Source organism: Kitasatospora cineracea (assembly GCF_003751605.1).
GTDB lineage: Bacteria > Actinomycetota > Actinomycetes > Streptomycetales > Streptomycetaceae > Kitasatospora > Kitasatospora cineracea.
In genome coordinates this window covers 624,355-736,258 of sequence record NZ_RJVJ01000003.1, presented here as the reverse complement: position 1 = coordinate 736,258, position 111,904 = coordinate 624,355, and the positions used below count along the sequence as shown (strand labels likewise).

Here is a 111,904-nt window from a genome sequence, read left to right as displayed (position 1 = left end):
CTCACGCCGGACGGTCCAGCCGGACGATCTCGTCAGACCTGTCAGGAAGGCCAGCGGCCACGGGGAGCAGGCGGGCCCCAGCAGTTGGACCGGAAGGAAAGCGGAGCGTGCTGGCTGGCGCCCTTTCCGCATTGGTGGGGCCATCCTCGGGTCGGCGGGCTCGGGATCCTCGGCGATCACGCGGTCGAGCACCTCGACGGCGGGCGGCCGGAGATCGATGGCGAAGGCCGGGAGGGCTCTGTCGGGGCCGTGGCTTGTGCTGACCGGTTCACCGCCCGGGCGCTGTGCGGCGATGAGGGCAGCGGCGGCAGCGGCCTCAGCTCCCTCAGGACTCGGCGCCGAGGGGACGAGGCGCCGGCCGAACAGGCCGCGGCGAAGGCGAGGCGGGCCTCGCGACCGGCGGCGTCCCGGGCGGACCGATTCGCCCGGCACCTGGCGGCCCTGAACTGCTTCACCGCCGGGGAGGGGCGCGCGCGGATGCCCCGGCGGCACAGGGAGCCGGCAGGCAGCCGGGCGGGTACCGGGGCGCGGTGGGGGTTCCTTGCCGACGCGCCCGCTCCTGGGCGGCGGTGTCGCGCGGGGCGGGGGCCGGCCGGCGGGTTCCTGCGGGGGTTTCCCCCCGGTGAGGACGGGTGCGCGCCCCAGCGCGCGACGGGACCCGTCGAGGCGAAGATCAACTCATCGGACGCCGAGGTCATCGGACGCCGAGGTCATCGGCGTCGTCCCGGGGTGAGGAGTGGTCGAGGGATGGCTGGCAGCAGGCGGTTCGGGCGTCGTGGAGTACTGGTGGTGGCGGCGGCCGCCGCATCCGTGCTGATGCCGGCGGTGGCGGTCGCCGCGCCGACGGCCTCGGGCGGCGCGTCCGGAACGGCCGCGGACCCGGATGCCGCCCGGCGCTCCGCCGTGGTGCGCGCGCTGCAGGAGGCCGCCCGGCCGCTGCGGACGACGGAGGCCGGGGGCGGCACTGCCGACCTGCGGGCCCTGGGCGCCATGGTCGGGGATGCCGAGGTGGTCGGCCTCGGGGAGGCCACCCACGGCTCGCACGAGTTCTTCGCGATGAAGCAGCGGATGCTGCGCTACCTCGTCCAGGAGAAGGGCTTCACCGCTTTCGCCCTGGAGGCGAGTTGGAGCAGCAGTCTGCAGATCGACGCGTACGTGCAGGGCGGGCCGGGCGATGCGCGACAGGTGGTGAAGGACGCGCTGGGCGGCAGCCCGTGGGACCGGGAGGAGTTCGCGGAACTGATCGCGTGGATGCGTTCCCACAACCGGAGCCGGCCGGACAGTCCGGTGCACTTCGTGGGCGACGACCTGGGCCTGCCCAGGCTCGGGGACCCGCTCTTCGAACAGGTCGCCTCCTACGTGCGCGGGGCCGACCCCGACGTCCTCCCCCGGCTCGAAGAGCTCTACCGGGACCTGCGGCCCTTCGACGACGTCTTCGCCTACCTGCGCGAGCCGCTCGAGGCGCGCCGGGCCAACGCCGCCAAGGCGCAGCAGGCGCTCGACCTGGTCACCGCGAGCGGTACCGGGGCCTCCGGCCAGGAGGACCACGCCTGGGCGGTGCAGCACGCCCGGAACATCGCCCGGACCTTCGCCTTCGCCACGCTCGACCTGGGCGATCCGGCCTCCGTCTCCGCCGCCGAGCAGTTGCGCGATCGCGCCATGGCGGACAACGTCACGTGGTGGCAGCGGCGCACTGGCGGGAAAGTGCTCGTGTCGGCGCACAACGGGCACGCGGGCTACGCGTCCACCGACCCTTTCCTGTACCCGAAGCCACAGGGCTCCTGGTTGCGTGACGCCTACGGGAGCGGCTACGTGGCCGTCGGCTTCACCTTCGACAGCGGTTCCTTCCTCACCAACGACGCGGTGCTCACCGACAACTGGAGGACCGTCACCGTTCCGCCGGCCACTCCGGACATGAACGAGTACACCCTGGACCGGGTCCGCTACCGGGACTACTACGTCGACCTGCGCGCCGCTCCGCGGGCGGTGCGCGACTGGCTGGACGTGACCCGGCCGACCTACGACGCCGGGTCGGTCTACGTCAGCGACCCGATGCCGCGGCTTGCGGTCGGTGGGGCCTACGACGTCCTGATCCACCTGCACCAGGTCACCCGGGCCCGTACCTTCTGACCGTGCGCCCCGCCCGACGAGGCGGCCCTTCCGCCCGCTGGCGGGAAGGGCCGCCCAGGTCCACAGCACCTGTGTCCGGCCGGGGTGGAGAGGCACTGGAGGTCCGGGCGCCGCACTCGGGGCTGCAGTCGAACGCCACGGTGCAGGGGCCCGCGTGGCGGGCGACGGCGTGGCCGATGCCGCTGGTGCCGCCGATGACGACGGCCTGCCGGCCGGTGAAGTCGGTGGCGCCGTTCATGGGGTGCTCCTGGAGGCTGACAGGTGGATGGGCCGGGTTCGGATCAGGCGGGGGCGGTGAGGACGAGGTAGCCGTCGATGCGCCGCAGCCGGTCCGAGCGGGGGTCGGGCGGCAGCGGGTGGCCGAGGGCGCCGGTGCGGACCTCGCCGATCCACTGGTCGTGCTGGTACTCGTGGTTGATCAGGGCGATCAGCAAGTGGTGGGCGACGACGGCGAGTTGGGACGGGGCGCCGACCCGTCCGGCGGCGATGGCGCCGATCCGGGCGTGGACCCGTTCGGCGACGGTGTCGCGGAACGCGGTGAGCCGTTCGACGGTCGGCAGCGCGCCGCGGAACTTCTCGGGGTTGGCCGAGTCCATGATCCCGTCCAGTTCGGGGTCGGGGCTGGGTTCGGCCGCGGTGAGGTTGCGGATCATGAAGTGGGCGACGTGCGCCTGGTGGCCGAGGTGCCAGCCGATGGCGCTGGAGTCCTCGTGCGGACGCCAGGTCACCTCGTCCGGCGTCAGGTCCCGCCACAGCTCGTCCGTGTAGGCGCGGGCCCGGTCGTAGTCGCGGAGCAGTTCGTCGAGGTCGTGCATCACTCTGCCTGTCGTCTCGGATCGATGGACGGGGCGGCGGGCGTGCCGTGGCCGCCGTTCAGTGGCTGTCGTGGACCCGAACCCCGGGCGCCGCTTCCGGCGGCGGGGCCAGAGCGGCGGCCACGGCCCGGGTGAACAAGTCGCTGTCCAGGTACGGCTGCCTGGACTTCTCGTGGACGGCCGCAGCCGCGGCGCGGTGTGCCGGTGTCACCTTCAGGGCGACCTCAAGATACGTCATGGTTATGCCTTGCCGAGGGGAGCCTCTCCGGGGAAGCCCTCGCTTCCCCGGCGCAGCAGCAACGTTAGGGAGCGTTCTCCACCACCGGTAGAGGATCGTGATGAATCAAGGCATAGCGAGTGTGTATGTCTAGGGTTGGCTCGACGCTCTGCGGCCGGGCGCTTGCCGTCGGCGCTCCAACGGGTCGCGGTGCGCCACGGGGCGTCGGGGCGGGGCGGGACGGCGTCGGCGGTCAGCCGCCGGGCGTGAACCGGGGGCGTGCGGTCGGGGACGGGGCCGAGGTAGTGGTGGCCGGTCAGGTGGCACCAGGCGGGCAGGCCCGGCGGTGCGGCGGGGTCGGTGGTGGTGACGTGCACGACGGTGCCCGGTGCCGCGCCGTCGATCCGGCGGCGCGGGCACAGCAGGAGGGTGACGCAGAACAGGCCGGCGCCGTCGACGGTGAGGCCGGGCGGGGGGGATGCCGGGGTTCACGGATGCCGTTCCCGGTCGGGGCGCGCCGGGGCCGGGGTGGGGTCAGCGGCGGGCGGCGGCCAGGGCGTCGGCGAGGTGGAGCAGGTCCGCCGCGAGCGGGGAGTCGGCGCTCCACACCGCTTCGAAGGAGATCTGCACCTCCCGTCCGGAGTCGACCAGCGGCCGGTGGGGCACGTCGGGGGAGGTGAGCTTGGAGCGGGGCACCATGGCCGAGCCGAGGCCCAGCTTCGACCAGTCCTCCAGGACCCGGTAGCTGGCAGCCTCCCCGGCGTAGGTGCGCAGCGGGATCTCGCCGGCCCGGAAGAGCTGCTTGGTGAACGTGGTCAGGCCGCAGCCGTCGGGGACGAGGATGAAGCGCTCCCGGGCGGCGTCCGCGAGTTCCAGCGGCGCGCCCCCGTCGGAGCCGGGGCCGCCGGAATCGGGGCCGTCGGAATCGGGGCCGTCGGGGCCAGGGCCGCCGGGGCCGGGGCTGATGACGACGATCGGCTCGACGTCGATGACCCGGTGCTCGAAGCGCGGCATCGCGGCGACCGCGGGGATCAGGACGATGTCGAGTTCGCCCTCGCGCAGGGCGCCGCGCAGGTCGTGCATGTCGTCCTCGCGCAGCACGAGGTCGCGGGGGGCGGGCAGGTCGCGGACGGTGCCGAAGGCCCGGGCGACCAGGTGGGGGCCGATCAGCGGCGAGACGCCCATCCGGATCCTCTGCGCTCCGGGCGCGGTCAGCCGCCTCGCCTCCGCCGCGACGGCGTCCAGGGCGAGCACCGCGCGCTCGATCAGGGGGAGCATCCGGGCGCCGAAGGGCGTCCGGGTCACTCCGCGCGGGGAACGGTCGAACAGCTTGCCGCCCAGGCGCTCCTCCAGCTTGGCGATGCCGTTGGACAGCGCGGGCTGGGTGACGCCGTAGGCGCGCGCGGCGGCGCTGAACGACTTGGTCTCGGCGACGGCCTGCGCGTACCGCAGCCCTTCCGGGTTCAGCCGGTCGACCATAGCCACTGTTTATCGCTCCATTCGCCGTCGTCCCCTACCCCGCCGGTGCGCGGCTGCCTATGGTGGGGCCTCCGCTGCCCCAGCATAACCAGCAGCTATGTGAACCGGTGGAGCCGAGAGGAAGAGGAAGCATGTCGGAGCGTGTCAGCGCGATGACCGTGACGGAGCCGGGCGGCCCGCTGCGCCTGCGCCGGTCCGCGGCCGGGGCGCCGACCGGCACCCTGGTGCGGGTGACCGTCGCGGCGAGCGGGGTGTGCCACGCCGACCTCGCGACCGCCGCCGCCACCGGCCCGGGAGCCGCCTTCCCGGTCGTCCCCGGCCACGAGGTCGCGGGCGTCGTCGCCGAGGTGGGAGAGCGGGTCGCGGGCCGGCGGGTCGGCGACCGGGTGGCCGTGGGCTGGTTCGGCGGCAGCTGCGGGCACTGCGAGCGCTGCCGCGCGGGCGACGTCGTCCACTGCCCCGAGCGCGAGGTGCCCGGCCTGTCCTACCCCGGCGGCTGGGCCGAGAGCGTCACCGTGCCCGCCGACGCGCTCGCCCGCGTCCCCGACGGCTTGGACCTCCTCGACGCGGCCCCGTTCGGCTGCGCGGGCGTGGCCGCGTTCAACGCCGTCCGCCGCGCGGGCACCCCGGCCGGTGGGCGGGTCGCCGTGTTCGGGATCGGCGGACTCGGCCACCTCGCCGTCCAGTTCGCCGCCGCACTCGGCTACGAGACCGTCGCCGTCGCCCGCGGTACCGACCGCGAGGAGGCGGCCCGCCGCCTCGGCGCCCACCACTACATCGACAGCGACGCCCAGGCACCCGGCGCGGCCCTGCGGCGGCTCGGCGGCGCCGACCTCATCGTGTACACCGCCTCCTCCACCGCCCCCGCCGGCGAACTGCTCACCGGACTGAACACGCACGGCCGCCTCACCCTCGTCGGCGTCGACGCCGGTTCCCTCACCGTTCCGGCGGCCCGGCTCGTCATGAACGGCCACACCCTCACCGGACAGCTGACCGGCACCCCGCGCGAGACGGAGGAGGCGATGCGCTTCGCCGTCGCCCACGGCATCCGACCGGTGGCCGAACGCCTGCCGCTGCGGCGGGCCGCCGAAGCCCTCGACCGGCTGCGCTCTGGCGCCGCGCGCTTCCGCGTCGTCCTGGACACCGCGCACACCCCGGATGCCGCGGACGCCGACTGACCCCGTCGGCCCGACCGCCGCGCCGCGCCACCGAACGTCCGACCCCACCCGACCGGAAGGAACCCACCCATGCCCCAGCACGACGACCACGACGTGATCGTCGTCGGCGCCGGAGCCTCCGGCCTGACCGCGGCGACCGGCCTGCGCGCCGCCGGGCTCGACACCGTGGTCCTGGAGGCCCGCGGCCGCGTCGGCGGACGCCTGCTCTCCGCGCCCGTCCCCGGGCCGCCGGCGGGGCGGGCCCTCGACCTCGGCGCCACCTGGTTCTGGCCCGGGGAGGACCGCGTGCGCGCCCTGACGGACGCTCACGAAATCGCCGCCTTCGACCAGCACCTCGACGGGGACGCCGTCGTGCAGGAGGCCGTCGGCATCCGCCGCCTGACCGGCAACCTGATCGACGCCCCCGCCCGCCGCTTCACCACCGGCGCCCAGCACCTGGCCACCGCCCTCGCCGCCGCGCTGCCCGCCGGCACGCTGCGCCTGGGCACTCCCGTCACCGCCGTCCGCCCGGACGACCCGTACGGCCTCACCGTCCACACCCCCGGCGGGACGCTGCACGCCCGGCACCTCGTCCTGGCACTGCCGCCGGCCCTCGCGCTGGAACGCATCGACTTCGCCGACACCCTGCCCGCCGACCTCGCGCACCTCGCCCGCGCCACCCCGGTGTGGATGGGTGCCGCCGTCAAGGCCGTCGCCCACTACCCCCGCGCCTTCTGGCGCGAAGCGGGCCTGGCCGGAGCGGCGTTCAGCCGGACCGGACCCCTGCAGGAGATCCACGACATGTCCGGACCGGACGGCACCCCCGCCGCCCTGTTCGGGTTCGCCCACGCCCGCACCGTCCACCCCGGCTTCGAGCAGGCCGTCACCGACCAGCTCGCCCGCCTCTTCGGCCCGGCCGCCGCCCGCCCCGAGCGCCTGTACGTGCAGGACTGGAGCACCGAGGAGTGGACCTCCCCCTCCACCGTCGCCCACCTCGACGACCACTCGCTCTTCGGCCACCCCCGCTACCGGCAGCCCGCGCTGGACGGCCGCCTGCACTGGGCCTCCACCGAGACCGCCACCCGCCACGCCGGCCACATCGAAGGCGCCCTGGCCGCCGGCGAACGCGCGGCCCGCGCCGTCCTGGCCGCAACCGCCACCCCGGCCCCCGACAGGGAGAACCGCTAGGTCCGGTCCGGTCGGTCTTGTCGGATCGGCGCGCGGCGGTGGGCGCCGGGCTCGCCGGACCGCTCGTGCACAGCACCGGCTTCGGCGGCCTGAACGCCGCCGCCGCGGTCCTCGTCCTGCCCGTGATCGCTCTCCGCCTCCTGCCGCCCCGGACCCGCTGAACCAGGGGTCCGGACACGCTCCCTCGACGATCGGCGCCCCGAGACCTCCACTTCCTGGCACAACGTCAGATCTCTTGGGAGGGAGGCGTAGGGGCGTTGACCGGATCGGCCTTCGGGGAGAGGGGCCGTGTTGCCGGAAAGGCACCGAACCGTCACTCTCTGCGCATGGTCAACGGGTGCCGTGCCACGAAGCCGGACGGGAAACTCTGCAAGAACCCGGTGCGGCAGGAGGGGATCCGTTGCGGAAGCCCTTGACCACGCGGGCCGAGCTCGGCGTGGGCGATCAGACCGGGCCGGTCGCCGGCGTCGACCGGACTCCGGTGGGCAGGGTCGCTGCACCGGCCCGCACCACCGCGGCCGCCGGGCAGGCGTGGCCGGCGACGGGGTGGCGGGGCGGCGGGGGTGCGCGTTTCACTGGGACGAGAGGGGCGGCCGCAAGCGGGCGTGGACTTCCGCGCGCTCCTGTCGACCGCCGTGCCTGGAGGTCACCTTGAGCACCCACGCGACGAAGGGCTTCGACCCCACCCGCGTACCGCACCTGTCAGGGCCCTTCGCCCCCGTCACCGACGAGGTGGACGCGGTCGACCTGGAGGTCACCGGCACGCTGCCGGCCGGACTCGACGGGATGTACGTGCGCAACGGGCCCAACCCCCGCTTCACCCCGATCGGTTCCTACCTCTACCCCCTCGACGGGGACGGGATGCTGCACGCCGTGCGGATCTCCGACGGCCGGGCCCGCTACCTCAACCGCTTCGTGCGCACTCCCGCGCTCGTCGCCGAGGAGAGGGCCGGGCGCGCCCTGTGGGGCGGCCTGGAGTCGATGATCCTCCCGGACGCCGACGAGGTGGGGCCCGAGCTCGCCGGGACGTTCAAGGACCTGCCGGACATCAACGTGGTCCGCCACGCCGGCCGCATGCTGGCGCTGGCCGAATCCGCCTGCCCCTACCGGGTCGACGCCACCCTGGCGACCCTGGGCCGCGAGGACTTCGACGGCGCCCTGCCCGCCGGCATCACCGCCCATCCCAAGGTCGACCCGCTCACGGGGGAGATGGCCGTCTTCTGCTACGCCCTGGAACCCCCCTACCTGACCTGGTCGGTGATCGGCCCGGACGGGACGGTGAGCCGGGGACCGACCCCGCTGGCCGGAGTCGACGAGCCCCTGATGATCCACGACATGGCCGTCACCGCCCGCTACCTCGTCCTCGTCCTCGCCCCGGCCTTCTTCGACCTGGACGCCGCCATGGCCGGCGGCTCGTTCCTGGCCTGGCGGCCCGAGCGCGGCACCCGGGTGGTGCTCGTACCCCGCGACGGCACAGCACCGGTGTGGACCCACGACGACGCCTTCTGGATGTGGCACTCGGTCAACGCCTACGACGACGGGCCCCAGCCGCAGGCGCCCGTGATCCTCGACTACGTGGAGTGGAACCGGCTCACCGTCGGCCCGGAACCGGGCGGTGGGTCCGGACCGGCGACCGCGCGCCTGGTACGCGCCAGGATCGACCCGGCGGGCGCCCGAATCTCCCGGACGGTCCTGGACGACGCCCGGGTCGAGTTCCCCCGCATCGACGACCGCCTCACCGGTCGGCGCCACCGGCTCACCGCCCTGGCCACCGGAACCGGCCGCGGCGACCTGCTGGCCGGCGAGTACGACGCCCTGCGCTGGTACGACCTCGACACGGGCGCCACCATAGTCTGGGACGCAGGCGACCTCGCGGTCGGCGAACCCGTCTTCGCCCCCGAGTCCGGAGCGCGGGCGTCGGCGGAGGACCGCGGCTATTGGATGACCTTCGCCACCGACCGCACCGACGGCACGAGTTGGTTCCTCGTCCTGCCCGCTGAGGACCCGGCCTCGGGCCCCGTTGCCCGCGTGCGCATCCCGGTCCGCGTCCCCCTGGGCCTGCACGGTGCGTGGCTGCCCACCGAAGGGCCCTGACGACAGGAGCGCAACAGGTGAGCGCAGCCGCTGGGGCCGCCAGGACGTGAGCGCTGTCGCCGTCCGTCGGGCCCGCCGTGCAGTTCGGCCTCCGCCCGCTGCTGTGGCATGCCCGGCACCCTAGCGGCCGGTACGGGCGGGCACGGGGAAGTCGGGAGGGTTCCGTTGCCTTACACCGTGCCTGACGGCCGGTCAGGCCCCTGCCTCCACCGGGGAGAACAGCGGGTCCCGCCCTTGCGCAACCGGCCGCCCGGTGCCCCCTTGACCGGCCGCCTGGCGCTCCTGCGGTGCCGACCTCGAACAGGGCGACCGCATTGCCCGGGACGGCGAACGACGCCCGTGCGCAGCCCTGTCCGCGTCCGTATCAGCCGTGGAGAGGGGGGTCGGGACGGACGGAGAACGGGGCCCAGCAGGACCCGCGGGCCGGTGCTGGCGGGCCGGGTGGGACGGCGTGGAGCGGCCCGCGCCGTAGCGTGGCCCGGCCGGCCGCACGCGGATGACGGTGGGGGGCGTGGCGATCCCCGGGCCGCACGCGCGGGCAGATCGCGGCGGCGGTGGCCGGCGGACTGCTCCTGGCGGCCGTGCTCGGTCTGGTCCAAGTGCTCGCCGACCACGTGCACGTGGTCGTCCGCTGAACAAGAGCCGTGCCCGGAGCCGGCGCGGCTCGGCGCGGACCCGGGCCCGGAAACGGGGGCGTCGCCGGGGGGGAGCATCGCACCCGGTGGTGCGCGCCGCGGCCCATTGCCTGCGGCGCGCACCACCGGCTGCCGGAGGCGGGCGGTGCGGGTTCAGACCTGCTGGGCGCGAACGCGGCCGGCAGGCGGCTGGGCGGGGGCGTCCCCGCCCGGCTCCAGGAACGGCGAACACTCGGCGGGCAACGGGAGCGGGCGCTCGCCGACCGGGAAGGTGTGGTCGACGGCGGGCTCGGAGAAGGCCAGCCCCAGCGGGCGGCGGTCGGAACTCATGCGCACAGTCTGACCCACCCTGACCCGATCAGCCCCACCCGACCCGGCCCGACCCGGCCCGGCCGGGACTCCGGCCGACCGGCCGGACAGCGGACGGGGCCGAGCACGGACGCCGGCGCGGTGGCCGCGGGCGCGTCCGGGGTGGTGACGGGGTGGTGACGGGGTGGTGACGGCGGCGGCCAGGCGCTCGCCGAGGTCCGGGTGCAGACGGCTTCGACAAGCGCTCGGCTCTCCGGCCGCATCGGTGGCACCGGCGCAGCGCCCGCGTCCCGGCCGTCGACCGGCACCACCGTGCGGCCCAGCCGGTGGGCAGTTGCCACCAGGGCGGGTGGCCGGGGTAGGGGCGTGCCTGGTGGAGCATCGGAACCTGGCGGGCCGTACCTTCGCCGACTTGCGGCCGGCGGAGGCCGTCGTCGCTCAGGCCGCTGCTGCGCGCCGGACCGGACCGCGCCGGGGTGACGGTAATGGTCCTGTCGGACTCGGTCGGCAGGACGCCGTGGGACCTCCGTGCGGGGTACAGCCCCGACTGCGGCGCTGTGGTGATCTCCGAGGACTGCGGGCTGCACCTGCCCCCGTGGCTGTGCTGGGCCTCGCCACGGTTCACGCAACGGACTCACGAAAGGCCGTGGCGGAGCTGGAGCGCCTGCTCGGGCTGGATCTCACCGTGAACGCCTGAGTGGCCAGGAGCCCCGGGGCCGGCGCACGACTTTGACCGGTGGTCAGGGCACCGGGTCGATCCATGTGGTTGCGGCACGGGCAGCGGGGCTGGCGACGAGAGCGTCGGCCGCCTGCCCGTACTTTTCCCGGTAGGCGGCATCGATTTCCGACGCGGGCGCACTGGCACGGGCATGCAGGAAGACGTCGCGGGTCACCGCCCCGACACGGATCTGTCCGCGGCCCTGTTCGTGCGCCGCCCGGTACCACTGGGACCGCGGGCCCCGGTAGGCGCGGACATACAGCCGGCCGGCCACCAGGACCATGCCGAGCTCCACACCGGGGTTGCCCCCGTCTCCGGCCGAGAGGACGAGGGATCGGGATTCGGTGAGGTGCGCGAGCTCCTCGGGCGTCCACGTGGTCACGGCGTCATGTCTCCGGTTCGCTCGCCGGTCGGCTGCGGGGTGGTCCACGAGGCGAGGATGCGCAGGGCGTCGTGGGACGGGCTGCCCGCTTCTGCGGTGAGGATCATCAGGCGCTGTCCGGAGCCGTCCGAGCTGCTCCAGGTGTCGCAGTCGAGGGTGAGGTCGCCGACCAGGCGGTGACGGTAGTGCTTGGTTCCGTAGCTGGCGCTGTTGACGTGGTGTTCGGCCCACCAGGCGCGGAAGTCGGCGTCTTGCACCGACAGTTCACCGACGAGGCGGGCAAGGCCGGGGCCGTCGGGGTCGGTCGCGGCCTCCATGCGCAGGGCGGCGACGGCCTCCCGGGCGTCGTGGGCCCACTCCCGGTGCAGGTGCCGGACCTCCGGGTCGGTGAACAGCAGCCGCAGGTAGTTGCGCCGGTTCGCCGGGAGTGCGGCGAAGTCGGTGTAGAGGGCTGCGGCGGCGGAGTTCCATGCCAGGATGTCCAGGCGTTTGCCGAGGACGAGCGCGGGGGTTTCGGTGAGCTGGTCCAGCAGGCGTCTCATCGCCGGACGCAGGCGCTCGGCGGGGCGGCGTCGCGGCTGTGCGTCGGTGCGGCGGGCGAGTTCGTGGAGGTACCTGCGCTGATCGTCGTCCAGACGCAGGGCACGGGCCAAGGTGGACAACACCGGCGCGGATGCCCGCACGCGCCCCTGTTCCAGCCGTGTGTAGTAGTCCACGCTGATGGCGGCGAGCCGGGCGACCTCCTCGCGACGCAGTCCGGTGACCTTCCGGACCGAGTCGGACTCGGGCAGACCGCAGTCCTGTGGCGCCAGCTGTGCTCGCCGGGCCTTGAGGAAGGCGCCCAGCGCCCGGGCGTCGGAGTCTGAAGTCATGCCTCCAAGTGTCGGTGCGGCGCGGCGGTCGTGGGACACCGGTGGGGGGGCAAGTTCTTTCCCAGGCAGAAACCTGGCTCTCCCGCTCGGGCAGAAGCAGCCGGATGGTGGACCTGTGCCCGGCCGGAGTGCGGCTTCCCGCTCCGTTCCGGCCGGTGCCTTCTGCCACGTCGCCACCGTTCCAGGGAGACCCCCGTGTCCAGGACCACCGTCAGCTTCGACAGCGCCGGCATCCCGATCGCCGCCCATCTGTACACGCCCGACACCCCGGGACCGGGCCGGCGGCCGGCACTCGTCGTCGGTCACCCCGGCACCGGCGTGAAGGAGCAGACCTCCGGCACCTACGCCCAGCGGATGGCCGAGCAGGGTTTTGTCACTCTGGCCTTCGACGCCGCCTACCAAGGGGAATCAGGCGGGGTGCCGCGCGGCCTGGAGGACCCCGCCCAGCGCATCGAGGACTTCAAGGCAGCGGTCTCCTACCTCACCACCCGCGAGGAAGTCGACGCCGACCGCATCGGCTTGCTGGGCATCTGCGCCTCCGGCAGCTACTCCCTGGCCGCCACCGGCGGCGACCAACGCGTCAAGGCCGTCGCCACGGTGTCCACCGCCGAGCCCGCCCGCCAGTTCCGTCTCGGAGCCGACGGCACCCAGGACCCGGCCGTCTTCCGGTCCCTTCTGGACGCCGCCGCCGCGGCCCGCAGCGCCGCCGCACGAGGCGGCGATGCCGGCGCGATGGCCGTCTTCCCGGAAACCGCCGAGCAGGCACGTGCGCTCGGCGGGCAGCACGCAGTCGAAGGGTTCGAGTACTACTGCACGGCGCGCGGCCATCACGAGCGCTCCGCCAAGACACTCGCCTGGGAGAGCATCGACAAGATGGCGGCCAGCGACGCCTTCCTCGCCGTCCCGCTGATCGGCCCCCGCCCCATGCTCCAGATCATCGGCGAGCGTGCCGTCACCGCGTGGATAGCCGTCGAAGCCCACCAGCGCGCCACCGGCCCCAAGGAGATCCACTGGATCAAGGGCGCGAGCCACGTCGACCTCTACGACAAGCAGGAGTACATCGATCCCGCCGTCGACAAGCTCACCGACTTCTTCACCACCGCACTCGCCACCGGCTGAAGGGTCTCAGACCGCCTTTGAGATCTTGTGGATCGGTGGGTGAGAGCGGTCGCGGGCCTGGTCGGGTGGCGGGGCGGCCGCGGGTGAGTCGGCGGACCATGATGCCGGTCATCGCCCAGCGGATCATGGTCTCGGAGTGGGCGGGGCTGGTCTCGTAGTCGCGGGCGAGGCGGCGGTGGGCGGTGAGCCACGAGAACGTCCGCCCGATCGCCCAGCGCTTGGGCTGGACCTGGAAGCCGCGCTGGCCGGGGGCCTTGCGGACGATGTCGAGCTCGCGGCCCAGGATCCGGGCGGTCCACTCCACCAGGCGGCCGGCGAAGCCCTGATCGGCCCAGAACCTCTCGATCCGCGGGTGGTCTCCGGCCGGGCGGCGAGCAGCTCCCGGTGGGCGGCGTCCAGCCGCACGCGGCGCAGGTGCGCCAGGGGGGTGCCAGGGGGGTGGTGCCCAGGTGGCGGCGGAAGGCGTACTGCGGGGCACGCGGGGTGACGTACGCGGCCGCGGCGATGTCGGCGAGGGCGATGTCCCGGTCCGCGTGCGCGTCGACGTAGGCCAACGCCCGGCGGACCGTGTCCGGCGTGGCGTCGGTGCTGTCGGCCCGGTGGTGGGCGCTCCGCCCGGTGTGCGGCAGCGCGGCGAGGGCGGCGGCCAGGTGCCGGGCGGGCGGTGCCCGCCAGCAGCCCGCCGGGGTCGAGGGCGATGTCGTCGAGGGCGTGGTCGCGGACGTAGGCGATGGCGGCGGCGAGCTGCCGGTTCGTGGTCGGCGTCACCGGGCGGTCCCCGGTCAGGCGCAGCGGCCGCCCGTCGCCGGTGGCGGGGGCGGGGGCGACGGCGTCGAGCAGCGCGGTGTCGAAGAGCGCGATGGTGTAGCGGGCTGCGCGGACCTCGCCCCGTAGGGCCGGTCGGGCGGGGCGAGCTAGAAGGTCTTCCCCGGTCCGTAGACCTCCTCGCGGCCGTCGGTCAGGTCGGCGAGCGTGCCGTCGTGCATGCTGATCAGGCAGACCCGGCCCAGCTCGCGGGCGTCGTAGGCCATCGTGTAGCCGAGGTCGAGGCGGTCCCGTCGCCATCGGGCCGGCCGCGCGGCGACCGATGCGCACCCGGGCGTCGTGCACCGGGCCCCCGATGCTCATCGGCGTGTGCGCCGTCGGCAGGAACTCCTGCGTGTCGGCCACGTCCGCGCTGTCGAGCACCAGCGAACCGTCCACCGCGCACCGCCCTTCCCGCGCGACCGCCCGGCGCGGCCCCACCCCTCCTGCCCCGGTCCCACCCCGGCTGCCCGATCGTAGGACCGGGCAGTCGGCCGAGCGGAGATTTCGCACGGCTCCGATGGATTGACCCGGCTTTGCCGGGTATGCGGACCCGTGTTCCGCTCCTTGCCGCCGCTGACGTCCCCGCACCTCACCGCGGGGCGCGCCGCACCCCACCGAGAGGATTTGCGATGGACGCCATCGTGCTGTTGAAGGACGACCACAAGACAGTGGAGAAGCTGTTCAAGGAGTTCGAGAAGGCGGGGGAAAGGGCGCACAAGCACAAGCGGGACATCGCCGACCAGGTGATCCGGGAACTCACCGTGCACACCTGGATCGAGGAGAAGATCTTCTACCCGGCCGCGCGGGAAGCCGTGCCGGACACCACCGACCACGTGCTGGAGAGCGTCGAGGAGCACCACGTCGTGCTCTGGATGCTCGCCGAACTGGCCGGACTGGACCCGGCGGACGAGCGCTTCGACGCCAAGATGACGGTGCTGATGGAGAACGTCCGCCACCACGTCGAGGAGGAGGAGCAGGAGTGGTTCCCCGAGGTCCGCAAGGCCATGGGCCGCAACCGCCTGACCGAACTCGGCGAGCAGATGGAGGCCGCCAGGGCCACCGCGCCGAACGACCCGCTCCAGGTACCCAGCGCCGGCGCGTGACCGCCTGAGCCGCTCCCCCACCGACCGTCTCGCCCGCGGCCCGCGGCGCTCGGGCCCGTCGTCGCCGACCGTTGCCGGGCGCGGCTGTTTGACCGCCCGCGAGCCGCCGTGGGAATACTCCTCCATGGCACTCGGAGCGCGGGGGACGACGGCGGTGCGCGGGCGGATGGTCTGGTTCCGCGGCGATCCGTTCCTGAGCGGACGTCAGGACGCCTTCGTCCACGAGCCCGACGGCCTGCTGATCTGCGAGGACGGGAGGATCACCGCGATCGGCGACCACGCCGCCCTGCGCGGCCGGCTCCGCGCGGGCGTCGTGCCGACGCACTACCCGGACCACGTCATCAGCGCCGGGTTCGTCGACACCCACGTCCACTACGCGCAGACCGGGATCATCGCCGCGTTCGGCTCGCGGCTCGACGACTGGCTGGACCACTACGCCTTCGCCGAGGAGCAGCGCTTCGCCGACGCCCGGTACGCCGCCGGCACCGCTTCCGCGTTCTGCGACGAGTTGCTGCGCAACGGCACCACCACCGCGCTGGCCTTCTGCACGGTGCATCCGCAATCGGTGGACGCCCTGTTCCGGGAGGCGTCCCGGCGCGGGCTGCGGATCGCGGCGGGGAAGGTGCTGATGGACCGGGACGCCCCCGACGCGCTGCTGGACACCGTGCGCAGCGGCTACGAGGACTCCGCGGCGCTGATCGCCCGCTGGCACGGCAAGGGGCGCAACCTCTACGCGATCACTCCGCGCTTCGCCCCCACCAGCACCCCCGAGCAGTTGGAGGCGGCCGGGGCCCTGTGGCGGGAGCACCCGGGGACGCTGGTGCACACGCACGTCTCGGAGAGCACCGACGAGGTGGCCCGGGTCCGTTCGCTGTTCCCGGACCGGAGCGGCTACCTGGACGTCTACGACCACTACGGGCTGCTGGGCCCGCGCGCGGTGCTCGCCCACGGCGTCCACCTGGGCGGGCGGGAGCGGGCGCGCTGCTCCGAGACCGGGACGGCGCTCTCGCACTGCCCCACCTCCAACCTGTTCCTCGGCAGCGGCCTGTTCCGCGTGCGCGACGCCAAGGACCCGGCCCGGCCGGTGCGCGTCGGCCTGGGCACGGACGTCGGCGCGGGGACGAGCTTCTCGATGCTGGCGACCATGAACGAGGCCCACAAGGTCGCCAAGCTCACCGGCTACCCGCTGGACGCGGTGGAGGCGTTCCACCTCGCCACCCGCGGCGGCGCGCAGGCGATGGGCCTGGAGGGGACGGTCGGCTCGCTGGAACCCGGCCACGAGGCCGACTTCGTGGTCCTGGACCCGAAGGCCACCCCGCTGTTGGCGCGGCGCACCGCGCGGGCCGAGGACGTCGAGGAACTGCTGTTCGTCCTCGCCGTGTTGGGCGACGACCGGGCCGTCCGCGCCACCTACGTCGCCGGCGCCCTCGCCCACGACCGCGACGCCCCCTCATCCGCCGCCCCGGCCTGAAGCCGGAAGGGGCCGGGGCCGTCCCGGGCGGTGGTCAGAGCTTCTCCAGGCGCCGGCGTGCGGCGGCCAGCGAGCGGCCGCGGGCCGGTGCCGCCCAGGGGTCGGCGGCGGCGAGGAGCTCGTCGACGGTGGCGATGGTCCACCGCCGGGCCGTGAGGGCGGGGTCGTCCAGTTCCTCCCAGTTCAGCGGCGCGGCGACGGGGGCGCCGGGCAGGGCGCGGACCGCGTAGGGGGTCACGGTGGTCTGGCCGTGGCCGTTGCGCTGGAGGTCGAGGTAGAGCCGTCCTCCGCGGGCCTGTCTGCGGGCCGCGGTGGTGAGCCGGTCGGGGTGGCGGGCGGCGAGCAGGTCCGCCACGTCCCGGGCGAAGGAGCGGACTTCGTCGAAGGGGGCCCGGCGGTCGAGGGGGACCGTCACGTGCAGACCGCGGGAACCGGTGGTCATCAGGGTGGCCGGCAGGCCGAGTTCGTCGAGCAGCGGGCGCAGCAGCCGGGCGGCCTCCCGGGCGGGTTCGAAGTCCTCGGTCGGCGGGTCGAGGTCGAAGACCAGCCGGTCGGGGTGGTCGGGCCGGTCGGCCTTGGAGAGCCAACGGTGCGGGGTGACGCAGGCCTGGCCGACCAGGTAGAGCAGGGTCGCCAGGTCGTCGCAGAGCGGGTAGTGGACCGTCCCGCCCTCCTTGGGCAGTTCGCTGCGGCGGACCCAGTCGGGGAAGTACCCGGGGGTGTCCTTCTGGACGAGTCGAATGCCGTCGATGCCGTCGGGGTAGCGCTCCAGCATCAGTGGCCGGTCGCGCAGGTGCGGCAGGATGCGCCGGCCGACCTTGCGGTAGTGGTCGGCGAGGTCGGCCTTGGTGATGCCTTCGTCGGGGAAGAGCTCCTTGTCGGCCCGTTCGATCTCGACGGTCCGGCCGTTCACGTGCAGGTCGGTGGTGGTCATGGCGCCTCCTCACCGGTGCGCTGGTCGTATGCCCGGCCGGGAGGGCCCGACACCGTCGGGGCGCGGCCGCGCGGGTTCCGGGCCCGGACCGCCGGCCGGGCCCGGCCGGGCGTGCGCCCCGTCAGGAGAGGAGTGCGCGGACCGCGTCCTCGACCGGGCCGTGGGTGGCGATCGGCCCGCCGTCGCTGCCGAGTCCGTCGAGGGCCGGGGCGATGGTGACGCCCTCGTCGAACAGTTCGACCAGCCGCGGGTTGATGTAGGAGGCCCGGCAGACGGCCGGGGTGTTGCCCAAGTGGTCGGCGACCTCCCGGACCACCCGGGCGACCGCCCGTCGCCGGGCGGCTTCGGACTTCTCGGCGGCCGGCCGCGAGACGGCGAGGCCGACCGCCGCGAGGACGGTGGCGTTCCAGGTGCGGAAGTCCTTGGCGGTGAGGTCCGTTCCGCCGGTCTCGCGCAGGTACGCGTTGAGGTCGCTCCCGTGCACCTCGCGCCACGAACGGCCCTCCCGGTGGACCAGCAGCCGCTCGCCCGGGTGACGGCTGCGCAGCAGGGAGCGGACCACGGCGCGGGTCGGCGGGTCGGCGAGGGCCGCGACCCGCCGTCGGCCGGACTTGGCGGGGTAGTCGAAGCGGACCTCGCCGCGGGCCAGGGTGACGTGCGAGCGCAGGACGGTGGTCAGGCCGTAGGAGCCGTTGTCGCGGGCGTAGGCGTCGGAGCCGATCCGGAAGAGGCCCAGGTCCAGCAGGCGGACGGCGCACGCCAGCACCCGTTCGCGGCCCAGTCCGCGCGCCGCGAGGTCCCGCTCAACGGCGGCGCGCAGTTTCGGGAGGCACCCGGCCACCTCCACGACGCGCTCGTGCTTGGCCTCGTCCCGCCGGGCCCGGAACGCCGGGTGGTAGAGGTACTGGCGGCGGCCGGCCGCGTCCGTGCCGACGGCTTGGAGGTGGCCGTCGGGGTGCGGGCAGATCCAGACGTCGGTCCAGGCGGGCGGCACCGCCAGGGCCTTGAGCCGGGCGCGCTCCTTCTCGGTCACCGGCCGTCCGTCCGGGGCGAGGTACCGGAAGCCCCTGCCGTGTCGCACCCGCCGGTACCCGGGCCCGTGGGGGTCGCTGGTCCTGAGGCGCATGGACGGAGTCCCTTCGTGGTGGACACGGCCGTCCGAACCACGGCCGTCCGAGCGCGGCGCGGGGCGCGCCGCCCGGTTCCGGGCGGTCAGGGCAGGGGGGTGCCGCCGGTGGCGTTGACGATCTCGCCGGTGATGTAACTCGCCTCCGGCGAGGCGAGGAAGACGTAGGCGGGTGCCATTTCGGCGGGCTGGGCGGGGCGTCCCAGCGGTGACTGCTTCCCGAATCCGGCCACCTTGTCGGCGTCCATCGTCGCGGGGATCAGCGGCGTCCACACCGGGCCCGGGGCAACGGCGTTGACCCGGACGCCCTCGGGGGCGAGTTGCTGCGCAAGCCCCTGGGTGAACGTGACGATGGCGCCCTTGGTGGCCGCGTAGTCCAGCAGGTGCGGGCTGGGTTTGTAGCCCTGGACGGACGCGGTGTTGATGATCGACGACCCCGGCCGCAGGTGCGGCAGCGCCGCCCGGCACAGCCAGAACATCGCGTAGAGGTTGGTCTTCACCACCCGGTCGAACTGCTCGGTGGTGATGGCGGCGAGCCCGTCCGGCTGGGACATCTGGTAGGCGGCGTTGTTGACGAGCACGTCGAGGCCGCCGAGCCCGTCGACGCAGCGGGCCACCAGGTCGGTGCAGAACCGCTCGTCCCGCACGTCGCCGCCCACGGCCAGTGCGCGCCGACCGGCGTCCCGGACCAGCCGGACGGTCTCCTGCGCGTCAGCCTCCTCCGCCGGGAGGTGGCAGAACGCCACGTCGGCGCCCTCGCGGGCGAACGCGAGCGCGACGGCCCGGCCGATGCCGGAGTCCGCGCCGGTGATCAGTGCGACCCGGTCGGTCAGGCGGCCTGCGCCGCGGTAGGTGTCCTCGCCGTGGTCCGGTTCCGGATCCATCTCGGCGCTGCGCCCGGGGTGGGGCTGTTGCTGCTCGGCGAAGTCGGGCTTCGGGTACTGCTCGGTGGGGTCGTTCGGGGTGAACTGGTCGCGGGTCATCGACCGACCCCCGGTCCGGAGGTGTCCGCCTGGCGCCGCCCTCCGGGGCGGCTCAGGGCTTTCTCCTCCCGGGAGCACCCGGTGGGAGCGGTCGGTGGCGCGAGGTGGCCTGCGGTCGGCGCCTGCGCGGTGCGGTGCTGCGCGGAGGTCATGGGGGTGTCCTGCCTTTCAGGAAGCGTGGAGCGGCCCGGAGGGCCGGGCGGGTTCGAGGACGAAGCCGCTGCTCGGACGGGCGATCATCCGGGCGAGGCTGATGGTGAGGTCCTGGTCCGGGACGGTGTACTCCAGTCGCGCGAGTCGCCGGGCGAGGGTCTCCAGCAGCCCGACGACGACCGCTTCGCCGGGGCAGCGGTGCCCGGTGGCGGGGTCGCCGCCGCCTTGGGGCACCAGCAGGTCGAGGTCGCCGGGTCGGGAGAGGAACCGGTCGGGGCGAAACGCGTACGGGTCGTCCCACAGCGCGGGGTCGTGGTTCTGCCCGTACAGGTCGAGCAGCACCAGGGTGCCCTTGCCGACGGGCTCGTCCCCGAAGGTGAGGTCGGCCGCGGCCCGGCCGCCCACGAAGGGCGCGAACGGGTAGAAGCGGCGGACCTCCTGGGCGAACGCCGCGGCGTACGGTCCGTCGTCCCCGGCGAGCCGGTCGCGGTTCTCGGGCCAGCGGTGCAGTGCGTGTCCGACGAAGGCCGTGAACCAGCAGACGGCGACGGTCGGGCGAAGGACGTTCAGCAGCTCGACCGCCGCCACGCGCGGCGCCAGCAGTTCGCCGTCCGCGTCGCGGTGCCGGGCGATCACCGCGACGGCGCAGTCGGTCGGCACTTCCACCGCCCCCTCCCGCACCCCGTTCACCAGGCGGGCGAGCCGGGCTTCCCGGCGCCGGCGGGCCGAGCGGCCGCGCCAGTGCCGCGGGCCGGGCGTCGCGAAACCGTCGACCATGGCGACCAGGTCCCGGGCGAACGGCTCGGCGTCGCCGTCGGACAGCGGGACGCCGGCCCAGCGGCAGACGCCTTCGGTGAGCACCCGGGCGGCCTCGTCGAGCAGGACGACGCGGGGCTGCTCCGCCCAGGCGGGCACGGACGCGTCCCAGACCGTTTCGACGGCGCGGACGAGCGAGCGGACCCGGTCGGGATCGGCGAGAAGCGAGAGGAACATCGCCTTGCGCAGGCGGTGAACGGCTCCGTCCAGGGAGTGGACGGCCCCGTGCCCGAACAGGGTGCTCTTCACCGGCTCGGGCAGTGCGCCGTCGCGGACGACGTGCCGTTCGTCGTAGAAGAAGCGCACCGCTTCCGGGCCGTGCAGGGCGACCGCCGGACGGCCCATGAGCCGTGCGCGCGCCACCGGCCCCGGGTGGTGGCGGCGCAGGTCGGGCAGCCAGGCGTAGCCGCGTGCCAGCAGTGACAGGGAACTGTCCGTCCAGGGGGAACGCCGGTGTCGGTCCATGGACCTCGGGTGCCCGGGCCGGTGACCCGGAAACCGGAAGCCCCCGGACGGCGGCAGGGCCGAGCCGGAGCCAAGGCTCTCCCCACCCTCGACGCCGTGCTGGCCGCGCCTCGCCATCGGAAGGAAACCCTCGCCGCGCGGCCCGGCGATGACCCACCGACGTGCTCGGTCAGCCGCCCGGAGCCCCGCCCCGTCCGGCTGGCCCCCCGGGACGGGGGCGTGGTGGCGGGCTCGGGGCGGGTGGCGCGCAGGTGGGGTCGGACGGTGAGGACCTCGTCGGCGCCGGTCACCGCCAGCAGGTGGAGCAGTTGGGGGGCCTGCGCCGACCAGGACCATCCAGACTTCGGCGGCTTCCGCGTCCGCGTGGGCCTGGAGCAGGGCGTTGAGGCAGGCTGGGTCGCAGAAGGTGAGCGGGGCGAGGCCGACGAGGGGCGGGGCCGGCCCTGCGGCGACCGCCTCGGCCAGTGCCGCTTCGAGGAGGTCGCGGGCGTCGTGGTCGGCCTCGCCCGTCAGGTGCAGGACGGCCGCCGTCAGCGAGGTGTCCGCTCTGACGGCCTCGAACGAGGTCCTGGCGGACTGCTCCTGCGCGGGTCGGTGCGATGGTGCTGCGGCGGGCACGATCCGCCCCCCCTTCGACGGGACGACCGTCCCGTGCGGTTGTCACCGGCTCCGGAGGAGCGGCCCGGTGTCCCCGGGACCTCTTTCCCGCGTACGGCGCAGGGCCGTACGCAGGTGCTCCCCCGTCCGTCCCGGGCCTCATCCGGCACCTACCCGGTGGGGCGGCGCCCCGTCGTCCCGTCCCCGGGACGGTGCGGACGGCCGGGCGCCTGCGGCGTCACTGTGCGGGGGCGGGCCAGGGGCGGGTGGTGAGGGCGGTGGCGACGTGGTGGAGGTTGCGGGCCATGGTGCGGCCGGTGGTGTGGGCCCACTCGTGGCCCTTGTCGTCGTCGAGGTAGTCGGGGCCGGGTCCGGGTCCCAGGTGCCAGTACGTCCAGGCCTGGGCGGGGATCGTGTAGCCGATGTCCACCAGGGCGCCGCAGATCTCGCTGATGACGTGGTGGGCGCCGTCCTCGTTGCCGGTGACGACGACCCCCGCGACCTTTCCGGCGGCGGCGGGCCGGCCGTCCTCGTCGGTCTCGGAGACCATCGCGTCCATGCGCTCCAGCACTCGCTGGGCGATCGAGGAGGGGCGGCCGACCCAGGTGGGCGAGGCGACGACCAGGATGTCGGCGGCCAGCAGCTTGTCGTGGACGCCGGGCCACTGGTCGCCGTCGCCCATGTCGGTCTTCACCCCGGGCCTGAGGTCGAGGTCGACGGCGCGGACGGTGTCCGCCTCCACGCCGAGGGAGGCGAGTTCGGCGACCACCACGGCGGCCAGCGCCTCGGTGTTCGACGGAGCGGGTGAGGGCTTGAGGGTGCAGTTGACGATGAGTGCGCGCTTGGTCGGCGCGTACCCCGCACGCCGGAGCACGAGGCCGCGGGGAGGCTGGGTTCACCCGGGCGGCGTCAGGGCGCTCCGGCTCCCGGACGGCCGTGTCCGGTGGGGTCGTGCTCGTCGGTTCCGGCCCCGTCGGGAGCGGCCTCCCGGGCGGTTTCCCCGTCCGTGCGGGGCGGCGCGGCTCCGGCCGGCTCGCGGTCGCCCGGGTAGGGCGTGCCGTCCGCGTCGTGCCATCCGTGCCGGCCGTCGCCCTCTTCCGGCGCCTGGGCGTCCTGTCCGTGGACGGGCGGGTTGTCGTGCAGGCGGGGCGTCGAGGCGGTCTCTTCCGGCCCCCGCTCGGCCGGGGTGTCCTGGGTGTTCACGGGTTCCTCCGCAGGATCGATCGGTGCACGCCCTCCCCGTGCGGCGGCTGCCCGTGCCGTCGCGGCCGAAACGCCCGCGGTCGCCCGCCGCGGTCACGGGCGGCCGGTCAGCACCCCGGCGGCCCGCAGGCGGAGCTCCTCCAGCAACCGGGCCTGCTGGTCGGCCCGGTCGGCGAGTTCGTCGAGCCGGGTCCGGTCGACGCGGGGATCGTCGCCGAAGAGTTCGGCCAGGGCGCTCCAGAGCTGGCGCTTGCCGACGACGCCGAGCCGCAGGGCCTCAAGCTCGACCAGATCGGTCAGCGGGGAGCGGCGCAGCAGGGTGCCGTTCGGTTTGAGCAGGCCCGCGAGTTCGCCGAACCGTCCCAGCCAGGCGTGGAAGCGCCGTTCGGGGACGCCGAGCTCCCGCATCACCCGGCGCAGGGACGCCGTGTCGCAGGCGATGTCCGCGGCCAGCTGCCGGAGCACGCGCCCTTCGTCCGGGTCTGGGTGGGCGTCGGCGGTCCGGCGGGTCCGCCGGGCGGCCGCTTCGGCACCGGCCAGGTGGTCGTTCAGGTAGATGGCGAGCAGGCGGTGGCTGGTGGGCGGTGCGGTCATGGGCGTGTCCGTCTCTCGCGTCGTCGGGGCGCGGCCGCGCCCGGTCCTGATCCTCTACGGAGGTGCCGTGCGTTCCGTCGTGCCGCGCGGTTTCCCCGGGAGCGCGTCCGCAATCCCCCGTCCGCCCCGGTGGGGCCGCCAGCCGACCAGGTCGGCGGGGTGCCGGGCGGTGAGCAGCGCGGTGGCGTCGTCCCGCAGGCGGTCGCCCTGCTGGGCGGTGACGAGCCGCATGAGGCGGCGCAGGGCCTCGGGGACGGGGGCGGGCGTGCGCGGGAACCCTTCCGGGTCGATGGCGGCGTGACCGGCGCTGGTGGCGTAGACGAGGTAGACGGCCACCTGGGAATTCTCGATCCGCCCTGCGGTACCCGTGTACTGGCGCTGCACGCCCACTGTGGCGATGCCCTTCTTCAGGTCGCCTGTCTCATCCACGACCAGGACGGGGTTCTCGTCCCCGAGGTTGTCGACCACGAAGTCGCGGAGGTCGTCGCGGACCTGGTCAGCATCCCAGGACGCCCGGCTCAGCAGGTGCTGCATACCGGCCGGGCTCGTGTCACCGGCATGCTCGGCGATCGTCCAGCAGTTCTTCCTCGGCAGGTCCGCGAGCAGGCCCAGCACGAATGCCCGCGCCCGGCGACGAGGCCCCACTCGGGAGAACCGGCCTGCTACCCGGCCCATCAGACCCTCAAAAACATGCTGCCACTGGGCGAGGTCTACGCTGTCGCCCACGGCCGTCGGCTGGTCTTCGTCTGTCCGCACAACTGACGATGATCAATGGTGATCGTCTCCGTCTCCGGAAGCGTCCGCCAGGTAGAACCATGCGGGCGTGAGGCGGGCTGTCGAAGACTCGGCCAACGGTGCCGGCGGGGAGCGGATCGTGATGGATGACACGGGGAACGCCGAGGAACTGCGGTCTACGGGACCCGAGGACTTTCCCTGAGCGCCGACGACCTGGGTATCGAGATCGGCCGGTGCCTGGAGCGCATGGAGCAACTGGACCTTTCGGGCATGATCCGCTGACCCGACCGATCACGTGGCGGACCGCCCGAGATGCAGTCTCGCTACGTGATCACGGTCCACAGCCGGAGTACTAGCCGACCTCCGGGGCCCGCCCGGCCAACAGTTTATCGGTGAGGATCCGCCGCTCGGCGAACACCGCGTCGCGGCGGTCCGCCATCTGCCGCAAGGCGTCCTTGCGGTCCCGCTTGGCGAGCCGGTCGACGTACAGCCGGCCCTCCAGGTGGTCGGCCTCGTGCTGCAGGCAGCGGGCGAAGTAGCCGAACCCCTCGATGGTGAGCGGCTTTCCGTCCTTGTCGTAGCCGTGCACCACGGAGCGCGCCGGCCGGGCGACGTCCACGGTGGCACCCGGCACGGAGAGGCAGCCCTCGACGTCCTCGATCAGCCGGCGCCCGCGCGTGGTGTCCTCCTCGACCACCGGGTTGAGGATGTGGCCAACGTGCCGGACCCCGTCCTCGTCCATGCAGTCCCAGACGAACAGCCTCAGGTCGACACCGACTTGATTGGCCGCCAGGCCCGCACCGGCGGCGATGTACATGGTGGCGAACATGTCGTCGACCAGCATGGCCAGCTCCGGCGTCCCGAACTCGGCGTCGGCCGGACGGCTCGGCCGGTGCAGAATCTCCTCCCCGATCTCGGTGACCCGCAGCACCGAACCGCGCCCGACCTCCGGCGGCAGCGCCGGGTATCCCTCCACCGGCTGTCCTTGCACCAGCACCCTCGCGCTGGCGCCGGGCCGGTCGAAGCCCTCATGCACATCTCCCATTGGCCGCCCCTCCATGCTTGCGAACAGACTTTGCAAAGTAGCAGGCTTTGCAAAGTGACTGAAGAAGTGAGCGAGGACCTCGCAGCCCCCGCCCCCCGCGCGGCCTCTGCCGCACTACCCGACCACGAGGTGCGCACCGCGCTGCTGCGGCTGTTCGAGGCCGAGGGCACGGTGACGGCCACGCTGGCGGCGCAGCGGCTCGGCTACAGCTCCGGCCTCTGCTCGTTCCACCTGCGCCAGTTGGCCCGCCACGGCGTGATCGAGCCGGTCCCCGTCAACGGCGGCCGCGCCCGCCCCTGGCGGCTGCGGCAGGCCGGCGTCGACCAGCCGCAAGCAGCGACGCCGGGCAACGACTTCGACCGGCTGGCACGGCGGCTGGAGGACGAGAGCTACCGGCGCTGGCTGGCCCATCGCGACCGGGCCGAGCCGCTGTGGCAGCAGGACGAGGCCTTCAGCTCGGTGGTCTACCTGACACCCGACGAGCTGACCCAAGTCGCCGACTCGGTGCGCCGCCTGCTCGCCGGCTTCCAGCACCGCGAGGCCGACCCGGCCACCCGACCGGCCGACGCCCGGCCGGTCGCCGCCGTCACCCGGCTCTTCCCGCTCCTGCCGGACGCGTCCCGGTAGCAGCCGTCGCCGACGGCGATCAACGCCCGCGTGGCACTCACCAGGAACACGCACCGCTCCGCGATCGCGGAGCGGTCCCGGTTGAGTTCGCCCCTCTCGGCGGACGGCCCGGGCGGGCACCGAGCCGCCCCGGAGATCCGTCACCCGCTCGGAGCCGGCCCGTCGTCCGCGTCCGAATCGGTGGGGCACCTGCTGCCGGCTGTCAGCACCGAGCAGTGCGAGGAAGGCGGTGGCCGGGCGGGCCGCCGACCCCCGCGGCCGCCAGCTGTTCTGCACCGACGGGGAGTTCAAGGACCACCTCGTCCGCTCCCGGTGTCCGGCCGCCGGCCTGAAGACCGGGCCGACCGCGCCGATCCCCTTCACCACCGGGCCCGGCTCCCGGCCGGCCACTGTCCGGCTGTTGCTGCTGTGCGAGGCGGCCGCGGTGCCCGCCGCGGCCGCCGAGCTGCTCTGCTCGGCCCGCCCCTGAGCACTTGGACGCCGAGGTCCGAACCGGGGTCACAGGCCGCCGTGGAGGCGGGCCGAGACGGTGAACAGGAGGAGGTGTCCGGCCTGGGCGGCGGGGCGGGTGTCTACGGGTGGAAGGAGACCTCCGGGTTCTGCGGGGTCGGCCCGTCGAGGAGCGGCTGGGCGAGGCCCTTGAGGTGCAGGTCGAAGAAGGCCGTGGCGTAGGTGCGGGTGAGCTGGAGGGCGCGCGCGGCGGGGAGGGTGCGGTCGGCGTCGGGGAGGCCGAGGGCGTCGAGGAGGACGGGGAAGTCGGTGAACGAGGCGTGGTTGGTGCCGGTGACGGTCAGCCAGCGTTTCCAGCCGTCGAGGCGGGGCCAGCTCTCGGTCCAGCTGGTGTCCTCGGCGCCGTCCGGCAGGGGGTGTCCGATCATCAGGAACGGCTTTCCGCCGAGGCCGGTGGCGGGCACCGGGACGTCCATGGTGCCGTCCAGGTCCGCGCCGGCCCGGATCCGGTCGTCGGCGAGGAGGGCGGGGACGGCGGCCGCACCGCCCGCGGAGTGGCCGGCCGTGCCGATCCGGTCCGGGTCGATCATGCGGGTGTAGCGCCAGGCGGGGTGGGGGTGGGCGGTCAGCCGGTCGATGACGAAGGAGACGTCGCGGGCTCGGCTGCGGTCCAGGCCCGCCCAGTCCTCCGGGCTCCTGAGCTGCCCGCACTCGACGCACGGGAGCGTGCTCCCGTCGGGGAAGGTGGTCCCGGTGTTCTCGTAGGTGTGGTCGATCAGCGCGACGACGTAGCCGTGGCTGGTCAGGTCCTCGGCGAGGCCGGTCAGCGAGGTGCGGGGCATGGTGAAACCGGGTGAGAGGAGCACCAGCGGGTAGCGGCCGGGCGCGGGGCGGGCCCCGGTCTCGGCCCAGGTCCGGGTGGCGGTGAGCGCGTCGGTGGGGATGGTGTTGCCCGGCAGCTTGGCGTCCAGCAGCATCCGGGCCGCGCCGGGGGTCATGTAGGGGGCCGGGTTGCCGGTGCCCGCCTTGGCCGGGTAGTACACCGACACCATCAGCCGGCGCGGGCCCGCCGAGGGCACCCACGGGTCGGGCCGGTCCCGGTCGACGAGCTCCAGGACGTCCTGCCCGACCGCGTACGGGCCGGTGGGGTGCGGCAGTTCGGCCCGGACCGCGGCCGGGGCGGCGGTGGAGGCGGCGACGGCCGGGGCGGCCCCCGCGGGTGAGGCGGCGGCGGCGACCGGCGGCAGGGCGAGCAGCAGGGCGGCCGCCGCAGCGGCGGGGCGGATTCTGGTCATGGGCGTGACCGTACGTTCCTTCCAGGGGAGCTGACGTCGGCTCAGCGGTGTAGGGGGTGGACCGGAGGGCGGACCGGTCGCCGGCACGCAGCCCCTACGGGGAACCCGCAGAGAAGCGCGGACGCAGCCGGGGCAGGGGCCTGCCGTCGGCAGGCCGTCAGCGAAGCCGCGCGCGCACGGCGGCGAGGGACCAGCCGAGCACGGGCGACAGGGGCTGCGGAGCGGGCCAGCCGTTGATCACCGCGAGCAGTCGGGCGTGCCGGTCCCGGCGCGGGTCGTGCGCCCTCTCCAGCCGCCGCAGCAGCCGGTGGCGCAGCGCGGCGTCGGCATGGTGGGTGCGCAGGTGTGCGTAGTGGGCGGCGATTGCTGCGACGACGGGGTCGGCTTCGGGTGAGGCCGGGTCGATCCACGCTGCCACGGCCGGGGCGGCCAGGTCGCGGACGGTGGCGGTGAAGTCGCGGCGCGGGCCGGTGGCGCCGTCCTGCGCCATGTCGGCCGCCAGGTCCTGTGCCGTGCGTCGCATGCCGGCCCGGAAGTCGGGGTCCAGGGCCAGTTCGGCCCACTCCACCCAGGCCCGGGCCTGTTCCGCTGCGGGGTCGGCGGGCGGTTCGGGGGTCATCGAGCGCCTCACCCCCGCGAATGCGCGGTTCCCGTCGAGGCCGTCGAAGACGGCGTGGAGGAAGTCCTCGACGAGGCCGCGGCGTTCCTCCTCGGTCAGTCGGGCGAGCTGGTGCATGACATCGGCCTCCTCGGGGGTCAGCCCGCGCTCGGCCACCACCGTGAGCACGGCGTGCCGCAGGCGCAGGACGCGGATCTGCACCGCCAGCGCCTCGGCGTGGGCCGCGGCCACCTCGGGCAGCGGAAGGTCAAGCTCGGCGACCTTGCGGATCGTGGGCAGGTCCAGGCCCAGTTCCCGCAGGGTCCGCACGAGCTCCAGGCGCGCGGCGGCAGCAGTGTCGTAGCGGCGGTGGCCCGCCGGGCTCCGTTGCGTCGGCGCCACGATCCCGCGATCGGAGTAGAACCGGATGGTCTTGACCGTCAGGCCGGTCCGCTGGGCCAGTTCACCGATCGAGTAGAGCGTGTCGCCTTCCATGGCCCCACCCTCGCGCCTCCCCCCGGGGGAGATGCAACCCCCTCCGGGAAACGCCTGCCGTCGAAAACCACCATGGCACCCGCCCCTGACCGCCGACGGCCGCACACCTGCCGCCGCCACTCCCCTGACGCCGGGTCAAGGCCAGATGCCAGGCTCCGCATCCGGCTCGACCAGGGCGACGGACTCGGCGAGCGCCCGCAGCAGGCGGGCGGCGTGGACGAAGTGGCGACGGCGCAACAGCCCGGCCACGGGCCGGGGCCCTCGCCGAGGTCGGCACCGTGGACCCGGCGCGCGAGCAACTGCTCGCTGCTCTCTTCCGTCCCCTCGACGTGGCACTGCCGACGCTCTACGCGCAGGGGTTCGGCGCCACTGGTAGCCGGCGTCCGTCGGAGCCCTGTCGCGCCCGGCGTCCAGCAAGGAGCATGAAGGCGCTCTCCCGGGGCAGGCGCTGGGTGCGGCGGACGAGGGCCCGGCCGACTCCCCCTGAGGCCGGGCCCCCCGCCGCACCGGGCCGCCGACTCGTGGGCTGGACGGTCGACCGGGTGACGTCCGGGTTGTACACCCCGGCCGACGCCGAACCAGCGGGTGCCGTGCCAGGGTTGACGGCATGAGGCACTCCGCTTCCGAGCTCGGCCCTGCCTCCGCCGCGCTGATCCCGCCCATGCTGCGGGAGGAGATCACCACCGCGGTCCACACCGTCCTGGCCGGCCAGGGCCTGGACACCCCCGCCGCCGGCAGGGCGCTCCACGCCTCCGCCCGGGCCGCCGCCGTCACCGGGGCCGCCAGGCACATCAGCGTGCCCGCGCTGCTCCATCTCCTGGGCGAGGTCGGCGCCGACCTCAACACCGAGGACGCCGCAGGGCGGCCCTGACGCCCGGGCAGCGGCGCCCTGCGCGGGGGCGGCGGTCTACGGGGTGTCACCCCGCCAGGTCCACCGGCCGGTGTCGTCCGGCTCGTAGAGCGAACGGCCGCCCGGTAGGCGCAGCGTGGGGGGTCAGCGCGGTGCCGGGGGCGTGCACGTGCTGCCGGAGTCCCGGGCGGCCAGGGGCCGGAGGCGGACGCGCTGGTCGCGGCGGCGCCCGGACGCCGGTTCCGGACGAGCGGGCAGTGGTGCCGTTGCCGATGCTGTGACCAGCAGGCCCACTCGTCGTCAGGAGCGTTCATGCGGGCAGTCGGGCGTACGGGACACCAGGTGGCGCGGATCGTGGTCGCGGCAGGGCTGGTGGTGGTTGCGGCGGCGGGGTGCTCGTCGTCGGGCGGCAGCAAGGCGGCGTTCACGGCGGGCAAGGAGGGCGTGAGCTCCGCGGCCGGGGCGTCGGGGCCGTCCGTCACGCCCGTGGCCTCTCCGGTGGGTGTGGGCAACACGGCGAGCTTCCACAGCCAGTACGCGGGGGAGGAGGGCACCACGCTGGAGGTGACGCTCGACGGAGTGGAGTACCGCTCCTCGATCGTCAGGACGGGCAGCAGCCCAGCGATCCCGAACCGGGGCGTGTACGCCCTCGTCTCGCTGACGGTGGCCAACACCGGTGCGTCCCCCGGCCTGTTCAACAGCCCGAACCTCGTGTGGGTGTCGCCGGACGGTCAGGCCGTCCGCGACACCGCAGTCCTGGTGCCAGACGTCACGCCCGGCACGGAGAGCCTCGACTCGACCGTCCAGCCCGGCCAGCACGTCACGGGAACGGCCGTGTTCGATGTGCCGGCCAGGGGCGGGCAGCTTCAGTACGAGATCACGGGGCAGGCACCGCTGTTCGTCCTGCAACTCCCGCCCAGCTGAGCGTAGGCGCCCAGGTGCTGCACCCGAGGGACCTGGGCGCGTACGCCACGATCGCCTACGAGCCGGCCGGCCTGCTCGGCCACCGCGATGGTCCGCATCAGGGATCTGCGAGGCCGGTGACCAACGGACGCACAGGCGTGCTCACCAGGAACTCGAGCGCCTCACGCACGTCCTGGTCAGCTGCCCGTTCCAGCCCCGTGTCGAATGCCGACGCCGTGAACAGCAGCATCAGCGTGGTGCCGGCCTGCTGACTCGGCGTCGGCTCCGACTCGACAAGGCCGATGGTCAGGTAGTCCCGCCCGATCCCGTACAGCAGGCCCTTGAGCCACTGTCCGATCGCCGGGCCGACTCGGCCGGTGGCAATCTGCTCCTCGACTGCCGCGCACAGGTTCAGCGCCCACGAGGCCACCGCCCCGGCAGCCTGCCAGGCGGCCCGCAGCCGCTCCATCGGCGTCTCCTGCGCCAGCGAGTACAGGTGGTGCAGCACGCTGCCCTGCGGCATCCCCGGGACCAGATGCGCGGGCGGGCCCTGCAGCGCGGGCGGCATGGCCGGACCGCTGGTCTCCAGGACCCTGGCCCCGAGGTTGGGGCCGGTGATCCCGGTGCGGGCCCGTAGGAAGCGGCCCATCACCTCACGCGAGATGCCCTCCGTTCCCTGCAGGACTCCCAGGGCGCCGTAGTACGCCATCCCGGCGTTGTCCAGCGGTTCCCCGGGGCTGTCGTCGTCGTGGGCCGCCATGTCGTCCCAGAGGTCTGCCAGGGCGGGCAGCTGCTGAAGCGCCTTGTCGATGGCGCGCATGCGTTGGGGGACGCGCACCACGTGGTGCTGCTGGTCCGTCGCGATCCGGTCCGCACCGTCGGCCAGCCAGTCGTCCAGGTCCTGTCTCTGTGCGCGCGGGCCGAGCGTCGTACTCATTTCCGCTGCAGGCTTGAGCACGGTGCGGGCGAAGGCCGAGCGCACCGACGCCTCGGGCACTGGCAGGCCTTCGCCGAAGGCCCCCAGGACCAGGTGGTCCCGGCGGGAGCCCTGCCGCTGCCGTCGGCCGAGCCAGACCACCAGCTCACCGACGGCCAGGTCGGTGCTCGATGTACTCCCGCCGGGCCGGCCCGGACGGCCACGCGGGTTGGGCGTCAGCAACGGGTCCGGCCGGCCGCGCCAACGCTCCAACTGCCTGGCGCTGACCTCGACCCCGTGGCCGCGGGCGTATTCGATCAGGCCGACGTCGGCGGCGCTGGGCGCGGTACGGACCATGGCCCGACGGTACGCCGCGCCCTCCCGCGTTAGAACCCCCCGATCTTCACCGGAATCCGCCCGAGGCCTACGGAGCACTCTGTTGTCCAGGGGCCGGCTCCGCCGGTTCCGCAACCGACCGGGCCCGCACGGGCAAGCCGAGCAGTGGAAGGAGGTGATTTCCGTGGACAAGAACGGGAAGAAGCTGGTCCTCGCCGTGGCCGCGCCGCTGGCGCGCACCGCAGGGCAGCGATGGGCCCAGCACCGAGGTGCGCAGCGGTGGGAGGCCGCGCTGGTCGGCGTGCTGGCTGCGGTACTGGCCACTGCGCTGATCCAGCAAGTGCTGTAACCGGGCCGGTCCGGGCACGGGCCGTGGGACTGCCCCACGCCGGTGCCCGGCCCTGCCGGCAACACTGCCGACAGCGCGGTCCGGCAGGGATTCGTTCGTTCCCGGCTCGCTCGGCACTACGCCGAGTCACCTTCCCCGGGTCGGCGCGCGGCAGGGGTGCGCGCTCGGGGCCCGGGGCCGGCGGAAGGCGGCGTCTGTCGCGGGTGCCAGTAGCACCGGCGCCGCGCCCGCGGCGAAGGCCGGTGAGGCGTTGACGGCGGCGGCCAGGTGCTCGCCGATATCCGGGTAGAGATGCGCACCGGCCAGCTGGGCCGGGGCCAGCCAGATCACCACTTCGGGAAGCGGCTGCTTGAACTGTGTTCGATTCGCAGTGGTTGTCAGGCGGCAGTTTCGTGAAGGTGAAGCGTCGGGTTGTTGCGGCCCGGCGCGGCACCGATCCACCCTGCATTAGGTACCTTCTTGACCGTTTCATCCTGATTCGAGTAAGTGGGTGTCCTATGGCGGTACAGAAGGATGACGTCACCGCCTCGGGGAGTCCCGACCGGCTGCTCGCGCTGTCGGACGGGATCTACGCGATCGCGATGACGCTCCTCGTCCTGGACGTGAAAGTCCCGGACGGCCTGGACGAGAAGGCGTTCCGGGACGCGATGGGCGATCTGCGGCCGCAGGTCGCCGCCTACGGGCTGAGCTTCTACGTCCTGGCCGCATTCTGGCGCGACCACCGCAGGCTCTTCCTGCTCGCCCGCCAGCTGGACACCTCCCTGCTGCGACTGACGATGGCTTCGCTCGGGGCAATCGCGCTGCTGCCGTTCCCCACCGCGCTGCTGGCCGACTATCCCGACGAACCGGCCGCGGTCTCCCTGTACGCGATCGTCATCGTCGTCATCGAGGCCTTCCACATGGCCATCGCCGCGATGCTCTGGCGCCGGGAGCACCTTCAAGCCGAACCCATCAGCGACGCCCTCGGGCACGCCGTGCTCTGGGACCTGGGCACCACCGCCATCGTCTTCGGGCTGTCCGTACCCATCGCCTGGCTCTCGCCCACAGCGGCGCTGTGGACGTGGCTCCTGCTGATCCCCGCGAAGATCACCTCGGGACGGGGGCTGCGCTCCGCCATGCGATCCAGCTCTACCCCCTGACGGCCAACAATTCCTGCACGACCACGTTCCCGGAACCCGAAAGACGCCACCGTTCGAATGCAGCGCGGCCTTCGGCCGCCTCCCGAAGCGGGGTTCTGGCTCAATTTCCGTGAAATGACGCCAGCCACGACTGCGCCCGTCCTGGGAACAGGCCGCTAGCCTGCCGACTGCCCGATGCCGATGAGCTGGCTGCTGGGTCACCACGGAAGCTGAGCCAGAACCAGAACTCGTGAACATCGCCCACCCATGGTTCGGGGCGCCTCCCAAACTCGGGCTCGGGCCTGGTGCTGGCGCCGACCGGAATTCCGGTCGGCGCCCTGCGCGCGTTCCGGCACAATGCCAGGACGGACGAGACGTCGATCAGCCGACTGGAACTGCGCACCGAGGACCGGGGCCACCGGATCGAGGTCCGGCCGCTCGCCGACGACCGCGACCTGCCGACGCTCCGCTTCGACGCCGGGCAGTACGCGGCGGAGCTCGACCGCGCGGGCAGCGGCGTCGAGGACTGGCCCGCGCGCAGAATCGGCCGCCTGCTGAAGGACGAACTCGTCCGCCGCCCGGAGCTGCCGGCCGCCTGGGAGTGCGAGCTGGACGCCGTGGGGAGTTGGCCGCAGGAGCCCGACCGGATCGAGGTGCGGTTCTGGCACCCGGCCGCGCCCGAGCCCCGCAGCGACGAGCCGTTCCTGCAGTTCACCGTCGAACTGCCCGTCCCCGCCGGTGAACCGCGTGCGGCGGCTGCCGAGTTGGTCGATCGTCTCACTGCGGCCGACCCGCGTGCCCGGGCGAAGGTCTGCGGCGGCCGGGCGGACTACGCGGAGGCGCTCGGCTACCCGTGGCCGGAAGACATGTGAGGTGCTTCGCGGCCGGGCCGCAGGTCGGTACCGTCTGCGGACGTCGCTGGCCCAGGTGCTGTTGAGTCGGTGGACGGCTGGCGTCGGGCCAGGCGCCCGCCCGGCCAGAACCCGTGAGCAGACGGCAGTGTGCGGGGCGGCTGGACGGGACACTCAGTCGGCCGTGATGTGTGCGAGGGCTACTTGGAGGCGGCGCACTGCATTCTCGGCCTGGGCGTATTGGTCAAAGGAGGCCAGGACAGCACCGAAAGCACGGTCAGGGTCGGCAGCTGGCGCCCACCGGTCCGCGCGGGGGTGTCGGTGACGGGCTCGGAGAAGGCGGGATGGAGGAGGAACGGCGGGCGGTCATGATCACAGTCCGGCAGTCCGGCCGGGCCGGCCGACGTACCCTCCCAGCGCTGTCCCAGCCTTGGCGCCTCAGATCGCCCGGGCAGGCGGCAGGTCCGCCTCACTGGAGGCGTGACGTCCATGGCCGGGCTCGCACTGGCCCAGCTCGCGCAGCTGCTCCTCGCCCACCCCGTCGGCCACGGCCTCAGCAAGGGCCGCGTCCAGCTCACGGCGGGTACGGGCATGCTCGGCAATGGCCCGCTCGACACGCTCCAGAGAACTCGCCGTCCTGCGCTTGGGGCTGGTGATCACCTTGAGATTCATGCGACTCGCGTGCCCCCGATCACCCACAGGCATGCACGCCAACGACCAGCAGCACGAACGTCCACGGCCACCGCACCGGCACCCCAGCACCCCGGCACCCGCCCGGCAGCGGCTCGTACAGGACCATCCCTCCTCCCGTCCTCCCTCCGCGCCGAGGCGGTGAGCATGCGCCCGCCGCCGCGGCGCAACGGTGGTCCGGCCGGAAGCCACAGTGACCAGGAGTGCGGAACCTCAGCGATTCCACAGCGTCGGACGCAACACGGCGATCACCCGATCCTCCAGAGCTTTCGCTCCGTCGCCGGTAGCCGTGACTGCCCAGCAGAGCTCCAGCTCAGCCCGTGCAAGTGCTGCTTTGGCCCACTGCGCGGCTCTCACAGGCTGGCCGGCCTCGACTTCGGCCAAGCGCTCGCGCAGCCACTGCGGGTCGGCAAGAGCCCGGTCCAGTGCCGCTTCACCCAGCCCGGACGCCAACCCGCTGGTGTACTTCGCGATTCGCCCCCGCATCCCATTGGCCGGCCTCGAACCGTTGCCCGCCCGCTCCTTGGCGCATCCCACGTACACCACACAGCCCTCCAACCCCGACCGCGCCATGTACACCCCGGGCAGACGCGGCACCACCGACCGCGCCTCCTCCAGGCCCACCCAGGCCGACCACTGGGCCATCTCCCACACGTCCATGCACCGCTCCTCCCCGCACCGGCCCTCACCCTACGAGCCCACCATCAACGTCGCCCCAGGAGCAGCCGCCCCGCCCCAGCGCGCGTGGGCGAGCGGCGGACGCAGCCGACCGACCAGGCACGGCGAGCGGGCAGCAGGCGGCACCGGCGGCCCGTCCCGGACCGTGGTTCCACCGATACCGGTAACCCACCCGCTCCACCATGATCGGCCCTCCAGTCGGCTACCGGCCCCGGAACGTCAGGCTGAGACGGGCCCCGAGCTCATCGGCCTGGAAGAACACGCGAAGCCGCAACGCGAGCACCGGAAGGAGCCGGAACAGGTGGTGGTCGGGGACAGCGGGGGCGGGGGCGAAGTGCGGACGGCGGTGGTCGCGCCGGGCGCCTTCCTCGACAACGCCAAGAGCCGGCGGGCCAAGCTGAAGCCCGAGCAGCTCGCGGCCCTGGCCGAGCACGAGGTGGAGCGGGCGTGAGCAGCGCCGGGGCCGGGAGAGCGGAGAGGCAAGAGCTGTCGGGCGCCCGGGCCACCTGAGCGGGCTGAGACAGAGCGGCGGGGCGGGACGTCTACCGGTCGGTGGCCGCCCCGCCGCTCGTCCGGGTGGCGAGGCCGCGGGCCGGCCCCGAACCAGGTGACGGCGTGTCAGGGTGGACGGCATGACGCACTCCGCTTCCGGGCTCGACCCGGCCTCCGCCGCGCTGATCCCGCCCATGCTGCGGGAGGAGATCACCACCAGGGTCCACACCGCACTGACCGAACGCGGCCTGGACACCCCCACCGCCGGCGCAGCGCTCCACACCGCCCCCCGGACCGCCGCCGGCACCGGGGCCGCCGAATACATCAGCGTGCCCGCGCTACTCCACCTCCTGGGCGAGGTCGGCACCGACCTCGGCGCCGAGAACGGCCAGGGGCGGCCCGTGCGGCCCTGACGCCCGGACAGCAGCGGGGCGGCCGGCGGCCTACGGGGTGTCACCCCGCCAGGTCCACCGGCCGGTGTCGTCCGGCTCGTAGATCGAACGGCCGCCCGGGTAGGCACAGCGCGGGGAGATCAGCGCGGTACCCGGGTCGGGGTCGTCGGCCAGGACGTAGGCGCGCTCGCCGTCCATGGGGCCGCCGTGCAGCTCGGCTTCCATCTACCGCCCCATCCCGGGCACCGTACTGAACTTGATTGGGTGATGTCGGAGCTGTTCGCCTGACAGGGCCGAACTGGCTCCGGTAGCCCTGGGGCATGAGGTATGCGCAGGGCGGTGGGTTGACCGACGCCGGGCGGGCCGCGGACGACACGGTGGTGGAGCGGTGGAAGAAGGAGACCTGGCCGTTGGTAGGAGCACCGCGGCGGCCCTCGGCGCCTGGGTCGTCTTCGAGGACGAGGCCGGGCAGTCGATGACGCCGCCGCGAGCCAGAACCTGGGGCCGCATCGGGCGCACGCCGGTGGTCCGCGTGCGCGGGCGGGGATCCGGCCGGGTCTCGATGGCGGGCATGGCCTGCTACAAGCCGGGCGAACGGTCCCGGCTGATCTACGCGATCCGCGAGTACCGGGGCCGCAAGGGCGAGCGGAAGGGCTTCGGCTGGCACGACTTCCGCGATCTGGTCGTCCGCGCCAGGATCCAGCTCGGCGGACCGGTCGTGCTCGTGTGGGACAACGCCCTCATCCACCTCGTGCCGCCGCTCAGGGCATTCTTCGAGGCCAACGCGCACTGGCTGACCGACTTTCAGCTACCCACCTACGCGCCCGACCTCAACCCGCAGGAGGGCATCTGGTCGCTGGTCAAACGCGACATCGGAAACCTCGCGGCCACCGACCTCGGCCGGCTGGCCCGGGCCGTCAAGCGCAAGCTCAAGATGATCCAGTACCGCTCCCACCTCGTCGACGGCTGCCTCGCCGGGACCGGCTTGATCATGGATGGCTGACCGACATCACGAGTTCAAGTTCAGTAGCGGCCGGGACGGACGGCTGTGGCCCACCTCGGACGATCTTGGATTTTTGAAACCCGGCCCCGGGGTTGTGGAAGGATCGGCGGAGGATTTGGTCGTCCAGGCTGAGTCGCATCCTTTCCCCGATCTTACCGGGAGCTCACTGAAATCGCTCTGTATGCCCGTAGGGCGAGGCTGGTGGTGGACCGCTAGTACGGTTCACCACCAGCCGGATCCTGAGATCAGACGAACGATCCTTCGACCGTATCGTCGGGGTATTCCCGGTCGCTGCGCATTCCGTTCATGTTGCCGGTGATCCAGGTGATGGATTCGGGGCGGCTTCCGTTGTCGGTCCTGCAGAACTCTTCTACGGCGGCGCGGATGCGGTCGATCGGGAATGTGCTTGCGGGGTCGTGGTAGTGGGGGTAGTAGGATTCCGATACTACGCGGGGGTCGAAGGCGGGCGGTTCGGGGTTGTCGGAGACCCAGACATGGTCGTAAACACCGCCTTTGTTGGGGTTGTTGCCGGTTACGCACCATGCCAGCCCGCCGTAGCCCGTCGACCGGTTCACCCCGACGGTGAGGCCGTTATCGGGGCTCCACCCTTTACCGCCGGGGCCGTCGGTGATCGAGAGCTCGAAAATCTCTCTCGGGGGGTACGGGTCGTTGGTCGCCTGGTCGGACTCATCGGCCTCGAATATTTGGGACACGAGCAGAAGTTTCTCCTGGAGGCTTTGGGCATGCCTCCAGGAGCCGCGGTACATAACGCTGAGGATCATTGCTTGACCTGTCGATCTAATTGGCTGCGGCGCCCTTGAGCGAGAAGGGTCCCTGGAGAACGCCCTGCCTGTCTATATACCAGACGTTGATGACGGACCCCGAAGGGAGGATATCAGGGACGGCCAGACGGCAGCCGCGTGCGGCATCACACACCCCATCGGCATTGTTGATCACAATGTCCCTTACCGTCACTCCTTGCTTCCTCATCCACCAGGCGAGCCTGGTTTCGAGGTGGGTAGCCACCTCGATCCTCCCGGTCGATCCCACCTGGTATTTCCCGGTTTTTTCGAGGAACTTACTGATCTCCATCAGATTCTGATCCGAGCCGCTGGGCATTGTACCCCCGAGCCTGGTCACCTCGTCACCATCTATTCTGATGACCTGCCCCGTGGTCGCGCCTTCATGATTTGGTCGAACGGGAAGACTTTCAGCGATTTCCCTGATCTTTGTCAGGCAGATGTCGCTCGGGCTGTTGTGGGTGAGGAGGGGGGTGGTGCCGGCCAGCACGTAGTAGGTGTGGAGGTCGGCGACGGTGAGGTTGTAGGCGGGCTGGAGGGCTGTCCAGTGCCGGATGGAGGCGACCTGGGCGGTGGCGCCGGTGTCGGTGCGCAGGGTGTCGCCGGGGCGGATGTCGGCGGCGTCGGTCCACTGGGTGGTGTTCTGGACCCAGAAGGGGTGGTGGTCGGTGGCGGTGACCGCGCTCTGCTGGCCCTTGTCGGGGGCGGCGAGGGCGAGTTCGGTGAAGTCGAGGTCGTCGGGGGTGTAGATGGTCGCTTCGACCCGGTGTGGTCCGCTTTGGCCGGTCTGTGGATCGGCTGCTTGGACGGTGTCGCCGGCCTGGATCTGTTCGATGGGTTTGGTGGTGCCGTCGCCCATGAGGACGAGGGTTCCGGCGGGGAAGCTGTTACGGAGGCAGGCTTTGGCAACGAACTTCGCCGCCTTCTTGGCGCCGGTGAGCCAGCCCCAGGCGGCTTCGACGCCGTCGAGGGCCTTCTTGCCGAACTTCTTGATGAACTTGGCGCCGGCGCTGGCCCAGCCGGCGATGGGGATCATGCTGAAGCAGGACAGGCCGAAGTCGACGCCGCTGGCGTAGTCAGCGAGGTATTCGCCGCCGGTCCACAGGCAGTTGATGAGGTCGGCGGCCTCTCCGACGCCTGGTACCAGCCCGATGATGTCGAGCTTGGTGTGCATCATGTCGGCGAAGCGGTCGTAGCTGGTGTAGTCCGCCGGGTTGAGGCTGGTGCCGAAGTACTTCTGGAACGCCAGCATCCCGTTGAGCACGTCGTTCCAGTCGACGCCGCTCTCCTCGGCCTGCTGCTGGAGCTCCATGTAGGTCCAGTACGCCTTTTCCTCCTGCGCGATGCGGTCGGCTTCGGCGATGGCCTGGGTCTGTGCGGCGTCGCTGATCGCGGCGGCGTTCTCGGAGGACTGGTGCGCGTTCTCCGCGGACTGACGGGCGGCCGCGACGGCGGCGTAGGCGATGTCGGCGGATCCCCGGGCCGCTGTGGCGCTGCCTGCGGCCCGCAGAGCGGAGTCCTGGGCGGCGACGGCGCTGGCGTGGGCCTGGGCGGCGGCTTGCTTGGCCTGGGCCGCGGAGGTGCGGGCCTGGGTGGCGGAGGTGTCGGCCGCGGTGGCGGACTTCTGCGCGTCCGTGGCGTAGCCGGCGGCGGCGTTGGCGTATTTGTTGGCGTCGGCGGCGGCTTGGTTGGCTTGGTCGGCGGCGTTGTTGGCGTCGGCGGCGGCCTTGGCGGCGAGGGCGGCGTTCTGTTGGGCGAGGGCGGCGGTTTGTGAGGCGGTGTTGATGGTGTTGGTGATGGTGGCTTCGTGGGCCCGGGTGAGGTCGTCCTGCTGTTTGGCGCGGTAGCGGCCGGTGGTGAGGAAGTCGGTCTTGGCCGGTGAGGGGCTTTCGATGGCGATGGCTGCGGCGAGTTTGACTTCTTCGCCTCCGCCGTCGCCGCCGGTTTCGAGGAGTTGGGAGATCTTGACCTGGTCGTCGGCGGCCTTGGCGGTGTACTGCCCGCGGGTGAGGAAGGTGGTCAGCGCGTCGGCGGTGTTGGCTTCCAGGGCGGCTTGGGCGGCCGTCTTGAGGGCGGGTCCGCCGGTCTCCAGGATCTGGGAGGTCTTGACGCGGTACTCGTCCAGGGCGACCTGGTGGCGGCCGGTGGTCAGGAAGGTGTGGACCTGGGCCGGGTCGTTCGTGGTCAGGGCGTTGGTGGCGGCGGTGCGCACCGCGGCGAACTCGCTGTTGTCGGCGAGCTGCTCGGCCTGGAGGATCTCGTCCTGGTGCAGGGAGGCGGTCCAGCCGGAGCGGACGTAGTCGATGACGGCCTGGTCGGAGCCGGTGAGGGCGTACTCGGCGGCGGACTTGCTCCAGGATCCGCGGGTCTTGAGGGCTGCGAGGGCCATCTTGCGGCCGTTGGCGACGACCGTGGCGGTGTCGGCGCCGGCCTGGGCGGCCTGGGCGGCGAGTTGGGCCGCGGTCTGGTCGAGGGCCAGGGCCTGGGTCTTGGCCTTGTCGGCCTCGATGACGCTGAGGTCGAAGGCGGCCTTGAGGTCGCGGGCCTGGTTGGTGCCGGTGGCCTTGCGGGCCTCGCGCTCCTCCTGTTCGCTGGCCAGGGCCAACTGGTGCACCTGAACAGCCTTGTTGACCGCGGCTGTTGCGCTGTTGGCGGCTTCCGCCGCGCTGGCGGCGTGCGCGGTGGCGCGCTGGGCGGCGTTGGTGGCGTTGCCGGCGTGCAGGGTGGAGTTGCGGGCGGCTTCGGCCGCGTTGGCGGCGTGGGTGGCGGCGGAGCGGGCCGCTGCTGCGGCTTCGCGGGCCGCGGTCGCGGACTGGTCGGCGAGGTCGGCGGCCTTGTTCGCCGAACGCTGGGCCTCGGCGGCGTGGCGCTGGGAGGAGACGGCGGCCTGCTTGGCTTCCTCCGAGTAGGCGCCCGCGGCGTTGGCGTAGTCGTTGGCCTGGTTGGCGGCCAGGGTGGTGAGGGCGAGGTCGTTCAGCGCTCCGAAGGCGGCCCTGGCGGCGTCGCGGGCGCCGACGGCGGCGCCTGCGGCGCGGTCGGCGGCGTCGGCGGCGTACTGGGCGCGGCCGGCGGCCTGCTCGGCGGCCTTGGCGGCCTGCTCGTCGACCTTGCCCTGCGCGGCCCAGGTCAGCGCGCGGCCGGCGGCCTGGTCCGCGCCGGCCGCGGCGGAGGCGGCCTGCTGCGCGGCGGCGGCGGCCAGGCGCGAGGCGGTGTTGGCGGCCTGGGCTGCGGTGATGGCGGCCTTCGCCGCCACCGCGGCCTGCCGCCCGGCTTCGGCGGCACGCTTGGCCGCGGCGGCGGCCTTGGCGGAATCACCCTGGGCGGCCTCGGCCTCGGAGCGGGCCTTCTCCGCCGCTTCGCGGGCCAGCCGCGCGCCGGTGACGGCCTGGTCGGCCGCTTCGAGGGCGGCGTCCTTCTCCCGCTCGGCCTGGTCGCTGGTCTCCTTGGCCTGCTGGGCGAGCTGCGCGACGTCGGCGTACTCGCGGTCCCGGGCGGCGGCGATGTGCTGACCGACCGCCAGGAACTCGGTGATGTCGTCGAGCGAGCCCTCCAGCGCGAGCATGCCGGCCTGCTTGGTGGCCGGCCCACCCGTCTCGACGAGCTGCGAGACCCGCACCCGGGCATCGCTCTCACGGGTGACGTCCTGCGTGTGGGTCAGGAACTCGCCGACATCGTCGATCGAGCCGTCCAGCGCCTTGAGCCCGGCGGCCTTGGTCGCCGGGCCGCCCGTCTCGACGAGCTGCGAGACCCGCACCCGCTGGTCCTGCGCCAGCGGCGCCTTCCAGCCCTGGTCCAGGAACGCGGCGACGGCCGCCTTGTCGTGGCTGTCGAGCGCGGCCGCGGCCGCCTTGCGCAGGGCCGGACCGCCGGTCACGACGATCTGCAGGAGCGCCTGCTCGTTGTCCTTGGCCTCGGCCTTGGCCCACTCTCCGTCCTGGACCAGGAACGCGGCGACCTTGTCGCCGCCGCCCGTCAGGGCCTCCTCGGCTGCGGCCTGCACCGAGGTGCCGCCGTCCTTCCACGCCTGCAGCACCCGGCCCCGGTCGGTCAGGACCGGGCCCGTGGGGGCGGTGTCCGCCGCCACCGGCGTCGCGGACACCAGCGACACCATCAGCGCGAGCGGCAGCACCCCGCGGCACAGCCACCGCACCACGGACCCCCTCCCCCTGAATATCTCCCTACGCCTGCGTGAACTCACGAAAACTCTCCTACGAAAAATCGGTGATTATTGTTTTTGGCAGCAGGAAAGCACCCCAGGGAAGGCGGGGCGCATTTTCGCCCGCCACCTCGGGTGAATTTCAGTATTCGGAAACCCCCTCTGGAACCCCCCAGTTGACCGTCTCGACGCAGTTGGTAGGCATACATTAAGGTCAGCGGCTGACGAGGCACCAGCAGGCAAGATGACCGGTTTGCCCTCGAACGTGCGAAAAGAAATATTCATCCCCAGGCAAAACAGAGGTTTTCCATGAGGCATCGTGCTTCGGGTGCGATAGCGGCGTCAGCCGCTCTCGCCGCCACCGTGTTCACCGGACTGGCATCCGCCCCGCCCGCACTGGCCGACACCACCGGAGTTGACGTCCCGTCCGCGGTCGAGGACGGCGCCTACCCCGGCGCCGCCCAGATCCTGGCCGAGAAGGGCATCACCCTCACCCGCGGCGACGGTGGCATCACCCTCGCCGACTGCACCCAGCCCAGCAGCTACCAGATCAAGGTCCTCGCCCGCACCGCCAACGAGGACGACGGCGACACCATCTGCTTCGCCGCCCCCGGCGCCGGCGGCTACCTCGCCTTCACCATCCCCGACGCCTACCGCATCACCACCTACAACCGCTCGGTGCGCGCCAGCCTCTCCACCGACCAGAAGCCCACCGAGACCACCGACGTCCCCGCCAACGGCACCAAGGGCATCGGCGAAACCCTCGACCCCAACACCCGCGCCGTCCTGCTCGAACTGCGCGTCACCGGCTCCACCGCCACCCCGACGGCCGGTCAGGCCGCCGATGCCGCCACCGCCTTCACCACCCACCTCGCCATCGGCGACCAGGGCCGCACCTGCACCGGAGCGCTCGTCGCCCCGCAGTGGGTCCTCACCGCCAAGTCCTGCTTCGCCGACGACCCCGCCAACCCCGCCACCGTGACGGCCGGCGCACCCAAGAACGCCACCACCGCCACCCTGGGCCGCGCCGACATCCACACCACCGGCGGCCACCGGACCAAGGTCATCGGCCTCGTCCCGCACGCCGACCGCGACCTGGTCATGGCGCGGCTGGAGACCCCGGTCTACGACATCGCCCCCCTCGGCCTGTCCAGCACCGCGCCCGCCGACGGCGGCGCGCTGAACACCGCCGGCTACGGCCGCACCGCCACCGCCTGGACCCCCGGCACCCTCCACACCCCCGCCGCCACCACCGGTGCCGTCACCGCCACCGGATTCGACCTCACCCCCACCGCCCCCGCCCTGATCTGCAAGGGCGACGCCGGCGCACCCCTGTGGCGCACCGAGAACAACAAGCCCGCCCTCGCAGGCGTCATCACCCGCGCCTGGCAAGGCGGCTGCCTCGGCACCCCCGCCGCCGAAGCCCGCACCACCGCCCACGCCGAACGCACCGACAACCTCGCGGGCTGGGTCTCCTCGACCCTGGCTGCCTCGCCGAAGCACGCCGGGTCCGAATCGGGTGGCACGGGCAGGGTGCGGTACGCGGACTGGGACGGTGACGGCCGGGCGGACCTGCTGACCGTCGCGGACTCCGGCGCGGTGCACGTGTACTTGAACCGCGGCGGTGACGGTCACGGCGGCTGGGAGGACTACGGCCAGGTCGCCACCGGCATGACCACCGACAAGTCCCGGGTCCGCTTCGCCGACTGGGACGGCGACGGCAGGGCCGACTACATCGTCATCCAGGCGAGCGGCGCCGTCGGCGTCTTCCTCAACAAGGGCGGCGACGGCCACGGCGGCTGGCAGGACTGGGGCCAGGTCGCCACCGGTCTGGCCAACGCCGACCAGGTCCGCTTCGCCGACTGGGACGGCGACGGCAAGGCCGACTACATCGTGACCCAGGCGAGCGGCGCCGTCGGCGTCTTCCTCAACAAGGGCGGCGACGGCCACGGCGGCTGGCAGGACCAGGGCGCCATCGCCCAGGGCGTCACCTCCGACCGCTCCCGCATCCGCTTCGCCGACATCGACGGCGACGGCAAGGTCGATTACAACATCATCAACAGCGACGGCTCCGTCACCACGTACATCAACAAGGGCGGCGACGGCCACGGCGGCTGGACCCTCCGCAACAAGATCACCAGCGGCGCGACCACCAACCAGAACATCGTCCACTTCGCCGACCTCACCGGTGAGGGCAACGCCGACTACCTGCTCGTCGACGGCGCCACCCAGGCCTACGCCTACAACGGCGGCGACGACCTCGGCGGCGCCTGGATCTACCTCGGCCAGATCGCCGGCGCACTCTGATCCACGGCGCCGGCACCGCCGGCTGACAGGCCGTCAACCTTCCGGGCGGTGGAGAGGACGCTCCACCGCCCGGGCTGCGGGTGCGAGACCGATCCGGGCACGGTCACCGTGCCGGTCCAGCAGGGCGCCCGGCTCCTTTCGCTGCCGGGCGTCCTGCCCGGACGGGGCCGTGGTGAGAATCCGGACAGGAAGAGGAGATCCATGAATGCAATCCGCGCGCCACGGACGCTCGGTGCCGCGATGGCGCTGGCCCTGGCTCTGGGAGCCGCGCCGGTGGCCTTGGTGCTGGGCGGTGCGCCGCCGGCGCACGCTCTCGACAACGGCCTGGCCCTGACCCCGCCGATGGGGTGGAACGACTGGAACGCCTTCGGGTGCGAGGGCCTCGACGAGGCGCTGGTGCTGAAGACCGCCGACTTCCTGGTCACCTCGGGCCTTCGGGACGCGGGGTACCAGTACGTGAACCTCGACGACTGCTGGATGCAGTCCGCGACCGGTTGGGACGACCCGACCAACGGGCGGGACGCCGCGGGCCGTCTGCAGGCGGATCCGGTGAAGTTCCCGAACGGCATCGCCAGTGTGGCCCGGTACGTCCACGCCAAGGGCCTCAAGCTCGGCATCTACGAGAGCGCGGGCTGGCGCACCTGCGCCTTCCCCGCCGTACCGGGCACCGACCGGTACTTCCCGGGCAGCATGGGCCACGAGGCCGTCGATGCCCGGACCTTCGCGGACTGGGGCGTCGACCTGCTCAAGTACGACAACTGCGGCAACTTCTTCAAGCCGAACGACCCCTCGGTGCCGAACGGCAAGGACTGGGCGTCCAGGTTCCCGGTGATGGGCCAAGCCCTGAAGGACACCGGGCGCCCGATCGTGTACAGCCTCTGTTCGCCGGCCGAGCCCAACGTCGGCGTCGCCCCGCAGGTCGGGAACCTGTGGCGGACGTCGAAGGACATCTCGCCCACCTGGTCGGTGCCGGACGACAGCGCCTACGGCTCGCTGCTGCAGAACTACCACGAGAACACGAAGTTCGCCGCCTCCGCGCACCCCGGGGCGTGGAACGACCCCGACATGCTGGAGATCGGCACCACCACCGGCATGGGCTCCCTCACTCCCGACGAGGCGCGCTCCGAGTTCAGCCTCTGGTCCGTGATGGCCGCGCCGCTGGTCATCGGGACGGACCTGACCACCGCCTCCCCCGAGACCCTCGCCATCTACGGCAACCGCGACGTGATCGCGGTCGACCAGGACCCGCTGGGCAGGCAGGGCGTACCGGTGCCCTCCGCCCCGGGGACCTCGGTGCTGGCCAAGCCGTTGGCCGACGGCGACGTGGCAGTGACCCTGTTCAACGAGAGCGAGGTGGCGAGGACCATCGCCACCACCACCTCGAACCTCGGCCTGCCGGCCTCGCCGTCCTTCCGCCTGACCGACCTGTGGACGCACAGCACCAGCAGCACCGACGGCGTGGTCTCCGCCACCGTGGCCCCGCACGCCACCGTGATGTACCGGGTGTCGCCGGGGGCCCCGGGCAAGGTCTCCCTGCAACTGGCGGACGGCAGCGGTGCGATGGCTGCCCAGACCGGTGACCTGGCCACCGGAGGCTTCGACCCCCAGTGGTCGCACCCGGAGGGCGGCGGCCTCACCGGCCTGACCAGCATCTCCGCCGGCACCCTGGTGCACGTCTACGGCGTGGCGGGCGGCCGGGTGTTCGGCGAGGACCTGGACACCGTCACCGGCCGGTGGAGCGGCTGGACGGAGATCCCCGGCGGCGCCACCGGGGTCCGGGACATCAGCGCGAGCATCGTCAACAACGTCGTGCAGCTGCTCATCGCGGGCTGGGACGGCTCGATGTGGCTCCAGCGCGGCGACTACGACGCCGGGCACTTCGACACCTCCTGGACCAGGGCCGACGACGCCCCGCTGTCCAGGCTGACCAGCGTCGCGGCCGGCACCCTGGTGCACGTCTACGCCATCGCGCAGGGCCGGGTCTACGGCGAGGACCTGGACACCGTCACCGGCCGGTGGAGCGGCTGGGCGGAGATCCCCGGCGGCGCCACGGGCGCCGTCGACCTCACCGCGAGCATCGTCCACAATGTCGTCCACCTGGAGATCGTCGGCGGCGACCGGACCATGTTCGGACAGGTCGGCGACTACAACGCCGGTCATTTCAACCCGACGTGGACCCAGCTTCCGGGCAGCGGCCTCGGCGCACTGACCAGCGTCGCCTCCGGCACCCTGGTGCACGTCTACGGCACCGCGGGCGGGACGGTCTACAGCTCCATGCTGGACACCGCCACCGGCCGGTGGACCGACTGGGCCCAGGTTCCGGGGAACGCCACCGGCGCGGTCGATCTGACGGTGGCCGCCGTCGACCGGTGACGCGCGGACCGGTGACGCGCGGACCGGGCGCGGTCGGAGATCTCGGGCGCCATGACGAAGCCGACGAGAGCCGACCGCCCGCCCGGTCACCACCGGCACCGGCACCGGCACCGCCGCCGCCCTCCCCGACCACGGCGGCGGCGACCGGAACACCCCGGTGCCGATCCGGCCGCGGCCGGATCGGCACCCGAGCCCGCACCACGAACCACGAACCGCACCAGGGAAGGAACCCCATGACGCGCACCATCACGCTCGCTCTGGCCACGGTCGCCTCGATGGCGGCGATCGCGGCCACCGCCCCCGCGGCCTCCGCCGCCGCACCCGTCCCCGCCCCGGTACTGCGGGTGATGCCGCTCGGCGACTCGATCACCGCCGGGTACCGGAGCAGCACCGACGCCGGCTACCGCGGACCGCTCGCCGACCTGGTGGCCCTGCAGAGCCGTTACGCCGTCGACCTGGTGGGCTCGAACCACAACGGCGCGGTCGCCGACCCCGACAACGAGGGCCACAGCGGGTACGTGGTCAACGACGTCGCGGCCGGCATCGACGGCTGGCTGGCCTCCGCGCAGCCGGATGTCGTCCTGCTCCACATCGGCATCAACGACCTCGACCGGGGGACCGACAAGGCGCACGCCGCGGACCGCGCCTCGGCACTGATCGACCGGATCCTGGCCGACCGGTCCGGCGTGAGCGTCCTGGTGATGGGCCTGATCCCGACGACACCCGACCTGACCGCCCAGGTCGCCGACTACAACACCGCGCTGAGCCAGGCCGTCCGGGCGAAGCAGGACCAGGGCCGCAAGGTCCGCTACACCGCCGCACCCGCGCTGACCCCGGCCGAGATGGCCGACGGGCTGCACCCCGACGACCTCGGCTACCAGCGGATGGCGCAGACCTTCGACCAGGCCCTGGACCGCGCCTTCACCGACGGCCTGGCCGTCCCGGCCCCGGCACACCGCGCCGGTACGGAGTCGGGCGGGTCGGGTCGGGTGCGGTGGGCGGATTTCGACGGTGACGGCCGGGCGGACTACGTGATCGTGAACGACGACGGTTCGGTGCGGGTGTTCTCGAACAAGGGCGGTGACGGGCACGGGGGCTGGAGCGACCTCGGCCAGGTGGCGTCCGGGATGACCCGGGACCGGGCGCGGGTGCGGTTCGCGGACTACGACGGTGACGGCCGCGCCGACTACCTGGTGATCAACGCGGACGGTTCGGTACGGGTGTTCTCGAACAAGGGCGGTGACGGGCACGGGGGTTGGACCGACCTCGGCCAGGTGGCGTCCGGGATGACGGCGGATCCCGCGCAGGTGGCGTTCGCGGACTTCGACGGCGACGGCCGCACCGACTACACCACCATCGCCGACGACGGCGCGGTGCGCGTCTTCCTCAACCGCGGCGGCGACGGCCGCGGCGGCTGGAGCGACCTGGGCAAGGTGGCCGGCGGTCTCACCACCGACCGCAGCCGCCTGCGCCTGGCGGACTTCGACGGCGACGGCCGCGCCGACTACAACGTGGTCAACCCCGACGGCTCCCTCACCACCTTCCTGAACAAGGGCGGCGACGGCCACGGCGGCTGGACCGACCACGGCCGCACCGCGGCCGGCCTCACCACCGACCAGAACTCCGTGGCGCTGGCGGACGTCAACGCCGACGCCCACGCCGACTACCTGGTCACCACCGGCCCCACCACCGCCTTCCTCAACAACGGCGGCGACGGCCGGAACACCCCCGGCTGGATCGACTACGGCCAGATCGCCACCGGCGTCTGACCTGGCTGCACCGCTCGGACGGAAAAGAGCGCCGACGAGTCGCTGCAGCGCGCCCGGCCCCGGCTGATCTCCCGTCAGGCCCCAGTGCCGGGAAGCTCAGGGGCCGGGCGGGCGTGGCGAGGGCGTCGGGGGTGTTGGCTGCACGGTGCGGCCGGGCGGGTGCGGCAGCGGCCTGTGCCGTCCGCGGGATGGCGGCCCGTGCCGTCCGCGGGATGGCGGCCGGGGCCGGAAGTCAGTCGGACCAGCGCTTCTTCGGACCGAGCACCCGGAAGTTCGTGGACACGCGGTTGGCGCGGGTCCAGTCCTGCAGGAGGCCGCAGAGCTCGGCGCGGCCCTGCGGGGACAGGCCGACGCTGACGCACAAGGTGGACCACCGGCCGCTGACGAGGGTGATCTCCAGACGTTCGCGCTGCTTGGGCCCGTGGGCGTACTTGATGGACCGGATGTCCTCGGCCCGGAAGGTGCGCCGGGTGAAGGGGTTGGTCACCACCAGCTCGCGCTTTCGGAACTCGACCGCGGTCCGCAGCTCCGTCCTGAGCGGCAGCGCCAGCAGCAGCACCGCCCCGATCTGCAGTGCGACCCGGACCGGTGCCGACGGTTCCGGAACCCCTGCGGCGGCCGAGACGAGCAGGATGCCCAGCAGGAGTGAAAGCCACCACAGCAGCGCGCGCGGCACCGCCCGCCGCAGCGGCCTGCGCACCGTACGGGTCGAGGCGCCGCCCCCGCGCGGTCGCCAGCCGGTATTCGGGGGAGGGCCGGGCTTGCGGGCACTCAACGGTCGCACCCCCTCGGGTCAGGCGCATCTGTCCGGGGGCCGGTGCCGGTACTGCCCGTTCGCATCGCGAACTCCCCTGCCGGTACGGAAGTTCGAGCAGTGTACCGACCGACCGGGCCGCCCGAGGCCGAGGCCCGGGAACGGGAACGGGAGCGGCACCGCATCGTGGGAGGCCCCGTGGGCGACGGCTCCGGACGGGAGGGCGGGCCTTCCCGGCCCGGTCCGGACCGGGCGGCGGACCTGGCGGCGGACCGGGGCCCGCCGGGTCTCCCCCGGGCTTGGGCTCAGGCGGTCCGGCCGACCGGCGGGTGGAACCGGTGGCGGAGCGTCCAGGCGATCGCGCCCAGCGCGAAGCCGTAGACGGCGACCAGTCCGTGGCCGTTGTCCTGGGCGAGCCACATCGCGAGGCCGAGGACCGGGACGCCCGCTGCGAGGGCGATCTCCTTGGGCAGGCGGGTGCGGGTCAGGAGGGTGCGGGTCAGGAGGGCGAGGGCGAGGGTGGCGCCCAGGAAGTAGGTGGCGCCGGAGCTGCCGGCGAAGTTGCGGGGATCGGTGCTGGGGCCGTCGCCGAGGCCGAGCAGGGTGTCGATCCGGCCGGGCAGCACGATGCCGGCCAGGAAGAAGGCGAGGGTGAGCGGGCCGCCCCAGTACCATTGGGCGAGCGCGGCGACGGCGGCGAGCGTGGCGAGGTTCCACAGGCCGCCGAACAGGCCGCCGTTCTGCATGAACACCGAGGTGAACTCGCGCCACCAGCCGTGCCTGGCCGGGTCGGCGTCCAGCGCGTCCATCGCGCCGGACCAGAGCAGTTGGAGCAGGACGCCGGCGACGGCGACCGCGGTCAGGGCGATCGCCGCCCACGGGAGCGGCCGCGCACGCAGGGTGTCGCGGCCGACGACCCCCAGCCCGCAGTTGAGCATCATGACCATCAGCGCGGCCGTGGTCACGTTGAAGACGATCGCCCCCATGTCCGGCCCCTCCCCCCGACTACAGCGCTTTCCAACGCTGTTCGAAACTTGACGGCGCAAAAGTAGCACAATTTTCGAACGGTGTTGGAAAACCTTGTACGGTGGAACCATGAAGCTCACCAAGGAGCGCATCGTCGACGCGGGCATGGCCGTCTTCGCCGAGGTCGGCTACCAGAACCTGTCGATGCGTCAGGTCGCCGACCGCCTGGGCGCCCACGCCGGCAGTCTCTACTACCACGTGCGCGGCAAGGACGAACTGCTCGCCCTGATGGCCGACCGGATCTGCCACCACGCGTACGAGGAGGGCACCGCCGCCCTGGACGCCCTGCCGGCCGCCACCCGCTGGCCGGAGCGGATCGGGGCCCAGGCCGCCGCCCTGCGCCTGAGCCTCAAACAGCACCCCGGCGGCGCCCAGCTGTTCGCCGAGAGCCCCGGCGTGCTCAGCACCGGTGCCCTCTCCCTGATGGAGCGCCTGCTGCGCACCCTCCTCGACGGCGGCGTGCCCGCCGAACGGTGCGGGATCGCCGCCGACGTCCTGCTCAGCCACGTCACCGGCTTCGTGCTGCAGGAGCAGAACCAGCCCGCCGCACCGCCGACGGTCACCGCCGAGCGGTACGCCGACCTGTGCGCCCGCTTCCCGCTGCTGATGGGCCCGTTGATGGAGCGGCTGGACCAGGACGAGAAGTTCGTCCGCAGCGTGCGCCTGCTCTGCGCGGGCTTCACCGCGCCCCCGGACAGCGGGACCGGTGCCCGCGCGAAAACCGGTCGTCCGCACCGGTGACGTCCACTACGCTGCGCGACGGCTGGTTTCCGATCGACTCGACGGGGGATCCGATGGCAGGTCAATGGCAGGAACTGGGCACTCCAGGCGGCCTGGAGGCCCACGTGCACCGCCCGGCGGGCGAGGTGCGCGGCGCGGTGGTGGTCTGCTCCGAGCTGTACGGGGTCAACGCCTACCTGCGGGACGTGTGCGCCGAGTTGGCGGCACGCGGGTACGCCGCGGTGGCACCGGACTTCTACTGGCGCAACGCACGCCGCACCGAGCTGGGCTACGAGGCCGAGGAGCGCGAGGCGGGCCTGGTCCTGATGAAGGCCCTGGACCGCGACGAACTGGTCGCCGACGCGGCCGAGGCCCTGGCCGCGGCCCGCGAACTGGCCGACGGGCACGGGGTGGCGTTCCTCGGGACGAGCATGGGCGGGCACATCGCCGTGCGCGCGGCCACCGAGCTGCGCTTCGAGCTGGCAGCGGTGTTCTACCCGGGCTGGCTGCTCAACTCCGGCTTCCCGCTGGTCGGTCCGGTGCCCCCGCTGGAGACGGCCGAACGCATCGCCGCCAACGGGGTGCACCTGCTGGGCTTCTGCGGCGAACTGGACCACATCCTCCCCCAGGAGGAGTGGCAGGAGGCCGAGCACCGGCTCACCGCCGCCGGGGTCGGGCACGAGCTGATCACCTACCCGGGCGCCCGCCACGGCTTCGCCGCCGACCGGCCGGCGGACCACGACGCGGAGGCCACCGCCGACGCCTGGCGGCGGGTCTACGAGGCACTGGCCCGGCACTTGTAGGAGCTCGCGGAGAATCGACGCGCAGATTCGATCTGCGCGCGAGCGCGGTTCGCGCGGAACGCCGTGACGTCACAGGGGGCGGGGAACCTGGCCGGTCGAGGACGGGACCGTGGAGCCGCGCTCGACAGGAAGGCTCTTCGCGGCGTGCCCGTGCGCCGACCTGAACGGCCGGACAGCCTGGCTGCCGGACAGCCTGGCCGTCTGGCCGTCTGGCCGTCTGGCAGAGCCACTGCGGCGTCGGTCCTCCCGGCATCGGCCGGGGTCCAGCTGGTGACGGTCACCATCGGCCCGCGCCGGAACGGGAGCGCGTGAACAGCACGACCGCTCCGGCCGGACGTGTTCGAGGGCCTCCCCCCCGGAGTTGTCGGCGGGAGCCGAGCTGCAGGTCGGCCCCGGGCCCGGCGCGCGACAGGGGCGCGTGCTCGGGGCCCGGGGCCTCCGACTGGATGCTGCTCCACCGGCCGCACCGCCCCGGCGTGTGTGTGGGACAACATCGGGGCGGGGTCCAAGGGTTGTCGGAGGGTCAGTTCCAATCGGAGTCGGCGCGGGCCGCGACGGCACCGCACCCGCAGTACGTCGGCCAGGGGCACGTCGTCGACCGGCACGTCGGCGGTGCGGGCGGCTTGCCGGATCGTCGGCGCCACCAGCAGCCCGGCCGCGGGCCGCTGGAGTTCGCGGTTGTCCGTCAGGGGCGCAGGTGCAGGGTGGCGAGGTGTTCGGGGCGGATCAGCCGGGTGCGCGGGGAGAGTTGGCGCACCTGGGTGACGAGGCCGTCGAGGTCCATGCCCGGGTCCTGGACGGCGGGGTCGGTCAGTGGTGTCTCGAAGTTGTCCCAGTGCACGGGGACGACGGTGCGCGGGAGGTCGAGGGCCTGCAGCAGCCGGGGCACGTACTGGTGGGTGGTGCGGGCGGTGCTCTCGACCGCGATCATCGCCACGTCCGGCCGCAGGCCGGCGTAGGTGTGCTCGACGAAGTCGCTGGCGCCGGTCAGCAGGGTCGAGGGGCCGTCGCCGAGCCGGACCTGGAAGGCCAGGGTGTCGCCCTCGACGAGTTCGCCGATCGTGCGGGGCGGGGCGGCGGGCGGCGCGGTGAGCGTGCCGGGCGCCCAGTAGCGGTGCTTGGCGTTGCGACTGTGCAGGCTGGCCACCACCCGCACGGTGTACCCGCCGAAGTCGAGCACCTCGCCGCCCTTGACCACGATCAGCTGGGCCGGGTCGACGCCCGCCGCCTGCAGCAGGTGGCAGGTGGTGGCGGTGCCGACCACCTGCACCCCGCGGCTCTTCGCGATGTACGGGACGTCGTTGACGTGGTCCCAGTGGCTGTGGCTGACCAGGACGAGGTCCGGTTTCCCGATGTGGGCGTCGACCACGTCGGCGGCGGTGGTGAGGGGGGTGGCGGGGTCGAAGCCGTGGGTGGGGAAGCGGGTGAGGTACGGGTCGAACAGCACGGTCTTGCCGTTGCCCTCGATCCGCCACCCGCTGTTGCCCAGCCAGGTGAACGCCGTCTCGCCGCCGCCCTGCCGGTCCGGCCCGGGGTCGGCTGCGGCGGCGGGGTCGCCCGCGGCGGCTGCTGCGGGGACGGCAGCGGCCACCGGCAGGAAGGCGGCACCCGCGACCGCCGTCCGCAGGAGTCCGCGTCGTCCTAAGGTCTTCTCGTTGTCGCTCATGTTCGGCTAGGACGGTCGGTCGTGTGCCGCCGGTTCCACCGCCGACCGGTCGCAGGAGGCCGGGCGCTCGGCGAGGGCGCTCCCGACGCCGGGACGGATGCCGGACACCTGGTACCTGCCGGTGCTCTCCGGCAGGCGGTCCACCGGCGCGGCGGGCGCGGCCGGCACCAGGGCGGTACCGGTGTCCTGCGCGTTGCGCCGGGCGTGGACGAAGGCGTTTGGACCGCTGGACGGCGAGTTGCTCCACGAGCTCGACGCGGCCCGCTTCGTCCTGGAGCGGCCCGGTGCCGGGCGATGCGGCTGCGGCCGGCCGTGCGGGTCGCGCCGACCGCGATCAGCGCCGCCACCGCCTTCGCGCCGGGCCCTCAGCCCGCGCCGGGTGGGGCAGACCGGTGCGTGCCCGTTGCGTTCAAGGGGCCTCGAACGGCCGACGGGGGGTGGAAGCAGGCGGTGACGGTCTTCCCTTCCTTCGTGGGCCGGGTGCCCCAGTGGTCGGCCACCGCATCGACCAGCACCAGTCCCCTGCCGCCAAGAGCGCCGGGTTCTGCTGTCCGCGGGCGAGGGGGCAGGGGGTTGTGGTCGTGGACGCTCAGGCGCAGGCAGTGTCCGTCCCACGTCAGAACCAGCTCCGCGTCGCTGTGCGCGTGCACGTGAGCGTTCGTCAGCAGCTCGGAGACTGCCAGCACGACGCCGTCCGCCAACTCCGGCTCGGCTTCGTCCCAGCCGAGCGTCGCCAGATGCCTGCGGACCCAGTCACGGCCCTCGCGCACTCCCGCGCTGACCGGCATTCGCCGGGCCCAGCCCACCGCTTGGATATCGCCCATGCCACAACTCGCCTCCTTGTGAAGACTCCGGTCTCCTCCGGCTGCCCCCAGCGCTGTGGCGTATGCACCGACGAATCGGCGGTGGAACGCCACCTCGGCCCTTTCCGGCCAGAAGTGCGCGGGGCACGGGGTGTCCTGTGTCAGGCGGCTGCCAGGGGCGGGTTCGAGTTCGGGCTCGGAAGAGGTGGGGACGAGGGGATCGGCGGTGCCGCGGTGTGCGGAAACCGGGGCCGGGGGGGAGCCGAAGGTCTCCGGCGGTCGGCGCTCGGCTCAGCCGGGTACGTCCGTGCGCTGCGTGCCGATCACCGACAGCAGGCGCAGCGCCTCCTCGGCGGGAGAGCCGGGCTCGGCCGTGTAGATCACGGCTTGCTGGTCCTGGTCGGTGATGTCCAGGACGTCGCAGTTGAGGGTGACGGCCCCGATCAGCGGGTGGTGGAGGGTCTTGCGCGGGGCGGCGATGGTGATCGGCTGGTCGCGGTGCGGGCAGTTGCGGGTCGCCGCGGGCTCCAGGACGTCGCGCATGGGCGGTCGGCTCCGGGTCCTGGTCGAGGGCGAAAGCGGTGCCGACGGCTCCGAGCGGACCGGGCCGGGCAGCGGGTCGGTGGCCGGTCACCGGCGCGGGGGTTCGCCGGGTCGCAGAGCGGGGTCCTGGTCGCGTCGGCGGTCACGCCCGCGTCCGGTGTCTTCGTCGACGTCCTCGGCGGCCAGGTCCGGGCCGGGCTCCTCGGCCGATTCCCTGCGCAGCGTCCGTCGCTACCGGCAGCTCGGCGGCGGGCGGCCCGCGCTCACCTGCGCAGCCGCCGGGCGGACGCCCGCGTCGCCGGGCCTCGCAGGAAGCCGGGCCGGGCCGGGCCGGGCCGACGACGTGTCATGGTGTCTCGCTCCGGGGGCGGCTGGTGGCGTCCTGTCGCACGCGGGCCCGGTAGCGTAGCGGCGACTCGCCGACGACCCGTTTGAATGCCGTGCTGAAGGCGCTCTCCGATCCGTAGCCCAACTCCTCGGCGAGGGCCGCGACGCGGGCGTCACCGTCCCGGAGTGCGCGCTGGGCGAGCAGCATGCGCCACCGTCCCAGGTAGGTCAGCGGTGGCACGCCGGCTGCCTCCCGGAACCGCTCGGCGAAGGTCGTCCGGGACATGGTGGCTGCTCTCGCCAGCTCCTCGAGCCCCCAGGGGCGGCCGGGGCGGTCGTGCAGCAGGTCGAGGGCGGGGCGCAGGCGTTCGTCGACGAGCAGCCGCAGCCAGCCGGACGGCAGTGTGCACTGGTCGACGTAGGAGCGCAGCAGCTCCAGGAGGAGGAGCTGGCCGTACTGCCGGATGGCGAAGGCCGAACCGGGCCGCTGTGCGGTGGCCTCGTCGAACAGGCGCAGCAGGACGGGGAGGAGGCGGTCGTCGTCACCGGTCGGCCTGATGTGGGCCAGTGGCGGCAGTGATTCGAGGAGGAGTGTTCTTCCGGCCTCGTTCAGGCTGACGCAGCCGCCGATGACGATGTCGTCGGCGTCGCGGTCGGAGCGGGTGAAGCGGTCGGTGGAGAAGTCGGATTCCGGCTGCACTTCTTGGCGGGGTTCCGCGCCGGCCTCGAATGCGACCCAGGAGCGGCCGGTGAGGATCGCGACGTCGCCCGCCACGAGGTCGACCGGTCCGTCGACCCCGTCGGTGGTGAGGCGGGCCCGGCCGCTGACGAGGGCGAAGAACTTGACCGGGTCGGAGAGCGGTCCGCGGCCCCGCCATCCGCCGCGGGCCGCGATGCCGCCGGTGAGGACGCCGCGGACCTCGACCAGGTCGAGTGCTTCGGAGAGTCGATCAGGGGTCACAACCGTACTCTCGCGCAGAAAAACGGGACTCACAAGTATTCATCGTCCGCCTCCTCCCGGGCAGGCTGGTGGCAGCACCCCACCAACGGATTCCAGGAGAGAACATGCGTTACCGCGGCCTCGGCAGGACCGGGATCAAGGTGAGCCCCTACGCTCTGGGCGCCATGATGTTCGGCGCCATCGGCAACCCCGACCACGACGACTGCGTCCGCATCATCCACCGGGCCCTGGACGCCGGCATCAACCTCATCGACACGGCCGACATGTACGCGCGCGGCGAGTCGGAGGAGATCGTGGGCCGCGCGCTGAAGGGCCGTCGAGCCGACGTCGTGCTCGCGACGAAGGCCGGGAACCCGATGGGCGACGAGCCCAACCACCAGGGCGCGTCCCGGCGCTGGCTGGTGCGCGCGCTGGAGGACTCGCTGCGCCGCCTCGACACCGACTACGTCGACGTCTACCAGATCCACCGCCCGGACCCCGGCACCGACATCGAGGAGACGCTCGGGGCTCTCACCGACCTGCAGCGGGCCGGCAAGATCCGCACCTTCGGCACCTCGGCCATGCCGGCCTCCGAACTCGTGCGCGCCCACTGGGTCGCCGAGCGGCGCGGCCTCGCCCGGCCGCGCACCGAGCAGCCCGTGTACTCGATCCTCAACCGGGGCATCGAGCGCGAAGTGCTCCCGGTGGCGCAGGAGTTCGGCATGGGCACCTTGGTCTGGTCGCCGCTCGGCGGCGGGCTGCTGACCGGGCGCTACCGCAAGGGCCGGCAGCCTTCGACCCACCGTTCGCAGTACGGCTTCCAGCACCTCAAGGACGACCGGCGGCTCGACGTCGTCGAACGGCTCGTCCCGCTCGCCGAGGAGGCGGGCATGCCGCTGACCCACCTGGCCATGGGCTTCGTGCTCGCCCACCCCGGCGTCACGTCCGCGCTTCTCGGACCGCGGACGATGGCGCACCTGGACGACCTGCTCGCGGGCGCCGAGGTCACCCTCCCGGACGACGTCCTGGACCGGATCGACGCCATCGTGCCGCCCGGCACGGACACGGGCACGCTCGACATGGCCTACCAGCCGCCGGCCGTCCGCCGGCGGGAGCTGAGGCGTCGGCCGCCCGCCGAACGCGCAGCGGCGTGACGACAGCGTGACGGCACAGCGCGGTGCGGGCGGCGCCCGCCCGGAGAGGCCCGGTCCCACGACGGCCGGTCGAGTGCTCCGGCCGTGGATCACGGTCATGGATCGGCCGCCGCCCACTACCGCAGCCGGCGGTCCGACCGCCGCCTTGCTGCGGTCGGACTTCACCGACACCGCGATCAGCGCCCTCGGCTCGTCCAGGACTTCGGCGCAGGCCTGCCGCTCGGCAGCCGACCGGGCCGAGGCGCCGACCGGCGGGGAGCGTCGTTCCCACCTGCCGTATGCCCTGGTGGCCGCCCGTGCCGGCCGATGTCGGAGACGAGCACTACGGTGCTCGGCCATGGACGCTGACGATCTTGAGCGCCGGTGCCGTACCGGCGCCGGTTGGATCCCGTCGGAGCTGGTCGAGCGACTGCTGGAGCGCGGGCACGCCGCGGTGGTGGCGGAGCAGGCCGGGTGCGGGCAGTGGTGGTGTGCGCGGGCGTGGGCCGGGGTGCTGGCCGGGCAGGGGCGGCTGGAGGAGGCGCTCGAGGTGCTGGCACCGTACGCCGCGACGACCTGGTGGACGGCCGTGGTGGAGGTCGCCGAACTGCTGGAGGGCGGGGGCCGCGCGGAGGAGGCGCTCGATGCCGTGCGGGCCCGGATGGCGCTGGGCCACCCTCGGGCGCTGGAGTACTACGCGCGGCTGCTGGCCCGGCACGGCCGCGCCCAGGAGGCCTTCGACCTGCTGCTGCCCCACGCCGACGAGCACGGGCGCGTCGAGGCCCTGATCGACGTCGCCCACGCGGCCGGCCGCGACGAGGAGGCCGCCGCGCTGCTCGAGGCCCGGATCGCCGGGTACCGGTGTACGGACCCGCCCTGGTGCTGCGACGGCGTCGACGCCGATACCGCCCTCGGGCTGCTCGCCACCATCCGCGAACGCCAGGGCCGCGTCGACGACGCCCTCGACCTGCTGCGGCGCCGACGCGTCGTCCGGCTCAACGGACGCAACCAGCCGGCGGACCTGCTGGCCCGGCACGGCCGCTTCCAGGAGCTGTGCGCCCACGCGAAGGCCTGCGGCGACGCAGAGGCGCTGGAGCCGCTGGCGCGGGTACTGGAGGGGCGCGGGGACGTCGAGGCCGCGATCGCGGTGTACCGGTGGGAGGAACTGCCCGCGTCCGGGCACCCGAACGCGGCCTTCGCGCACGCTCGACTGCTGGCCCGGCACGGCCGCGGCGAGGAGGCCGTCGCCGTGCTGCGCGAGCAGGCCGACCAGCGTCCCGGCGAGGACTGGATCCTGCACGTCCTCGCCGAACTGTGCCTGGAACAAGGCCTGCCCGCCGAGGGACTCGCCCACCTCGACGCCCTGGCCGCCCGGCGCGGCGGCGAGGAGGAGTGGGAGCTGTACCGGATCCGGCTGCCGCTGCTCGCCGCCCGAGACGGCGTCGACACCGCGCTGCGGCAGGCCCGCGCCCATCCCGAAGCCGACACTCCCCACGCGGCCTGCGACCTCGCCCGCCTCCTCGCCGGTGCCGCACGCACCGACGAGGTGGTGGCCCTCCTCGGTCGGCACGCCGTTCCGCGGTGGCACACCACGACCCTGGCCGGCCACCTGATCGACCTCGATCGCGTCCCCGACGCCCTGGCCCTCCTCCAGCGCGTCGAGGACTTCTCCGAGGGCTGGTTCCACCAGCGCGAGGAACGCGACCACCGGTAGAGGCCCCGCCGGCCCCGCCCCGCCGCGACAGCTCGGCCCCGCCGCGCTCGGCGGCCGGGCCCTGCGGGGCCGTTCAACGTCCTGCGGATGTCACTGCCCGTCAGGGGCGCTGGAACCAGCGGCGCTTCGGCTCCGGGGCAGTGGGCGGGGCGGCGGATGCGGGCGTTCCGAGCGGGCCGGGCCGGGAGTCGCGGCGCACCGCGGGCAGGCCGCGGCGGTCCAGGTCGGCGATGGTCTCCGCGTGCGCGTCGGGGTGCAGCGGGACGACGGCGACCTTCGGGTAGGCCAGGTGGCGCAGCGGCTGCTCGTGGAGCAGCGCCCGCAGCAGGTGGTTGGCGACGGGGCCGGGCGGGTCCTCGTCCACGGCGACGTGCAGCAGCAGTTGGGGGTCCGGGGAGTCCGGCCAGCGGGCCAGCGACAGCCAGGCGGTGCGGACTGCCGGGAAGCCGCTCATCCGCCGGGCCAGGGCCTCCAGCAGGGCCGTCGCGTCCGGTCCGGTCGGCGGTTCGAGCAGCAGGCGCTCGCCGCGGAAGTCCCGGGCCCAGGCGTCCAGCAGCGCCCGGGGCAGTTTCCACTCCCCCTGCGCGGAGCGGAGCACCAGCCGCACGGCCCCGCTGCCCTCCAGCAGGCTCATCAGTTGGGCCGCGTCGTAGTAGGCCGCGCCGACGGCTCCCGGAAGGTCCCGGCCGAGCCGGGGGTCGGCGAAGCCGAGCACCACTCGCCCTCCCTCCGGGTCGCGGCCGGTGATCACCTCGCCGGGCGCGGCGATCGGCACGTACAGGCCGCCGTCGAACAGCGCGATGAACAGGTCCATCGGGTCGGGCTCCTGCCCGCCGAAGCTGTCGAGGAGTTGGGCGAGGTGCGGGTTGGACGGTGTGATCACGCACGGAGCGTAGTCGCCCCCGGCAAGGGGCCGACCGCCGGGGGCTCGCCGGGGAGGCAGGATCCGAAGGAGAAGGCACAGGGGCCACTGTGGATGAGCGCTGCCCACCGGTCGGGCCGGTCGGAATGTTCGGCGCCGTCACCTACCGGGCCGACGGCTGCTGCCGGCCGGTGCGATCCGCTGCGCGGCCGTGCGCCGGCCGGCGGTCGCGGAGATGACCAGACGCAGGGCCGACATGGTCCTCGGTGGCCTCGGCGAGCCGGACGGCCGCCCGTCCCGGCCCGCGGGGGCCCGGAGGTTCTGCTGACGGTTCTGCGCCTCCTCGCCGCGGCGGGTGCGTGCCTGCGCGGGTAGCCCTCGGGCCGCCGAAGACGGGCGTCCTCGTAGAGATCGCCTGCGACGTCGACGGCAGCGGACTCCTCGACGCACCGCGCGGCGCCGTGGCCCGCAACGGCTTCCCGCTGTACGCCACCCTCGACGAGGAGCCGTCGAACCTCCGGGTCCGGGCCCGGAGGGGCCGGTGGCCTCCTTGAGGACGGCACGGTCACACCGGTGGCGGCCGAAGGCGTCGGGATCGGCTGCCGAACAGCCGCGTGCCACCGAACACGGTGCGGGCACCGGCCGCCCGCGGCTGTTCGTCAGCCTCGACGTGTTCCTCGTGCGCACCTGCGGCTACAGACGTCAGCCCTGGCGGCGGGGCGGCTGCCGACGTCGGTCCCGGCGGCGGTAGGTCAGGACGGCGTGAGTGGCCAGGCCCAGCAGGAGGCCCCAGAACGGGGCGCCGATGCCGAACAGGGTCATGCCGGAGGCGGTGGCCAGGAAGGTGACCACCGCGCTGTCGCGGTCCCGCTCCTCGGCGACCGCGGCGGCCAGGCTGCCCTGGAAGGAGGCCAGCAGGGCGACGCCGGCGATCACCGCGATCAGGGCGTGCGGCAGACCGGTGAACAGGCTGACCAGGACACCGCCGAAACTGCCGACCAGCAGGTAGAGCACGCCTGCGGACATGCCGGCCACGTACCGTCGGCGGGGGTCGGGGTGGCTCTCGGGGCTGGTGCAGATCGCGGCGGTGATCGCTGCCAGGTTGACGCCGGGCGAGCCGAACGGGGCGAGCAGCACCGACAGGCCGCCGGTGACGCCGACCAGCAGCCGGTCGTCGGGCTCGTAGCCGGAGGCCCGCATGATGCCGAGGCCGGGGGCGTTCTGCGAGGCCAGCGCGACGATGGTGAGCGGCAGCGCCAGGCCGACGGCGGCGGGCCAGGAGAACGCGGGGGTGGTCCAGACGGGGTGGGTGGGACCGCCGGAGCCGAGGTGCAGCGGGAGTCCGACGGTGGCCGCGGCCAGCAGGGCGCCGGCGAGCAGCGCCAGCGGGACGGCGTAGCGCGGCAGCAGGCGTTTGGCCAGCAGGAAGACGGTGAAGCTGCCCAGCACCAGGGTGGGGGCGGCCTGCAGCTCGGCGAAGATGCCCGCGCCGAAGGCGAACAGGATGCCGGCCAGCATGGCGTTGACGATGCCGGTCGGGATCGCCCTGATCAGCCGTCCGAACAGGCCGGTGGCGCCGAACAGCGCGACGGCGACCGAGCTGAGCAGGAACGCCCCGACCGCCTCCGGGTAGGGGTACGCGCCGAGGCTGCCGATCAGCAGCGCCGCGCCGGGGGTCGACCAGGCGGTGATCACGGGGGTGCGGGTCCACCAGCTCAGCAGCAGGCAGGTCAGTCCGCTGCCGATCGACACCGCCCAGATCCAGGAGGCGGTGTGCGCCTGGTCCAGGTGTCCGGCGGCGGCTGCGGCGAGCACGACGACCAGCGGGCCGGAGAAGGAGACGGCGATGCACACGAGGCCGGCCAGCAGGGCGGGCAGCGAGACGTCCCGCCGCAGCGAGGGCCGGTCCGGCGGCGGGGCGGGGGATTCGTTCGGGACGGGCCCGACCCGGGCGGCGGTCCGATGATCTGACATGGCAGCAGTATCCCGTCACCCCGACGCCCGCCCTGCCGGGGGCGGGCCGCCTCCACCGGCGTCGACGAAGCCGTGCCGAAGCCGGGGCCGGGCCCGGGGCCGAGTAGCGGCAGGGTCGGCAGCAGGGCGAGGAGAAGGGGAACCACGGCAACCTCCACGTGGTCCGTGCCGGACCGCCGTGTGCCCTTGGCCCCGGCGAATATTCCTGGGAATCTCTCCGGTTCACGCGGGTAGGCGGGGCCCTGTCAGCACGAAGGGCGCCAGTGGCGCGGACGGTTCGAGGAGGACGCGATGAGCACGGGCGACAAGATCCACAACACCGGCGACAAGCTCAAGGGCACCGCCAAGGAGGCCGCCGGCAAGGCCGTCGGCAACGAGCGCCTCGAGGCCGAGGGCAAGGCCGACCAGGCCAAGGGCGACCTCAAGCAGGCCGGCGAGCACGTCAAGGACGCCTTCAAGGACTGAGCACCGCCCGGCAGTCCGTGCGGGGGCCCACCCGGTCTGACCGGGTGGGCCCCCGCACGTCCGCACCGGCCCGGGAGCCGTCGCCGTCCGGAGCTGTCACCGTCCGGGGGTTGTCGCTGTCCGGAGCTGTCACCGTCCTCTCGGGGACAGCGGGCTCAGGCGAAGATCCGTCCGACGGCGAAGCCGATGCAGCAGACGACCATGACCATGATGGCCAGCAGGGGGATCCAGCCGGGCCAGGCCGTGTGCAGTTCCACCGCCTCGGGCGTGGAGATGCCGTGGGTGGTCGAGGCTTCGCACTCGGGGGTTTCGGTCGGCACGGAATGGCCTTCCGCCGGAGCGGGGACGGGCACCGGCACGGGCACGGGAGCGGGAGCGGAAACGGGGTGGCTGACGGACATCGCATCCTCCTGGTGGTTCCGAGTGCCGCGGCACGCGGTTCGCTTCCCTCTCCACGGTCCACCCGTCAGCGCCCGGACGCGAGGTCAGCTCGGTCCGCCCCGCCCCGCCCCGCTCGGCCGGAAGGCGGAAGTGGGTTGAGAAGCGACGCGGAGGGCGCGTCCCTCGCCCTACCGGCCACGGGGGGGTGCCGCCGGCCGGAGAGCGGGCGGGTGGTCAGGACGACGGCGGGGGCGGGAGTTCGACGGGGTAGGGCTCGGTGAAGTCGGCGGAGCGGCTCACCTTCTCCCAGGCGCCGGCCTCCTCCAGCTGGCGGCGGGAGTAGTCGAGCGCCATGGTCACCGCGTTGGCCCCGAGCAGCAGGTGGCTGGGAGCGTCGCCGCGGCGCACGGTGCGCACGAGGATCTCGGCGGCCCGCGCCGGGTCCCCGGCGGCGCCGGAGGTGCCCTGGCGGACCCGGCGGTTCATCGCGCCCACGGTCTGCTCGTAGGGCTCGGGGACGGGGTGGACGGTCATGGAGTCGCCCGCCCAGTCGGTGGCGAAGCCGCTCGGCTCGACGACCGTGAACCGGATGCCGAACGGCGCGGTCTCCGCCGCCAGCGACCGGGTGAAGCCGTCGACGGCGAACTTGGCCGCCTGGTACGAGGCGATGCCCGGTGAGCCGCCGACCCGGCCGCCGACCGAGGAGAACTGGACGACGGTGCCCGACCCCTGGCGGCGCAGCGCGGGCAGTGCGGCCTTGGTGACGTGGTAGACGCCCCAGAAGTTGGTCTCGAACTGGGCGCGGAAGTCCTCGTCGTCGGCGCTCTCCACGGGCGACACGTTGGCGTACCCGGCGTTGTTCACCAGGACGTCGATGCGCCCGAAGCGGGCGAGCGCGGCGTCGACGGCCGCGCGCGCCTGGTCAGGACTGGTGACGTCCAGGGGCAGGGCGAGGACCCGGTCGCCGTACTCGGCCAGTTCGGCGCGGAGGGCTTCGGGGCGGCGGGCGGTGGCCACGACGAGGTCGCCCGCGTCGAGGGCGGCGGTGACCAGGGCGCGGCCGAGGCCGCGGGACGAACCGGTGACGAACCAGACCTGCTGGGTGTTGTGCGCGTCTTCGCTCATGCCATTAGTACAACACCGTTCTCTTAATAACGCAACATCGTTCTCTTATACCTCCCTATGATGGGGCCATGAGCCAGCCAGCCTTCCGACGGGCCCGCAGCACCGAAGCCAAGCAGGCGCGGGAGGCCGCGATCCTGGACGCGGCCCGGGCCCTCGGCCGGGACCGCGGCATCCGCGACGTCTCCCTCACCGACATCGCCGCCGAGGTCGGCATGCACAAGTCCGCGCTGCTGCGCTACTTCGAGACCAGGGAGCAGATCTTCCTCGAACTCACCGCCGAGGGCTGGCGGGAGTGGTCCGCGACGCTGCGCGCCGACCTGGCGGCGCGGACCGCCGCCACCACCGCCGAGGTCGCCGGGGCCGTCGCCGCGACACTGGCGGCCCGCCCGGTGTTCTGCGACCTGCTCGCGCAGGCCCCGCTCAACCTGGAGCGCAACGTCTCACTGGAGGCGGTGCGCGGCTTCAAGCTCCTCACCCTGCACGAAGTCGCCCTGATCGGCGAGGAGTTGAACCGCCTGCTCGGTCTGGACGAGGCGCAGGTCCTCGACACCGTCGCCACCGCGACCGGCATGGCCGGCGCCCTGTGGCAGATCGCCAGCCCCGGCCCCCGCCTCCGGGAGCTCTACACCGGTGACCCCCGCCTCGCGCACGCCGTCGTCGAGGTCGAACCCCGCCTGCGCCGCGTCCTCACCGCGTTCCTGGCCGGCACGGTGGGCACGGCGGCCGGGGCCTCCGTGCCCGCGGAGCAGCCGGGCGCGCGGGCCTGATCCCGGCGGCTCGGCGGCCGGTCAGGTCCGGCCGTTCTCCCGGGCCGCTCGGACCTTGTGCTCGATCAGGGCGGTCAGCCTGGTCCAGCCGGGACGCTGCTCCTCGCCGTGGTGGGTGAGGAGTCGCTCGCGGGTGCGGCCGTCCTCGCGGTCCCGGAGGCCGGGGAGGGTGGGCAGCAGGGAGGGGTCGGCGGCGAAGTGCCGGGCGGCTTCGGTGGCGAGCTCCTCGATCCGGGGGTCGTCCGGGTCCCAGTCGCCGGCGGCCCAGAGCAGTGTGACGACGGCGACGTGCCGCGGGTCGTCGAGGCCCCGTTCGATCTGGGCGAGGTAGTCCTCGAAGCCCTCCGGCAGGAGGGCCCGGACCAGGATGAGCGCTTCGCGGGCCGTGGTCACGTCCGGGTCGGAGAAGCCGAGTCCGGGCATCCGGTCGAGCAGGGCGAGCGCCCGGCCGGGCAGCAGGACCCGGTCGCCCTGGGTGAGGCGGCGCAGCGTCTCGCGGCGGGCGGCCAGTTCCTCGATCCGGGCCGTGAGGTCCTTCTCCACCTCGACGAGGGAGGCCGCGAAGCGGTCCGGGTCGGCGTCCAGGATCGCTCCCGCCTCGGCGAGCGGCACGCCGGCCCCGGCGAGGGTGCGCACCTGCACCAGCCGGAGCAGGTGCGCCGTCCCGTAGCGGCGGTAGCCGGACGAGTCGCGTCCGGGCTCCGCCAGCAGGCCGTTCTTGTGGTAGTGCCGGATCGTCTTCACCGTCACACCGGCGAAGGCCGCGGCCTGGCCGATCGTCACCCCGTCCGTCATGCGCACCGGTCGACCCTACCGCCGCTCGCCGCGGCGACCTCCCGCACCGCGGCGGCGACGGCGCGGAAGTCCTTGCGGAGGACGGTGGTGTGCTTGCTGGGGACGGTGGCGCTGATCCGGACCCGGGGGTTGCGGGCGAGCACCGGGTCCAAGGTGGCGCGCATGGCCGCCAGGCCCTCGGCGGTGCCGCCGAGGCTGGCCCCGGTGGCCACCAGGTAGCGCATCGGGAAGTCCACCAGGTCGAAGAGCGGGCCGCTCCCGGCGACGATCTCGTTCAGTTCGATGTTGATCTCGGCGTGCGCCGCGGCGGACATCCGCGCGGCCAGGCCCAGCGGCCGGACCAGCGGCATGATCCACCCGAACCTCCGGAACATCGCGCGGATCTGTTCCCTGGCCGCCTCCCGGCCGCCCTCGACGGTGGCCAGGTAGTCCCACGGGTAGCCGCCGTCGACCATCACCGCGCCGGCGGTCCGGCCCGGGTCGCGGGTGGAGTGGTGGAGCGCCAGCGCCGCGCCGTAGGACCAGCCGACCAGGATCGGCCGCTGCGCGCCGGTCGCGTCCAGGACGGCGTCGATGTCGCGCAGGCACGCCCGGAAGGAGTAGTCCGCGGAGGTCCGCGACCTGCCGCGGGCGCGCTCGTCGAAGGTGATGTGCCGGTAGCCGTCGCCGAGTTCGGCGATCGTGGGCCGCCAGTTGCGCTGGGTGGCGTAGGAGCCGTTGAGGTAGAGCACCGGCCGGCCCGGGCCGCCGGTGTCGGTGACCGCCAGGGCCGTGTCCTCGACGGGGACCATGCCGCTCCAGCGGGGGGCGGGGCTCGGCCCCGCGACCGTGACCGTGTTCGTGACCTTGGCCTTGACCTTGACCTTGGCCGTGTTCGCGTTCGCGTTCGTGTTCGTGTTCGTCGTCATGGCTTCCAGCTTCGGGATTGACCCAGGGTCAAGGTCAACCCCCGTCCGGGGCACCCCCCGTCCGGGGCACCCCCCGTCCGGGGGCGGGGAGGACTGGGGTCGGGCGATCCGGGTTAGACGGCGGCCGTGCTGAGATTCCTGTGGGTGGCCTGGCTGGTGGGCGGAGCGGCGGCGGCCGTGGCAGTGGCGGTGGCGGTGTCGCCGTGGTGGTGGTTCGCGGCGGCGCCGCTGCTGGCGCTGGCGGCCCTGGCGGTCGCCGACGTGCTGCAGGTCCGGCACTCGGTGCTGCGCAACTACCCGGTGCTGGGGCACCTGCGGTTCGCCCTGGAGGACGTCCGGCCGGAAGTGCAGCAGTACTTCGTCGAACGGAACGTGGACGGCCGCCCGTTCGACCGGGACACCCGGAGCATCGTCTACCAGCGGGCCAAGGGCACCGACGCCGAGGAGCCGTTCGGCACCGAGCTGGACCTGTACGAGCCCGGCCGGGAGTTCCTCGTCCCGTCGCTGGCCCCGGTCGCGGTGCCCGAGGAGGCTCCGCGGGTGCGGGTCGGCGGGCCGGACTGCACCCGGCCGTACGACATGGCGCTGCTGAACGTCTCGGCGATGAGCTTCGGCTCGCTGTCGGCCAATGCGGTGCTGGCGCTGAACACGGGCGCGGCGCTGGGCGGCTTCGCGCACGACACCGGGGAGGGCGGCCTGTCGGAGTACCACCTGCGGCCGGGCGGCGACCTGGTCTGGGAGATCGGCACCGGGTACTTCGGCTGCCGCACGGGGGACGGCGGCTTCGATCCGGCGCAGTTCGCCGAGAAGGCCGCGCACCCGCAGGTCAGGTGCGTGTCGTTGAAGCTCGGCCAGGGCGCCAAGCCCGGCATCGGCGGCGTGCTGCCCGGTCCGAAGGTCAACGCCGAGATCGCCCGGGTGCGCGGCGTGCCGCAGGGCGAGACGGTCGTCTCGCCGCCGTACCACCGGGTGTTCTCCACGCCGCGCGAACTGGTGCTGTTCCTGGCCCGGATGCGGGAGCTGGCGGACGGCAAACCGGTCGGCTTCAAGCTGTGCGTCGGCTCGCGGCAGCAGTTCCTGGCGGTGTGCAAGGCCATGCTGTCGGAGGGCGTCACCCCGGACTTCATCGTGGTGGACGGCGCCGAGGGCGGCACCGGCGCGGCCCCGCTGGAGTTCGCCGACCACCTCGGGGTGCCGCTCACCGAGGGCCTGTTGACGGTGCACGACGCGCTGCTGGGCACCGGGCTGCGGGACCGGGTCCGGATCGGCGCCAGCGGCAAGGTCGCCACCGGCAGCGACCTGGTGAAGCGGCTGGTCCAGGGCGCCGACTACACCAACGCGGCGCGGGCCATGATGTTCGCGCTCGGCTGCATCCAGGCGCAGCGCTGCCACACCAACACCTGCCCGGTCGGCGTGGCCACCCAGGACCCCCGCCGGGCCCGGGCCCTGCACGTGGGCGACAAGTCGCAGCGGGTCGCCCGCTACCAGGAGGCGACCGTCAAAAGCGCCCTGCAGATCATGGCGGCGATGGGCGTGGACGACCCGTCCGGCCTGCACCCGCGGATGCTGCGCCGCCGCCTCGACCAGCGGACCGTCCGCTCCTACGCGGACCTCCATCCGCCGATGGCGGCGGGCCGGCTGCTGGACGGCCCGCCGGAGTCCTGGGCCCGGGACTGGCACGAGGCCGATCCCGACTGCTTCACCGTCTGAACGCCCCCCGCCCCCCCTACTCCCCCGTATCCCCGCACCCCTGTTCGCAGAAGGAGCTCCCCGTGGCACGGACCGTGGCCCGCGTGATCGTCGACGCCCTCCGGGAGTTGGAGGTGAGGCACGTCTTCGGCGTGGTCGGCGACGCCCTGAACCCGCTGACGGACGCCATCCGCACCACCGAGGGCGTCGAGTGGGTGGGCTGCCGGCACGAGGAGGCGGCGGCCTTCGCGGCCGGCGCCCAGTCGCAGCTGTCCGGGAACCTGGGCGTGTGCATGGGCACCGTCGGCCCCGGGTCGGTGCACCTGCTGAACGGCCTGTACGACGCGGCGAAGAGCCGCACGCCGGTGCTGGCGATCGCCGGGCAGGTGCCGTCGGCGGAGATCGGCGGCGACTACTTCCAGGAGGTCGACAACGACCTGCTGTTCCGGGACGTCGCGGTGTTCCGGGCCACCGTCTCCTCCCCCGACCAGCTGCCCCGGCTGCTGGAGGCGGCGGTGCGCGCGGCGCTGGCCGAGCGGGGCGTGGCGGTGCTAACCGTGCCCGGCGACCTGGGCGAGCGGGAACTGGCCGACGACCGGGCGGCGCGCTTCCCGCGCACCCGTCCGGTGACCCGGGCCGACGACGAGGGCGTCCGGCGGGCCGCCGAGCTGATCAACGCCGGGGAGCGGGTGACGCTGCTGGTCGGCCGGGGTGCCCGGGGGGCCGGGCCGGAGGTGCGGGAGCTGGCCGGGCGGCTGGCCGCGCCGATGGTGCTCACCCTGAAGGCCAAGGAGGGCTTCGAGGACGACAACCCGTACCAGGTCGGCCAGACCGGCCTGATCGGCAACCCGGCGGCCGCCCACGCCCTGGACTCCTGCGACACGCTGGTCATGCTCGGCACCGACTTCCCGTACCGCGACTGGTACCCGGAGGGCTGCAAGGCCGTGCAGATCGACCTGGACGAGCGCCACCTCGGCCGCCGCACGCCGGTGGACGTCGGCCTGGCGGGCGACACCGCGGCCACCCTGCGCGCGTTGCTGCCGCTGCTGGACGCCGTGGAGGACCGCTCGCACCTGGACGGGGCGCTCGGGCGGTTCGCCGACTGGCAGGAGGGCCAGCGCGAACTGGCCGACGCCCGGCACGACCACCGCCTGCTGGGCAGGCTGCGCAGCGCGTTCGACAACCGCGACGGCGACGTCCGCCCGGAGGCGCTGGCGGCGGCCGTGGACGCGGTGGCCGCCGACGACGCGGTGTTCACCTCCGACACCGGCATGGCGACCGTCTGGCTGTCGCGCTTCGTGACGATGCGCGGGGGGCGGAGGCTGTTGGGCTCGTACAACCTGGGCTCGATGGCCAACGCCATGCCGCAGGCGCTCGGTGCCCAACTGCTCTTCCCGGAGCGGCAGGTGGTGGCGTTCTGCGGGGACGGCGGGCTGAGCATGCTGCTCGGCGACCTGATGACGATCAGGACGTACCGGCTGCCGGTGAAGCTGGTGGTGTTCGACAACCGGCGGCTCGGCATGGTCAAACTGGAACAGGAGCAGTCGGGGCTGCCCGAGTTCGGCACCGAACTGGACAATCCGGACTTCGCGGCGGTGGCGAACGCGCTCGGCCTGACCGGCATCCGGGTCACCGGCCCCGACCAGCTGGCGGACGGCGTCCGGCGGGCCTTCGACACGCCCGGGCCGGTGCTGCTGGACGTGCTGACCAACCCGCAGGAGATCGCCGTCCCGGCGAAGCCGACCGTCGAACAGGGCTGGGGCTTCGCCATCGCCAAGGTCAAGGAGACGCTGCGCAGCCATGGCGGATGACACCCGCGCTCCCGGCCCTGCCCCGGCCCGACCCGGCAGGGCGGCGGCCGGCACGAGCGCACCGCAGGAGAGCGACTACGCCGTCAGCGCCGAGTTCTACGACCTGTTGCAGGCGGAGGGCGACCGGCGGCGGGCCCGGCGGTGGTTCGCCGCCGCGGCCGGCCGGGCCCGGCAGGGGATCGTCGACTTCGGCGCGGGCACCGGGCTCGTCACCGAAGTGCTGCTAGAGTCCTCGGGCGTGCCGGTGCACGCCGTCGAGCCCGCCCCGGCGATGCGGACGGTGCTGATGTCCCGGGCGGCGGCGCTGGGCGCGGACCGGCGGGCCCGGCTGACGGTCCACCCGGGCCGGGCCGAGGAGGCCGGGCTGGTCGAGGTCGCCGACCTGGCGGTGGCGGCCAACGTGGTCGGCTGCGTGGAGCCGGCCGCGCGACGCGCGCTGTGGCGGGCGGCAGCCGGGGCGCTGGTGCCCGGAGGGCTGCTGCTGTTCGATCCTCCGCCGACGGAACTCCCTTCCGCGGCGGAGGACTTGCCGGCTCTCGGCCCGGTACGGCTGGGCACCGAGAGCTACCGGGCGGACGTCCGCCGGGTGCCCGACCGCGGCGTGCTGCGGATGGTCTTCGACTACCGGGTCGAGCGGGAGGGCCGGACGGTGCGCAGCGCCGGGGAGGCGTTCTCGATGTGGCCGCTGGAGCCCGCGGCACTGGCGGCGGAGGTCACGCGGGCGGGGCTGGAGTTCGTCCCCTCCCCGCATCCGGAGCTGTCGGCGGCCCGCCGCCCCTGCCGCAGGACGCCGGCGTAGCGGGCCGCGGAGTGCGGCTGGACGGCGACAGCGGAGTGCCCTGGCCCGCTACGGCGGGCCAGGGCACCTCTCCTGCACGCGGTGTGACTACCCGTCAGCTCTCACGGGGTCGGTCCCACGGCTTGTTCGGACCGTGGTCGCCCTTGGGCGGGCAGGGCTTGGGCGGGCAGGGCTTGGGCGGGCAGGGCTTGGGCGGGCAGAGGCGGGTGTCCTTCACCGCGACCTCGACGCACGGGCAGTCCTTGGTGAGTACGACCTCGGTCACCGGGTCGGCCGGCAGGGCGTAGCCGTCCGGCGCCGACACCTCCTGCCAGTAGTAGGTGCCGAGGGGGAGGTCCTGCGCCGCGCAGACGCCGTCGTCGCCGGTGGTGCAGGGCTCGCCGACCTTGGTGTCGGCGTTGGCGCCGAGCGTCTGGAGACCGGGGTGGCCGTTGGTCTCGCGCCACAGCTGGAACACCGCACCGGCCAGCGGCTCGCCGGTCTCGGCGTCGACCTTGGTCACCTTCGTCGCGCCCGATCCCTTCTCCGGCGTCCGGGCGTCCTTCACCACGACCGGCACGTTCTGCCCGGCGGCGGCGATGACGGCCGTGGTCACTGGTTCGGCGGGCAGGTCGTAGCCATCGGGCGCCGACACCTCCTGCCAGTAGTAGGTGCCGAGCGGCAGGCCGGCCGCCCGGCAGCCACCGGTGGCGGGGGTGGTGCACGGCGGGCCGACTGCGGTGTCCGCGTCCGCTCCCGTGGCCTGCAGGCCCGGAACACCGTTGGTCTCCCGCCACAGCTGGAACACCGCACCGGCCAGCGGTCGGCCGGTCCCCGCGTCCAGCTTGGTCACGCCGGTGGATCCGGTGGCGTCCGGCGTCCGGCTGTCTCGCACGGTCACCGGGACGTCCTGGCCGTCGGTGCCGAGCACGACCGTGGCCACCCGCTGGGCGGGCAGGTCGTAACCGGGCGGGGCCGCCGTCTCCTGCCAGTAGTACGTACCCAGCGGCAGACCGGCAGCAGAGCACTGCCCACTGACCGGCGTGGTGCACGGCGACCCGACCGCGGTGTCCGCGTTGATCCCGGTGGCCTGCAGGCCCGGAACGCCGTTGGTCTCCCGCCACAGCTGGAACACCGCACCCGCCAGCGGGGCGTTGCTCGCCGCGTCCACCTTGGTGACGGTGGTGGAGCCGAGCGGGACGGGCGACTTGGTGTCCTGGACGGTCACCGGAACGTCCTGACCGTCCGTACCGAGCACGACCGTGCTCACGTCCTGCACCGGCAGGTCGTAACCGGGCGGGGCCGCGGTCTCCTGCCAGTAGTACGTACCCAGCGGCAGACCGGTGGCGGAGCACTGCCCACTGACCGGCGTGGTGCACGGCGATCCGACCACCGTGTCCGGATTCGCCCCCGTGGTCTGCAGGCCCGGGATGTCGTTGGTCTCCCGCCACAGCTGGAACACCGCGCCCGCCAGCGGGGCGTTGCTCGCCGAGTCCACCTTGGTGACCGAGGTCGATGCGGTGGGGGTGGGCGTGCCGCAGGTGGGGAGGTCGCCGTTGAACGGGTAGGCGTGGATCTCGGTGCCGGTGCCGCCCGAGCCGCCGGAGGTGTGGTCCAGGGTTCCGGTGCTGAAGAAACGGCCGTTCAGGCCGGGCATGTTGACGGTGGTCGTGCTGGCCGGGTTGCCCACCAGGATGCTGCCCTGGAACTGGCCGGTGCCGGTGAAGGTGACGGAGCCGGCGGTCGGGACGTTCCACAGCAGGCGCTCGCGCAGCTGGTTGAGCGGGTCGGTGTCGTCGATGCCGCCGCTGAAGGTGCTGACGGTGCGGGCCGCACCGGTCAGGTTGACCAGCACGGTCGCGTTGGCGGGGATGTTCTGGAACACGATGCCCTGTTGGGCGCCACCGCTCGTGGTGAGGTCGAAGTCCACGTTGAAGACCTGGAGCGCTGACGTGCCGTCACCGGTGAACAGCGTCTGGAAGCTCTGGTTGACCGCGGTCCCCGTGGCGGGCCGTGGCGTCCCGGTGCCGGCGTAGCACTCGCTGGCCGCCTGCAACTGACTGCGCAGCGGGGTGTAGGCGGCGACGGCCTGCGCATCCTGGACGACGGTGCCCTCGACGGTGCCGCTGACCGTACCCGCGTGCCGGACGACGCCGCCTTCCGCGATCAGCCGCTGGCCCTGGGCGACGGTGACGTTGCCGCCGGTGGTGAGGAAGTCCGAGCCGTCCGGCGGCGGGACGCGCGAGCCGACGCCCGCGATGCCGACGTTGTAGACGGCGCTGACGCCCGCTGCCTTGTTCTGCGAGAAGTTGCCGAGCGTCACCACCTTGCCCTCGGCCTCCGCGGCCGACCCGGTGACGTTGAAGTCGCCGCCGACGAACACGTTGATGTTGGCGTCGCGGCCCGCGAAGGGCCCGTTGTTCACCGGCGGGAACGTCGCCGGGCAGTCCGCCCCCAGGCACGGCCCGAGGCCACCGGGGAGCCCGGCGGCCCAGGCCCCCGGGCCGACACCGGCCAGTCCGAACGGTACGAGTGTCGCGGCGAGGCCGGTGCTCAGCACCCGGCCCAGCCATCGTCTTCTCCGTACGGGCGACACATGCTGATCTGCTGCCACCTGGGTCCTCTCGGCGAGTGGGAACGAGACGCCCGAGTCTCGTCACGACCCGTTGTCCACGAACCCACGACGCGCTGACATCCCCTCGGACGGCCCCGCCTCCGGCCCTCCGACGGCCGAACGGTGCGGCCGCACGGGTGGCCGCCGAACGGACGGACCCGCCACTCCCCCGGGGTCCTCCCGCACCCCCACCCGCTCGGGAACGGAGGCGCCCCGACGGCCTGCACGTGGCGGCACCGGTCCCGGTCGTGCGGACGACGCCCTGCAGATGGCCTCCGGTCACCGACCGGTGCGGCCCGGGCGCCCAGAGACGGCGCGACCGGAATCGGTGCTGCCGAGGTGTCGCCCGGAGCCGACCGAGCCGGGGGCCGAGGGCGGGGAGCGAGGAGCGGGGAGCGGGGCCCGGGGCGGTGGGGTCAGGCGCCGGTGGCCGCGTTGTCGGCGGAGTCGTCGCGGGAGGTCCAGGCCGGAGCGGCGCCGACCAGGGAGTCGAGGCGTTCCAGGCGTTGGGTGGTGGCGGTGTCGGTGGGGGTCATGACGACGATCCGGGCGTCCCGGGCCCGGTCCAGCCACAGGCTCTGGAACTGGACGTCGAGGGTGCCGACGCGCGGGGACTGGTAGCGGCGCAGCTGGGTGCGGTCGCCCACGACTTCGTACGACTCCCAGTGCCGCACGAAGTCCGGCGACTCCTGGCGCAGCCGGGTGATCAGGGCGTTCCAGCGGGGGTCGTCGCGGTGTTCGGGCTGGCGGGTGCGGAGCTTCGCGGTGATCTCGCGCAGGACGGTGTCCTCGTCGAGCAGGCTGTTGCGCCAGCTCGGTTCGGTAAACATCAGCCAGGCGCAGTTGCGTTCCTCGACCGGGTACGCGTCCAGGTCGGCGAACAGGTAGCGGTAGGTGCGGTTGGCCGCGACCAGGTCGTAGCAGTCGGTCTGCACGGCGGCCGGGTACGGCAGCAGTTTGGCCAGCAGGGCGGTCTGTTCGGGGCGCAGGTCCACCGGCGGTCCCGGCTCGGCGGCCGTGCCGCGGCCCGCGAGCACCATCAGGTGCCGGTGCTCGGCGGCGTCCAGGCGCAGGACGCGCGCGACCGCGTCCAGGACCTGGTCGGACGCGTTCTTGGCCCGGCCCTGTTCGAGCCAGGTGTACCAGGTGACCCCGACGCCGGCGAGCTGCGCGACCTCCTCGCGCCGCAGGCCGGGTGTGCGGCGGCGGCCGGCCGCGGGCAGGCCCACGTCGCCGGGGGTGAGGCGGGCGCGGCGGGCGCGCAGGAAGGCGCCGAGGGCGCTGCGGTCGGACGTCGAGGAGGTCACCGCACCAGTGTCGCGGCTCGCGGCGGGTGGATCCAGGTGGTGCCGGTACCCGTATCGGCAGGCTCCTGGTACCAGGATCACGGGGGGCGCAGGGTCGTGGTCATGACCGCACAGACCGTTTCCCTCGCCCGTCCCGCGGTGCCGCGTCCGGCACGCGCCCTCACCGGCGGCGGCCTCGCCGTCCTGCTGCTCGCCTACCTGCCCGTGAACATGACGTTCGGGTCGGTCAACCTGCTCGAACCCGCGATCACCGCGGACCTCGGGGTGGGCGTGTCGGGCGGGCAGCTCGTGCTGTCCGCGTACACCACCGCGTTCGCCGCGACCCTCGTCGTCGCGGGGCGCCTGGGTGACCGGTTCGGGCGGCGCCGGCTGCTCGCGGCCGGGGTCGGCGCGTTCGGCGCGGCCTCGGTGCTGGCCGCGCTCGCGCCGAACCTGGCCGTCCTGGTGGTGCTGCGCGCCGTGCTGGGTGCCGCCGCCGGGCTGTTCACCCCGCAGGTGCTGTCCACCATCCAGTCCACGGCGCCCGGGCGGCTGCGGGCGCTGGGCGTCACGCTGTTCGCCGCCGTCAGCGGCATCGCCACCGTCACCGGCCAGCTGCTGGCGGGCGCGGTGGCGCAGGCGGCCGGTGAGCACTGGGGCTGGCGGCTGGTCCAGGTGCTCACCGGGGCGCTGGGCGCGGCGGCGCTGGTCGCCCTGCGCACCGTGCCCGAGTCGCGCTCGACGGCCCCGCTGGCGCTCGACCTGCGCGGGGCCGCGCTGCTCGGCACCGGCCTGCTCCTCGTCGTGGTGCCGCTGACCCTGGGCACCTCCGCGGGCGGCCCGGCCCCGGTGTCCGTGATGCTGGCCGCGGGCGCCGCGGTGCTCGCCGTCTTCGCCCGCTCGCAGCGCGCCGCCGAACGCCGCGGCGAACTGCCCGTCGTGCCGCCGGGCGTGCTGCGCACCCCGGCCGTGCGCCGGGGCCTGGTGATGACGCTGCTGTTCTTCACCGGCTACGGGGCCTTCCTGTACGAGTTCTCGGCGCTCGCCCAGAGCGCGTTCGGCGTGGACGCGTGGGGCACCGTCCTGCTGCTGCTCGGCTTCGGCGCGGCGTTCGTCGTCACCGCCCTCGTCCTGCCGACCGTGGAACGCCGCACCGGGCGCTGGACGATGACGGGCGCGGCCGTCGGGCAGGCGGCCGTGCTCCTGGGTCTCGCCCTCACCGTGGACGGCACCCGCGACGGGGCCCCGGCGGCCCTGCAGCCGCTGCTGGTGCTGCTCGGCGTCACCCAGGCCCTGATGTACGGCCCGGTCCTGCGCACGGTCCTGTCGCGCACCCCGACCTGGGCGGCGGGCGTCGCCGGCGGGCTCTTCACCACGCTGCAGCAACTCGGCCTCGGCCTGGGTGTGGCGCTCCTGGGCGGGCTCTTCCACGCCGTGGCCACCGCGACGGCGGACGGCGGCCGTGCGGGTGGCGGTGCCGGCGGCGGGCTGTCCCGCGGTTTCGCCGTCGCCGTGACCGTGCAGGCCGTACTGGCCCTGGCGTTCGCCTTCCTGGCGGCCCGGATCGCCCGGGCCGGGGACGGAAACGGAAACGGGGACGGGGTGTAGGCGGACGGTGCGGCCGGCCCGCTGACCGGTCGGGCCGGTCGGCGGGCGGGCAGGTGGGCAGGTGGGCGGCTTGGTGCCGTCCGGATCGGCGCCTACCGTGGAGGGCATGGACGTGGAGCGCGACGGGGTGTCGTCGGGCGGGGTGCGGGAGCGGGTCGGGCTGCGGGAGCGGCTGGGGGCGGCGCTGTTCGCGAGGGTGGCCGGGCCGGACGGGCCGGCGGTGCGGCAGCGCATCCACGGGACTCCGGGGGTGCGCTGGTTCGCCCCGGACCGGCCGATCCGGACGGTGCACGGTGACGCCTCGATGTTCGTCGGCGGGCTGGCCGCGCTGCTGGTCCAGTCGCTGCACCCGTCCGCCATGGCGGCGGTCGCCGCGCACTCCGGCTACCGCAGCGACCCGTGGGGGCGGCTCCAGCGCACCAGCACCTTCCTCGCCGTCACCACCTTCGGCACCGCCGAGGACGCCCGGGCCGCGGTGGACCGGGTCCGCGCCGTGCACGCCCGGATCCGCGGCACCACGGCGAGCGGTCGCCGGTACCGTGCCGACGACCCGCACCTGCTGGCCTGGGTGCACGCGGCGGAGACCGACAGCTTCCTGCGGGCCCACCAGGTCTACGGGGCCCGGCCGTTGGACGCCGCGGGCTGCGACGCCTACGTGGCGGACACCGCCGAGGTGGCCTCCGCCCTCGGTGTGCCGGACCCGCCCCGCGACCGCGCGGCCCTCGCCGCCGTCCTGCGCTCCTACCGGCCGGAGTTGGCCAGGACGGCCGAGGCCCGGGCCGCCGTCCGCTTCCTGCTGTTCCACCCGCCCCTCCCCCTGTTCGTGCGTCCCGCCTACGGCGCGCTGGCCGCGGCCGCCACGGGCCTGCCGGCCCCGGAGCACCGCGCCCTGCTGGGCCTGCCGTCCGATCCCCTCAGCGCCGCGGCGGTCCGTCCGCCCGGCCTGGCCGTGGTGCGGGCGATCCGCTGGGCGATGCCCGTGCCCCGCGAACAGGTCTGAGGCGGCTCGGCTGCGCGAGGGCTCCGTTCTTCGTGGGGCCGACCGAACCGAACGGGCCGACCGGGCGGTCCGGCCGCCGCCGCAGATGTCAGTCGTGGGTTGTTGACTGGGTGCGGGCGATCGGGGGGTGGGCCATGGCAGGTCGTACAGCACGGTGGGGTCGGCGGGTCGGCCTTGTGGTCGTGCTCCTGGTGCTCTGTTCGGTGGTGTTCCCGGGCGTCGAGGTCGGCACCGGCGTTCTGATGTACGTCACGCAGAACGCGTTCGTGGCGCTGTTCGGGTTTCCGCTGCTCCTCTTCCTGGTGTTCTGCCTCCTGGTGGGGCTGGTGCCGGACATGGAGGTCCCCCGGGGATGGGGCGTCGTGGCGGTGGTCGCGGTGCCCGTCGCCGCGATGACGGTCGCCTACCTGACCTGCTCCGGCCTGAACCAGCGGGCGCTCCACGCCCGCGGCACGGTGGAGCGGGCGACGGTGACCTCGGTGTACTCGGTCGACGGTGGGACGGAGGCACCGACCCGCCGTGCCCTTCTGGCCGATCTCTCGGGTCGGCCGATTCCCGGCGGCGGGGTGGACGCGGACGGGCTGAAGGCGGGTCAGGTCGTCACCGTCACCGTGGACCCGCGGGGGAAGGTCCCGGTGCTCGTGGGTACGCCGTCCACCGGTGCCCGGCAGTTCCGGATCGCAGCGGTCGCGGCGGGCGTGGAGGTGCTCTCCCTCGCGCTGGCGATCGGTCAGGGCGTGGCACGGCAGGCGCCCACGGTCCTCTCGACCCGCTCGTCCCGACCGCGGAGGCCGCGGCGGCGCCGGACCCTGCGGGCCGGTGCGGGACGGCGGCGCGAACGGGAAGGCTGAGGTTCCGGGCACGTCGGTGTGTCGGCCCGTCGGCCCGTGTCCCGTGTCGGTGGAGCGGACGGACCCGGACGGCACCCGCTCGCCGGTGGGTGCCGTCGCGGATGCCGTCGCGGGTGCCGCGGGTGCGGCGCCCGGATCAGTCGCGGGCGGCGGCCCGGCGGCGGAGGCCGACGATCTGCGCGGCGACCAGCACCACGGCGGCGGCGACGAGCGAGAGGACCATCTGCTGGCGGCCATCGGCGGTGGTGAACATGTAGCCGAGAACGAAGACGACCAGGCCGATGGTGACCCACGTCAGGTACGGGTAGAGCCACATCCGCACCGTCAGCTTCTCCGGCGTCTCGCGCTCCAGGATCCGGCGCAGCCGCAGCTGCGACACGCAGATCACCAGCCAGACGAAGAGCGCCACCGCCCCGGAGGAGTTCAGCAGGAAGCTGAACACCGTCTTCGGGGAGGTGTAGTTGAAGAACACCGCGACGAAGCCGAAGACCACCGACGCGAGGATCGCGGTCCGCGGCACGCCGCGGCCGGTGACCCGGGCGAACGCCTTGGGCGCGTCGCCGCGCCTGCCCAGCGAGAAGGCCATCCGGGAGGCCGTGTACATCCCGGAGTTGAGGCACGACAGCACCGCGGTGAGCACGATGAAGTCCATCAGCGGCGCGGCGCCGGGCAGTCCGACGTGCTTCAGCACGGCGACGTAGGGGCTGGAGGTGACGTCCGCGGAGTCCCAGGGCAGCAGGGTGACGACGATCAGGACGGAGCCCAGGTAGAAGACGCCGATCCGCCAGATCACGCTGTTGGTGGCCTTGGCCACCGCGCGGGCGGGGTCGGGCGACTCGCCGGCCGCCAGGGTGACGATCTCGCTGCCCATGAAGGCGAAGACCACGGTGAGCATGCCGGTGAAGACCGCGCCGACGCCGTGCGGCAGGAAGCCGCCGTGGTGCAGCAGGTTGTCCGCGCCGACCGCGCGGGTCCCCGGCAGCACGCCGAACACCGCGAGCGCGCCGACCACGAGGAAGGCACCGATCGCCACCACCTTGATGCCGGCGAACCAGAACTCGAACTCGCCGTACGAGGAGACCGAGGACAGGTTGGTCGCGGTCAGCACCGCCATCACGATCAGCGCGAAGCCCCACTGCGGGACGCCGGGCATCCAGTTGTGCAGGATCTTCGCGCCCGCGGTCGCCTCGACGGCGAGCACGACGACCCAGAAGAACCAGTACAGCCAGCCGATCGTGAAGCCGGCCCACCGGCCGAGCGCGCGGTCGGCGTACGCCGAGAACGAGCCGGACTGCGGGTCGGCCGCGGCCATCTCGCCGAGCATCCGCATCACCAGCACCACCAGCGCACCGGCCAGCGTGTAGGAGAGCAGGATGCCCGGGCCGGTCGCGGCGATGCCGGCGCCGGAGCCGACGAACAGGCCGGCGCCGATCACGCCGCCGATCGCGATCATGGACAGGTGGCGGTTCTTCAGCCCGGCCTTGAGGTGGTCCGGACCCGGCGTCCCGGTGGGGTCTTCCGCTGGGGAGAGGGGGGTGTGGGTGGTCATCCGTCTTCTGCTGCCTCTCTGCGCGACGCGAGGGTGGTTGCGCGCAATGCATGGAAGCTCATACGCAATGCCTTGGATTCGTAACCCCTAATGCAAATTATCCTCTAAAAATTGAGGACCATTTGAGCCTTTGCGGGCTTCCCGGACAGCAGCGGGAGCCGGAGGACCTCATGCCACGCGGGGCACACCTGCTCGGCCACCGCACCGGTTCCCGCCACGGCGCACGGGCCGTCGCCGCCGTGCGCCTCCGGGGCGGGCGGCCGGGCCCGACGGGGCAGAGCAGCAGTTCCCGGCATCCGGGGAATGCCACCGCCCCCGTTCCGGGCGGACGCGGAGGCGGGGGCGGTGGTTTTCCCGGTGCTCGCCGGCCGCGGCGGGCGCGGGCGGCCGGCGAGGTGTGTCGGGCCGTCACCGGTCACGAGGTCCGGTCGGCGGTACCGGGCGCTGGCTAGTAGTCGACGGGGGCCGGGCCGCTGCCGACCGCGAAGCCGTACCAGATCTGGTTGTCGCCGTTCCAGCAGTCCCACTGCTGGATACGGACACCGTTGGTGTTGCCGGGCGTGTCCAGGCACTTGCCGCTGTTCACGTTGCGCAGGGTGTAGCCGGTGCCCGGGATGTGCGTCCAGAGCCACTTCTGGTTGGCGCCGCCGGTGCAGGACCACTGCCGGGCCGATGCCCCGTTGGCGGTGCCCCAGTCCGCGATCTCCAGGCACTTGCCGCTGTTCACGTTGACCAGGGAGCCGCCCGAGAAGCGCCAGCTCTGGTTGGCACCCCCGGTGCAGGACCACTGCCGGGCCGACGCCCCGTCGGCGGTGCCCCAGTCCGCGATCTCCAGGCAGTGCGGGCTGGCAGCGCTCCCGATGACGACGGTGTTCGGAAGGGCGGAAGGGTGGTAGTCGTCGGCGCTGGCGCCGGGCACGCCGACGGTGAGCGCGAGACCGGCGCCGAGGAGAGCGGCGACCGCACGGGACTTGAGAGCCAAGACGGGAATCCTCATCAGGTCGGAAGGAAGGTCGAAGAGTTGGTGCGGGGTGTCACCGACGGGCTTGATCGGCCCCCCGGCCACCGAGCGGCACCCTAGCGGATCGGCCGTATGAAGATCACAGCTTTTCGCCCGCCGTCCACGACGCCCGAACGGCCTCCGGTGGACGGTCGATTTCGAAGGACGGCGCCGCTCTACGCTGTCGGCGCCCGGGCCGCCCGGAATCCGTTCGATGACACACGATCGGCCCGCCGGAAGGGTTCGGAAGGCCGAAGCCGGTTGGCAGCAGGCGAGACGAGGCGGTTACGTTGGGTGCCGGGTCGACAACCCCATGCGACCGGCTCCGCCCGCGTCCGAGGAGCCCGAGCGTGACCACGACCTCCGTCCGCCCCGCCGCACGGCCGGGCGCGCACGCCCGGAAAGGGCTCCCACCGGAAGGACCCGGAGCGCAGGGGTCTCCGCGCCGTCCCGGACGTCGAGCTCAACCGGCAGAACCACGAGGAGGCAGTACACCGATGAACAGCGCTGACGAATGGACGGTCGGCCGCTACCTGGCGACCAGGCTCGAACAGTTGGGCATCCGCTACGTCTTCGGCGTGCCGGGCGACCTGCTCGGCCCGTTCCTGACGATCATGCAGGAGACCACGGCGGTGCGCTGGGTCGGCACCCCCACCGAGCTGGGGGCCGGCTACGCCGCCGACGCCTACGCCCGGGTGCGGCTCGCCGACGCCGACGCCGACCAGCCCGAACAGGGCGTCGCCGCGGTGGCGGTGACGTACAGCGTGGGCGCGTTCAACCTGCTCAACGCGGTCGGCGGCGCGTACGTCGAGGACGTCCCGCTGATCGCGATCAACGGGGCGCCGTCCTACGAACAGTGGCTCAACTTCCAGGCGGTGGGCCTGCTCACCACCCACATGAGCCCGCGGCGGGAGAGCAACCTGGAGGTCTACCGGCAGGTCACGGTGGACGCGCAGGTCCTCTCCAACCCGGGGTTGGCGCCCTCGCAGATCGACAGCGCGATCACCGCCTGCCTGACCGAGCGCAAGCCGGTCTACCTGGAGGTCATGGAGGACCTCTGGCATGCGCCCTGCGACGCCCCGCAGGGCCGGCTCCGGGCCCACGAGCGGCCGTTCACCAGGCGGAACGAGGAGATCCTGGACAAGGCCGTCGCGGCGGCGGCGGAACTGATCACGAGGCTCGGCACGCCGATCGTCTGGGCGGGCGAGGAACTCGTGCACCACCGGCTGGAGCGGGAACTGCTGGAGTTCGTCGAGGCCACCGAGATGCAGTTCTGCACCACGGTCGGCGCCAAGTCCGTGGTGTCCGAACGGCACCCGCGGTTCGCCGGCGTCTACAACGGCAAGGCGAGCCTGCCGGAGATCCGCAGGACCTTCAAGAACGCGGGCTGCCGGATCGGCCTGGGGACGTGGTCCACGTCCAAGAACCTCAACGGCGAGCAGTCCATCGGCGACGACTGGATCGTGGCGGCCCGCGGCGGCGTCAGCGTCGGCGCCCTGTACTTCCCGGACGTCCAACTCGGCCGCTTCGTCCCGGCGTTGCGGACCGCGCTGGCGGGCCGGACGTTCCCCGCCGACCACTTCGCACTGGCCCGCGAGGCGGGCCTGGACGTCCCGGCCACCACCGCCGAGTTCCTGGACTCGCTGAGCTCCGAACACCCGGACGAGGGCGAACTGACCTACGACGGCTTCTTCGAGCGCATCAACCACTTCCTGGAACACCAGGCCACCGGCGGCGACCCGCAGGCCCCCTCGCCCTTCACGGTGGTCTCCGACGCGGCGTTCGCCCTGCTCGGCTCGATGAACCTGCGGATCACCGAACGGGCCGGCTACCTGGCGCAGAACAGCTGGCTGTCCATCGGCTACTCCGTCGGCGCGGCCACCGGCGCGGCGCTCGGCCGGCAGCAACCGCTGAAGCGCCCGCTGGTCTTCGTCGGCGACGGCTCTTTCCAGGAGATCTGCCAGGAACTGTCCACCCACGTCCGCCACCACCTGCGGCCGGTGGTCTTCGTCCTCGACAACGAGGGCTTCTACGGCATCGAGCAGATGCTGGTCAGCCCCTGCTACTACAAGGGAAAACCGTCCGACGGGGCCGACTTCTACAACGTGCTGCACCCGTGGCGCTACGAGAAGCTGGCGGAGGTCTTCGGCTCCGAGAAGGACCCGATGCACGGCTTCGAACTCACCACCCACTCTGAGCTCGACTCCCTCCTCGCCGACCTCGCCGACCCCGGCAACGACCTCAACCACGCCCCGGTCCTGGCCCGCGTCCGCCTCAGCCGGCACGACTACCCCAGGGCCCTCCAGTACAAGATCGACGAGAACTGCCCCTGACCGCCTCCGCCCCCGCCGACGCCAGGGCCCGGAAGGGTCCGAGTCCCCGCCGTCCTCGCCACGCCGCCGTTCCGACGTTCTCTTCGCTCTCCCGCGCCCTGGTGTCGGCGCGAGCCGTCGGCGTACGGACCGACGGCTCGCGGCGGCACGGCTGGAGGCCGGCGGCGGAGTGGAGGCCGGCTTCAGAACACCGACAGCCCCGTGAGGGTGGTGAACAGGTCCAGCGCCGCCACTCCGGCGACGGAGTTGCCCCGTTCGTCCAGGCCGGGGCTCCACACGCACAGGGCGCAGCGGCCGGGTACGACGGCGATGATGCCGCCGCCCACCCCGCTCTTGCCGGGCAGTCCGACGCGGTAGGCGAAGTCGCCGGCGGCGTCGTAGGTTCCGCAGGTCAGCATGACGGCGTTGACCTGCTTGGCCTGGCTGCGGGTCAGCAGCCGGGTGCCGTCGGCGCGTATGCCGTGCCGGGCCAGGAGGGTGGCGGCCAGCGCGAGGTCGGCGCAGGAGGCCGTGACCGAGCACTGGCGGAAGTACTGGTCGAGCAGGAGCGGGACGGGGTTGTCGATGTTGCCGTAGGAGGCCATGAAGTGGCCGAGGGCGGCGTTGCGGTCGCCGTGCGCGGTCTCCGAGGCGGCGACCGCCAGGTCGAAATCGAGGTCCGGGTTGCCGCTCTCGGCCCGCAGCAACCGCAGGAGTTCGCCCGCCGCGTCACCGGTGCGGGTGTGGAGGCGGTCGGTGACGACCAGGGCGCCGGCGTTGATGAACGGGTTGCGCGGGATGCCGTTCTCGTACTCGAGCTGGACGAGGGAGTTGAACGGGTTGCCGGAGGGTTCGCGGCCCACGTGCTCCCACAGTTCGTCGCCCTCGTGGGCCAGGTCCAGGGCCAGGGTGAAGACCTTGGTGATGGACTGCGCGGAGAACGGCTCGCGCCACTCCCCCACCCCGTGGACGGTGCCGTCCAGCTCGGCGACGGCCATGCCGAAGGCGCGTGGGTCGCGGGCGGCGAGCGCCGGAATGTAGTCGGCGGACCGTCCCCGGCCGGGCGTTCGCGCGATCTCCTCGGCAATCCGGTCCAGAACCTGCTGGTAGTCCATCGTCGATGTCACGGCACCCATTGTCCCCAACGAGGCCCGCGGGAGCCGGGACGGCCGTCCGCCACGACCGCCACGGCCTGCGCGACCCGGGCTGCGCCGTCCTCCTCGGACATCGTCCGGGCCGCGGCCTCCGCCATCAGCAGCCGCCAGTCCTCCTTCGAGTGGGTGGCCGCGCGGGCCAGGGCCTCCCGGTGGCCGTCCCGCTCCCCCCACTTGAGGTGGGCGTCGGCGGCGTAGCTGAGGTCGAAGACCACGTCGCCGAAGATCTCGAAGCGCTCCTCGGGGCTCAGTTCGACCCCCGTGCGCTGGACTTCGATGGCCCGCTCGGCGACGTCGACGAGCTTGTGCAGGCGCTCGATCTGATCGGTGAGGGCCTGGCGCCGGGCCAGCAGGTGGCCCAGGGCGTTCGCCTGCGGGTCCGCCAGGATGTCGGCGATCTGCTCCAGGGGGAAGCCGAGTTCGCGGTAGAAGAGGATCTGCTGCAGCCTGGCGAGGTCCACACTGCTGTAGAGGCGGTAGCCGGCCGGGCCGCGCTCGCTGGGCGACAGCAGTCCGGACCGGTCGTAGTGGTGCAGGGTCTTGATGGTGACCCCGGCGAAACCGGAGACCTGCCCCACCGGCCAGCTCATGCGTGCTCCTTCGTTTCCGCGCGTTCCCTGCGTCCCGTGCGTTCCCTGCGTTCCGTGCGCCTCACCGTGCAGCCTGACCCGGGGGAGGGTCAACCCGCGACGAGGGCGGCGGGGCGGGCTGCCGCGGGACGGGCTGCCGCGGGCGGCGGACTGCTGCCGCGTGCGGGGGTTCCGACGGTGCGCAGGAGGTGGGAGGTCACGTGGCGGCCGGTGGTCCCGCACGGGCCGGTCACCGTGCGGATGTCCGTCATCGGGCCGAACCGGGCCCCGGAAGGAGGTCGACGTCGTCGGCGTGCATGGGCTCGCCGCAGTGACTGCAGCGCGGGTCCACGGTGGCGATCCGGCCGCAGGCGTGGTGGCGGTAGAGGACGGGGGGTCCGGCCTCTCCGGCGAGCCATCGGTCACCCCAGCGCGCCATGACCATGAGCATCTCCACGAGATCGGTGCCCTTCTCGGTGAGGTGGTACTCGAAGCGCGGGCGCGCGTCGTACGGCCGACGGTCGAGCACGCCCTGCTCGACCAGGTGGTTGAGCCGTTCGGTGAGCACCTTGCGGGAGACGCCGAGGTCGGCCTGGATCTGGTCGAAGCGGTTCATGCCGGCCCAGACGTCGCGCAGGATCAGCGGCGACCAGGGTTCGCCGATCACGTCCAGCGTGCGGGCGATCGAGCACGCCATCCCACCGAATTGTGTGCGCTGCATGGCGCCACTCTACCAGTTGGGGTTCCTTCAAGGAACTCTGGATGCTACGATCAGCCCATCAGGGTCTCTTCAAGGAACTCCGAGGGAAGTGCCATGAGCAAGGTGTTCGCAGCCCTGGCCGTCTCGGTCGACGGCCGCATCACGGGCGACCACCCCCGGCCCGGCTCAGGCCTGGGTGACGGCGGGACGCTCTTCGACTGGTACGGCGACCCGCGCAACGCCGCCGTATACGACAAGCTCCTCGACCGCGTGGGCGCGGTCGTCACCGGGCGTACCACGTACGACGATTCCGAGGGCTTCGGCGGCGGCAGCCCCCATCCGACGGCCCCGATGGTCGTGCTCAGCCACCGCCCGCAGCCTGCCGAGCACGCCGGCTCCCCGCGTCAGGCCTTCGCCACCTCGATCCAGGACGCGATCGGGCAGGCCCGGGCCCTGGCGGGCGGGCGGGACGTGGCGATCCAGGGCGGCGCCACCCTGACTGCGGCCATCGAGGCGGGCCTGGTCGACGAGGTGGTCCTGCACCAGGTGCCGGTCCTCCTCGGCGCCGGCCGTCCGTTCTTCGGACGCCTCCCCGAGCACGTCCGGCTCACCCTGGTCGACGCCGTCCCCGGCGCCGGCGTCGTCCACCTCCACTACCGGATCGACCACTGAGGAGTTCCACCGTGCTGAGTGACAACGTGCGCGCCGTCCTGGACGGAACCCCGATCGCCCACCTGGCGACGATCATGCCCGACGGGTCCCCGCACTCGGTCCCGCTGTGGATCGGGACCGTCGGCGACCAGGTCGCGTTCCTGACCGGACCGGCCTCCCGCAAGGCGCGCAACCTGCGCCGCGACCCCAGGGTGGCCGTCTCGCTCACCCCGCCCGACAACCCGTTCCTGCCCGTCATGCTCCGCGGACGGGTCGTCAAGTGGCTCGACGGCGAGGAGGGGTGGAAGGTGGTCGACGAGATCGCCGGCAAGTACATCGGCGCGCCCTACGGCCGGGACCAGGAACGAATCGTGGGCCTGATCGAGGTCGACCACCAGAAGACGGGGATGTGACGCGGGTGGCCTCGCACGTGAGCGACGAACAGATCCGGGAACTGGCGGCGACCGCAAGGCCCTTCAGCCTGGCGGAACTCCGCTGGGGCCCGGCGCGGCACCAGGAGGGGGCGGAGGCGATCGAGCTCGAACACCAGCGACGCATGGTGTCCCTGCGCGCCGACGGCGTGATCGCCGTCCTGTGCCCGGTCGCCTCGGACACCGTCGCAGGACTGGCCATCATGACCGTGCCGACCGGTGAGGCCGAAGAGATCATGGCTGCGGACCCCTGCGTCCGGGCCGGAATGATGACCTGCGACGTCCTTCCGTGCTTCGGCTTTCCCGGTGACCGCCTGCCCGGATAGGACCGTCCCGGCAGGCTGGGCGGGCCGGGACGGGGCTGTTCCGAATTGCCCCGGCCGGTGGGGGGAGTTCAGTGGGGCGGGGGGCCGAGGAGGCCCGTTTCGTGGGCGAGGATCGCGGCCTGGACGCGGTTGTCCAGGCCGAGGCGGGTGAGGATGCGGTTGACGCGGCTCTTGACGGTGCCTTCGGTGAGGCCGAGGCTGTCCGCGATCTGGGCGTTGGAACGGCCGCGGGCGACCAGGACCAGGACTTCCAGTTCCCGTTCGGTGAGTGCTTCGAGTGCCCGTTCGCGGTCGTCGTGGACGCGTGGGGTGCCGATCAGCAGTGCTGCGGGCAGTGCGGTCACCGCTCCGATGAGGCGGCGGGTCACGCTCGGGGCGAGGACGGACTCGCCGTCGGCCACCACCCGGATCGCCCGGGCCAGTTCGTCGGGGCGGCTGTTCTTCAGCAGGAATCCGGTGGCTCCGGCCCGCAGGGCGGCGTGCACGTACTCGTCGTGGTCGAAGGTGGTGAGGACGAGGACGCGTGGGGCGGGGTGGTCGGTGTGGGGCCAGTCGGCGAGGATCCGCCGGGTGGCCTCGACGCCGGTCGTGCCGGGCATCCGCACGTCCATCAGGACCACGTCCGGGCGCAGTTCGAAGGCCAGTGCCACGGCCTGTTCCCCGTCGCCGGCCGTCCCGACCGCCCGGAGGTCCTCCGGGCGGTCGATCACGGCGCGCAGCGCTTCGCGCACCATCTCCTGGTCGTCCACCACCAGCACCGCGAGCGGGGTCACGGCACCGCTCCCGCTGCCGGGTCCAGGGCTCCTGACGGTGTGTCGGCCTCCAGCGGCAGGGCGACGGACAGCCGCCATCCGCCGTCGTCGCGCGGCCCGGCGTGCACCGTTCCGTCGAACGCGGCGGCCCGTTCGCGGATGCCGAGCAGGCCCCGTCCGGAACCCGGTACGGGGCGGTGCCCGGGGGCCGGCGGGCCGTTCTCGACCAGGAGGGTCAGGGCGTCGGCGGTCCTGCGCGCCTCGATCCGCACCCGGGTGGGACCGGCGTGCTTGAGGACGTTGGTCAGTGCCTCCTGGGCGACGCGGTAGGCGGAGAGTTGGAGCGCCGCCGTGAGCGCGCCGGGTGCGGCCAGGGCGTCGTCCACCGAGGCGGTCACCCGGCAGCCCGCGGCCTCCAGCACGGACGCCAGCCGGTCCAGGTGGGCCAGTGACGGTTCCGGTGCGAGGTCGTCGGCGGCGTCCGCCGGTGCCAGCAGTCCGAGGATGCGCCGCATCTCCACCAGGGCGGTGTCGGCGGTCCGCGCGATCCGCTCCACCCCGGGCCGTCCGCCGCCGGGGTCGCCGCTCTCCCCGGCGAGCGCTTCGCCGGTGGCGCGGGCCTGGACGGCGATCGCGCTGATGTGGTGGGCGACGACGTCGTGCAGGTCGCGGGCGATGCGGGCCCGTTCGGTGAGGACGGCCTGCCGGGCGTTGGCCTCCCGTTCGGCGCGCAGGCGGGCGTTGAGCAGGCGCAGCCGCCCGGCCTGGACGCCGATCCGTCGTCGTCCCCGGCCCAGGAACCAGGCGGTGGTGAGGAAGACCGTGTACGTGGTGGCGCTGATCGGCTCGACGGAGCCGAGGTGCGCGGGCAGGGCGCGTCCGCAGAGCAGGTCGGTGGCGACGGCGGTGGCCAGTGCGAGCGCCGCGGCGGGTGCGCTGCGCGCCGCGGGCGCGTAGCGGGCGGCGGCGTACACCCCGAGGACGAGCAGGTAGGGGCCGGGTGTCTTGCCCGGCACCGGGTCGGCCGCGGCGAACAGCACGAAGGCGGCGGTCATCGCGGTGAGGACGGCCACCGGCCGGTGGCGGCGCCACAGCAGGGGCACGGTCTGCGCGCCCCAGAGCACGGCGCCGGCCGCGCTCGGCGCGGGGCCGCGGGCCAGCAGGGTGAGCACGTCGAAGGCGGTCAGGCCGGCGCCGAGCGCCGCGTCCGGCAGCCACGGCCGTCGGGCCAGCAGGTCGGCGCACCGGTGGGTGAGGCGGCGCGCTGCGGCCGCCGGGTCCGTTGTCATCACTGGTCGTCAAGGCTAACGGCCGGTGCGCGGGCTGCGATCCGCCGTCCGGCCGCATCGAAAGGTGCGTGCGCGGGGGCGGCCTCGCCCGGCGGGACGATCCGCGCGGTGCCGGTCCGTCCCTAGCGTCGGCTGCGGTCCGGAGTCCTCCGGGCCGACCGCCGACCGATCGGACCGACCCGCCGTGACCGACCGTCCGTCCCTGCGCGCCGCCACCGGGCCCGCGCTCCTGCTGCTGCTCGGGACCGTCGCCCAGTGCTTCGCCGTCGGCGGGCGCTTCGACCTGGCGCCGGCCGCCTGGCTCTTCCCCGTCCTGCTGCTGCGCTTCACCCGGACCGGCCGGGCCTGGTGGGGCGGGCTGGGCGTCTGGGCGGCCAACACCGTGGCCGCGCTGTGCTGGCTGGTGGAGTCCCGGATGGGCCTCGTGCCCGTCACCGTCGCCGGGGCGGCCGCCCTCTCCGCCCTGCTCGCGCTGCCGTTCCTGCTCGACCGGCTGCTGGCGGCCCGGCTGCGGCCGACCGCCGCGCTGCTGCTGTTCCCCGCGGCGTTCGCCGGGGCGGAGTTCCTGATCACCCTGGTCTCGCCGTTCGGCACCGCGTACGGCAACCTCGCGGTCACCCAGGACGGCGACCTGCCGCTGCTCCAACTGCTCCCGCTGACCGGCTCGTACGGCGTGGCCTTCCTCGTCGGCTGGTTCGCCGCCGTGGCCAACCGCCTGCTGGAGCAGCGCTCGTGGCGCCCGGCTCGCCGGGCCGTCGCCGTCCACCTGGCCGTCCTGCTGGCGGTGCTGGGCGCGGGGAGCGTCCGGCTCGCCTTCCTCCCGCCGCGGGCGCCGACCGTCCGGGTCGCCGGGGTCAGCGCCGACCGGGCCGCCCTGGACGGGCAGCGGGCCGCCTTCGCCCGGGTGCCCGGCGGCTCGCGCCGCGACCTCGCCACGGCGCCGCCCGCCGAGCTCCTGCCGGCCGTCACCGCCGTCGAACGCAGCCTGCTCGACGCCACCCGGCGGGAGGCCGGGGCCGGCGCGAAGATCGTGGTCTGGCCCGAGGGCGCCGTCAAGGCCCAGGAGTCGTACGCGGGTTCGGTGATCGCGCACGCCCAGGAGGAGGCGCGCCGTTCCGGGGTCTACCTGGAGATCGGCATCGAGACCTTCGGCGCCACCGGCCCGGCGTACGGCCGCGACATGGTGCTGCTGATCGACCCGGCGGGCGCCGTCCGGTGGACGTACGACAAGGCGCACCCCGTCCCCGGCTCCGAGTCCTACACCCCCGGCGACGGCGAGGTGCCCGTCGTGGACACCCCGTACGGCCGCCTCGCCACCGTGATCTGCTACGACGCGGACTTCCCCGCACTGATGCGCGTCGACGCCGACATCATGCTCGTCCCCGCCCACGACTGGCGGGAGTACGGCCTCGCGCACACCCGCAAGGCCGCCCTGCGCGCCGTCGAGAACGGCTACGCGCTCTTCCGCCAGGACTCCGAGGGCGTCACCGCGGCCTTCGACCGCCAGGGCCGGGTGCTGGCGACCACCGACTACTTCACCACCGACCGCCAGGCCACCGTGGCGTACCTGCCCACGCGGGGGGCGCCGACCCCCTACACCCGGATCGGCGACACCTTCGCCTGGCTGTGCCTCGCCCTCACCCTCGGGCTCTCCACCGCGGCCCTGGTCCGGCCGCGCCGTCCCGACGCAGAAGAGCCGAGTTCGTTCCGGGTTTCCTCCCGGAACAGGACGACGTCGCCAAGTCGCCGGCGGGGGCGGCCCTCTCCGGCGTCAACGTTCACCGAGGCGGCACCGTGAACCTCGCGGCACCCTTGCGGCCTGGTGCTCCCTTTCGGACCTGCACGGCTCTTCCGCCGTTTGAGGACGTCGCCCCGCCGCTCCCGTTCGCCGACGGAACGCACGCGGAGTTCTTGGCCGTCGTCCCGCTCTACGATTCCGGGCTTCGTCGCCTGCTCGGGAAACGGGCACGAAACCCACCCCCCGTGAGCTGGAGTTCGCATGCCCTCCCCCGCCTCGTACGCCTCCCCGCGCTCGCTGGGGATCGCCGCCTCGGTGCTGCTGGGCCTGACCGGGGCGGTTTCCCTGTGGAACGCGGCAGTGGTGCTGGCAGTGGGCACCTCGCCCGATTCCGTCGCCGGGCTGGCGCTCCTGGGCGCCGGGGGCATCGGCGAGGTGCTGCTGACGGCCGCCACCGCGGTGGTGTTCATCATGTGGCTCTACCGGGTGCGGGTGAACGCCGAGGTGATCTACCCGCACGGGCACCAGCGCGGGCGCGGGTGGGCGGTCGGTGCCTGGTTCCTGCCCTTCGTCAACCTGTACCTCCCGTGGCGCATCACCATCGACGTCTGGCAGGCCAGCGGCCCCGCCGGCGAGCACGGCGTGCCGCAGCCCGTCCCCGCCACCGTGGTCAACGCCTGGTGGAGCACCTGGATCGCCGGCCTCCTGCTGGCCCGGATGCCTGCACCGGCGACGGTGACCGCCTCCGAGTTCTGCACCGCCGCGGCCGCCGTCCTGGCGATCCTGGTGGTGCGGCGCCTGACGGCCATGCAGGAACGGCACGCCCAAGCCGCCCGGGCCGTCGCGGCCGTCCCCGCCTACTGGGCACCCGCCGGACAGTCCTGACCTGTCAGGGCACACGTGCCGCACGTGCCGCACGCCTCCGGGGTCCCGACCGGGACGCATTTGCGTTGGAGCGCGCTCCAACTCCTAGCTTCGGCGGCATGCGATACATCAAACTCGGAACGACCGGGCTGGAAGTCTCCGCCATCGCCCTCGGCTGCATGAGCTTCGGCGAACCGGGCCGGGGCGGCGAGCCCTGGTCGCTGGGCGCGGACGCCAGCCGGGACATCATCAAGCAGGCTCTCGAGGGCGGCGTCAACTTCCTCGACACGGCCAACGGGTACAGCGCCGGAAGCAGCGAGGAGATCGTCGGCCAGGCGGTCAGGGACTTCGCCCGGCGCGAGGAGGTCGTCCTCTCCACCAAGGTCTGGATGCGGATGCGCCCCGGCCCGAACGGCGCCGGGCTGTCCCGCAAGGCGATCTTCGCCGAGCTCGACGCCTCCCTGAAGCGGCTGGGGACCGACTACATCGACCTGTACCAGATCCACCGCTGGGACTACGACACCCCGATCGAGGAGACCCTGGAGGCGCTGCACGACGCGGTCAGGTCCGGGAAGGTCCGCTACCTCGGGGCCTCTTCCATGCGCGCCTGGCAGTTCACCAAGGCCCTGTACCTGGCTGACCTGAACGGCTGGACCCGGTTCGTGTCGATGCAGGACCACTACAACCTCATCCACCGGGAAGCGGAGCGGGAGATGCTCCCGCTCTGCGCCGATCAGGGCATCGGCGTGATCCCGTGGAGCCCGCTGGCGCGGGGCAGGCTGACGCGGACCGGGAACACCGTCACGGCGCGGGCCGGGACCGACCCGGGTGGCGAGATCCTCTACCGCGACGACGACCAGGCGGTGGCCGAGCGCGTCCACGAGATCGCGGGCCGGCGCGGGCTGTCCCCGGCCCAGGTCGCCCTGGCCTGGGTGATGCGCAACCCGGTGGTGACCGCGCCCATCGTCGGGGTCACCAAGCCGGCCCAGCTGGCCGAGGCGGTCGCCGCGGTGGACGTCGAACTCGACGAGGACGAGGCCGCCTATCTGGAAGAGCCCTACCAGCCGCACGAGACCGCGTACTTGGAGGAGTCCTTCTACAAGCGGCAGCCCGTGTCGGGCTCCCGGTAGTCCCGGCCGGCCGCAGGGCTCTCCCCGAGTCCGCGGCCCCGGGCCCTGCCTCCGCAGCCCTGCGATCGGCCGGCGCGGCGCCCCTCTCCGGGCGTGGACGGAGCCGATCAGGGCGGTACTGGACCCGGTGGGGCGGTGTCGGTGCCGTTTGCCCGGCAGGCGGGGGTGGGGGCGGGGGTCGGGTCGGGGTTACAGGTCGCCGTGGAGGTGGGCGGGGGTGGTGAGCAGGAGGAGGTGTCCGGCCTGGGCGGCGGGGCGGAAGTCGAAGGGGGTGGTGAAGGGGCCGGTGATCAGGAGCAGGGTGTGGTGGTCGCGCAGGCGGCGGCGCCAGTGGCGGTCGGCGGGGATGTGGCCGTCGAACCAGAGGGTGCCGTCGGGGCGGTGCAGGGTCAGGCGGTAGTCGTCCAGGACGGCCGACCAGCCGGGGTGCGGGTCGGCGGAGCGCTGGAGGGTGTCGAGGCCGGTCCAGCCGTCCGCGGCGAGCACCTGGCGGTGAGGGCAGGCGGGGACGACCAGGACCGGGCGGCCGTCGGGCATCAACTCCGGCCAGGGCCCGCCGTGCAGGCCGGTGCTGTCGATCATCTCCACACCGGCCCCCTTCCCCCGACCAGGCCACCCACCCAGCTGCCCAGGGGGTTTCCCGAGGACAACAACATCATCAGGCAGGACACGGCCCCGAAGAGGGCGAACGGGAAAATGAACTGACACGACGTCAATAGCCTTCGGGGGCCTCACCGGTCATGCCCTCACCGGTCATAGCGCCCCCGGGTATGGCGTCGCGGACCTCGGCGGTGTCGACGAACTGCTCGAAGCGGACGATGCGGCCGCCGCACACGACGAAGTGGCGGGCGACGCGCACGTCGGTCGGGCGGCGGGTGGCCTTGTTGACGGGGGTGCAGCGGGCCAGGACGACGACGTTCTCGCCGTCGACGACGTAGGCGCCGTCGTGGCGCGCAGGGCCTCCAGGTCGTCGGCCGCGGAGGCGAGGTGCCGGCGGGCGATCAGCACGCCGTGGTCGGGGTAGCGCTCGACCAGGGCGTCGGTCAGCGCGGCGGCGTCGGCGGCCCGGGCGAGTTCCTCCGCGAACGCGGTCAGGTACTCGCGGGTGTCGGTGACGGCGGTGACGTCGGCCGCCGCCCCGGGCAGGCGGTGGCCGGGGACGACCAGCAGCGCCGCGCGTTCGCCGGCCACCGGGGTCGCCGTCTTGTTCTTGCTCCCGACGGGGAGGTCCAGGTCGAGGACCGTGAAGTCCGGGGTGCTCACGGAGGTGCTCCGTCTGATGGCCGGGCGGGACGGATCCGGGAGGCCGGGAGGCCGCGGTGCCGTCAGGCAACTCAGACCCCCACGGAGGGCACGCCGCACGGATCAGGAGGGAAAGGGGTCCCCGGGGTCTACCGCTTCCGCACGGCGTTCCAGAAGTCGTTCTCGTCGCAGTACCGGTCGCTCTCCTTGAGGAGTTCGCGCACGGCCTCCCATCCGGTCGTGTCGCCGCTGAATTCGGATCCGGCGGCGAGGAACTGGCAGTCCGTCACGTCGAACCTGTCGGTCCGGTCGAACGTCCGGGGCCTGACCAGGCGTTTCGCCTTCGCGCTGGGGTTTCCGGTCGCGGTGGTCGCGGGTTCCGTTGCTCCGGGGGTGCGTTGAACGGTGATGGCGGCCATCGACTGGTCCGGGGCGCCGCGCATCTCCCTTCCGTGCAGTCGGGCGTTGACGACCGAGATCCGGGCGATGTCCGCCCACGGGATCCGGAGTTGCGCGCTCGACCTCCCCCTGCGGACGGCCACCGTCACGCCGTGGGAGTCCACTCCCACGGACTTCCGCCAGGCCAGCGGCCCGGAGAAGGAGAGCCAGAGGCAGAGGAGCCCGAAGAGCCCGATGCCCAGTTCGAGGATCGCCACGACCAGGATGTCCGCGAGCGTGGTGGAACTGTCGGACTTCGAGTTGACCGCCATCATGACGGCTGCCGCCACGAACACGGCCCCGAGGACGAGGCCGGACCCGGACACCGATCCCCTGGGGACGCTTGCCGTGGCGAACCGGTCCGGTCCGATCGACCGCCGCTCGGTGGGCGGTCGGGGCTTCTTCCGCCGGTCCGGGCTGCGCCGGGGTTTGGCCGGTTTCGCTTGCTGCGGCGGGTCCATCGGGGCGGGTTCCCGCTCGGTCGGGGTGTAGGTGGTGGGGCGTTGTTCGCGGAGTTCGGTGAGGGCCTGGGCGGTCTGTGCCGCGGACGGGCGCTGGGCGGGGTCCTTGGCGAGGAGTCGTCGGACGAGGTCGGCCAGTGGTGCGGGGACGCCTTCGAGGCGGGGTGGTTCGGTGTCCAGGTGTTGGCGCATCCAGGCGGCGAAGGTGGGGCCGGGGAAGGGGTGGGTGCCGGTCAGCAGGGTGTGCAGGGTCGCGCCGAAGGCGTACATGTCGGAGCGGGGGGTGGCCTTGTGCCCCATCCACTGCTCGGGCGGTATGTAGGGGGCGGAGCCGATGACGACGCCGGTGGAGCTGAGGTGCGCGGTGGCCTCGGTGTAGCTGGCGATCCCGAAGTCGAGGATCTTCGCGGTGTCCTGGTCGAGGTGCATCAGGTTGGCGGGTTTGATGTCGCGGTGCACCACGCCCTTGCGGTGGGCGTGGTCGAGCGCGTCGGCGACCTGGGCCATCAGGGCCGCCGCGCGGTCCGGGGCCAGGCCCCCCGGGTGCCGGCGGAGCAGGTCGGCGAAGGTCTGGCCCTCCAGGCGTTCCATGACGACGTACGGGTGGCCGTCGCTGTCGCCGATGTCGTGGACCACCGTGATGCCGGGGTGCTGGAGCGCGGCGACGGTGCGGGCCTCGTGCCGCAGCGAGGCGAGCAGCTCCGGGTCGCTGCCGAGTGCCGCGAGCACGATCTTCACCGCCACGGTGCGGCGCAGCTGCTCGTCGTGCGCCGCCCAGACCTCCCCCATGCCACCGCGTCCCAGCCGCTCCGTCAGCCGGTACCGCTGTCCCAACAGCGTTCCAGAATCCACCCCGTGGCACCTTCCGCTCGTCCCGGAGCGGGTCAGGACCGCCCCCGAGGGGAAGAGTCAACCACCGAGTCCGGCTCGCCGACAGGCCGTCAGTTCGTCGGCCGTCCGGTGCGGCCTGCGCTGCGGAGCGGCCGGTGCGGCCGGTGCGGGGTCACAGCCAGTCCTTCCGTACGGCTTGGGCCCCCGCCTGGAAGCGGCTCTCGGCGCCCAGGCGGTTCATCAGGTCCTGCATCATCCGGCGCACGGTCCGCAGGGAGAGGCCGAGTTTGCGGCCGGCGGACTCGTCGGTGTGGCCTTCGCCCAGGAGTTTGAGCAGGGCGCGTTCGGATCCGGTGAGGTCCTGGTCGTCGCGGGGGGCGGGGCGGCCGAACTCGGTTCCGCTGCGCCACAGTTCGTCGAACAGGGCGCACAGGGGCTGGATGAGGGCTTCGCCGTGCAGTTCCAGTGCGCCGCGGCGGCCGTCGCTGGGGTCGGTCGGGATCAGGGCGATGCTGCGGTCGACGATGACCAGGCGGATCGGCAGGAGCGGGACGGTGCGGGTCAGACCGCCCAGATCGGCCAGCCAGCGGGCGTAGCGCAGGGTGTCGGGGTCGTTGCGGAAGCTGTCCTGGAAGATGCTGCGGATGACCACTCCGCGTTCCAGCGCGAGCTGGTTGGGGTGTTTGCCGGCCTGGATGGAGTCGGGGCGGACGGCTCCCCCGCGCATCAGGGACAGGCACTCCCGGGTCGCGGTCGCCGCGAGTTCCTCCAGGCGGTCGCGGACGGCTTCGAGGGAGTCCAGTCGCAGGACCATCTCGTCATCGGGTCGCCGGTCGATGTACTCGGCGGAGAGGGCGGCGATCGCGGTCCGGGCGCTCTCCAACTGCTGCTGGCGGAAGAGCAGTTGGTTCTGGTTGCGGGCGAGCAGCCTGGTCAGTCCGACCTCCGGGCTGACGGCCCGTAGCGTGTGGGAGTCGGCCGCGGGCCGAAGGAGCGTCAGTTCCAGTAGTTCGTCGAGTGCTTCGCGCACCTCTGCCTCCGGCAGGTGCAGGTTGGCGGCGATCCGGTCGACTCCCCAGTCCGGTTCGGCCAGCAGGCTCCGGTAGACACCCTCCGTCAGTGCGTTCAGTCCGAGTGCTTGCAACACCGCGCCGTCCCCTCCGTGTCGAAGATCATCATCATCGGTGCGCGGCGGGTGGGGGCGCAATGCCTCTGCAGACGAAATGATCCGGCACACAGATGATCTGGCACGTAGATGCCGAGTGACTTGATGCCAGCCGTACGGCCGTGACATCGCCTTCCCCGGACGGCAAGCTCTTCCTCAGCAGCGGAGAACACCACGAAAACGGGGCGAGTTCCGCGAACCATTTCACCGGCACGGCATCAGTGACGAAGCAGGAGAGAACAGTCGTGGCTCACTCGATACGCATCGCATGCACTGCTCTGGTCGTGGCATTCACCGCCGGCCTGGGCGCCGCCGCCGTAGGCAGCGCCGTCGCGGACCACTCGGGCGCCCGACGCACCGTCATCGCCTCGGGCTTCGACTGGGACAGCGCGCATCCCGCCCCACCCGCGCAGAGTTGACGGGGTCCCGTGCACCTGGTCGCAGTGGCTCTCGCCCGTCCTGACCCGGCGCCGTCGCAGCTGACGGCCGAAACGGTCACCGATCTGATCTGGGTCCACAGCCGGCCCGAAGACCGGGTCGAGCACATCCGCACCCGCGTCGACCCCGACCTCTACCGCATCGCTGCCGCGATCATCGCGGACACTCCGGACGCGGCGGTTGCGAACCTGCGCCGCGTCTGCGAACGCGCGCTGCGGCACGCGCCGTCCCTGCGCGGCTGGCACCTCGTCCCCGCGTAGGACCTCTCTCCCGAGCACTTGAGCCGAGCACCCGCGCACCTGGGTGCAGTCGTGCCGGGAGATCGAGAACCGCCGGTCCGCTCCCGCCCGAACTCGCGTAATCCGTGCGGAATTCGTGCGCAATTCGTGCGGGGAAAGCCCGCCCCAATGCCCTGGCGACGGCCGGGAGCACCTCCTCCATTCCCTTTTCCCGAAAGAAGGCTGTTCGCCATGTCCGTCTTCGCCAAGCTCGCCACCGTCGCCGCCCTCGCCGTGCCGATGCTCGTCGCCGTTCCCGGGACCGCAAGCGCCTCCACCACGTCCGGCTGTTCCAGCGTCACGCAGATCGGCAGCACCGCCTACCTCAACGTCGGCGGGCAGACCATGGCCTCGGTGAAGCAGTACAAGGGCTGCGGGAAGAACTACTCCTACCTGTACGTGTGGGAGGGCTACCGGTCCACCCACAGCAGTTGGAACGTGTGCGCGGCCATCGTCACCAACGGCGGGCACGACGTCCAGGACCCCCAGTGCGACCGCAACGTCGTGGAGATCTGGTCCTCCGGCGCCGCCACCCTGTCGCAGTGCACCCAGGCCCTCGGCTGGAACGGCACCGGCCCCATCCCCTACTCGGGCGACGTCGCCGTCAAGACCGACGTCCGCTGCTGACCGCCGCCCTGGTCCGGATCCCTTAGCCGCCCGCTGCCCGGCGCCGATACGGGAGCAGGGCCGACCCTCCACACCCCACCGGAAGGAACCACCGCATGGCACCCGTCACCACGACCCGGAGCACCGCGACCCGGAACCGCGCGAGCCGGCTGCTCACCGCCGCCGCCGTCCTGAGCGGCCTGCTGTTGAGCGCCGCACAGGCCCACGCGGCACCACCACCGTCCCCGGCCGGGGCGTCGGCGGCCGCCGCCGTCACCACGCTGCCCGTGGTGGACATGGAGGCCACCGTGCTGGCGGCCCAGATCGATCCCCGGCGAGCCGACAACACGCTGACCCCGGGGGCCAAGGACTCGGTGCTGGCCGTCGAGCAGGCCCTGCAGGCCCGCAACCTCCTCGACGCCCGTTGGGTGGACGGGTACTTCGGCACCACCACCATCGCCGCCTACGCCGCCTTCCAGCGTTCCCTCGGCTACAGCGGCCTGGACGCCAACGGGCTGCCCGGCGCCTCCTCCCTCGCCGCACTCGGACAGGGCCGGTTCACCGTCACCCACCAGATCGGGCCCGGCGCGCGGCTGCAGCGCGACGGGTACACCGTCGACACCCGCACCCAGAACATGCTGACCGAAGCCGAACGCCTCCTGGGCTTCCACCTCACCCTGGACCAGGGCTCCTACAACCCCGGTGGCGATCCCACCTCCGCCGGCACCCACGACGGCGGCGGCGTGGTGGACATCAACGTCGACGGCATGTCCAGCACCACCCGCACCGCCGTCGCCCGGGCGCTGCGCCAGGTCGGGTTCGCCGCCTGGGTCCGCAACCCCACCCAGGGCAACTGGCCGTGGCACATCCACGCCGCGGCGATCAGCGACACCGACCTGGCCACCCAGGCCCAGAACCAGACCGGGGACTACTACCTCGGCCTCAACGGCCTGGCCAACCACGCCGCCGACGACGGCCCCCGCATCCCCATCCAGACCTGGGAGCAGTACCAGCGCACCCACTGACCGCGCGCGGCACCGCCCCGGCACGACCTGAGCACCCGTCGACCGCGCCTCCGCACGTCCGCACGTCCGCACGTCCGCATGTCCGCACGTCACGAACTCACACCGCGAACGCACGCCACGAGAAGCGAGAAGAGAGAACCATGAAGAACATACGCACCACGCTCACCGTCGTCGGCACCGCACTGGCCCTGTCCGTCCCCCTCGTCGCCGCCACCTCCGCCCCCGCCTTCGCCGCGTCCCGCGACGGGGTCTGCGACTCCGGCGAGTTCTGCTACTACTACAACAGCGACGAGGCCGGTTCGGTCTCCGACTTCACCGGATCGATCAGCGACCTCGGGGCCACCCAGCCGACCTGCTACGACTTCAAGAGCGCTGGCGCCGGCCAGGGCATCTGCGTCAAGAACAACGCCGCGTCGGTGTGGAACCGCACCGGGCACACCGTCCGCGTCTACTACAACAGCGGCTACGCCGGTGCCAGCCAGGACTTCGCCCCCGGCGCCAAGGGCAACCTCAACGCCACCCTGAAGAACAACAACGCCTCCCACCAGTTCCTCAGCAGCAGCGGCGGCAACCAGAGCCCCACCAACGACTTCGACCACGGCACCCGCGGCTTCGCCGCCAACAACTGCACCGCCTTCGCGGCCTACCGGATCGCCAGCCGCCTCGGCGTCCCGAACTTCAGCAACTCCTACGGCGGCACCACCTGGGGCAACGCCGCCACCTGGGACGACGCCGCCCGCCGCCTCGGCATCACCGTCAACACGACCCCCACCGTCGGCGCCATCGCCGTCAACGACACCCACGGGGTGTACGGCCACGTCGCCTACGTCAACGCGGTGTACTCCGACGGCTCCTTCGACGTCGAGGAGTACAACTGGAACAACCCCCTCGCCTACGGCACCCGCAGCCACCTCAAGGTCAGCAGCTCGGAGGCCTCCTTCCAGCACATGATCCACTTCTGAGCCGCCACCGGCAGGACACCGGCACCCACGGGCCGAGGGCAACTCCCCCGCCGGGCTGACCTCGTGGGCGTGCGGGTCGCGGCAGCGTGACGAGGTCCGCCGGAGCCGCAGCAGTACTCGTCGAAGCCCCGCCGGGCAGGTTGACTTCGCCAAGTCGCCTCCGCCCGACGGGGCTTCGACGTGTCGTCGGCCTGCCGGGCAGGGAGGGCGGCGCGGGCAGGAAGGCAGGGAGGGCCGGCGGGGGCAAAGTGCGGGCAAAGTACGATCGGTGGGCTTGTGGATCCCGGTTCTGTGAGGAGTGTCCCTGATGGTGTTCAAGCGGCTTCTCGGCGCCCTGGGCGTCGGCGGACCGACCGTCGACACGGTGCTGTCCACCCCGGCCGTCTACCCCGGCGGCACCGTGCACGGGCAGGTCAACCTGGTCGGTGGCGAGCGGGACGCCGAGATCAACGGTGTCACGCTCTGTCTGGCGGCCCGGGTCGAGGTCGAGTACGGGGACGAGGAGGGGCACACCACCAAGGAGTTCGCCCGGGTGCAGGTCTGCGGTCCGCTGCGGTTGGCCGCCGGGGAGCGGCTGGCCGTCCCGTTCGCCTTCCCGGTGCCGTGGGAGACGCCGCTGACCGCGATCGGGGGGCACCACCTGTCGGGCATGGTGCTCGGGGTGCGCACCGATGTGGACATCGCCGGGCAGTTGGACCGCGGGGACACCGATCCGCTCGCGGTGGAGCCGCTGCCGGTGCAGCAGCGGGTGCTGGAGGCGCTGTCGGCGCTCGGCTTCCACTTCCACCGGGCCGATCTGGAGGCCGGTCGGATCCACGGCACGAGCCAGACGCTGCCGTTCTACCAGGAGATCGAGTACAAGGCGGCGGCGCAGTTCGCGCGGCGCTGCAACGAGGTCGAGCTGTCGTTCGTGACGGGCCCTCACCGGGTTGAGGTGGTGCTGGAGTTCGACAAGCGCGGGGTGTTCGGCGGTGATTCGGTGCGCACGTTCGTGCTGGACCACGCGGCCGGGCAGCAGGACCTGACCGGCACGGTGGACGGCTGGATCCGGGGCGCGCTGGGGCACTGACCGCGCAGGGCGGAAGCAGGAGCGGGAACGAAGGACCGACGGGTCGGCGGGGCTGGGTGCTCCGGCGGCCCGTCGGCGGCTGTCCGGCGAGGTAGGGACGGGGCGGGGTGGGACGGGGTGAGGTCAGGACGGCGTGGGGACCATGCGGTGCAGGCCCTTGCGGTCGTAGTAGCGGGTCATGGCGAAGCCGAAGACCAGGGCGACGGCGAAGCCGAGCAGGATCATCAGCCAGGCCCGGGTCAGGCCGGCGTCCGCGCGGGCGTCGAAGTAGAGGATGGACCGGACGCCGCCGACGACTTGGCGCATCGGCTCGAAGGTGCCCAGGAAGCGGTAGAAGGAGGGGGCCGCCTGCAGGGGGATGGTCGCGCCGGAGGAGGGGAGGGCGAGCGCGATGAAGACGAACATGGCGACGAGTTGGCCGAGTGAGCCGAAGGCGGCGTTGATGGCCTGGGTGCCCAGGCCGACGGCCACGCAGGCGCAGAACGAGAAGACCCACAGCAGCGGCAGGTGCGGGGCGTCCATGCCGAGGATGCCCACGGTCGCCAGCATGATCATCGTGGTGGTGACGGCCGACAACCCCGCGGTCATCGCCATCTTGACCACCAGGGTCTGGGTCCGGGTGATCGGGAGGGTCGGCCGGCGCGAGTGCCACGGGCCGATCTCGCTGTCCGCGTAGCCGAGGGCGCCGTCCACTCCGTTGTGCACCAGGTTGGCGCTGAGGAAGCCGGCCAGGACCAGGAGCAGCGTGTAGTAGAAGGCGCTCAGGCCGAGTCCGGTGTGCCGGGCGATCGGGTGCCCCTGCTGGACCTGGACGTCGACCGGGTCGGCGAGCAGGAGCCTGGCGGTGGCGGGCGCGTCGGGGGCGGCGGCGGTCAGCTGTTTGCCGAGCGCCACCGAGGACTTGTAGGCCGCGAGTTGGGTGATCTGGGAGGCCAGCGAGGAGGCCAGCGAGCCGGTCCCGGGGTTGGTGAGCGCCAGCAGGACGGGGCGGGCGGTGGCCTGGCCCGTCGTCAGGGCGCCGACGCTGCGGGTGAAGTCCTCCGGCACCACCAGGGCCCCGTACACCTTTCCCGAGGCGAGTTGTTCCTGGGCCTGGGCCCGGGAGAGGCGGCGCCACTGGACCTGGCCTGGGGGTGTGCCCGCGGCCACCGCGTCCGTCAGTTCCGCGCCCAGCGGCGCGGTCCGGCCGGGCAGGGGCGGGCCGGCGTCGGAGTCGACCAGGGCGATCGGCATCCGGTGCAGGTCGTCCTGCGGCGTGAGGATGCCGCCCATGTACAGCAGGGACAGCACCAGGGCGACCAGGGCGCTCAGCACTCCCGGCACCAGCCACAGCTTGCCGTGGCGCAGCACCTTCGCGGCCCGGGCCTGCGGGGCGTTCACCTGTGGGGGGATTCCGGTCGCCATGCCGCTCCACGCTCGACTCGCACCGCCAGGCCCCCGGCCGGGAGCCCTGCCGACGATAGGACCCGCCGGGCCGCTCCCGGCCGCGACACCGGCCGTGGTCACCCCAATGGGGCAGCCCGGGGGTGGGCGGCGGGGGCGGCCGCCGGGGTGTCGCGGGCCGCCGGGGCGGGCGGAAAAGGGCAGGTCAGAGGCCCGGCCGACGGGGCCGGACCGGGGTTGACGGGCCCGCGGACTTCCACCACCCTTCCACTAATCGAATAGTGAAAGGGTACTTTGCCGATGCCACTGGCCGCCGCCACTCCCCCGTCCGCCGCTTCACCTGCCGACCCGACCGCCGACCCGATCGCCGACCCGACCGCCGGACTCCGGACGCGGGCGGCGGGGCTGGCGGGCCCGCTGCTGCGCCGTCCGGCCGCGCCGGCCTGGGGGTTGGCGGCGGGGTTCGCCGCGCTCTACCTCTGCGTCGCCGTCAACCGGTACCGGCGCGGGCTCAGCAAGGCGTACGACCTGGGCATCTTCGAGCAGGCCGTACGGGCGTACGCGCACGGGCAGGCGCCGATCGTCCCGTTGAAGGGGCCCGGCTACCACCTGCTCGGGGACCACTTCCATCCGCTGATCGCCGTGCTGGCGCCGTTCTACCGGGTCTTTCCGAGCCCGTTGACGCTGGTGGCGGCGCAAGCCGTGCTGATGGCGCTGGCCGTGGTGCCGCTCACCCGCTGGGCGCACGAGGTGGCCGGGGCGCGGGTGGCGCTGGTCGTGGGGTGCGCGACCGGGGCGTCGTGGGGGATCGTGCGGGCCGCGGCGGACGACTTCCACGAGATCGCGTTCGCGGTGCCGCTGCTGGCGTTCGCCGCCGTCGCGCTCGGCCGCCGCCGACCGCTGGCCGCCGCGCTCTGGTCGCTGCCGCTGCTGCTGGTGAAGGAGGACCTCGGGCTGACGGTGGCCGCCGTCGGCCTGCTGATCGCCTGGCGGGCCCGGCGGGAGCGGCGCACGCCGGTGCCCGGGCTGGTGCTCGCGGTCGTCGGCGTCGTGGCGACGGCGCTGGTCGTGCTCGTCGTGCTGCCGTCGTTCAACCCGCACGGGGGCTTCGACTACTGGCAGCAGTTGGGCGGGGGCGCCCGGGCCCCGTTCTGGGCGCTGCCGTTGCGGCTCGGCTGGCCTCCGGTGAAGTGGCTGCTGCTGTTCCTGCTGGCCGCCACCACCGGTTTCCTGGGGCTGCGTTCGCCGCTGGTGCTGCTCTGCGTCCCCACCCTGGGCTGGCGGCTGCTCTCCACCAACCCGCACTACTGGGGCGTCAGTTACCACTACAGCGCGGTGCTGATGCCGGTCCTGTTCGCCGCCCTGGTCGACGCGGTGCGCCGGACCGGCGGAACGAGCGGCGCGGGCGGAGCGGCCGGGGCGGGGCGGCGGGTGCGGCGCGGGCTGGCGGTGACCGTGCTGGTGGCGGTGGTGACGCTGCCGCTGTACCCGCTGCACGAGGTGGTGATGCCCGAGGCGTGGCGGACCTCGCCGCGGGTGGCCGAGGCCCGGGCGATGCTCCGGCTGGTGCCCGACGGCGCCGCGGTGGCCGCCTCCAACCGGCTGGCCGCCCAGCTCACCTCCCGGGCGGACGTCACCCTGGTGTGCCGGGCGCCGGTCGGCGCGGGCCCGCAGTGGGTGGCCGTGGACCTGCGCGATCCGAGCGTGAAGGCCCCGTGCGCCACCGCCGACACCGCCCGGATGCTGGCGTTCTACCGGGGGGCGGGCTACCTGCCGCGGTTCGAGCGGGACGGACTGCTGCTGCTCGAACGGCCCTGACGCCGCCTCACCCCCCCTGGACGGTCGGCGACCCGCCGCCGGCCCGGCTTGACCCCCGCGCCGCAGTGGGCCACCATTCCACCATTGAACTAGTGAAAGGCCACAACAGGCGTGATCGGGTGACCGGATGATCGAGTACCGCATCGACCGGCGCAGCGGCGTCTCCACCTACCAGCAGATCGTGCAGCAGACCAAGCAGGCCCTGCGGCTCGGCCTGCTGGAGCCCGGGGACAAGTTGCCGACCGCCCGCGAGGTGGTCGAGCTGACCGCGATCAACCCCAACACCGTGCTGAAGGCGTACCGCGAGCTGGAGCGCGAGGGGCTGGTCGAGCCCCGGCCGGGGCTCGGGACCTTCGTCCGGCGTTCGCTGGCGCGGCCGGAGGCGGCGGCCGACGGCCCGCTGCGCGGGGAGCTGGTCGACTGGGTGGACCGGGCCCGCGCGGCGGGGCTGGAGCGCGAGGACGTCGCCGCCCTGGTGGCGTCGGTGCTGGACCAGCGCTTCGGGGCGCCGGATTCCGCCGGGTGACGGCGCGCCGGTGACCGGCGCGACGGCGATCTCCCGGGTGATGCCCGGGACCGAACGGAGGCGTCCCGGGTGCTGCCCGCGGCGCCGGAACGAGAAGCGAGCGAGGGGGACCGGGTGAACGACCCGACAAGCGTGGTTCCGGCGCTGGAGGCCGCCGGGCTCGGCCTGCGCTACCGGGGCGAATGGGCCCTGCGCGACTGCGACTTCACCGTCCCGGCCGGGCGGATCAGCGGCGTGGTGGGCCCCAACGGCGCGGGGAAGAGCACCCTGCTCGCCCTCGCCGCCGGCCTGCTGGCGCCGGACGCGGGCGGGTTGCGCGTCCTCGGCGAGCCGGCCGGCGCACCGGGGCTGCGGGCCCGGGTCGCCTACGTGGCGCAGGACAAGCCGCTGTACCCGGGCCTCACCGTCGCCGAGACGCTCCGGATGGGCCGCGAGCTCAACCCGGTCTGGGACGAGGAGGGCGCCCGGCGGATCGTCGAGCAGGGCGAGTTGCGGCTCCGGGCCCGGGTCGGTTCGCTCTCCGGCGGCCAGCGCACCCGGGTCTCGCTGGCGCTGGCCCTGGGCAAGCGCGCCGACCTGCTGCTGCTGGACGAGCCGATGTCCGACCTCGACCCGCTGGCCCGGCACCAGTTGATGGGCACGCTGATGTCGGTCGTCGCCGAGCGCGGCACCACGGTCGTGGTCTCCTCCCACATCCTGCCGGAGCTCGACGGCGTCATCGACCACCTGCTGCTCGTCCAGGGCGGCCGGGTCCGGCTCTCCGGGGACCTGGAGGACGTCCTGGACGGCCACCGGCTGCTCACCGGCCCGGTCACGGGGCCCGAGCTCCCGGAGCACCTGGTCGTCGAGCGGCGGGTCGGCGGGCGCCGGGCCACCGCGCTGGTGCGCGGCGCCGGGCCGTTCGACGAGGGGTGGCAGAGCGAGCGCCCCGGGCTGGAGGAACTGCTGCTCGGCTACCTCCGCTCCCCCGGCAGCGCTCACGCGCGCGGCGGCAACGGCGGGGACGACAGGAACGACGAGCACGAGGAGAGGGCGGCATGAGCACCGACGTCCTGACCGGTCCGGCGAAGCCCGCCGCAGCCCCGGGGCGACCGTCCGCGCGCGCTCCCCGGCTCCGCGGCCTGCTGTGGCTGTCGCTGCGCCAGAACCGGGTGGTGCTGCGGGTGCTGGCGGTGCTGCTGGTGCTGGTCTCGGCGGACCTGGTGTGGCTGCACGTCTCGATCGGGCACATCGTGGGCGTGCTGCGGCGGACCGGCTGCTACGCCCCCGAAACGTGGGACGGCACGACCTGCTGGATCCTGCTCGCGCCGATCAGCCGCCCGAACTTCTGGTACTTGTCCGTCCTGCAGCCGCTGGCCGCCGCGCTCCCGCTGCTGCTGGGGGTGTTCGTCGGCGCGCCGCTGCTGGCCCAGGAGTACGAGCGCGGCACGATCCGGTTGGTCCGGGCCCAGTCCGTCGGCCCCGCCCGCTGGCTGGCGGCCCGCCTCGCCGTCCCCGGTGTCGCCGTGCTGGTGGTCAGCGGGGTGTTCGCCTGCCTGATGACCTGGGTGTGGTGGACGGACATCGTGCACGGGCCGGTCGCCTTCGACCCGCCGTTCCAGGCCTTCACCTACCCGGCGCTGGGGGTGGCGCCGGTGGCGTGGTCGCTGTTCGCCCTCGCGCTGGGCGTCCTGGTCGGCCAGCTGTGCCGCCGGGTGGTGCCCGCGATGCTCCTGACCGGGGCGCTGGTGGCGGCCCTCGGCGGCCTGGCCTTCTGGGCCCGGCCGCACTTCTGGCCCGCCGTCGAGGCGACCGGCCCGGTCGGCACCTACCAGCCGACCAACGCCTGGCTGGTCGACCGGATGCTGGTGCTGGCGGACGGCTCGCGGGTGCGCACCTCGGCCTGCCTCGACTCGGACCCCTGCGCGAAGGCCGACACCGTGTGGCTGCGCTACCACCCGGCCGGGCACCTGGTGCCGGTCCAACTGGTGGAGGCCGGGGGGCTGCTGCTGCTCACGGTGGCCGTCCTGGCCGTGGTCTTCCGGCGCTTGCGGCGTTCCTAGCTGTTCCACAGTTCCCCGGCCCCCGCACACCGGACGTGCGGGGGGCCGGGGAGCTGTGGGAGTCAGCCGGTCGGGTCGGTGGTCAGCATCCGGAAGTCGTAGGCCCGCGGGAGGTCCGGGCCCGGTTCCGGGTCGGTGCCGGAAGTGGCGCGGCGGTGGGCGAACCAGAGTTCGTGCAGGGAGCCTTCGCCCTCGCGGAGGTCGGCGATCTCGATGCCTTCGTGCAAAAGCCGTCCGCAGCGTTCCACGTCTCCGCTGTCGAGGGCGGCGCGGGCCTCCGTCCAGCGGGCCCGGCCGGTGGCGCGCTGGGCCGGGGTCAGGGCGTCGAGGTGGTCCAGGACTTCCCGGGGGTGGCCGGCCCGGAGCAGCAGGGCGGTGCTCTCCAGGACGAGCGGCAGCAGGGCGGGGGCGTGCCGGAGGGCCTGCCGGTAGGCGTGGGCGGCTTCGTCGAGGTCGCCGGTGCGGTCGGCGAGGGCGGCGAGGTTGCGCCAGGCCCAGGCGGTGGGGTGCCGGTCGAGGGAGCGCTGCCAGCAGGCGCGGGCGCTGTCGTGGTCGCCGCGGTGGGCGTGCAGGGTGCCGAGGTGGAGGTGGGCGAGCCAGGTGTCGGCGGCGGTCAGCGGGGGGATCCAGGCGGGGTCGCTCTGGTGGGAGGCGGGGGGTTGGCGGGGGTCGCCGGGGTCGAGGGTGCCGTGGGTGAGGAGTTCGAGCCAGGGGGCCTGTTCGGGGCCGAGGGTGTCGGCGGGGAAGGGGGTGCCGGGGGTGGGCAGGGGGTCCTGGCCGGTGTGGGCGCGGCGGCGTTCCTCTAGGGCGCCCCAGCCGGAGCCGGCCTGCAGGATCAGGTCGGGGGCGCGGTCGGCCCAGTGGGCGGCGGCTTCGAGTTCGGCGTCCAGCAGGTGGGGCGGGAGGAGGGTGTCGAGGGCGTGTTCGGCGGCGTCGCGGGCGGCGGTCCAGTCCTCGCCGTGGACGGCGGCGGGGTCGGCTTCGAGCAGGCCGTAGGCCTCGGTCCAGGCCCAGCGGGCGCCGGCCGGCATCGGGAGGTGTTCGAGCTGGGTGCGGGCGAGGCCGGCCTGGATCTCCAGGTAGCCGGTGCCCGGTCCGGCGAGCCACTCCTGCCAGTGCCGGCCGCCGGGGCCCTGGCCCCAGAGGAAGAGTTTGCGGCCGCGCAGCCGTTCGGTGGAGGTCTGGACCAGGCCGCGGCCGTCCGCGTCGAGGGCGGCGATCCAGCGGCGCCGGCCGGCCGGGAGGTCGAAGAAGTAGTCGGCGGCGTCGCGGGAGCGGGTGGTGCGGCTGAGGTCGGTGCCGTGCGGGGCGGGGAGGTCGACCCGGCGGACCTTGCGGTCGTAGCTGAACTGCCAGGCGGCGTCGGCGGGGGCGAGGACGCGGACGTCGGGGGCTTCGGGGACGGCGATGTTGGACCACCAGTACACCGGGACGGTGTGCGGGTGCGGGTTGGTGATCCGGACGTGGACCAGCAGGACCGGGGAGTCGTCCGGGAGGCAGGCGTCGATCTGGAAGACGGTGCCGCGGATCCGCTCGTACTCCCACATCCGCAGCACCGGGGTGCCGTCGGGGCGGGTGAGGCGGGCGGTGTGCAGGGGTTCGCAGGTGGTGGGGGCGTGGCCGATGGTGCCAGTGTTCCATTCGACGCCGCCGGCCAGCCAGGCTCCGCGCAGGGCGAGGTTGGCGGGTTGGAACACCGGGTTGCGGAAGAGGAGTTCGCGGCCGGTGGGCTTGTGGACCAGCGACTGGAGCCGGCCGCCGGCGCCGAGCAGGAAGACCGCCCGCAGGGTGTCGTTCTCCAGGACGGCCACGGGGTGTTCGGCGGGGGCCCGTTCGCGGGTGTAGCCGTCCTGGACCAGGTAGGGCAGGACGGAGGGCACCCGGCCGTAGCCGATGTTGTGGCGCATCTCCTCGTCGGCCTCGCCGGTGTCCTCGACCTGGTGGAGGTCGGCGCCGGTGAACAGCGGGGGGAGGGGGTTGACGGGGCCGACCGGTGCGGTCGGCAGCGTCAGGGTGGCAAGCCGCAGCTCACTCATCTGTGGGTCTGCCTTCTGGGGATCGGGGTGGCGGGCCGCTGCCCGGTGGGGGTCCGCGGCCCGGCGCGGGCGGGCTACTTGACGCTGCCGGAGGTGAGTCCGGCCTTCCAGTAGCGCTGCAGCAGGAGGAACATCAGCACGATCGGGACGACCGAGAGCAGGGCGCCGGTGATGATCAGGTTGTAGGGGACGGTCTGGCCGCGCTGTTCCTTCCAGGCGACCAGGCCGACGGTGACCGGCTGCAGGCGGTTGTCGGCGAGCATCAGCGAGGGCAGCAGGTAGTTGGTCCAGATCGTCACGAACTGGAACAGGCCGACGGTGACCAGCGAGGGCTGCAGGATCCGCAGGGCGACGGAGCGGAAGATCCTGAACTCGCCCGCGCCGTCGATCCGTCCGGCCTCCAGCAGTTCGTCGGGGACCGCGGCGGCGGCGTAGATCCGCGACAGGTACACCCCGAACGGGCTGACCACGCTGGGGATGAACACCGCCCAGAAGGTGTTGACCACGTGGGTGGCGGAGAACATCAGGTACAGCGGCAGGGCGAACAGCGGGGCGGGCAGCAGGACGGCGCCCAGCACGGTGTTGAAGACCGCCTCGCGGCCGCGGAAGGCGTACTTGGCCAGCGCGTAGCCCGCCATCGCGGACAGCAGGGTGGCGACGAGGGCGCCGCCGACGGCGTAGAGCAGGCTGTTGAGCAGCCAGCGGCCGTAGATGCCGTCCTGGACGCCGAGCAGGTCGGAGACGTTGCGGACGAGTTCGATCCGGCCGGCGAACCAGAAGCCGTTGCCGGTGAACAGGTCGCTGCTGCCCTTGGTGGCCGAGACCACCAGCCACCAGACCGGGAGCAGCGAGTAGAGCGCCGCGAGCACCAGGACGGCGAGCACGCCGATCCGGCCGGCGGGGTTCGCGGCCCGGCGCGGGCCCTTCGTGGCGTCCTTCACTGGGCTGCTCCGCGCTTGTTGACGAACCGCATGAATCCGAACGAGAGGACGAAGATCACCAGTGCGAGGAGCACCGAACGCGCGGCGGCCGCCTGGTAGTTGTTGGCCGCCACCTCATTCTGCGCGGCCATGATCGGGGTCCAGTCGCCGGACAGGTTCGGGGCGACGGCCCGCATGATGACGGGCTCGTTGTATAGCTGCGCCATGCCGATGATCGAGAACACCGTGCTCATCACCAGGGCGGGCCGCACCATCGGGATCTTGATGTGCCAGGCGAGCCGCCAGCCGGTGCAGCCGTCGAGTTCGGCCGCCTCGGCGTACTCGCCGGGGATCGCCTTCAGCGCCGAGTGGATGACGATCATGTTGTAGCCGGTCCAGCCCCAGGTGAGCATGTTGCCCACCGCCCAGGGCAGCGCGCCGTCGGAGGTGAAGTCGACGTGCAGGCCGATCCCGGCCAGCGCCCGGGCGATCGGGCTGACGTCCGGCTGGTAGAGGAAGGACCACATCAGGCCGCCGATCACGCCGGGGACGGCGTACGGCAGGAAGAAGGCGAGCCGGAAGAAGCGCTTGCCCGGGGTGCGGCGGCCGTCGAGCAGCAGGGCCAGCACCAGGGCCAGGCCGAGCATCAGCGGCACCTGGACGGCGCCGATCAGCAGCACCCGGAGCACCGCGGAGGTGAAGGCGCGGTCGGCCAGTGCCTCGGTGTAGTTGGAAAGGCCGGTGAAGACGGTGGTGGGGGGTGTCAGCCCGAGGCCGGAGCGGTGCAGTTTGAACAGGCTCTGGTGGAGGGCGTAGCAGATCGGCGCGACGAAGGTGAGCAGGAACAGCGCGCCGAACGGGAGGAGGAAGCCCAGCGGTGCCCAGCGGCGCGGGCCGGTGGTGCGCGGCCGGGCGGCCTTCGGCGGCGGGGTGGGCCCGGTGCGCTCGTGCGGGCGCACCGGGGCGGGGGTGGTGGGGGTGGTGGGGTGCATGGTCAGCCGGCGTCCATGCCCTGGGTCTTCATCTCGGCCAGGGTCTGGGCCTGGGTGTCGGCCAGGGCGGCGTCGAGGGTGGTGGTGCCGGTGCCCGCCTTGCCGAGGCCGTCGGCGAGCGCGCCGGAGGTCTTGGTCATCACCGGGCCCCACTGGAAGCCGGGGTCGACGTGGGTGGCGCTGTCCTTGAAGACGTCGAAGATCCGCTGGCCGCCGAAGAAGGGGTTGGGTTCGGCGAGGGCCGGGTTGTCCAGGCCGGTGAGGGCGGCGGGGTAGATGCCGGTCTCCTTGATCAGGTTGCCGGTGCTGGCCTGGTCGGTGCCGAACCAGTGGGCGAACTCGACGGCTTCCTTGGTGTGCTTGCAGCCCTTGAGCACCGCGTTGGGGGTGCCGCCGGCGTTGCCGGCCGCGGGGTGGCGGCGTCCCAGACGGGCATCGGGGCGACGGCCCAGTTGCCGGCGGTCTGCTTGACGCTGTCGGCGAGGATCGGAGTGTCCCAGACGGCGTTGACGTCGGAGAGGATGGTGCCCTCGCCCATGCCCTTGTAGAGGGCGCTGTCGAAGCTCGGCACGACCTTGACCAGCTTCCGGTCGATCAGGTCCTGCCAGAAGGCGGTGACCTTCCTGGTCGCCGGGTCGTCCAGGTCGACGGTCCACTTGTCGCCGCTGGTGCCGAACCACTTGGCGCCGGCCTGCCAGGCGAGGCCGGCGAAGTTGTAGGCGTCGTTGCCGAAGTAGCCGATGTAGGCGTTCGGGTCGGCGGCGTGGATGGTGGCGGCGTCGGCGGCGTACTCGGCCCAGGTCTTGGGGGCCTGCTGGATGCCGTACTTGGCGAACAGGTCCTTGCGGTAGACCAGCGCCATCGGGGCGATGTCGACCGGCAGGCCGTAGGTGTGCCCGGCGACCCCGGACTGGGCGAACGCCCAGGGCACGTACTCCTTGGCGTAGGGCGCGGTCTCGGCGGTGGCGTCCTGGAGGGCTCCGGCGGCGGCGAAGGTGGGCAGCGTCTCGAAGCCGACGCTGGCCAGGCAGGGGGCGTTGCCGGCCTTCACGGCGCTGAGCAGCTTGGTGTAGCCGCCCTTGGCGCCGGGCGAGATCTTGCTGTAGGTGACCTTGACGTCGGGGTGGGTGGAGTTGAAGAGCTCGACGGACTTCTCGTAGCCGGGGGCCCAGCCCCAGAACTCGATGGTGACCGGTCCGGAGGCCCGGCCCGTCGATCCGTCCGATCCGCAGGCGGCGGTGCCGGCCAGGGAGGCGATCGCCACGGCGA

Annotated in this window: 99 protein-coding genes and 7 pseudogenes (2 of these 106 running past the window's edge); 50 read left to right on the top strand and 56 right to left on the bottom strand. The window is 73.3% G+C overall.

All coding sequences use genetic code 11. The annotated features are described in order from the left end of the window. On the bottom strand, positions 1 to 432 hold the 5' portion of the coding sequence (locus EDD39_RS42885) for a DUF4259 domain-containing protein (protein WP_482796754.1). The gene continues 87 nt to the left of window position 1, outside the view; 432 of the gene's 519 nt are visible here — the first part of the coding sequence; it begins with the start codon at positions 430 to 432; its stop codon lies off the left edge, out of view. Between the two features lie 315 nt (positions 433 to 747). On the opposite strand from EDD39_RS42885, the gene EDD39_RS37380 reads away from it, so the two are divergent. After that, on the top strand, positions 748 to 2,130 hold the full coding sequence (locus EDD39_RS37380) for an erythromycin esterase family protein (protein ID WP_123564004.1): 1,383 nt from the start codon (positions 748 to 750) through the stop codon (positions 2,128 to 2,130). Positions 2,131 to 2,411: 281 nt separating this feature from the next. On the opposite strand, the gene EDD39_RS37375 is transcribed toward EDD39_RS37380, so the two are convergent. Then, positions 2,412 to 2,945, bottom strand: coding sequence for a DinB family protein (locus EDD39_RS37375; protein WP_123564003.1), 534 nt, complete (start codon positions 2,943 to 2,945; stop codon positions 2,412 to 2,414). Positions 2,946 to 3,696: 751 nt separating this feature from the next. Next, positions 3,697 to 4,641: a LysR family transcriptional regulator gene (locus EDD39_RS37360; protein ID WP_123564001.1), complete on the bottom strand. Its 945-nt coding sequence runs from the start codon at positions 4,639 to 4,641 to the stop codon at positions 3,697 to 3,699. Between the two features lie 131 nt (positions 4,642 to 4,772). Between EDD39_RS37360 and EDD39_RS37355 the strand changes: the two genes are divergently transcribed. From EDD39_RS37355 to EDD39_RS37345, 3 genes are all read left to right on the top strand, one after another. Further along, complete coding sequence (locus EDD39_RS37355) at positions 4,773 to 5,819, top strand: alcohol dehydrogenase catalytic domain-containing protein (protein WP_123564000.1); 1,047 nt, start codon at positions 4,773 to 4,775, stop codon at positions 5,817 to 5,819. 69 nt (positions 5,820 to 5,888) lie between these two features. Continuing rightward, complete coding sequence (locus EDD39_RS37350; RefSeq protein ID WP_123563999.1) at positions 5,889 to 6,986, top strand: flavin monoamine oxidase family protein; 1,098 nt, start codon at positions 5,889 to 5,891, stop codon at positions 6,984 to 6,986. A 651-nt stretch (positions 6,987 to 7,637) separates the two neighbouring features. Next, a complete protein-coding gene (locus tag EDD39_RS37345) occupies positions 7,638 to 9,080 on the top strand; it encodes a carotenoid oxygenase family protein (RefSeq protein ID WP_123563998.1) in 1,443 nt (480 codons plus the stop codon). Between the two features lie 788 nt (positions 9,081 to 9,868). Here the strand turns inward: EDD39_RS37345 and EDD39_RS40075 are convergent. The 3 genes from EDD39_RS40075 to EDD39_RS37335 all read right to left on the bottom strand — a co-directional run bounded on the left by EDD39_RS40075 (position 9,869) and on the right by EDD39_RS37335 (position 11,996). Beyond that, positions 9,869 to 10,045, bottom strand: coding sequence for a hypothetical protein (locus tag EDD39_RS40075; RefSeq protein ID WP_162870342.1), 177 nt, complete (start codon positions 10,043 to 10,045; stop codon positions 9,869 to 9,871). A gap of 719 nt (positions 10,046 to 10,764) precedes the next feature. Then, positions 10,765 to 11,124, bottom strand: coding sequence for a DUF2255 family protein (locus tag EDD39_RS37340; RefSeq protein WP_123563997.1), 360 nt, complete (start codon positions 11,122 to 11,124; stop codon positions 10,765 to 10,767). Further along, positions 11,121 to 11,996 (bottom strand): helix-turn-helix domain-containing protein, encoded by an 876-nt coding sequence (locus EDD39_RS37335; RefSeq protein WP_123563996.1) that lies wholly within the window; start codon positions 11,994 to 11,996, stop codon positions 11,121 to 11,123. The genes EDD39_RS37340 and EDD39_RS37335 overlap by 4 nt, the downstream gene beginning before the upstream one ends. A gap of 195 nt (positions 11,997 to 12,191) precedes the next feature. Between EDD39_RS37335 and EDD39_RS37330 the strand changes: the two genes are divergently transcribed. After that, on the top strand, positions 12,192 to 13,115 hold the full coding sequence (locus EDD39_RS37330; RefSeq protein WP_123563995.1) for an alpha/beta hydrolase: 924 nt from the start codon (positions 12,192 to 12,194) through the stop codon (positions 13,113 to 13,115). Here the strand turns inward: EDD39_RS37330 and EDD39_RS37325 are convergent. Then, a pseudogene (locus EDD39_RS37325) lies at positions 13,090 to 13,473 on the bottom strand (transposase); the annotation flags it as partial. The gene EDD39_RS37330 and the pseudogene EDD39_RS37325 sit on opposite strands and share 26 nt — an antisense overlap. Positions 13,474 to 14,551: 1,078 nt before the next feature. On the opposite strand from EDD39_RS37325, the gene EDD39_RS37315 reads away from it, so the two are divergent. Together EDD39_RS37315 and guaD are read left to right on the top strand one after the other, a co-directional pair. Next, the gene (locus EDD39_RS37315) at positions 14,552 to 15,025 is read left to right on the top strand and encodes a hemerythrin domain-containing protein (RefSeq protein ID WP_123563992.1); all 474 of its coding nucleotides are present in this window, start codon (positions 14,552 to 14,554) and stop codon (positions 15,023 to 15,025) included. 124 nt (positions 15,026 to 15,149) lie between these two features. Beyond that, positions 15,150 to 16,496 (top strand): guanine deaminase, encoded by a 1,347-nt coding sequence (gene guaD / locus EDD39_RS37310; protein ID WP_123563991.1) that lies wholly within the window; start codon positions 15,150 to 15,152, stop codon positions 16,494 to 16,496. A gap of 34 nt (positions 16,497 to 16,530) precedes the next feature. Here guaD and ligD read toward each other — a convergent pair whose 3' ends face one another. The 10 genes and pseudogenes from ligD to def all read right to left on the bottom strand — a co-directional run bounded on the left by ligD (position 16,531) and on the right by def (position 25,147). Then, positions 16,531 to 17,430, bottom strand: coding sequence for a non-homologous end-joining DNA ligase (gene ligD / locus EDD39_RS37305; RefSeq protein WP_123563990.1), 900 nt, complete (start codon positions 17,428 to 17,430; stop codon positions 16,531 to 16,533). Between the two features lie 121 nt (positions 17,431 to 17,551). After that, the gene (locus EDD39_RS37300; protein WP_123563989.1) at positions 17,552 to 18,556 is read right to left on the bottom strand and encodes a DNA topoisomerase IB; all 1,005 of its coding nucleotides are present in this window, start codon (positions 18,554 to 18,556) and stop codon (positions 17,552 to 17,554) included. A gap of 86 nt (positions 18,557 to 18,642) precedes the next feature. After that, positions 18,643 to 19,539, bottom strand: a complete 897-nt coding sequence (locus tag EDD39_RS37295; RefSeq protein WP_123563988.1) for an SDR family oxidoreductase — start codon at positions 19,537 to 19,539, stop codon at positions 18,643 to 18,645. Between the two features lie 168 nt (positions 19,540 to 19,707). Next, positions 19,708 to 20,973 (bottom strand): cytochrome P450, encoded by a 1,266-nt coding sequence (locus EDD39_RS37290; protein ID WP_148089605.1) that lies wholly within the window; start codon positions 20,971 to 20,973, stop codon positions 19,708 to 19,710. A 324-nt stretch (positions 20,974 to 21,297) separates the two neighbouring features. After that, positions 21,298 to 21,591, bottom strand: a pseudogene (locus EDD39_RS42850) (STAS domain-containing protein); the annotation flags it as partial. 217 nt (positions 21,592 to 21,808) lie between these two features. Further along, on the bottom strand, positions 21,809 to 22,444 hold the full coding sequence (locus EDD39_RS37285) for a flavodoxin family protein (RefSeq protein WP_208765772.1): 636 nt from the start codon (positions 22,442 to 22,444) through the stop codon (positions 21,809 to 21,811). A gap of 35 nt (positions 22,445 to 22,479) precedes the next feature. Next, a complete protein-coding gene (locus EDD39_RS37280; protein WP_123563986.1) occupies positions 22,480 to 22,773 on the bottom strand; it encodes a hypothetical protein in 294 nt (97 codons plus the stop codon). 93 nt (positions 22,774 to 22,866) lie between these two features. Next, positions 22,867 to 23,367 carry a hypothetical protein gene (locus EDD39_RS37275; RefSeq protein WP_123563985.1) on the bottom strand — a complete coding sequence of 167 codons (501 nt, stop codon included), beginning with the start codon at positions 23,365 to 23,367 and terminating at the stop codon, positions 22,867 to 22,869. 279 nt (positions 23,368 to 23,646) lie between these two features. Continuing rightward, positions 23,647 to 24,042 (bottom strand): annotated as a pseudogene (locus EDD39_RS37270) (IS701 family transposase); the annotation flags it as partial. A 412-nt stretch (positions 24,043 to 24,454) separates the two neighbouring features. After that, positions 24,455 to 25,147: a peptide deformylase gene (gene def, locus EDD39_RS37265; protein WP_123563984.1), complete on the bottom strand. Its 693-nt coding sequence runs from the start codon at positions 25,145 to 25,147 to the stop codon at positions 24,455 to 24,457. A gap of 54 nt (positions 25,148 to 25,201) precedes the next feature. Here def and EDD39_RS37260 point away from each other — a divergent pair, with 54 nt between their 5' ends. Further along, entirely contained in the window at positions 25,202 to 25,774 is a 573-nt protein-coding gene (locus EDD39_RS37260) for a winged helix-turn-helix domain-containing protein (RefSeq protein WP_341869368.1), read from the top strand. Between the two features lie 229 nt (positions 25,775 to 26,003). Then, positions 26,004 to 26,243 (top strand): hypothetical protein, encoded by a 240-nt coding sequence (locus tag EDD39_RS37255; protein ID WP_123563982.1) that lies wholly within the window; start codon positions 26,004 to 26,006, stop codon positions 26,241 to 26,243. Between the two features lie 103 nt (positions 26,244 to 26,346). Here the strand turns inward: EDD39_RS37255 and EDD39_RS37250 are convergent, their stop codons facing one another. Together EDD39_RS37250 and EDD39_RS37245 are read right to left on the bottom strand one after the other, a co-directional pair. Further along, positions 26,347 to 27,519, bottom strand: a complete 1,173-nt coding sequence (locus EDD39_RS37250) for an alpha/beta hydrolase family protein (protein ID WP_123563981.1) — start codon at positions 27,517 to 27,519, stop codon at positions 26,347 to 26,349. A gap of 157 nt (positions 27,520 to 27,676) precedes the next feature. Beyond that, positions 27,677 to 28,612, bottom strand: a complete 936-nt coding sequence (locus EDD39_RS37245; RefSeq protein WP_123563980.1) for a MerR family transcriptional regulator — start codon at positions 28,610 to 28,612, stop codon at positions 27,677 to 27,679. A gap of 607 nt (positions 28,613 to 29,219) precedes the next feature. Here EDD39_RS37245 and EDD39_RS37240 point away from each other — a divergent pair. Then, positions 29,220 to 29,483 carry a hypothetical protein gene (locus tag EDD39_RS37240; protein WP_123563979.1) on the top strand — a complete coding sequence of 88 codons (264 nt, stop codon included), beginning with the start codon at positions 29,220 to 29,222 and terminating at the stop codon, positions 29,481 to 29,483. Between the two features lie 321 nt (positions 29,484 to 29,804). Continuing rightward, a complete protein-coding gene (locus EDD39_RS37235; protein WP_162870340.1) occupies positions 29,805 to 30,386 on the top strand; it encodes a DUF4352 domain-containing protein in 582 nt (193 codons plus the stop codon). 97 nt (positions 30,387 to 30,483) lie between these two features. Here EDD39_RS37235 and EDD39_RS37230 read toward each other — a convergent pair whose 3' ends face one another. Then, positions 30,484 to 31,638 carry a hypothetical protein gene (locus tag EDD39_RS37230; protein WP_123563977.1) on the bottom strand — a complete coding sequence of 385 codons (1,155 nt, stop codon included), beginning with the start codon at positions 31,636 to 31,638 and terminating at the stop codon, positions 30,484 to 30,486. 163 nt (positions 31,639 to 31,801) lie between these two features. On the opposite strand from EDD39_RS37230, the gene EDD39_RS40070 reads away from it, so the two are divergent. From EDD39_RS40070 to EDD39_RS37220, 3 genes are all read left to right on the top strand, one after another. Then, positions 31,802 to 31,966: a hypothetical protein gene (locus EDD39_RS40070; protein ID WP_162870339.1), complete on the top strand. Its 165-nt coding sequence runs from the start codon at positions 31,802 to 31,804 to the stop codon at positions 31,964 to 31,966. Positions 31,967 to 32,463: 497 nt separating this feature from the next. Next, positions 32,464 to 33,105 carry a TMEM175 family protein gene (locus EDD39_RS37225; RefSeq protein WP_123563976.1) on the top strand — a complete coding sequence of 214 codons (642 nt, stop codon included), beginning with the start codon at positions 32,464 to 32,466 and terminating at the stop codon, positions 33,103 to 33,105. A gap of 284 nt (positions 33,106 to 33,389) precedes the next feature. After that, entirely contained in the window at positions 33,390 to 33,956 is a 567-nt protein-coding gene (locus EDD39_RS37220) for a hypothetical protein (protein WP_123563975.1), read from the top strand. Positions 33,957 to 34,373: 417 nt separating this feature from the next. Here the strand turns inward: EDD39_RS37220 and EDD39_RS37215 are convergent, their stop codons facing one another. Together EDD39_RS37215 and EDD39_RS37210 are read right to left on the bottom strand one after the other, a co-directional pair. Next, positions 34,374 to 34,607 (bottom strand): hypothetical protein, encoded by a 234-nt coding sequence (locus EDD39_RS37215; protein WP_123563974.1) that lies wholly within the window; start codon positions 34,605 to 34,607, stop codon positions 34,374 to 34,376. A 231-nt stretch (positions 34,608 to 34,838) separates the two neighbouring features. Next, positions 34,839 to 35,285 (bottom strand): hypothetical protein, encoded by a 447-nt coding sequence (locus EDD39_RS37210; protein WP_208765771.1) that lies wholly within the window; start codon positions 35,283 to 35,285, stop codon positions 34,839 to 34,841. Positions 35,286 to 35,604: 319 nt separating this feature from the next. Here EDD39_RS37210 and EDD39_RS40065 point away from each other — a divergent pair, with 319 nt between their 5' ends. Continuing rightward, positions 35,605 to 35,754: a hypothetical protein gene (locus EDD39_RS40065; RefSeq protein WP_162870338.1), complete on the top strand. Its 150-nt coding sequence runs from the start codon at positions 35,605 to 35,607 to the stop codon at positions 35,752 to 35,754. Between the two features lie 181 nt (positions 35,755 to 35,935). After that, positions 35,936 to 36,208, top strand: coding sequence for a hypothetical protein (locus tag EDD39_RS37205; RefSeq protein WP_148089603.1), 273 nt, complete (start codon positions 35,936 to 35,938; stop codon positions 36,206 to 36,208). Between the two features lie 30 nt (positions 36,209 to 36,238). Here the strand turns inward: EDD39_RS37205 and EDD39_RS40060 are convergent, their stop codons facing one another. Next, entirely contained in the window at positions 36,239 to 36,412 is a 174-nt protein-coding gene (locus EDD39_RS40060; RefSeq protein WP_162870337.1) for a hypothetical protein, read from the bottom strand. Positions 36,413 to 36,569: 157 nt separating this feature from the next. Between EDD39_RS40060 and EDD39_RS37200 the strand changes: the two are divergent. Continuing rightward, positions 36,570 to 37,190, top strand: a pseudogene (locus tag EDD39_RS37200) (IS630 family transposase); the annotation flags it as partial. A gap of 245 nt (positions 37,191 to 37,435) precedes the next feature. Here EDD39_RS37200 and EDD39_RS37195 read toward each other — a convergent pair. Beyond that, positions 37,436 to 37,972, bottom strand: a complete 537-nt coding sequence (locus tag EDD39_RS37195; RefSeq protein WP_123563971.1) for an Imm1 family immunity protein — start codon at positions 37,970 to 37,972, stop codon at positions 37,436 to 37,438. A 16-nt stretch (positions 37,973 to 37,988) separates the two neighbouring features. Next, positions 37,989 to 42,143 (bottom strand): DddA-like double-stranded DNA deaminase toxin, encoded by a 4,155-nt coding sequence (locus EDD39_RS42465; RefSeq protein WP_123563970.1) that lies wholly within the window; start codon positions 42,141 to 42,143, stop codon positions 37,989 to 37,991. Positions 42,144 to 42,455: 312 nt separating this feature from the next. On the opposite strand from EDD39_RS42465, the gene EDD39_RS40500 reads away from it, so the two are divergent. The 3 genes from EDD39_RS40500 to EDD39_RS37175 all read left to right on the top strand — a co-directional run bounded on the left by EDD39_RS40500 (position 42,456) and on the right by EDD39_RS37175 (position 48,595). Next, entirely contained in the window at positions 42,456 to 44,453 is a 1,998-nt protein-coding gene (locus EDD39_RS40500; RefSeq protein WP_208765770.1) for an FG-GAP-like repeat-containing protein, read from the top strand. A 201-nt stretch (positions 44,454 to 44,654) separates the two neighbouring features. Then, the gene (locus EDD39_RS37180) at positions 44,655 to 46,826 is read left to right on the top strand and encodes a glycoside hydrolase family 27 protein (RefSeq protein WP_123563969.1); all 2,172 of its coding nucleotides are present in this window, start codon (positions 44,655 to 44,657) and stop codon (positions 46,824 to 46,826) included. A gap of 233 nt (positions 46,827 to 47,059) precedes the next feature. Beyond that, positions 47,060 to 48,595, top strand: coding sequence for an FG-GAP-like repeat-containing protein (locus EDD39_RS37175; protein WP_123563968.1), 1,536 nt, complete (start codon positions 47,060 to 47,062; stop codon positions 48,593 to 48,595). A 232-nt stretch (positions 48,596 to 48,827) separates the two neighbouring features. Here EDD39_RS37175 and EDD39_RS37170 read toward each other — a convergent pair whose 3' ends face one another. After that, positions 48,828 to 49,295, bottom strand: coding sequence for a hypothetical protein (locus EDD39_RS37170; RefSeq protein WP_148089602.1), 468 nt, complete (start codon positions 49,293 to 49,295; stop codon positions 48,828 to 48,830). 359 nt (positions 49,296 to 49,654) lie between these two features. Then, the gene (locus EDD39_RS37165) at positions 49,655 to 50,335 is read right to left on the bottom strand and encodes a hypothetical protein (RefSeq protein ID WP_123563966.1); all 681 of its coding nucleotides are present in this window, start codon (positions 50,333 to 50,335) and stop codon (positions 49,655 to 49,657) included. Positions 50,336 to 50,444: 109 nt separating this feature from the next. On the opposite strand from EDD39_RS37165, the gene EDD39_RS37160 reads away from it, so the two are divergent. Beyond that, positions 50,445 to 51,116: a TetR/AcrR family transcriptional regulator gene (locus EDD39_RS37160; protein WP_123563965.1), complete on the top strand. Its 672-nt coding sequence runs from the start codon at positions 50,445 to 50,447 to the stop codon at positions 51,114 to 51,116. Between the two features lie 53 nt (positions 51,117 to 51,169). After that, the gene (locus EDD39_RS37155) at positions 51,170 to 51,898 is read left to right on the top strand and encodes a dienelactone hydrolase family protein (RefSeq protein ID WP_123563964.1); all 729 of its coding nucleotides are present in this window, start codon (positions 51,170 to 51,172) and stop codon (positions 51,896 to 51,898) included. Between the two features lie 685 nt (positions 51,899 to 52,583). On the opposite strand, the gene EDD39_RS37150 is transcribed toward EDD39_RS37155, so the two are convergent. From EDD39_RS37150 to EDD39_RS37135, 4 genes and pseudogenes are all read right to left on the bottom strand, one after another. After that, positions 52,584 to 53,564, bottom strand: coding sequence for an MBL fold metallo-hydrolase (locus tag EDD39_RS37150; RefSeq protein WP_123563963.1), 981 nt, complete (start codon positions 53,562 to 53,564; stop codon positions 52,584 to 52,586). A gap of 365 nt (positions 53,565 to 53,929) precedes the next feature. Next, positions 53,930 to 54,388, bottom strand: a complete 459-nt coding sequence (locus tag EDD39_RS37145) for an ATP-binding protein (RefSeq protein ID WP_123563962.1) — start codon at positions 54,386 to 54,388, stop codon at positions 53,930 to 53,932. 270 nt (positions 54,389 to 54,658) lie between these two features. Further along, positions 54,659 to 54,832, bottom strand: a pseudogene (locus EDD39_RS37140) (MmyB family transcriptional regulator); the annotation flags it as partial. Between the two features lie 424 nt (positions 54,833 to 55,256). After that, entirely contained in the window at positions 55,257 to 56,198 is a 942-nt protein-coding gene (locus EDD39_RS37135) for a helix-turn-helix transcriptional regulator (RefSeq protein ID WP_123563961.1), read from the bottom strand. A 104-nt stretch (positions 56,199 to 56,302) separates the two neighbouring features. On the opposite strand from EDD39_RS37135, the gene EDD39_RS37130 reads away from it, so the two are divergent. Next, on the top strand, positions 56,303 to 57,331 hold the full coding sequence (locus EDD39_RS37130) for an aldo/keto reductase (protein WP_123563960.1): 1,029 nt from the start codon (positions 56,303 to 56,305) through the stop codon (positions 57,329 to 57,331). 337 nt (positions 57,332 to 57,668) lie between these two features. Further along, positions 57,669 to 59,024, top strand: a complete 1,356-nt coding sequence (locus EDD39_RS37125) for a hypothetical protein (protein ID WP_123563959.1) — start codon at positions 57,669 to 57,671, stop codon at positions 59,022 to 59,024. Positions 59,025 to 59,124: 100 nt separating this feature from the next. On the opposite strand, the gene EDD39_RS37120 is transcribed toward EDD39_RS37125, so the two are convergent. Beyond that, positions 59,125 to 59,907: a hypothetical protein gene (locus tag EDD39_RS37120; protein WP_123563958.1), complete on the bottom strand. Its 783-nt coding sequence runs from the start codon at positions 59,905 to 59,907 to the stop codon at positions 59,125 to 59,127. A 338-nt stretch (positions 59,908 to 60,245) separates the two neighbouring features. On the opposite strand from EDD39_RS37120, the gene EDD39_RS39160 reads away from it, so the two are divergent. Further along, complete coding sequence (locus tag EDD39_RS39160) at positions 60,246 to 60,440, top strand: hypothetical protein (RefSeq protein WP_148089601.1); 195 nt, start codon at positions 60,246 to 60,248, stop codon at positions 60,438 to 60,440. A 148-nt stretch (positions 60,441 to 60,588) separates the two neighbouring features. Here the strand turns inward: EDD39_RS39160 and EDD39_RS37115 are convergent, their stop codons facing one another. Next, positions 60,589 to 61,860, bottom strand: coding sequence for a benzoate/H(+) symporter BenE family transporter (locus EDD39_RS37115; RefSeq protein WP_123563957.1), 1,272 nt, complete (start codon positions 61,858 to 61,860; stop codon positions 60,589 to 60,591). Between the two features lie 291 nt (positions 61,861 to 62,151). Here EDD39_RS37115 and EDD39_RS37110 point away from each other — a divergent pair, with 291 nt between their 5' ends. Beyond that, complete coding sequence (locus EDD39_RS37110; RefSeq protein ID WP_123563956.1) at positions 62,152 to 62,325, top strand: CsbD family protein; 174 nt, start codon at positions 62,152 to 62,154, stop codon at positions 62,323 to 62,325. A 155-nt stretch (positions 62,326 to 62,480) separates the two neighbouring features. On the opposite strand, the gene EDD39_RS40055 is transcribed toward EDD39_RS37110, so the two are convergent. Together EDD39_RS40055 and EDD39_RS37105 are read right to left on the bottom strand one after the other, a co-directional pair. Beyond that, a complete protein-coding gene (locus EDD39_RS40055; protein WP_157852568.1) occupies positions 62,481 to 62,645 on the bottom strand; it encodes a DUF6480 family protein in 165 nt (54 codons plus the stop codon). A gap of 295 nt (positions 62,646 to 62,940) precedes the next feature. Further along, positions 62,941 to 63,831 carry an SDR family NAD(P)-dependent oxidoreductase gene (locus EDD39_RS37105; RefSeq protein ID WP_123563955.1) on the bottom strand — a complete coding sequence of 297 codons (891 nt, stop codon included), beginning with the start codon at positions 63,829 to 63,831 and terminating at the stop codon, positions 62,941 to 62,943. A gap of 68 nt (positions 63,832 to 63,899) precedes the next feature. Here EDD39_RS37105 and EDD39_RS37100 point away from each other — a divergent pair, with 68 nt between their 5' ends. Beyond that, on the top strand, positions 63,900 to 64,598 hold the full coding sequence (locus tag EDD39_RS37100; RefSeq protein ID WP_123563954.1) for a TetR/AcrR family transcriptional regulator: 699 nt from the start codon (positions 63,900 to 63,902) through the stop codon (positions 64,596 to 64,598). Positions 64,599 to 64,619: 21 nt separating this feature from the next. On the opposite strand, the gene EDD39_RS37095 is transcribed toward EDD39_RS37100, so the two are convergent. Together EDD39_RS37095 and EDD39_RS37090 are read right to left on the bottom strand one after the other, a co-directional pair. Then, on the bottom strand, positions 64,620 to 65,393 hold the full coding sequence (locus tag EDD39_RS37095; protein WP_123564111.1) for a MerR family transcriptional regulator: 774 nt from the start codon (positions 65,391 to 65,393) through the stop codon (positions 64,620 to 64,622). Further along, positions 65,390 to 66,301: an alpha/beta fold hydrolase gene (locus tag EDD39_RS37090; RefSeq protein ID WP_208765769.1), complete on the bottom strand. Its 912-nt coding sequence runs from the start codon at positions 66,299 to 66,301 to the stop codon at positions 65,390 to 65,392. The genes EDD39_RS37095 and EDD39_RS37090 overlap by 4 nt, the downstream gene beginning before the upstream one ends. Positions 66,302 to 66,427: 126 nt before the next feature. On the opposite strand from EDD39_RS37090, the gene EDD39_RS37085 reads away from it, so the two are divergent. The 3 genes from EDD39_RS37085 to EDD39_RS37075 all read left to right on the top strand — a co-directional run bounded on the left by EDD39_RS37085 (position 66,428) and on the right by EDD39_RS37075 (position 70,600). Beyond that, complete coding sequence (locus EDD39_RS37085; RefSeq protein ID WP_425269808.1) at positions 66,428 to 68,011, top strand: FMN-binding glutamate synthase family protein; 1,584 nt, start codon at positions 66,428 to 66,430, stop codon at positions 68,009 to 68,011. Between the two features lie 62 nt (positions 68,012 to 68,073). Continuing rightward, positions 68,074 to 69,801, top strand: a complete 1,728-nt coding sequence (locus tag EDD39_RS37080; protein WP_123563953.1) for a thiamine pyrophosphate-dependent enzyme — start codon at positions 68,074 to 68,076, stop codon at positions 69,799 to 69,801. Beyond that, positions 69,791 to 70,600 (top strand): class I SAM-dependent methyltransferase, encoded by an 810-nt coding sequence (locus EDD39_RS37075; protein WP_123563952.1) that lies wholly within the window; start codon positions 69,791 to 69,793, stop codon positions 70,598 to 70,600. The genes EDD39_RS37080 and EDD39_RS37075 overlap by 11 nt, the downstream gene beginning before the upstream one ends. A gap of 94 nt (positions 70,601 to 70,694) precedes the next feature. Here the strand turns inward: EDD39_RS37075 and EDD39_RS41840 are convergent, their stop codons facing one another. Next, positions 70,695 to 73,004 (bottom strand): SpaA isopeptide-forming pilin-related protein, encoded by a 2,310-nt coding sequence (locus tag EDD39_RS41840; protein WP_244257497.1) that lies wholly within the window; start codon positions 73,002 to 73,004, stop codon positions 70,695 to 70,697. A 605-nt stretch (positions 73,005 to 73,609) separates the two neighbouring features. Further along, the gene (locus EDD39_RS37065) at positions 73,610 to 74,500 is read right to left on the bottom strand and encodes a helix-turn-helix transcriptional regulator (RefSeq protein WP_123563951.1); all 891 of its coding nucleotides are present in this window, start codon (positions 74,498 to 74,500) and stop codon (positions 73,610 to 73,612) included. A gap of 102 nt (positions 74,501 to 74,602) precedes the next feature. Between EDD39_RS37065 and EDD39_RS37060 the strand changes: the two genes are divergently transcribed. The 3 genes from EDD39_RS37060 (at position 74,603) to EDD39_RS37050 (ending at position 77,938) form a co-directional block, all read left to right on the top strand. Next, a complete protein-coding gene (locus EDD39_RS37060; RefSeq protein ID WP_123563950.1) occupies positions 74,603 to 76,087 on the top strand; it encodes an MFS transporter in 1,485 nt (494 codons plus the stop codon). Between the two features lie 106 nt (positions 76,088 to 76,193). Next, positions 76,194 to 77,087, top strand: a complete 894-nt coding sequence (locus EDD39_RS37055) for an oxygenase MpaB family protein (protein WP_123563949.1) — start codon at positions 76,194 to 76,196, stop codon at positions 77,085 to 77,087. Between the two features lie 32 nt (positions 77,088 to 77,119). Next, positions 77,120 to 77,938: a hypothetical protein gene (locus EDD39_RS37050; protein WP_148089600.1), complete on the top strand. Its 819-nt coding sequence runs from the start codon at positions 77,120 to 77,122 to the stop codon at positions 77,936 to 77,938. A 136-nt stretch (positions 77,939 to 78,074) separates the two neighbouring features. Here the strand turns inward: EDD39_RS37050 and EDD39_RS37045 are convergent, their stop codons facing one another. Beyond that, entirely contained in the window at positions 78,075 to 79,487 is a 1,413-nt protein-coding gene (locus tag EDD39_RS37045; RefSeq protein WP_123563947.1) for an amino acid permease, read from the bottom strand. 448 nt (positions 79,488 to 79,935) lie between these two features. After that, a complete protein-coding gene (locus EDD39_RS37040; protein ID WP_162870335.1) occupies positions 79,936 to 80,469 on the bottom strand; it encodes an RICIN domain-containing protein in 534 nt (177 codons plus the stop codon). A 515-nt stretch (positions 80,470 to 80,984) separates the two neighbouring features. On the opposite strand from EDD39_RS37040, the gene EDD39_RS37035 reads away from it, so the two are divergent. Further along, positions 80,985 to 82,820: an alpha-keto acid decarboxylase family protein gene (locus EDD39_RS37035; RefSeq protein ID WP_123563945.1), complete on the top strand. Its 1,836-nt coding sequence runs from the start codon at positions 80,985 to 80,987 to the stop codon at positions 82,818 to 82,820. Positions 82,821 to 83,002: 182 nt separating this feature from the next. Here EDD39_RS37035 and EDD39_RS37030 read toward each other — a convergent pair whose 3' ends face one another. The 3 genes and pseudogenes from EDD39_RS37030 to EDD39_RS37020 form a co-directional block, all read right to left on the bottom strand. Continuing rightward, complete coding sequence (locus EDD39_RS37030; protein WP_123563944.1) at positions 83,003 to 83,935, bottom strand: glutaminase; 933 nt, start codon at positions 83,933 to 83,935, stop codon at positions 83,003 to 83,005. Between the two features lie 98 nt (positions 83,936 to 84,033). After that, positions 84,034 to 84,543 (bottom strand): annotated as a pseudogene (locus EDD39_RS37025) (MerR family transcriptional regulator); the annotation flags it as partial. Positions 84,544 to 84,790: 247 nt separating this feature from the next. Continuing rightward, entirely contained in the window at positions 84,791 to 85,243 is a 453-nt protein-coding gene (locus tag EDD39_RS37020) for a winged helix-turn-helix transcriptional regulator (RefSeq protein ID WP_030463871.1), read from the bottom strand. A gap of 93 nt (positions 85,244 to 85,336) precedes the next feature. Here EDD39_RS37020 and EDD39_RS37015 point away from each other — a divergent pair, with 93 nt between their 5' ends. The 3 genes from EDD39_RS37015 to EDD39_RS37005 are packed head-to-tail and all read left to right on the top strand — an operon-like array spanning position 85,337 to position 86,630. Continuing rightward, entirely contained in the window at positions 85,337 to 85,894 is a 558-nt protein-coding gene (locus tag EDD39_RS37015) for a dihydrofolate reductase family protein (RefSeq protein ID WP_123563942.1), read from the top strand. A gap of 11 nt (positions 85,895 to 85,905) precedes the next feature. Next, on the top strand, positions 85,906 to 86,286 hold the full coding sequence (locus EDD39_RS37010; protein WP_123563941.1) for a PPOX class F420-dependent oxidoreductase: 381 nt from the start codon (positions 85,906 to 85,908) through the stop codon (positions 86,284 to 86,286). A gap of 17 nt (positions 86,287 to 86,303) precedes the next feature. After that, entirely contained in the window at positions 86,304 to 86,630 is a 327-nt protein-coding gene (locus EDD39_RS37005; protein WP_244257496.1) for a YciI family protein, read from the top strand. A 68-nt stretch (positions 86,631 to 86,698) separates the two neighbouring features. On the opposite strand, the gene EDD39_RS37000 is transcribed toward EDD39_RS37005, so the two are convergent. Both EDD39_RS37000 and EDD39_RS36995 read right to left on the bottom strand, forming a co-directional pair. Continuing rightward, on the bottom strand, positions 86,699 to 87,403 hold the full coding sequence (locus EDD39_RS37000) for a response regulator (RefSeq protein ID WP_279638474.1): 705 nt from the start codon (positions 87,401 to 87,403) through the stop codon (positions 86,699 to 86,701). After that, on the bottom strand, positions 87,400 to 88,671 hold the full coding sequence (locus tag EDD39_RS36995) for a sensor histidine kinase (RefSeq protein ID WP_123563938.1): 1,272 nt from the start codon (positions 88,669 to 88,671) through the stop codon (positions 87,400 to 87,402). The genes EDD39_RS37000 and EDD39_RS36995 overlap by 4 nt, the downstream gene beginning before the upstream one ends. A gap of 184 nt (positions 88,672 to 88,855) precedes the next feature. Here EDD39_RS36995 and EDD39_RS36990 point away from each other — a divergent pair, with 184 nt between their 5' ends. The 3 genes from EDD39_RS36990 to EDD39_RS36980 all read left to right on the top strand — a co-directional run bounded on the left by EDD39_RS36990 (position 88,856) and on the right by EDD39_RS36980 (position 92,403). Further along, complete coding sequence (locus EDD39_RS36990) at positions 88,856 to 90,469, top strand: nitrilase-related carbon-nitrogen hydrolase (RefSeq protein ID WP_123563937.1); 1,614 nt, start codon at positions 88,856 to 88,858, stop codon at positions 90,467 to 90,469. Between the two features lie 201 nt (positions 90,470 to 90,670). Further along, on the top strand, positions 90,671 to 91,294 hold the full coding sequence (locus tag EDD39_RS36985; protein ID WP_123563936.1) for a DUF4328 domain-containing protein: 624 nt from the start codon (positions 90,671 to 90,673) through the stop codon (positions 91,292 to 91,294). 98 nt (positions 91,295 to 91,392) lie between these two features. After that, positions 91,393 to 92,403: an aldo/keto reductase gene (locus EDD39_RS36980; RefSeq protein ID WP_123563935.1), complete on the top strand. Its 1,011-nt coding sequence runs from the start codon at positions 91,393 to 91,395 to the stop codon at positions 92,401 to 92,403. A 189-nt stretch (positions 92,404 to 92,592) separates the two neighbouring features. Here EDD39_RS36980 and EDD39_RS36975 read toward each other — a convergent pair whose 3' ends face one another. The 4 genes and pseudogenes from EDD39_RS36975 to EDD39_RS36955 all read right to left on the bottom strand — a co-directional run bounded on the left by EDD39_RS36975 (position 92,593) and on the right by EDD39_RS36955 (position 96,522). After that, positions 92,593 to 92,985, bottom strand: a complete 393-nt coding sequence (locus EDD39_RS36975) for a hypothetical protein (protein WP_244257521.1) — start codon at positions 92,983 to 92,985, stop codon at positions 92,593 to 92,595. A 130-nt stretch (positions 92,986 to 93,115) separates the two neighbouring features. Beyond that, positions 93,116 to 93,352 (bottom strand): annotated as a pseudogene (locus EDD39_RS41835) (nuclear transport factor 2 family protein); the annotation flags it as partial. A gap of 442 nt (positions 93,353 to 93,794) precedes the next feature. Further along, on the bottom strand, positions 93,795 to 95,396 hold the full coding sequence (locus tag EDD39_RS36960; protein ID WP_148089598.1) for a serine/threonine-protein kinase: 1,602 nt from the start codon (positions 95,394 to 95,396) through the stop codon (positions 93,795 to 93,797). 151 nt (positions 95,397 to 95,547) lie between these two features. Then, positions 95,548 to 96,522 carry a helix-turn-helix domain-containing protein gene (locus EDD39_RS36955; protein ID WP_123563933.1) on the bottom strand — a complete coding sequence of 325 codons (975 nt, stop codon included), beginning with the start codon at positions 96,520 to 96,522 and terminating at the stop codon, positions 95,548 to 95,550. A gap of 302 nt (positions 96,523 to 96,824) precedes the next feature. Between EDD39_RS36955 and EDD39_RS42460 the strand changes: the two genes are divergently transcribed. The 6 genes from EDD39_RS42460 (at position 96,825) to EDD39_RS36930 (ending at position 100,918) form a co-directional block, all read left to right on the top strand. Then, positions 96,825 to 96,959, top strand: a complete 135-nt coding sequence (locus EDD39_RS42460; protein ID WP_279638473.1) for a hypothetical protein — start codon at positions 96,825 to 96,827, stop codon at positions 96,957 to 96,959. 9 nt (positions 96,960 to 96,968) lie between these two features. Continuing rightward, positions 96,969 to 97,238 carry a hypothetical protein gene (locus EDD39_RS36950; RefSeq protein WP_123563932.1) on the top strand — a complete coding sequence of 90 codons (270 nt, stop codon included), beginning with the start codon at positions 96,969 to 96,971 and terminating at the stop codon, positions 97,236 to 97,238. Positions 97,239 to 97,448: 210 nt separating this feature from the next. Further along, positions 97,449 to 97,883: a chromo domain-containing protein gene (locus EDD39_RS36945; protein WP_123563931.1), complete on the top strand. Its 435-nt coding sequence runs from the start codon at positions 97,449 to 97,451 to the stop codon at positions 97,881 to 97,883. A 95-nt stretch (positions 97,884 to 97,978) separates the two neighbouring features. Further along, positions 97,979 to 98,887, top strand: coding sequence for a peptidoglycan-binding domain-containing protein (locus EDD39_RS36940; RefSeq protein WP_208765768.1), 909 nt, complete (start codon positions 97,979 to 97,981; stop codon positions 98,885 to 98,887). 140 nt (positions 98,888 to 99,027) lie between these two features. Next, entirely contained in the window at positions 99,028 to 99,849 is an 822-nt protein-coding gene (locus EDD39_RS36935; protein WP_123563930.1) for a CHAP domain-containing protein, read from the top strand. Between the two features lie 307 nt (positions 99,850 to 100,156). Further along, positions 100,157 to 100,918 (top strand): sporulation protein, encoded by a 762-nt coding sequence (locus EDD39_RS36930; protein ID WP_123563929.1) that lies wholly within the window; start codon positions 100,157 to 100,159, stop codon positions 100,916 to 100,918. A gap of 123 nt (positions 100,919 to 101,041) precedes the next feature. Here EDD39_RS36930 and EDD39_RS36925 read toward each other — a convergent pair whose 3' ends face one another. Further along, complete coding sequence (locus EDD39_RS36925; RefSeq protein WP_123563928.1) at positions 101,042 to 102,322, bottom strand: YhgE/Pip domain-containing protein; 1,281 nt, start codon at positions 102,320 to 102,322, stop codon at positions 101,042 to 101,044. A 279-nt stretch (positions 102,323 to 102,601) separates the two neighbouring features. Between EDD39_RS36925 and EDD39_RS36920 the strand changes: the two genes are divergently transcribed. The 4 genes from EDD39_RS36920 (at position 102,602) to EDD39_RS36905 (ending at position 106,687) form a co-directional block, all read left to right on the top strand. After that, complete coding sequence (locus EDD39_RS36920) at positions 102,602 to 104,119, top strand: DUF2079 domain-containing protein (RefSeq protein WP_123563927.1); 1,518 nt, start codon at positions 102,602 to 102,604, stop codon at positions 104,117 to 104,119. A 127-nt stretch (positions 104,120 to 104,246) separates the two neighbouring features. Next, a complete protein-coding gene (locus tag EDD39_RS36915; RefSeq protein WP_123563926.1) occupies positions 104,247 to 104,645 on the top strand; it encodes a GntR family transcriptional regulator in 399 nt (132 codons plus the stop codon). A gap of 114 nt (positions 104,646 to 104,759) precedes the next feature. After that, complete coding sequence (locus tag EDD39_RS36910; RefSeq protein WP_208765767.1) at positions 104,760 to 105,686, top strand: ATP-binding cassette domain-containing protein; 927 nt, start codon at positions 104,760 to 104,762, stop codon at positions 105,684 to 105,686. Continuing rightward, the gene (locus EDD39_RS36905; RefSeq protein WP_123563924.1) at positions 105,683 to 106,687 is read left to right on the top strand and encodes a hypothetical protein; all 1,005 of its coding nucleotides are present in this window, start codon (positions 105,683 to 105,685) and stop codon (positions 106,685 to 106,687) included. Before EDD39_RS36910 ends, EDD39_RS36905 begins: the two co-directional genes overlap by 4 nt. Before the next feature lie 62 nt (positions 106,688 to 106,749). On the opposite strand, the gene EDD39_RS42455 is transcribed toward EDD39_RS36905, so the two are convergent. The 5 genes from EDD39_RS42455 to EDD39_RS36880 all read right to left on the bottom strand — a co-directional run. Beyond that, positions 106,750 to 108,723 carry a DUF5107 domain-containing protein gene (locus EDD39_RS42455; protein ID WP_123563923.1) on the bottom strand — a complete coding sequence of 658 codons (1,974 nt, stop codon included), beginning with the start codon at positions 108,721 to 108,723 and terminating at the stop codon, positions 106,750 to 106,752. Positions 108,724 to 108,797: 74 nt separating this feature from the next. Further along, a complete protein-coding gene (locus EDD39_RS36895; RefSeq protein ID WP_030464689.1) occupies positions 108,798 to 109,664 on the bottom strand; it encodes a carbohydrate ABC transporter permease in 867 nt (288 codons plus the stop codon). Further along, complete coding sequence (locus tag EDD39_RS36890; protein ID WP_123563922.1) at positions 109,661 to 110,635, bottom strand: carbohydrate ABC transporter permease; 975 nt, start codon at positions 110,633 to 110,635, stop codon at positions 109,661 to 109,663. Before EDD39_RS36890 ends, EDD39_RS36895 begins: the two co-directional genes overlap by 4 nt. Before the next feature lie 2 nt (positions 110,636 to 110,637). After that, positions 110,638 to 111,012 (bottom strand): type 2 periplasmic-binding domain-containing protein, encoded by a 375-nt coding sequence (locus tag EDD39_RS36885; protein ID WP_123563921.1) that lies wholly within the window; start codon positions 111,010 to 111,012, stop codon positions 110,638 to 110,640. Then, a protein-coding gene (locus tag EDD39_RS36880; RefSeq protein WP_123563920.1) for an ABC transporter substrate-binding protein crosses the window boundary here: on the bottom strand, positions 110,928 to 111,904 show its 3' portion. 31 nt of this gene lie beyond the right edge of the window; 977 of the gene's 1,008 nt are visible here — the last part of the coding sequence; its start codon lies beyond the right edge, outside the window; it ends in the stop codon at positions 110,928 to 110,930. Before EDD39_RS36880 ends, EDD39_RS36885 begins: the two co-directional genes overlap by 85 nt.

Excerpts from the sequence above, each read along its gene's own strand:
- EDD39_RS37205 (WP_148089603.1), top strand. The coding sequence starts at position 35,936 with ATGACGCACTCCGCTTCCGGGCTCGACCCGGCCTCCGCCGCGCTGATC.
- EDD39_RS37355 (WP_123564000.1), top strand. The coding sequence starts at position 4,773 with ATGTCGGAGCGTGTCAGCGCGATGACCGTGACGGAGCCGGGCGGCCCG.
- EDD39_RS37300 (WP_123563989.1), bottom strand. The coding sequence starts at position 18,556 with ATGCGCCTCAGGACCAGCGACCCCCACGGGCCCGGGTACCGGCGGGTG.
- EDD39_RS37165 (WP_123563966.1), bottom strand. The coding sequence starts at position 50,335 with ATGGGGGCGATCGTCTTCAACGTGACCACGGCCGCGCTGATGGTCATG.
- EDD39_RS37015 (WP_123563942.1), top strand. The coding sequence starts at position 85,337 with ATGAGCAAGGTGTTCGCAGCCCTGGCCGTCTCGGTCGACGGCCGCATC.
- EDD39_RS37090 (WP_208765769.1), bottom strand. The coding sequence starts at position 66,301 with ATGACGACGAACACGAACACGAACGCGAACGCGAACACGGCCAAGGTC.
- EDD39_RS37175 (WP_123563968.1), top strand. The coding sequence starts at position 47,060 with ATGACGCGCACCATCACGCTCGCTCTGGCCACGGTCGCCTCGATGGCG.
- EDD39_RS37375 (WP_123564003.1), bottom strand. The coding sequence starts at position 2,945 with ATGCACGACCTCGACGAACTGCTCCGCGACTACGACCGGGCCCGCGCC.
- EDD39_RS36945 (WP_123563931.1), top strand. The coding sequence starts at position 97,449 with ATGTCCGTCTTCGCCAAGCTCGCCACCGTCGCCGCCCTCGCCGTGCCG.
- EDD39_RS36915 (WP_123563926.1), top strand. The coding sequence starts at position 104,247 with ATGATCGAGTACCGCATCGACCGGCGCAGCGGCGTCTCCACCTACCAG.
- EDD39_RS37145 (WP_123563962.1), bottom strand. The coding sequence starts at position 54,388 with ATGGGCGATATCCAAGCGGTGGGCTGGGCCCGGCGAATGCCGGTCAGC.
- EDD39_RS36930 (WP_123563929.1), top strand. The coding sequence starts at position 100,157 with ATGGTGTTCAAGCGGCTTCTCGGCGCCCTGGGCGTCGGCGGACCGACC.
- ligD (WP_123563990.1), bottom strand. The coding sequence starts at position 17,430 with ATGACCACCACCGACCTGCACGTGAACGGCCGGACCGTCGAGATCGAA.
- EDD39_RS37045 (WP_123563947.1), bottom strand. The coding sequence starts at position 79,487 with ATGACCACCCACACCCCCCTCTCCCCAGCGGAAGACCCCACCGGGACG.
- EDD39_RS37130 (WP_123563960.1), top strand. The coding sequence starts at position 56,303 with ATGCGTTACCGCGGCCTCGGCAGGACCGGGATCAAGGTGAGCCCCTAC.
- EDD39_RS36980 (WP_123563935.1), top strand. The coding sequence starts at position 91,393 with ATGCGATACATCAAACTCGGAACGACCGGGCTGGAAGTCTCCGCCATC.
- EDD39_RS37180 (WP_123563969.1), top strand. The coding sequence starts at position 44,655 with ATGAATGCAATCCGCGCGCCACGGACGCTCGGTGCCGCGATGGCGCTG.
- EDD39_RS36995 (WP_123563938.1), bottom strand. The coding sequence starts at position 88,671 with ATGACAACGGACCCGGCGGCCGCAGCGCGCCGCCTCACCCACCGGTGC.
- EDD39_RS37100 (WP_123563954.1), top strand. The coding sequence starts at position 63,900 with ATGAGCCAGCCAGCCTTCCGACGGGCCCGCAGCACCGAAGCCAAGCAG.
- EDD39_RS37315 (WP_123563992.1), top strand. The coding sequence starts at position 14,552 with ATGGACGCCATCGTGCTGTTGAAGGACGACCACAAGACAGTGGAGAAG.
- EDD39_RS40060 (WP_162870337.1), bottom strand. The coding sequence starts at position 36,412 with ATGGAAGCCGAGCTGCACGGCGGCCCCATGGACGGCGAGCGCGCCTAC.
- EDD39_RS37290 (WP_148089605.1), bottom strand. The coding sequence starts at position 20,973 with ATGGACCGACACCGGCGTTCCCCCTGGACGGACAGTTCCCTGTCACTG.
- EDD39_RS37210 (WP_208765771.1), bottom strand. The coding sequence starts at position 35,285 with ATGGACGTGTGGGAGATGGCCCAGTGGTCGGCCTGGGTGGGCCTGGAG.
- EDD39_RS36940 (WP_208765768.1), top strand. The coding sequence starts at position 97,979 with ATGGCACCCGTCACCACGACCCGGAGCACCGCGACCCGGAACCGCGCG.
- EDD39_RS37215 (WP_123563974.1), bottom strand. The coding sequence starts at position 34,607 with ATGAATCTCAAGGTGATCACCAGCCCCAAGCGCAGGACGGCGAGTTCT.
- EDD39_RS42455 (WP_123563923.1), bottom strand. The coding sequence starts at position 108,723 with ATGAGTGAGCTGCGGCTTGCCACCCTGACGCTGCCGACCGCACCGGTC.
- EDD39_RS37150 (WP_123563963.1), bottom strand. The coding sequence starts at position 53,564 with ATGAGCGACAACGAGAAGACCTTAGGACGACGCGGACTCCTGCGGACG.
- guaD (WP_123563991.1), top strand. The coding sequence starts at position 15,150 with ATGGCACTCGGAGCGCGGGGGACGACGGCGGTGCGCGGGCGGATGGTC.
- EDD39_RS36925 (WP_123563928.1), bottom strand. The coding sequence starts at position 102,322 with ATGGCGACCGGAATCCCCCCACAGGTGAACGCCCCGCAGGCCCGGGCC.
- EDD39_RS37060 (WP_123563950.1), top strand. The coding sequence starts at position 74,603 with ATGACCGCACAGACCGTTTCCCTCGCCCGTCCCGCGGTGCCGCGTCCG.
- EDD39_RS36975 (WP_244257521.1), bottom strand. The coding sequence starts at position 92,985 with ATGATCGACAGCACCGGCCTGCACGGCGGGCCCTGGCCGGAGTTGATG.
- EDD39_RS36920 (WP_123563927.1), top strand. The coding sequence starts at position 102,602 with ATGCCACTGGCCGCCGCCACTCCCCCGTCCGCCGCTTCACCTGCCGAC.
- EDD39_RS37275 (WP_123563985.1), bottom strand. The coding sequence starts at position 23,367 with ATGACCGCACCGCCCACCAGCCACCGCCTGCTCGCCATCTACCTGAAC.
- EDD39_RS37335 (WP_123563996.1), bottom strand. The coding sequence starts at position 11,996 with ATGACTTCAGACTCCGACGCCCGGGCGCTGGGCGCCTTCCTCAAGGCC.
- EDD39_RS37115 (WP_123563957.1), bottom strand. The coding sequence starts at position 61,860 with ATGTCAGATCATCGGACCGCCGCCCGGGTCGGGCCCGTCCCGAACGAA.
- EDD39_RS37250 (WP_123563981.1), bottom strand. The coding sequence starts at position 27,519 with ATGACCAGAATCCGCCCCGCCGCTGCGGCGGCCGCCCTGCTGCTCGCC.
- EDD39_RS37160 (WP_123563965.1), top strand. The coding sequence starts at position 50,445 with ATGAAGCTCACCAAGGAGCGCATCGTCGACGCGGGCATGGCCGTCTTC.
- EDD39_RS37110 (WP_123563956.1), top strand. The coding sequence starts at position 62,152 with ATGAGCACGGGCGACAAGATCCACAACACCGGCGACAAGCTCAAGGGC.
- EDD39_RS40500 (WP_208765770.1), top strand. The coding sequence starts at position 42,456 with ATGAGGCATCGTGCTTCGGGTGCGATAGCGGCGTCAGCCGCTCTCGCC.
- EDD39_RS37230 (WP_123563977.1), bottom strand. The coding sequence starts at position 31,638 with ATGGTCCGTACCGCGCCCAGCGCCGCCGACGTCGGCCTGATCGAATAC.
- EDD39_RS37225 (WP_123563976.1), top strand. The coding sequence starts at position 32,464 with ATGGCGGTACAGAAGGATGACGTCACCGCCTCGGGGAGTCCCGACCGG.
- EDD39_RS37035 (WP_123563945.1), top strand. The coding sequence starts at position 80,985 with ATGAACAGCGCTGACGAATGGACGGTCGGCCGCTACCTGGCGACCAGG.
- EDD39_RS37245 (WP_123563980.1), bottom strand. The coding sequence starts at position 28,612 with ATGGAAGGCGACACGCTCTACTCGATCGGTGAACTGGCCCAGCGGACC.
- EDD39_RS36905 (WP_123563924.1), top strand. The coding sequence starts at position 105,683 with ATGAGCACCGACGTCCTGACCGGTCCGGCGAAGCCCGCCGCAGCCCCG.
- EDD39_RS37380 (WP_123564004.1), top strand. The coding sequence starts at position 748 with ATGGCTGGCAGCAGGCGGTTCGGGCGTCGTGGAGTACTGGTGGTGGCG.
- EDD39_RS37020 (WP_030463871.1), bottom strand. The coding sequence starts at position 85,243 with ATGCAGCGCACACAATTCGGTGGGATGGCGTGCTCGATCGCCCGCACG.
- EDD39_RS37095 (WP_123564111.1), bottom strand. The coding sequence starts at position 65,393 with ATGACGGACGGGGTGACGATCGGCCAGGCCGCGGCCTTCGCCGGTGTG.
- EDD39_RS36985 (WP_123563936.1), top strand. The coding sequence starts at position 90,671 with ATGCCCTCCCCCGCCTCGTACGCCTCCCCGCGCTCGCTGGGGATCGCC.
- EDD39_RS37155 (WP_123563964.1), top strand. The coding sequence starts at position 51,170 with ATGGCAGGTCAATGGCAGGAACTGGGCACTCCAGGCGGCCTGGAGGCC.
- EDD39_RS37105 (WP_123563955.1), bottom strand. The coding sequence starts at position 63,831 with ATGAGCGAAGACGCGCACAACACCCAGCAGGTCTGGTTCGTCACCGGT.
- EDD39_RS37125 (WP_123563959.1), top strand. The coding sequence starts at position 57,669 with ATGGACGCTGACGATCTTGAGCGCCGGTGCCGTACCGGCGCCGGTTGG.
- EDD39_RS37295 (WP_123563988.1), bottom strand. The coding sequence starts at position 19,539 with ATGACCCGCGACCAGTTCACCCCGAACGACCCCACCGAGCAGTACCCG.
- EDD39_RS37055 (WP_123563949.1), top strand. The coding sequence starts at position 76,194 with ATGGACGTGGAGCGCGACGGGGTGTCGTCGGGCGGGGTGCGGGAGCGG.
- EDD39_RS36890 (WP_123563922.1), bottom strand. The coding sequence starts at position 110,635 with ATGCACCCCACCACCCCCACCACCCCCGCCCCGGTGCGCCCGCACGAG.
- EDD39_RS37240 (WP_123563979.1), top strand. The coding sequence starts at position 29,220 with ATGAGGCACTCCGCTTCCGAGCTCGGCCCTGCCTCCGCCGCGCTGATC.
- EDD39_RS36935 (WP_123563930.1), top strand. The coding sequence starts at position 99,028 with ATGAAGAACATACGCACCACGCTCACCGTCGTCGGCACCGCACTGGCC.
- def (WP_123563984.1), bottom strand. The coding sequence starts at position 25,147 with ATGGGAGATGTGCATGAGGGCTTCGACCGGCCCGGCGCCAGCGCGAGG.
- EDD39_RS37195 (WP_123563971.1), bottom strand. The coding sequence starts at position 37,972 with ATGATCCTCAGCGTTATGTACCGCGGCTCCTGGAGGCATGCCCAAAGC.
- EDD39_RS37075 (WP_123563952.1), top strand. The coding sequence starts at position 69,791 with ATGGCGGATGACACCCGCGCTCCCGGCCCTGCCCCGGCCCGACCCGGC.
- EDD39_RS37350 (WP_123563999.1), top strand. The coding sequence starts at position 5,889 with ATGCCCCAGCACGACGACCACGACGTGATCGTCGTCGGCGCCGGAGCC.
- EDD39_RS40075 (WP_162870342.1), bottom strand. The coding sequence starts at position 10,045 with ATGAGTTCCGACCGCCGCCCGCTGGGGCTGGCCTTCTCCGAGCCCGCC.
- EDD39_RS37360 (WP_123564001.1), bottom strand. The coding sequence starts at position 4,641 with ATGGTCGACCGGCTGAACCCGGAAGGGCTGCGGTACGCGCAGGCCGTC.
- EDD39_RS37030 (WP_123563944.1), bottom strand. The coding sequence starts at position 83,935 with ATGGGTGCCGTGACATCGACGATGGACTACCAGCAGGTTCTGGACCGG.